Below are 115,343 nucleotides of genomic sequence, written 5' to 3'. Positions count from 1 at the left end.
AGCTTGGGTTAAACCTACATTAAAGGTGGCGGCGAGGTTGTCGGTGACGCGAATAATCCCATCCACCTCCAATCCGAAAATACGTGCTTCGGCAGTGTTTTTGATGATCTGAATCACCGAACCGTCGGGAGCGGGTAAGTTTACTTCCCGCTGCATATCATCAATGAGTGTGGCAAACGCGGCTGCGTTTAAACGGCCCCAGTCGTGGTCGCTTTTGTAGCCTACTTCAAAGCTGTTTACGGTTTCTTGGTCAAACGGTCCAGGCCCGTTGGTTTCGCGCAGCTCATCTGTGCTGATATCTGCCGTGTTACGCAAGTTGTAACCCCCAGAACGGAAGCCTTTACTCCAGTTGGCATAAAGGGTGGTATCGGCATTCATGCGATAGTTCAAACCAATTTTGGGAGACAAGCTCGTCCAATCTTCTTTATCGGTGAAATCAAATTCACAGTCGTTGTCTAAATAAATATTACATGCAGGGCCTTGTGGAATGAGGTAGCCGCTGTTAATTGAAGACACGTTGGCGCTCAGTGAGGCAATTTCAACGTCTTTCTCTTCTTTGGTGTAACGCAAGCCTGCGGTTAGCATTAACTTGTCGGTCAACGCATAGTCGACAGCACCAAAGATACCGACACTATCGGTTGTGTGATTACCGCCACCATCTTGATAAATACCAGACGCCAACACGTCCGCCTCACCGTCTCCGTTAATGTCTCTGGCCACCACTGTGAGAGGTAACACGCGGCGTTCGTGATAAGTGAGGTCGTTGGTGTAGTAATAGCCGCCGAATGTGAGGTCGGCTTTGCCTACCGGCACGTTGTAACGCAGTTCGTGAGAAATCTGTTCGCTTGCCGTCCACGCGTATGAGTGGAACAAGGTGAATGGTTGAGAGTCGATATCACCAAAAGACGGGGAATAGTAATCGCGATAGCCAAAAATGTAGGTTGCAGTACCTTGACCCAGTGCGTAGTTCGCCGTTAAAGCCACATTATCGGCTTCCATTTCCTGATAACCACGCTCATTGATCGAGAAATCGAAAGAGTCGCGGTCGTAATTTACTGCATAGGCAGACAAAGGGTGTGGGCTTGCAAATGCCAGCTCTGGGTTAATACCCAAACCATTGGTATGATTTTGAGAAGCAGGGCCGTCACCGTCTGCGCTGTAGTTTTCGTACTTAAGTACGAATTCCAAATCTTCTGTGGGCGCCCACCACGTTGTTGAACGGATCATGGTTTGCTCAATCGCACCGTGATCGCTACCGTCGTATTTGTTTTTAAACCAGCCGTCATCGTCGTTGTAATAAACTGCTAGCTTGGTAGATAGGGTGTCGCTGATAGGAATACTGACCGAGCCTTGCACTGTTTTGTTTAAGCCTCCAGGGCCGCCACCTGTGACCGAGGCTTTTACTTTACCAGCTACGGTATCTTCTGGTTTCTTGGTTGTGATCAACACCGCCCCACCGGTCACGTTACGGCCAAATAAAATACCTTGTGGACCACGCAATACTTCAATCCGCTCAATGTCGAACATGTCGGTGATCACACCGCCGTTTGTGCCCATATAAACACCGTCGACGAATACGCCTACCGTTGGATCAATCGACGGGATTGAACTGTTAATCCCTAAGCCGCGAATTGAGAAGTTGGCTACACCACGCGCCGTCCCTACATCGTCCATCACGACGTTTGCCATGCCCACCGACAAGTCATTCATGTCTCGAAACTTCAGCGCGTCAAGCTGTGATTCATTGAATGCCGTGAGTGATACAGGGACATCTTGAATTGACTCTACTTTCTTTCTTGCTGTGACTTCTATTTTTTCAAACAGTGCATCAGAAGCTTTCTGGCCGTCAGGGGCTTCTTCTTCAGCGTGAACCGTTCCGCTCAAGCCAATCGCAACACAAAGGGCAAGAGAGTTTACGGCAAAAGGAGAGCGTGCATAACGCATAGCGCTGTGTGGGTACATGTAACCGTCCTCGTTTACAAATGATTTATGTGTGTGTTCTCAATCCGGCTAATGTTAATAATTTGTTGCTGGATTGATAATTACGCTATCACTTGTTCTAAAAACGGTCAATTGAACAGAACTCGTTTTTACTCTGCGAAACGATTATTTATTTTTATGGAATAAGATAAGTTAGCTTTAGTTTACTTAAAAGGCTGCCGCTAGCCCTTACGTGAAGCGACACCATGCCAAAGGGTCATGACTGCCATCAGCACACAAGCGAGCGCGAAGGGCAAGGTGAGTTGAAACTGGTAAACCCAAGCAGCAAGCGGTGGACCGGTCACATACCCCATAGCGGGGGCTGCTGTAATCATGCCAGTAACGGTGGCCTGACGTTGCGGTAGGCATTTGGATGTGGCCTGTGCCGCCAGTGCGGGATACGTGGTGCCCATGCCACAACCGAGTAATAACATGGCAGCGTAAAGGTAGTGTTCTTGTGTATGCAGATACATGGTGGCGTAGGCGGCTGTGAGTAACACCAGCCCTACAGACATAAGAATTTGAGGCGCAACGGCTCGACGTTGAATAACCAACAGCTGGATTAACAACGCACAAATGGCACTGATCATCATTGCAACACCCACGCCTTGAGCAGCATTAACTGGGGAGTAGTGATAATTGTCGATAAGAAAAAATGCCAAGCTTTGCTGCATCATCGCCATAGCGGTAAACAAACTGACACAGGTGATGATGTATCGGCTGACGGGTTCACTTTGATTTTCTGCTTCATCATTAAGATGTACTGGAGTCGATGCTGATTTTTGAGGTGTTTGTTCGTATGACGGATGTGAGGGTTCGGTAAGTGGGAGCTTTTTCCAGACCAGAAACAAAGCCACAAGAGTAAGAATGACGATGCAGTACAAGGGCGTTAACAGCCCAAATACAACGAGAGCGCCAGCGAAACTCGGCCCTAGCACTTGCCCTAAATTATTCGCCGATGTCACTTTACTAATGGCTTTTACGCGTTCAGAAAGTGGGCTAATCGCAATGGCATAACCCACCGCAGCAGGCGGGGAGGCAGACATAATAGACGATTGCATACTGCGAGAGACAAGCAGTGCGCCAAACAGCAATGCGCCACTTAAGGCTCCTGAAAAACCTTCAAACCAAACGGTTGCAAATACCAAAGTACCAATGGTGTAACCGGTAAGCCCGAGCATCAAGGTTTTGCGGTAGCCATAGCCTTTGGCAACACGACTCCACAAAGTACTGCCCAGCGCAAAAATAAACGCAGAGGTCGACATGAGTGTGGCTACCTGAAACTCGCTGAGCCCAGCTTCACGCCCCAATGATGGCAATGTGGTGATCACCACACTCTGCCCCATTGATGTGGCCAGTAAAGCAAAAAATAAAATACGAAAAATCATAATGGCCCAAAGCGAGTGAAGGAGAGCAAACACAGCATAAACGACTCAGCCCCGCGAAAAGCGAGGCTATCACCTGAATATGGTTGGTGAAGGTCAGATATGTTGTTGGGTTATCTGACCACAAGCATTATACCACTTCGAATAATGCAGCCATACCCATACCACCGCCAATGCACATGGTCGTAACCACGTATTTGGCGTTTCTTCGTTTACCTTCTAGTAGCGCATGACCCACCATACGCGCACCGCTCATCCCATAAGGGTGACCAATTGAAATGGCCCCGCCATTCACATTGAGCTTAGCGTTATCAATACCCAGCTTGTCTCGGCAGTAAAGTACTTGTACGGCAAACGCTTCATTGAGTTCCCACAGGTCGATATCGTCTACCGTTAGGCCATGTTGCTTGAGTAGTTTGGGTACGGCGAATACAGGGCCGATACCCATTTCATCCGGCTCACAACCTGCTACGGCCATACCGCGATACACACCAAGTGGCTGAATATTGCGTTGTGCGGCAACTTGCGCGTCCATCACCACACAGGCTGATGCACCATCAGAAAGCTGACTCGCATTACCTGCTGTAATAAAGGCGTTATCTCCCATTACCGGTTTAAGTGATGCCAAGCCTTCTAATGTTGTGCTTGGACGATTACATTCATCGCCAACCAGTTGTTTTGGCGCAAAACTAACGGCTTTGGTTTCTTTGTCGAACAGTGCCTGAGTAACATCCATCGGCACAATTTCGTCGTTGAACAAACCGTCGCGTTGGGCCGCAGCGGTTCGCAATTGACTTTGCAACGCGTATTCGTCCATGGCTTCTCTGCTGATGCCATAGCGTTTTGCAACTATCTCTGCCGTTTCAATCATGCTTAAGTAAATAGCAGGGTGTTTTTCTAACAAGGCATCGCTTTGGGCGCGGAATCGGTTGGTGTTTTCGTTCTGTGCCAAACTGATGGAGTCGAGTCCGCCTGCAACGGCCATAGGCACGTTGTCGACAATAATGCGCTGTGCTGCCATCGAGATAGCTTGCAGGCCCGACGAACAAAAACGGTTGATGGTCACACCCGAGGTTGTCACCGGCAAGTTGGCCATCAATGCCGCTTGGCGGGCAATGTTCCCACCTGTTGCGCCTTCTGGGAGTCCACAACCCATTAATACATCGTCAATTTCGGCGCTATCCACACCAGCCTTAGCGACTGCGTGCTTGATCGCGTGGCCCGCCATATCGGCACCGTGAGTATTATTTAAAGCACCGCGATACGCTTTGCCTATTGGGGTACGAGCTGTTGATACAATCACTGCTTCTTTCATGAGAATCTCCTTATTTTAACGAGGCAAAGGTTTGGCCTGCGTCAGCCAGTTTTTTCAAGAGCGGTGCCGGTTTCCAATCATCACCATGCTTTTCGGCGAACTTGGCCATATCGGCAACAATTTTCGGCAGGCCGACCGTATCGGCATAGAACATAGGGCCACCGCGATAAACCGGGAAGCCATAGCCATAAATCCACACCACATCGATATCAGATGGGCGCTGTGCAATCCCTTCTTCAAGTATTAACGCAGCTTCATTAATCAGTGGGTAAATCAAACGCTGAACAATCTCTTCAGCGCTGATTTCTCGGCGTTCAATACCCAACTCTGCGGCAGTTTGTTCCGCAATTTCGACCACTTGTGGATCAGGAATAGGCGCACGAGAACCGGCGTCATATTTGTAATAACCGGCACCTGTTTTTTGGCCGCAACGACCCATTTCAACCAGTTTGTCGGCAACTGCGCCTTCGGTTGCAGGGATGACTTCACCTCGACCACGACGCTCTTCGCGTACTTTGTAACCCACATCTAAACCGGCGAGATCGCCCATTGCCATAGGCCCCATAGCCATGCCGAATTCGTACAGTGCGCCGTCGATTTGTTGTGGCAGCGCACCTTCGAGTAAGAGCGCGCCTGCTTCACGGCCATAGCCTTTGAGCATACGGTTGCCTATAAAGCCGTCGCACACACCAGATACTACGCCGACTTTGCCTATCACTTTTGCGAGTTGCATGGCTGTTGCGAGTACGTCATCAGCGGTTTTTTCACCTCGTACTACTTCTAAAAGGCGCATCACTTGGGCAGGGCTGAAAAAGTGTAACCCAATCACGCTTTCCGGGCGTTTGGTCGCTGTAGCGATTTCGTCGACATCTAGAGTGGAAGTATTACTGGCTAGAATAGCGCCGGGCTTGCACACCTCATCAAGGGTGGCAAATACTTGTTTTTTTACACCCATGTTTTCAAACACGGCTTCGATCACAAGGTCGGCATCGGCAATGGCGCTGTATTCCAATACGCCGGTTACGCAATCACGACAACCTTGTGCTTGCGCTTCAGACATACGCCCTTTCGCCACGCGAGATTGATAATAATCATCAACAATACTCAGCCCGCGATTCAGCGCTTCTTGTTTCATCTCTAATAAAACAACGGGGATTCCTTTATTGGAGAAATTCAGCGCGATCCCTGTTCCCATGGTACCGGCGCCGATAATCGCGACCTTTTTAATCACTCTGGTTGGGGTGTCTTTGGCCAAGTCTTTAATATTGGCGGCTTGACGTTCAGAGAAGAACAAGTGGCGTTGAGCTTGAGATTGCACTGATGTGACGCACTGCATAAAGAGTTCGCGCTCTTTTGCCATACCGGCATCGAAGTCGAGTTGAGTTGCTGCTTCAATGGCATCAATACACGCTTGAGGGGCCTCAAAACCCCGTTTGATTTTTGCTACTTGTTTACGCGCCTGAGCGAAAAAGTCAGCGCCGAGTTTGCTGTTGTCGATTTGCATGTCACTAATTCGACGGATAGGTTTGTTTTCGGCAACAATATTTTTGGTGTAAGCCAAGGCTTGTTCGAATAAATCACCCCCGATAAGCTCATCCACAACCCCCAAGCTGTGAGCCTCTTTGGCTGAGACTTTTCTACCGGATGTGATCATATCTACAGCGACAGCAGGGCCCACTAATCGAGGCAGGCGTTGCGTGCCACCCGCCCCAGGTAAAATACCTAAGAGCACTTCGGGCAACCCGACTTTGGCACTGGTTAACGCAACGCGGTAATGGCAGGCCAAAGCCACTTCTAATCCGCCACCGAGAGCAGTGCCATGAATAGCAGCAACAATGGGTTTGTTTACCGTGTCCATCGTTTCTAACACTTCTGGCAAATTGGGAAGTACAGGTGGCTTGCCAAATTCGGTAATGTCGGCACCGGCAATAAACGTGCGTCCTTCACAAATCAGCAAAGCTACACTAATGGTGTCGTCGCTTTGGATTTTTTCAAATGAAGCTTGTAGTCCTTGCCTAACCAATGCCGATAATGCATTGACCGGAGGGTTATTGACGCGAATAACGGCTACGTCGTCTATTTGCTCAAAAGCAACCATTTCATTCATTGCGGTGTCCTCTTATTTGATGAATGACCGTGTTGCTTGATGGTAAAGAGGAGATCTAATTAATTCAAAATGATATTTCGCATGGCGGTATATAAGTTTGATGAATTGTTAATAACCCCTAAAAAACCTAGGTTTTTTGTACAAAAAAAATCTAATTTTTATTTATAATTAAAAATAATTAGGCTTTAGTTATTTGTGAGAATCAAAGCTGTCGTTTACATTTAATCAATACGCTCAAGAACGGTACCTCTATGTTAAGTTTTAATCGTGATTCAAGTGCTAAGGCGAAAGTCGCTGAATTAGAAAAGGAATTAAAGGCAAATCGGAAGGTTATGGATAATCTCGAACGAGAGATGATCTGTTTCCATTTAGATAGTCGTGGTCAGGTCAGTGCAGTCAACAGCAATTTTGAACGCGAATTGCACTATCGAGCCGAAGAAGTCGAAGGTAAAGCATTAACCGACCTTGTACCGTCGATTGCCAGACAAACTGAGCATTTCAAAAAATTGTCTATGGCTTTAAAGGCTGGAGAAAATTACGCTGGTGCGATTCAAATAGTAAAAGGCGATGGGCAGGAAGGCTGGCTACGAGCTGTCATTCAGGTTGTCGAAACTCCATCGGGCCAAGTCGAGCGGTTTGACGTTCACGCCAGTGAATTAACCCGTACTATTGATGTTTCGCGAGAGCAAGCCAGCTTGATTCAGGCTATGCACCGCTCTACCGCCATTATTGGGTTTGATATTAATGGCACTATTTTAGAAGCCAACGCCCCTTTTTTAAATGCCATGGGATATCAACTGGACCAAATTAAAGGTAAACACCATCGCATTTTCTGTAGTCAGGAAAATGTTGATTCACCTGAATACAAACAGTTTTGGCAAAATTTGGCGCAGGGGCAGTTTTATACTGGGCGTTTTAAACGCAAAGACAGTCGCGGCAATGATGTTTGGCTGGAAGCGTCCTACAACCCTCTTCAAGACGAATATGGCCGTTATTATAAGGTGGTTAAATTTGCCACTGTGATCACCGAGCAAGTCGAACGTGAAATGGCTGTTTCGGTGGCTGCCGATATTGCGTTTAACACCTCTCAACACACAGATGAAAGCGCCCGTAAAGGCCGTGAAGTTATTCGTGAAACTGTAGAAGTGATGCAAAAACTGGCTAAAGAAATGAACCAAGCCAGCGACAGTATTCAAGCGTTAGACAATCAATCGCAAATGATTGGTTCAATTATCCAGAGCATTAACGCCATTGCTGAACAAACTAACCTGTTGGCGTTGAACGCAGCTATAGAAGCCGCACGAGCGGGTGACCAAGGCCGTGGCTTTGCGGTTGTTGCCGACGAAGTGCGACAACTGGCAATGCGTACCTCAGAAGCAACTAAAGAGATTGTCGATGTGGTGCAAAAAAACCAAGCGCTCGCTGCTGCAGCGGTTGAAACTGTTAATGCAAGCCAAGTACAAACCGACGAAGGGCTTAAATTAGTGCATGACGCTGATGCGACCATTGTAGAGATTCAAGAAGGGGCGCAAAAAGTGGTTGATGCAGTGTCTCAGTTCGCGAATCAATTCAACAATAAATAACACCTTCCCCCATTTTTAAAGGCCTGGCAGTGGTAGTGCAATCGCGCTATCAATCGCTGGGCCTTCTACTATTGTTTGCTTTATTTCTCCTGTTTTTCCCCATTTATACTTTGTATTACTAGCCAAAAGTTGAACCCCCCGCAGCTACACGCGGTTTTAGCGTGAATTTGATTTTTGCGTCTTTTGAGCTTGTGTCGAATAAGTAAATTAATACCAACAAAGTCAGCAAGTTGGCATTGCCCACCATGTTGCTGGTTATTTGAACAACGTAGGGTGTGCTGCGTGACGAGTTAGCTTACCTCATACATGGGTATGCCGTTTTATACCTTATTCGTGCCAATTCGAATTTTAATTAGGTCAGGCCGATTGTGGGCCACATTTTTAGTTTGGATTGTTGACGAGGTTGAACTCATGGCTCTGAAAAAACACACTGACCAAGCCCCTGCACCAGCGCCTCGCGTTGATGCGAAAATGCGACGCGATGCGGAAGAAGAACGTCGACGCGCGCGAACGCTCGCAAGACAGCAGCAAGCCGCAGAACGTGTTGCATCTGCAACGGCTGAACTGGCGAGTGGTATTTCTCAAGCGGGGAGCGCGACAGACCAACTGTCTACGGCAATTAGCGAGATTTCCGCAGGTGCAGAGGAGTCGAGCAGCGCAAGTCAGGAAAGTTTGGCGGCCATTGTACAAATTTCCAAGGCGCTTTCGGTGCAACTGACATTATCTGACAGCACGTTAGAAAAAACCAATGCATTGCAAACTTTCGTTCAGCGCATTGTGCATGATCTCACATCGATGATGACCAGTGTAAAAACAGCGTCAGAACATCAATCACGCTCCGTTGTGATGATGAGCGAGTTGGAGCAACAGGCTTCAAACATTGGAGAAGCGGTGAAGCAGGTAACGCGGATTGCCGACCAAACCAACTTACTTGCGCTCAATGCGGCGATTGAAGCAGGCCGAGCCGGTAAGCACGGCAAAGGCTTTGCTGTGGTTGCTGATACTGTACGCGCATTGGCGGAAGTCTCAGATAAAAGCGCGGCTGATATCGCCAAGCAAATTGAACAGATCCAACAGCAGTCAAACGTGGTGTCTGATGCGGTAAAAAGCTCAGCAGAAGCAGCGCTGGAAGAAGTGAATAAAGGCGAGGCGGTCACGTCACAACTGGTAAAAATTAAAGAAGATATGCAAACGATCGCTAACGGTTCAAGCGATTTGCAGAGCCAAATTAAAGCCATGGATGTAGCGGCGTCGGAAATTCAAAGTGGTTCTGAGTCGATATCTTGTGCCGCTGATGAGCAATCTTCGGCAGCCCAAGAAGTGCTGAGCAATATAACCGAACAGAGCAATGCATTAGCGCAAGCCGAGCAAGCCGCGCAGTCATTAGAGATCATTACCGAAGAGCTCAAAAACAGCACTGACATTAATAAGAGTGCAGAAGAGGTGGCAGCGTCGGCAGAGGAATTGTCGGCCACAGTTGAGGAAATCAGCCGCTCAACCACAGAAATTGCAACTGCGTTAAATCAGATTAATAACGGCGCACAACAAGCTGCGTCGTCGGTTGATCAGGCCGTATCAAATATCGACACTTTGCGTGAAGGCGTGGCATTGGCCTCAAACCAGAGTCAAGATGCACTTACCCGTGGCAATGAAATTACTACTTTGCTACGCGAAAACCGCAAGCTTGTAGAAGAAATGGTGAGCGGTATCAATTCAGCGCTTGAGACCAGTAAGCAAAATGTGGAAGCGATTTCAGCGATGGAAACCATGACTCGCCAAATCGACAAAGTGATCGACACCATTACGACTGTATCTGTTAAAACCAGCATGTTGGCAGTGAATGGCGCTGTCGAGGCCGCTCGGGCCGGCGAGTACGGTAAAGGGTTTGCTGTTGTGTCTGCCGATATCCAAAGCCTGGCAGACGAAGCTGCTGAAAATGTCGAGCAAATTAAGGATCTGATCAAGGCCATTCAAGACCAAACACTTAACGTTAAAACCGATCTCACTAACGTTGCAGAAAGCGCTTCACGCGAAGTGCAAAAAGCAGTGCAAACCACCAAGGACATCGCCAATATCGCCGCCGATATGGCCACTGTGTTGAAAAACAATGAAGACATGCAAGCGGGTGGAGAAGAAGTTGCCGCAGCCGTGGCCCAAGCTCAGAAAGGGTTAGAGCAAATAGCCGCTGCTAATGAGCAAGCGAGCAGCAATTGTCAGCAAGCATTGAGTGCATCTGAACAACAAAGTAAAGGCATGGAAATCCTAGCGCAATCTATCGAAGAAATCGCATCGGTTGCTGACGAAATGCAAAGCAACTAATCCTGTTTTTAGGAGGGTGTCCAGATGGCAGAAGTCGAGGAAAATGGCGTAAATGTCGCCGAGTCCGAAACCCAGTTTGTTTCTTTTTTGTTGGGCAAAGAGCGCTACGCGTTTGCTATGCACACAGTTGGAGAAATCATTCGTGTACCAAGCATGGTAAAAGTGCCGCTAGGTCCAGCGCAAATGCTGGGTTTGGCTAACTTGCGCGGAAATGTGCTGCCTGTATACGACTTACAAATGGTCTTAGTGGGTGAATACGCCACACATTCAGACAGCTCTCGGGTGGTTGTGGTTGAGTCGAGTATTGGCGTAACCGGTTTTCTCGTTGATCGCGTCGCGCGGGTACACAGTGTGCCTAGTGACTGTGTAGAGAAAGATCAAGCGTGGGAAAATGCCATTGCTTATGAGTATTTAGAAGGCCTCATCAAAGAGAAAAACCAACCTATTGAACAAATACTCAATGCAGAATCGCTGGTTGCAGCGCAACTACTTGTCGACCCCACTGCGGTTCAGCAACAAATAAGCCTAGCCGCACGTCAGGTTGCTCAGGTAGTGGAAGACGAAGAAGACGAGAACGAGTATCAACAACTTGTCTGTTTTTCTATTTCAAATCAGGAATTCTCATTTCATTTGCAAGATGTGGAAGAAATCGTGCGTGTGCCCGATGACATTTCAGCCTTGCCTGATGTTCACCCTTCTGTGATTGGCTTGGTCAATTTACGCGGGCGTATTATTCCCATTGTCGATTTGGCAATGAATTTGGGCATGGCGTCTTGTGAAATTAATGATGCCTCTCGCATCGTTATTGTGAACTCAGCCCACTCAACCATTGGCAGCGTAGGGTTTGTTGTTGCCAAGGTCAGCAATGTGGTGAGTATTTCTCCTAAAGTGATGGAGCCTGTTCCTGCGATGTGTAATAGCGGACAGGGCGAAGGTACTTTGCAGGCTGTTTTTCGCATGGAGCAGCAAAAGCGGCTGATCTCTATTGTTAACCTAAGCACCATCTTTCAACGCTCGCTCAATAGCGCGATTGAACATATCGAAGAGCTCAGTGCTGAGGAACTCACTATGTCTACTGAACATGAAAACAATTTTGAAGAAGAAGCGTCTTGCCAATATGTGATCTTCTGGATTGATGGCCAAGAATACGGCGTCAGTATTGACGATACTCAAGAAATTACACGGGTGCCTGCCAAATTGGAAAGCGTACCCAACACCCCTGCTTATTTGCGAGGCATTGTGAATTTACGCGGTACTGTGTTGCCGGTCATCGATTTGAGAACGCGCCTAGGGCTGGATATTGCGCCAGAATCTGAACGCCAACGCATCATTGTTCTGACGCGTAACGAGCAAAAAACAGGGTTTATTGTCGACGGTGTCGCTGAGGTGAAAACCGTTGAGCAAAAAGTAATAGAAACTGCGCCGTCGCTTTCTGAAGAGCAAAAGCAACTGCTTAGCGAACTGATTAAACTCAATGACGAAGGCAGGATCATTCAATTGCTAGACCCGAATATTTTATTGGCCGACAAACATTTAACCACTGCAATGGGATAAACGAGGGGCCGAATGACAGTCAAAGTTCTAGTGGTAGATGACTCTGCATTAATGCGCAAACTGTTTTCTCAGCTTTTCGTGAATAACGGTTATCGAGTAGAAACTGCGCGTGACGGCGAGGAAGCGTTAGAGAAAGTCATGCCATTTGCGCCAGACATTATCACCATGGATATCAATATGCCTCGCATGGACGGTATTACATGCTTGAGCTTGATTAAAAAAGTGCATGACTGCCCAGTGTTAATGCTGTCTTCACTTACCGCCAAAGGCGCATTGATTACGTTAGAGGCGCTAGCGTTAGGTGCAACTGATTTTGTACTGAAACCGGGTGGCACTGTGACTACAGATATCTCGTCTATTGAGCGGGAACTTGTCGACAAAATAGACTCGATCACGGCCAGTCGCAGTTTGCAAAGCGTTAAACCAAAACCGACGCCAAAGGTAACGCCGGTAAGTTCGCCAGCGTCGAAAGCGGGAATAGGCAAACCGCCTTCAGGTAAGTATCAATGCGTGTTTATTGGTGTTTCGACTGGTGGCCCGAAAAAGTTGGAACAGATTCTGTCGGCACTACCGGCTGAATTTCCTTGCCCAATATTGGTTGCGCAGCATATGCCTAAAGGTTTTACACAGGCGTTAGCACGGCGTTTAGACGGTTTGAGTAAGCTGCGAATTGTTGAAGTGTCTGAGCGGATGAAAATGGAGAAAGGCGCTGTGTATATTGCGCGCGGAGATTCCGACGTTCAGATTCAAAACATGCAAGGTACCTTGTTCGCTCGTCCTGTACCGGCGAGTAATAAGTTTTTCTGGCACCCCAGTGTTGATCGCATGATCGACTCAGCGATGAACTGTCTGAAAGGGCCAGATATGTTATGCATTCAACTCACAGGAATGGGAAATGACGGAGTTCAAGCAATGTCTAAAGCTTACCAAGCGGGGGCAACGGTCATTGCTGAAAGTAAACAAACGGCAACGGTTTATGGCATGCCCAAAGAGCTAATCGACACGGGTTGTACGCACTTCATTGTTAATGACTTTGATATTGCGAACAAGCTAGTCACTTTGTGCAAGGTGTAAGAGGCAAATATTATGGCACTTAAAAAATCTCAAGACATCGTGGTAAACGAAAACCATGTAGAGCGCCGAAAGGTTGAGCGAGATATCGATGCCTTGCTCAATGATTTACACAATAGCTCTGTGGATATTCGTCGTTGGGCTGCGCGAGATCTCACAAATAATGAGCAAGCCAGAGACACTTTGCTGTCGCAAATAGAGTTAGAGACGGACCCCAGTGTGATAGAAGCTTTGTTCAGTTCAATACAAGGGATGTGCGATGACAGTATTGCTACTGTTTTGCTTGAAAAGCTGAAGTCTGAAGATGCTCAAATTCGCAATGCAACCATTGAGCTATTCCAAAATCGGCCCGAATTGTTTGCTTATCATGTGAAAGCACTAATGGTAGACGATGACGTCGACACCCGCATTTTTGCGGTAGATATCATCGGCGCTATCACTCACCCAGACGCCAAAACCTGGTTGCATGAAATTGCTTTGAATGACGACGACATCAATGTTGTGGGTACAGCGATTGATAAGCTTATTGAAGTGGGCGACAAGTCGAGTATTGCTGTTTTACAGCAAGTGAAAAGCCGCTTCCCTGAAGCGACCTATATTCAGTTTGCCGCAGACTGTGTTTGTCAACGCATGGAGGGGATCGATGAACAACCCGAGTGACGCCAAAAAAGATGCGATCTCGGCTACTGACTTTGAGCGGTTTCGCGATCTTTTTTATCGAAAGACAGGCATTCAATTTGAAATGTCGAAACGTTACTTCGTCGACAAGCGGTTGAAAGAACGGATGCGCCAAACCGGTCACGAAAACTTTCGCAGTTATTTCACTTTCATGCGTTTTCAAGCGTCGGGAGAGGAGTTTCAAAACCTGGTCAACGCCATGACGGTCAATGAAACCTATTTCTTCCGAGAAGATTATCAATTTAAGGTCATGGTGAACGGTGTGCTGCCAGAACTCGATACACATCGCCCGCCGGGGCACGAAATGCGCATTTGGTCAGTGCCTTCCAGCACGGGTGAAGAGCCATACTCTATCGCCATTTTCTTATTGGAATACTGGTCAGGATTGGCACATCGCGATGTGGAGATTGTGTCATCAGACATCGACACTTCTGTGATTGAACGAGCGAAAATGGGCGTTTATTCAAAGCGTTCAGTGCAGAATATTCCCCCTACTTTGGTGCGGAAATATTTCACACAACAAGGCAATGAATACCACCTTTGCCAAGACATTCGCGACTCAGTGTCGTTTTGTTTAGCCAACCTTGTTGCGCCAAATGACACCAAATCTTTTCGCAGTTTTGACCTGATTTTTTGTCGTAATTTGCTCATTTATTTTGACGATGACTCTCGTCGTCGTGCCGCGCAGGTACTCTATGATGCGCTTAACCCCGGGGGCTTTATCTTTTTGGGGCACTCCGAGTCAATGAGTCGAATTAGCTCACTGTTCAAAGTGAGAAAATTCGGCGATGTGATTGTTTATCAAAAGCCTAACGGGGATGGAGGACTAAGATGAAGACCATCATGATTGTTGACGACGCAAAAACGGTGCGGATTTATCACAAAGCCATTATTTCCACCGATAATCGTCATGTACTTGAGGCTGAAAACGGAATTGAGGCACTGGAAAAAAGCATGGGTCAACCCGTCGATTTATTTATGTTGGATGTCAACATGCCAAAAATGGATGGCTACCGATTGTGCCGAGAGTTGAGAAACAACGAAGACACCAAAGCGGTGCCAGTAGTGATGATCAGCACAGAGTCTGCTGCTGGCGATGCAGCAAAAGCCTATTCGGTCGGCGCTAACTACTATTTAAACAAGCCGGTAGACGCAGATTACTTGGCCGAGATAGTCACTTTGCTGTTGGGAGATGAGTCATGAGTGAATTGCTTGACGTATTCATTGGTGAGTCGAGAGAAAATCTGGAGTCGGCAAGCCAGAAACTATTGGCGTTACAGAGTGAAGGCTATCAAGCGAGCCTCGTAGACAACGTATTTCGAGATTTACATACAATAAAAGGTTCTTCTGATTTATTCCCGATTAAGCCGCTCACGCGATTGGCCCATGCCGCCGAAGACTTATTAGACAGTGTTCGCGCAGGTGAAACGGCTTTTAATCAAGACTTAGGAGATATCTTATTTGAGGCGTTTGATCAAATTTCGGCGTGGTTTGACGAATTGGAATCTGGTAATGACAACGCAGACGGTTGGATAACGATTTCTCAAGCTTTGAGCGACCGATTGCGCAAAGAAATTACCGGTGCGAATTCGCAGGTAGATGCCCAAAAGGCTGACAGTCATGATGACGCCGATCATTCCCAATGTGCAGAAGCTAAAGATGGTGATACAGGCTCTACGCCGTTGCTCGCACTCCCCGAGGAGGCGGCGTGCACACATTTGGCCACGGTAGGTAAAAAGGCGCTACTGCGCGCGATGAAATTGGCCGTAGGCGCTGAAACCGACCAACAAGCACACGTGCAATTGATGCACTACACACCTGACAAGGGGTGTTTCTTTAGTGGCGAAGACCCGGTCAATGTGGTGGCAGCGCTTCCGCATCGGCAAACCATTGTCACCGGTATGAAGCAAGAGCACGCCGACGATGTGTTTAATTGTTTTGTGACGTTTACCACCATCAGCGTGTCAACCGATGCGGCGTTGGCAAAACACATGGATTACTACCAAGGGCAATATCAAAGTTGGTCGTTGCCTGTTTGGTCGTGTGCAACATACTTAAAACAAGAGATTGTAGATGCGTTACAACGCGATGGCGCAGAGGCACTAAGAGAAGCGCTTGCCAATCTCGATGAAGAAAATGTTGGTGCGTTGGCTGACTTCATGCTGATGTCGATAAACCATACCGACATCGATTACCTTCTGTTTCGCTGGATAGTGGAGTTGTGTGCGCTGCATTGTGATCTCTCGCCCCTCGCTGAGCTTGCCGGCCTTCGAAACGCGAGTATTGCGTCAACCTCAACTTCAACAGCGACTGATAACGAGATACCCCAAGACACTAACGGCGCAACGAATGAACTTTCACACGCTGCGATCACGATATTAAAGCAGCAGCGAATTCTGCTCGAAAGCGTTATTCACCACGACGGTGGCTTATTTGTTTTACCTTCAGTTGAAACAGTGATCACCCGCGTGCTGAACCTAAGTACAGCAGCGCGACATAGCCTTACGTCTCCTCAACTGTGGTTGCAACATATAAATCAGGTGCTCGATGCCGCAGAAAGCCCCGATATTGCCAGCGCCGATATTGCAAGCTCGGATGTCGAGAGCGCTACACAGGCCACGCCAGAGTCACCGATATTGGCCGACAATAGCGCAGAAGACACTAACGCTCCTTCAACTCAAGAAGAGGCTGGCAAAGCTAAGCAAGAGCGTCAGGTACCCAAAGTCCTTAAAGTGAATCAGGAAAAAGTGGATTACCTCATGGACTTGATTGGCGAGTTAACGGTAGCTAAAAACACCTTGCCGTACTTGGCAAAGCAAGCTGATGACGAAGGAGCCAGAAAGCTCAGCAAGCAAATAAAAGGGCATTTCACTATCGTTAATAGGCTCACAGAAGAGCTGCAAAGTGCTGTGTTGCAAATTCGTATGGTGCCGGTTTCTCATGTGTTCCAACGGTATCCTCGATTAGTGAGAGATTTAGCCAGAAAACTGACCAAGAAAATCGACTTGGTTATGCAGGGCGAAGACACCGAGTTTGATAAAAACTTGATTGAATCTCTCTCTGAACCGCTGATTCATTTATTGCGAAACAGTATTGATCACGGTATTGAGTCACCTCAGGAACGCCTTGCGCAAAGCAAGCCTGAAGCGGGTGTTATTCACCTCAGCGCCACGCCCAACGATGACAGTGTTGTGATCGAAATTCGCGATGACGGCAAAGGCATCGACCCGCATAAAATTAAGTTACTGGCGTATCAAAAGGGCATTATCACCGAGTCTCAACTTGAATCAATTGATGATCAAGAAGCCCTACATCTGATTTTTGCTCCCGGTTTTTCTACCAGTGAAACTGTGTCTGATTTATCGGGTCGCGGTGTGGGTATGGACGCAGTTAAAACCATGGTGATGCAAGCGGGTGGCACTATCGAAATGGACAGCATTGTAGGGGAAGGATCGGTGTTCAGGCTGATATTGCCTCAAACGATGTCAATCAATCGCGTAATGATGTTCGAACTGAATAATCAGATGTTTGGTGTGGGAATGGATTCGGTTGTCGAGACAGTGAAGGCCGCGCCGAAAGATATTCAGTTTATTCGCAATCACCAGGTTCTCATGTTGCGTGACAAGCTAATTCCACTGCATTGTTTGCGCACATTGCTACACATGGCCCCTCCGCATTACAACAATGAAGATGACATTCCTATTCTGGTGGTGAATACCGGACAGGGTGAATTTGGCTTAATGCTAGACCGTTTTCACGAAGGCATTGATGTTATCCAAAAACCACTCGAAGGCGTGATGGCGGGCTTTAATCAGTTTGCTGGTACCGCGCTATTGGGAGACGGTCGCGTTTTGCTAATACTCAATATTCAGGAGTTAGTGGCATGCCAATAACGTACAAACAAAAAGTGGCGCAACTAAGTGGCCACTGCGAGATTGAACTAGCAGAAGAACTTGATCAGTGGTTAGCAGAAAAACCCGCCAGACAGCTCAACTTAAAAGCGCTCACGTCGGTACATACGGCGGTGTTTCAAGTTATCGCGCTGCGCCAGCCCAAGATTTCAGTTTGGCCTAAAGCGGAGTCTTTAAACTGGCTACAAGACACCCTAGTCACATTACAACGAGAGGATGTGGCATGAGTGAGCCTAAGGTGATGGTGGTAGCGAATCGCAAAGGGGGCACGGCGAAAACCACAACAGTGGTGAACTTAGCCTATACCTTAGCAATGCAAAACCAACGCGTTCTGGTTATCGATACCGACAACCAAGGGCATGTTGCACATGGGTTTTTAGCCGACTCCCCCGCAACACGCACAGTAACACCGGCTTGGCTGAACAATGACAACTACTTTAAAGGCGTTGTGCATTATCACCCACAGCTAGACTTGTGTTTGCCACGCAGCACCATCGACTATCTTGAACACAATGTGGGGTTAGACTGGTTGTGCCGTTTTATCGGGCACGCAGAAGTACAACAAGGGTACGACATTTTGCTTATTGATACACCGCCAACGCTCGGCCCTATTTTGCTCAGTGCGCTCGCTGCTGCCGACACTATCATTATTCCCGCAGAGCCATCACCTTTGTCTTCTGATGGCGTGGGTAAGCTTATTACTGCGTGCACTAGCGCGATAAGGAAGAAGCAGTTCCGCGCCAACAAAATTCTAATTCTTCCAGTGATGGTAGACCAGCAACTAAAACTTCATCGACACGTGCTGAAACAGTGGTCAGCGCGTTTTGGAGGGCAACGTTTGTTGCCGTACATCAGACGTAATATCAAATTAGCAGAAGCTTTTTCTCATCGGACGCCGGTAACGGAGTATGCGCCGCGTTCTCATGGTGCAGAGGACTATTCCGTACTTTGTGCTCACCTATTCAATCACCAGTGAGGTAGTAATTTATGACTATGATCCACTTAATCGATGATTCAGCGACCATGTTAATGAGCATGGAAATGTTACTCAAACGGGCGGGTTATGACATCGTGAAGTCAGCCAATGCCGAAAAAGCACTCGAACAACTTGAAGAGGTGTCACCCAAACTCATCATCACCGACTTAAATATGCCAGGTATGAATGGCATTGAGCTTATTCAAAAAATTAAAAGCAACAATAAATTCAGGTTTACACCGATACTGATGTTAACCACAGAGTCACAGCAAACACGTAGAGAAGAAGCGAAAAAAGCAGGCGCGACGGGGTGGCTAGTGAAGCCCGTAGAACCTGAAGATTTACTCAATATCATTCAGCAGATTTTACCTGCTGCCTAGTTGCTGGAGGTGGTTATGAAAGCGTTTTTAGCTCAGCAGAAAAACCGACTGAAAGAGGCCTTTGCCTGGTTGGCAAGCCCTTATACGCGGTCGTTTTTACTCTGTCTCTTGGGTTTTGCAGTGACCCTGATTGGCGTCACTATTTACAATCATTCTGTCGCACAGCCCATCTCTATTTGGGGGGCCGTGTTGTGTAGTCTAATCACCAGTGTTGTTTGGGTGGTGTGGGAACACGCAGGTATTGGAGGGAAATCTGCAAAACTTGACCGCGCTTTGTTAGAGGCAAATGAATACCTGGAGAAAACGTCTTCGCAACTCAAGAAAACCCACGAACAAGTGAGTGAGTACACGCGTATTTTGAACGGGCAGATAGACGGTATTTCCGATATTACCGAAGAAGCGTCGATGGATCTGATGCAAGCCTTGTATGAAATAGAAACCTCTATCCAAGATGGGTTAGATAGTATTAGGCAATCAGAAAAAAGCGCTGAAAGCCTTCGCGTCGATAGCGAAAATGAAATTGGCAGTGTGAATGACAGGCTGGAAGAAATTCGCAAGCTGATTGAAAACCAGCGCGAGCAAGACAAAGCCCATCATCAAGCGATACAAGAAGTCTTGCTAGAGATAGATAAACTGAAAGAGCTCACCGATCTGGTGAAAAACGTGGCGTTTCAAACTAATCTGCTTGCCTTAAATGCGGCTATTGAAGCGGCAAGGGCGGGCGAATACGGGCGAGGCTTTGCAGTTGTGGCGGAGCAGGTTCGCACTTTGTCGAGTCAGTCTTCAGAAGCGGCTGAGCGCATAGAGCAAGGCATTCACTCAGCATTGTCAGCCGCGAAAGTGCACGGTGAAAAGCTGTTGGCGACCAAAGACAGCAGCGAAACGTGCGAACTACTGACCGCTTTTTCCGATTCACTAACCAATGTTACTGAGCACTACCGGCAGTTGGAGTCGTTTCAGCCACGCATGATCAATTGCTTTACTAAGAGTGCAACAGAAGTGGCGAAAAGGGTGGGTGGAGCAATTGCGAAAATTCAATTTCAAGACATTATTCGCCAGCGCGCTGAAAATGTGAAACTAGAGCATGATGTGTTGGTGGATTTATTTGGCCAGTTTTCCTGTTATATCGACGGCAGGCAGAATTACGATGAGTCGTTTAATTTGTCGACCGCGCAAATGTTTGAAAAATACGTGATGGAAGACCAGCGGCGCATTCATTTCGATATTACTGAGAATGCCACTCAGGATGAGGCCAGGCGTCAGGCAGAAGAAGCCAGAGAACCAAAGATACAGCTATTTTAACAGCCTAACGTAGGGCTTGTCGTTGCAATGTCGCACACAACGTACGTCGTATGCGACATCAGTGGCATTGCCTTAGAAGCGATAAGTCGCGGTTACATTGTAACTACGTGGTGCGCCGTAATAACCTTGCTCCCAATACAGAGATTTTAAATAACGCTCGTTGGTGAGGTTATTAATATTGGCAGTAACGCTAAATTGAGGCGTGATTGCATAAGAAGCCATTAAACCAATTAAGGTATAAGCGTCTTGCTCAATTGTGATTGCTTCGCCTGCATTGTCATAGGCTGCTGGTACGTTACCCACATAACGCGAGGTGTCTTCCTGCCAACGTAGTGTTGCTCCTACGCGAAGAGCGGGCAAGGCTGGAATTTGATAGGTGGCATTCAAGGTGACCATTTTTTCTGGCGTATAGCCTTCTACGAGGTCGTCGCCACTTAAATCAAAAAAGGTCATACCAAGATTGGTTTGTAGCCCAGGTAATAGCTCACCGGCGATGTCCAGCTCGATACCTTCAGAGTTAATGCCGTCAGCAGGACGGTACACTTGCTCTTGTACGCCAGATACCGGGTTTTCAGCAAAGCCGTCGGCTACCGCCAAATTCGTTTGCGTAATGTCGAAATAGGCAAAGGTTACCAGTGCACTATCACCGAAAAGCGACGCTTTAACTCCCACTTCTTTGCTTTCGCCGGTTACAGGGTCGAGGCGGTTAAAGTCACTGTCTCGTTGAGTTTGTGGCAAGAAAACCTCGGTGTAGCTGGCATAGGCGTTAACACTTGGTGTAATGGCATAAACTAAGCCAACATAAGGAACGGCTTGGCTGTCATCGAGAGTTTCATCTTCGCCGTATGATTCCCCGTCTACTTCAACTTTGTTAAAGCGAACACCGCTAAGTAGGTTGAGGTTGTCTGTTAGAGAGAAATTACCAGCAAGATAATAGGCTATCTGTTTTTCTGTTACATCACTGCCAGTAGGATAATCGGTAAATTCTGGTAGTGGTGTGTCGCCGTCCCACTCTTCCATGGCTGGCAACGCTGGGAAGCCATTACCTGTGTGATAGTCGTACAGGGAAATATCGGTATAGGCAACACGCGCATAGCTTGCACCCATAGTGATGTCGTGCGTTTGGCCGAAGGCGTCAAACTGCCCATTAATATAAATATCGGCGTAGTCGTGTTTGTCGTCTAAATCGTACTCACTGCCATAGCCAACTAGCCCTAGGCCGGTATCTGGGTCAAGCAAAGTGGTGCCAGTTTCGCTATCTCGTGCCACATAGGTGTAGAAAAGCTCTGAGTCTTCATCGGTTTCAATATGGGTGTAATCCGCTTTAATCGACCAATTGTTGTTGAATTGATGGTCGAGAAACGCAAATACGCGGGTATCGGTAACATCCCAGTTAGACCAATCTGCTGAGGTATTGGTGCTACTGTCGAAGTTGGTTGGTGTGCCGTCTGCGTAGTACAAGGTGAGAGCGCCCCACATGTTGCCTTTGGCGTCACTGGTTTGCTGGCTCGCGCCAACGAGCAAATTGGTATTCTCTCCAAGTTTGGTATTAACAACACCGTATATCACGGTTTTATCGATTTCGTATCGGTCGAGGTAAGACTGACTTTTCTCTTTTGCAATTACCACGCGTGCGCCCACGTTATCGCTAATGGGGGCCGATACGTCAGCGTCAACGCGGTAGGCATCCCATTTTCCAGCTTGAGCGCTGATATTCGCTTGAAATTCTTCGGTGGGTTTTTTACGCACATAGTTAACGGTTGCCGCGGGACTACCAGAACCTGTCATCATGCCGTTTGCGCCGCGCAGTACTTCTATTTTTTCGTACATAGCAATATCGACATCGCCATGAACGTTACCGCTGATCACCGGCAGACCAAGGCCATCTACTTGAAAGTTAGTGATATCAAAGCCGCGCGCAGTGAAATAGGTACGGTCGGTTTCGACTTCCTCAACATTGATGCCAGTAACAGTGTTAAGTACTTCATTGATATTGGTAAGCGCAAAGTCGTCCATTTGCTCTTCACCAATCACACTGACTGATTGAGGAATATCCTTGATCGCCAGATTCAGGCGAGAAAGGTCTTCTGCCTCTGAGTATAAATACCCCTGATATCGAGCACCTTTGATCGTGACTGTTTCAATATCGTTTGATTGTTCGTTGGCCTGTTCTTGGGCAACCGCCATGGTGTTGATGCCGATTGCGGCCATGATAGCAGCGGAAACAAGAGAGTGTTTCATTACTTTTCCTTATGCAAATAATAACAATTATCATTATTGTACTGGATAGTATCTAAAACATTCAACATATGATTAGTTTGTGCAATCAACTCAGATTTACCGTCCCGCAGCGCGAAATATAAGAAAAACTTTATATTAAGCGTTTATTATATTAGAATGATCGCATGTTTAGGTGAGGTGTAAGGTTATGAGGCAGAAAATTGCACGGTATCTGATCAACTTGAGTTTGCATAAACCCAAGTGGGTTTATGGTTTGCTCTTATTGTTAACCTTGGCCGTAGGCAGCCAAATTGCGCGTATTCAAATTGATACCGACCCAGAGAACATGCTGCCAGATGATCACCCTGCACGTACGTTTCACAACCAAACCAAGCAAGCATTTGCGATGCATGATGCCATTGTGGTTGGGGTAGTGAACGATGCCTTGAGTGAGGGGATATACAACACGTCTTCATTGGCTGACGTCTACAACCTAACCCAGTCGATTCTAGCTATTGATGGCGTGATTGATGCCGATGTGATGTCGTTGTCGACTGTGGACAATATTGCTCAGGTGGGCCAAGGGACCATTCGTTTTGAATGGATGATGGACAAGCCGCCAGCAACTGAACAAAAAGCTGCCCAGATCCAAACTAATATTGAGCGCCTGCCATTACTGTATGACACGCTGGTGGCACAAAGTGGTAAGGCGGCGGCCATCTATGTTCCTATTGCAGATAAAAACCAAAGCTACCGCATTGCAGAAGAAATTCGTGGGCATATTGATGCATTAAGTGGAGTAGATAGCTGGTACATCACGGGTTTGCCTGTGGCTGAAGACCAATTCGGCGTTGAAATGTTTGTACAAATGGGTATCTCAGCACCGCTAGCCGGTTTGATGATATTTATTTTATTGTTCGTGTTTTTCCGCAATATTCCTTTGATTGTTGCCCCTATGATTGTGGCAATGAGCACCGTTATTGTGACCATGGGGGCGCTGATTGGCGCTGGCTTTACCGTGCATATCATGTCGTCGATGATCGCCATATTCTTGATGCCAATTGCGGTTGTTGATTCGGTACATATTTTGTCGGAGTTTTCAGACCGCTATAAACCGGGTGAAGACGTGAAAAAAGTAATTGGCGAAGTCGTCGGCCACTTGTTCACACCAATGCTTTATACCTCGGTGACCTCGTCTATTGGCTTTTTCTCACTTATGTTGACGCCAATCCCACCGGTACAAATTTTTGGTGGGTTTGTTGGGTTAGGTATTTTGTTCGCGTTTTTGGTGACCATAATTTTCATTCCTGCTTATGTGTCTCGCATGAGCCCAGCTGCGCTCGATAAACTGCAAGTTGTGATGCATCACGCCCACGAAGATGGCCATTGGGTCGCCCGCGTAGCACGCAGCATTGGCAAAATCGCTATTCGCCGACAAACATCCTTGTTGTTGGTATTTACCTCTGTATTTGCAGTTTCAGTATGGGGTATTGCTCAAATCCAAATTAACGATAATCCAGTGCGCTGGTTTAAACCTGATCATGAAATTCGTGTGGCTGACCGCGTACTCAACGAGAATTTTGCCGGCACCTATAATGCCTATTTAGTGTTAACCGCCACAGATGCTTTGCCTACTATTGAGCAACTTTTTGAGCGAGGTGTAACACAAACTAACCCATGGCCGTCATCATTGGATGAGTGGAAGGCACAACAAATCGTTGATTCTACGTCTGCGAGTTCCCCCGCAGAAGCGCTACAAAATTTAGTGATGGCGATTGATGATAAGTTGTTTAGCGAACTGACTGACGAGGAATTGGACACACTCGATGGGTTAATGGCAACCACAGAACAAACTCTGAGTCAGGCCAAACGCTTTCAAGATCCTGAAGCATTGGCTTACATAGCTGAACTACAAGCTTTCTTAGCTGATACTGGGTTGGTGGGTAAATCTAATACCCTGAGCGATGTGGTCAAAGTGGTTAACCGGGAACTGCGTTCAGGTGATGATAAAGACTATGTTTTGCCTGAGAGTGCGGCAGGTGTTGCCCAAACCTTATTACAGTATCAGTCGTCTCATCGCCCGCAAGATTTGTGGCACTTTGTGACACCGGATTACCGTTCAACATTACTTTGGTTGCAACTCACCAGTGGTGACAACCAAGATATGACCGCCGTGGTCAATGCTGTTGATAGCTATATTAAACAGTACCCGTTACCCGAGAATGTAAAAGCGGATTGGGCGGGTAAGGCTTACCTTAATTTGGTATGGCAAGACAATATGGTCGCCGGAATGCTAGAAAGCCTCATGAGCGCTTTTGTTATCGTATTCATCATGATGGTGGTGTTGTTCCGTTCACTGGTGTTTGGTGTTTTAGCCATGTTGCCACTCACGTTAACCATCACGTTTATCTATGGTTTGATTGGCATTGTAGGCAAAGATTACGACATGCCAATCGCAGTATTGTCAGCCCTGACACTAGGCCTTTCAGTGGATTTTGCGATTCACTTCCTTGAGCGAGCACGGGCGATTTATCAACAAACCAAAGACGTAAAAGCCACCTTTGATGCCATGTTTGGCGAGCCTGCCAGTGCCATTACGCGTAATGCCTTAGTGATTGCATTGGGCTTTACCCCTTTGTTGTTTGCGCCTTTAGTGCCTTACATCACAGTCGGTGTGTTTTTAGCGAGCATTATGGCTATTTCCGCCTTGGTGACCTTGTTGGTGTTACCTGCGGCAATGAGCAAGTTACAACGCATTGTTTTCACCCATAAGGAGTGACCGATGAAAAAGTTAAATCTTGTGTTAGTCGGATTGAGCAGCTTATTCATGAGTGCGTTAGGTCATGCAGCACCTAATGTCGCCGACATTATTCAACAATCTGAAAAGGCGGCGTACTACGCCGGTGAAGATGGCCGCTCTCAAGCGCGGATGTTGATTGTGGATGCGCAAGGGCGCAAACAAATGCGCCAGTTCACCATATTGCGCAAAGATGTGGCAGACAATGGCGATCAACGCATGATGGTGTTTTTCTCGCGTCCAACCGATGTGAAAAACACCGTATTTCGCGTTGAAAAACACACGGCATTGTCTACCGATGACGACCGTTGGTTGTATCTGCCTGCACTGGATTTGGTGAAGCGTATTTCCGCTGGAGACAAGCGTACTTCTTTTGTTGGCTCTCACTTTTTTTACGAAGATGTGTCTGGGCGGGCGACTGAAGAAGATACTTACACATTGAGTTTAGAGAGCGATGAGCGCTATGTGCTTAAGGCCGTACCGAATAATCCTGATTCAGTAGAATTTGCTTATTATGTGGTTGAAATAGATAAGGCCACCATGTTGCCCATGATGATCACTTTTTACAAAGCGGATGATACGGCCTATCGCAAAGTGGAGACGGTAGAAGTAGAGACAATTCAGGGCTATCCAACTGTAACCCGATCTAAGGTGAGCGATTTAGCCGCAGGCGGCTATACCTTAATGGAGTTTCGCGATGCGCAATACGATTTAGGTTTGCCTGACGATATCTTCACCGAGCGTAGTTTGCGTACACCGCCTGCTAAGTGGTTACAATGAACAAGTTGCTTTCTATGAACCTATTTAAAGGATGTGCGGCAATGTTCGCCGCAGTTATCCTATTTAGTTCTAATGTATTTGCTCAAAGTGCGCCTGAATCGAATCAAGAAACATCGGATGATTGGGGTGACACTTGGGGAGAAATGGATGAGTGGGAAGAAGAAGCCGTATCGCCTTTCTCCTATGCAGGGTTTGTCGAATTTGCCATGGGCGATAGAGTCAGTGACGACCCCGCGCTCGGTCGCCATAGCACGTTAAGAGATGCCCGTGTTCAACTGCAAGCCGATTACGCCCTCGACAACGGCAAGTTCACTTTCCGAGGGGATTTGTATTACGACGGCGTGTTGTCGAGCACCGAAACACAACTTCGTGAATTAGTTTGGCAAGGCTCGCTGCGAGAATTAGGTGCATGGGGTGAGCATTTTGACCTCAAAGTGGGTCAGCAAGTGCTGACTTGGGGAACCGGTGACTACCTATTCCTCAATGATTTATTTCCTAAAGATTACCAATCATTTTTCTCTGGGCGCCAAGATGAATACTTAAAGTCGCCGTCGTTATCTGCGCGGTTGTCAGGATATTTCGATAGCGTGAATATTGATGTGGTAATTACGCCCCAATTTACCCCTGATAATGGCATTACTGGTGAATATTTTTCCTTTTTTAACCCACAACTAGGGTTAAACGTGGCTCCCGCTTTTTCTGTGTTAAAAGAGAATGAACCGGATGAAGCCGAAGTGGCGATACGCCTTTATAAAACCATCGGCCAGACCGAATGGGCAGCCTATGGCTATCGCGGCTACACCAAAACACCAACGGGAGCCGATGCGCTAAGCCGCCCCATGTATAACCGACTAAATGTATTGGGGGTTAGTGCAGTACAACCTCTGGGTGATGGTTTGGCCAAAGTTGAGTACGCATACCACGACTCGGTGGATGACAGTCATGGTGATAACCCCTTTGTCGCTAACAGCCAGAGTCGATTTTTGTTTGGCTACGAGCAGGAATTGGTCGCTAATCTTACGGGGTCAGTACAGCTCTACTCAGAATATACCCATGATCACGATGCGCTTATGAGTGCGAGCTATTGGCCTGAGTATGAGCAAGAAACGTGGCGTCATGTGATTACCACACAGTTGATGTACCGCGCTTTGCGCCAAACATTGACGGTACAGGGTTTTAATTTCTATTCGCCAACCGATGAAGACGGGTACTTCAAACTGAATGTGAGCTATTCACCCACAGACAGTTGGCAATTACGCGGTGGCGCAAACCTCTTTTACGGGCAACAAGCCCACACTTTTTACCACCAATTTGAAGACGCCAGTAATGTGTTTATGGCGTTTAGCGTTTACTTTTAAGGAGTGTAACTATGTCTGCAGAACGTGCTTTAACAGCCTTTGCTGGTTTAATGGTATTGCTTTCAGTAGTGCTAACTTGGTTTGTTCACACTAATTTTTTGTGGTTTACCGTGTTTGTTGGCGCCAACCTTTTTCAACAAAGTTTTACTGGATTTTGCCCAGCGACTATTGTGCTGCGCAAAGTGTTTGGCTTTAAAACAGAAAAAGAGTTGGCAACAGAAGCGCAATAACCCATACGCAGGGTTTATTGACGCCAAAAGCAGTAAGAAGGCCCCTGCACTGAATCAGTGGAACGCTGATCACAGGAGGGGCCATCATCACTCAACGCGGTAACGCCTAGGCAACTATTTTACTCTCGCAATGACTAAATACACGGCACTTGCCACAATGAGCCCGACAAACCACGCATAGGCGTAAAGTGCGGAAAACAGTGTCGGCACCTGTTCAATAAACCCTGCTGCCTGCAAAAAACCGGGAATATTCGGCAACACCCCAATCAGTAACGCAAACAGACCTGCTCGGTTCCATCCATTGTTGGCACTGTATTCTCCGTCGTGCTGAAATAACGCATCGATATTCAGTGTCGCTTTGCGCAGAATGAAATAGTCGGCAAGTAATATGCCCGCAATAGGGCCGAGCAACGCAGAATATCCTGTTAACCAAGTGAATAAGTATCCGCCCGCGGTTTCGAGTAACTTCCACGGGAAGATTGCGACACCGATACCTGCGGTAATATAGCCACCTAGTTTAAAGCTGATTGTGGCAGGGGCCATATTGGAAAATCCATAGGCTGGGGCGACCACATTTGCCGCTAAGTTGGTGGTAAGTGTTGCGAGCGCTAATGCGGCTAAAGCGAAGACCACGCCCAAACCGCCCATGCGCCCCGCTAAAGCCACTGGGTCCCAGATGGCTTCACCGTAAATGGTAACGGTGGCAGAGGTAACGGCTACGCCAATAAACGCAAATAACGCCATGGGTAATGGCAGCCCCACCGCTTGCCCAAGCATCTGATCTTTTTGTGATTTAGCAAAGCGAGTGAAGTCAGGAATGTTGAGTGCCATGGTGGCCCAAAAGCCAACCATTGAGGTTAAACCTGCGAAAAAGGTGGGCCAGAATTGCCCTTCTTTGGCCCCTCCAGCAACAAATTGTGAGGGGGTGGCGAGCATTTCACCAAACCCGCCAGCTTTAATATATGCCCAAGTGAGAAGCGCTAAGCCCATCAAAATTAAAAACGGTGCGGCAAAGGTTTCGAGCCAACGAATAGACTCGGTTCCGTATTTTATGAAGACCAAATGCAGCGCCCAAAAAGCGAAGAAACTGAGCGTTTGTGCAATATCAATCCCCAAGACAGGGAGTGGCTGGCCGACAAAAGCATTGCTGCTTACACTGTTCAATATGACATAAATGGCGCTGCCGCCAACCCATGTATTAATACCAAACCAACCGCAGGCAACTAAGCCTCGTGCTAAAGCCGGTATTTTAGCGCCTTTGGTGCCAAAAGCACTGCGCAACAAAACGGGGAAGGGCAAGCCGTATTTTGCCCCAGCATGGCCAATAAGCATCATTGGCACCAGTACAATCACATTACCCAATAAAACGGTAATAACAGCCTGATACCAGTTCATTCCTTCCGACACTAAACCGGCAGACAACAGATAAGTGGGTACACATACGACCATAGCGACCCAGAGTGCTGCATAATCTTTCCAGCCCCAGGTTCTCATTGCCGGTTCTGTCGGCGCTAAGTCTTCATTCCAGAGCTCAGTGTGATAATGCGACGGCTTCGCCATGGTGCTTTTTTTTGTATTGTCCACGAACTACATCCTTACGGGTTGAGATGGTTTTCATTAACAGCAGAAAACCATGCTTGTCTATCCAATAACAGACAACAGGGTAAGACCCTGCTGTCGTGATGCCCACTGTTTGAACACTTTCACACAGTGGTACTTATTAGAAGTTACGTCTGACAGTGAGACCATAGGTTCTAGGCTTTGCGTAAGAGATTTGGGTGGTGCCGTAAAATCCCGTTACGTCGAATCCGATGAGCTCATGGTCAGAATCAAAAACGTTGTCGACATAGGCTGCAATACTCCACTTGTCCTCACCGTCATCCCAGGTTAAACGGGCATCGGCAGTGGCGTAACTATCAATTTCATGGGCAGTAAAATTACGCGCATTGTGAAAGGTTTCTGATTGATAGTTTGCTGATACTTGCCCTGCCATATTGCCCTCGAAGGCATCCCAGTTATATCTGAGCATGGCCGATGCCTGATACTCGGGTGTAAAGGGCGGCGTGGTATCTGCAAAATAACCTGACGCCACTTCCAAATCTTCAACCACAGCATCGGTATAAGACACATTCACCATCACATCCAGGTTGTCACTTGGCGTAAGAAATAACTCGAGTTCTAGCCCAGTGAATGTTGCCTTTTCATTCGAAACCACACCCGAGTTATTGACCCAAGAAAACGATTGATAATCATTGTAATCGTAATAGAAAATACTGGCGTTAAACACCCCGCTTCCTTCCATCAAGCTGTGTTTGATACCGGCTTCATAGGCGGTTAATTCTTCTGGTTTATATTGACTAAGCCCGCCGCCGAGAGGGGCATTAAAGCTACCTGCTTTTACACCGCGACTCACACCTGCGTAGTACAAACTGTCACCCACACTGTATTCGAGCTGCAACTTGGCTGACCACAAGTTTTGGTCGTTGTCTTCGATCAGAGTTTCTGAAGGCGTGGTGCTGGTATCAATTTCTATCACTCGGTCATTGGTGTTTTTATTCAAATACACATTACCCACAAAGTCTTTATTTTCACGGGTGTAGCGCAGGCCGCCAACCAAGACTAAGTCATAGGTTAAGTTATAGTCGACCTGACCAAAGACAGAATAAGAGTCAGTTTTCAGTGAAACCAGTGTGTTGTTTTCTTCTCCGCCTAGGTAAAAGGTGGTGGGCGAGCCAGCTAACCCTTGGCTGTAATCTGTGTCGATAACAAGGTAATACACGCCTGTCACCCACTTTAACGTGTCGGTTTCACCGGCAAAGCGCAACTCTTGGCTAAATTGGTCAATGGTGCTGTTTGATTGGAAGATCAGTTCAGGTGACGCCGTTTGGTCTGAATCTAGCCCAATGGTGCGTTTAAACTGTTTGTAATCTGACATGGCGAAAAAATCAAAGCTATCAAAAGCGTATTCCAGCGTGGCTGCTAGCCCTTGCGACTTAATTTTATTTTGATCATCGAAAGCAAAATCTTTATTGACCAGTCGGCCTGAGCCGTCGGGGTCGAAGTTACCATTAAAATCGCCGCCTTGAACGGGGCGTAAAGGGTCGCCGTTAAAGTTGCCATCTACGCAAACGCCCGCTTGAATGGTGTCGCACCCCATAGGGTCGTCGGCGGCATAAATAACGTCGATGACGTTCCCTGCGGCGTCTTTGATCTCGGTGGTATTCACTACCTGATAAGGGCCTTCACTTTTGGTCGTGTCTGACCAGTTTCCGCTTAATAACAAAGAACCTTGGTTGCCAATATCAAACATCAACTGAGCGCGAAACGCTTTGGTGTCATCGTTATAGCCATCTTCACCACCGCCTACTGAACCTAAGCGAGTGTCAGGCGCTGCGCCATCTTCATAGATGTTTTTGAGAATTTCACCTTGCTGATTGGTAAAGCCGGAAAAGCGCCCGTAAACGCCGTCTGAGATTTCGCCTGAAATCGCACCTTCAAATCGATACTGTTCAAATCGCGCCACGGTTAACTCTGCAAAACCTTCGGTTTCTTCAGTCGGTTTTGCTGTTACGGTATTGACCAATCCACCAGTTGCGTTGCGTCCGAACAAGGTGCCTTGAGGGCCTTTTAATATTTCGATGCGAGCAACGTCGAATAGGCCAAATGTTTGCGCTTGGGTGCTTGCTAAATAGCGGCCGTCGACGTACACCGCGACCGGTGCTTCTGCCAGATCAGCATAATCGTTTTGTACTACACCTCGAATATTGAAAATAGCTCGTTGACCACCAATATCACCGGCCAAAGATACACCCGGTGTGAATGCAATCAGTTCTGTGCTGCTTTCAATGCCCAATGCTTCTAGCTGATCGCCAGAAAAAGCGGTGACAGCAATTCCCACATCACTGATGTTCTCGTTACGCTTTTGCGCTGTAACTTCAATACTTTCCCATACATTTTCCGCTGCATTGGCAACGGGAGCCGATAGCGCCAAAGTGACTGACAGAGCCAGCAGGCACTTGCGTGTTTCCAAAGTTTGCATGTTTTACTCTCATTATTAATTTTTTAATTAGCCGTACGGCCATCTCGTCCTGATTTTTAAGAGTAACGCTATCGACGTGAACTGCTTATCGAAGGCCACCGAAGTGCAAGCCAAAGGCTGAGCAGTAGAACACTGCTAAAGCTTACTGATTTAAATAATTATTGAACTTGTCATGTTGTAATCTTTAAAAGAGCAATGATTTTTGTAGTGCTGGATACCAGTAGAGTGCTAGTACCTGCGCCAAATATTGAGCATAAAATAGACCATTATTAAAATGTCTATGTATTTCAGTTGTTTGTCGTGATTTTATTTTGAAATTGGACCGCACGGTTCATTTTTGGGTGCGTATTTTTGTACTTTTGAATCGTTGTGGTGCAAAGAGGGAGGTAACAGCGTGATCCTATTGTGATTTAGGTGGAATACCGCTTTAACCTAAAGCGGCACCGTTTTTTACGGGTTGGTCGGGGCTGACTAACACAACACGGCGTGCGTCGTCGTAAAATCCTGTTACCAGACATTCAGACATGAAAGGACCAATTTGCTTTTTAGGGAAATTGACCACGGCTAGGATTTGCTTACCGAGTAGGTCATCTTTGGAATACAAATCGGTAATTTGGGCGCTTGATTTTCGCATACCTATTTCCTCACCAAAGTCGATGACGAGTTTGTAGGCGGGGTTTCTGGCTTCAGGAAAATCATCGACTTGCACGATGGTTCCTGCACGTAGCGCAACTTTTTCAAACTCTTTCCACGTAATCTCTTGCATGTTACTTCCTTGCTATTGTTGATTTAACATGAAGCGGGTGTTGTATATGAAATTAGCACCCTTTGCAGTATGGATACTGCGGAAGTCTTTATATACAGGTATCCCGCAGGCCGATAGGACGCTCGTGGCGTCGATTCACTAACGAAAAGAGTACTAGAAATCTGCTGTAGTTTTTATGCAGATCCGACACTGTTTTGGCCTGCTTCGGCATACTTGGCGCGTTTAGAAAACTGCTTAGGCGTACACCCAAAGTGCTCTCTAAATCGTCGTGTAAAGGCCGAAACATCGTTATACCCCACGTCAAAAGCTACATGGGTTACAGGCCTGTCGGTATAGGACAGCAAAGCTTTGGCCTTCTGCATTCTCAGTTCGATCACGTATTGGCCTACACGTTTGCCGGTACTGGCTTTAAAACGTTTTTTGAATTGGGTTTCACCCAAACAGGCAAGGGATGCAAGGTGGTTAATCGACAAGGGCGCACTGACATCTTGGTGAATGTGCTGGAGCGCCGTAGCAATTTTATCTTCCGACCCGCCAATTTGAGTGTGATAGGTGAGTTGCAAGAGAAAAAGTGGCACCATCGCCCGAATCACTGCTTCGTCAGAGTGGTGTGTAAGCTGGGCTTCTATGTAGTGAAGAAACGCCATAAATGGCGTATCCACACTGAATTTTGGGCTAGGTAACGACAGTAAGTTACTCGGTAAAGTGGTGAGGTCGGCTACGACAAAACGCGCTTTTTCGTCGGCGCGAAATGTGTGTTTTACACCCGTTTTAATCACAATTCCTTCGCTTACGCCCACTTTCCCCGCAAAGTCGCCAACAGTAATATCGATAAAGCCGTTCAACGGTATCACCAACTGATGGTGATCATGGCTGTGTTGATCGTATTGTCGTGTGTAAGAGCGAATTGAAAGGGCCGACGTCATAGTAGTATTGAACAAGCTTCCGGTCATTCAAACTAACGCGTAAAGTGGCCGCGAGCAAGTGATACGCGCTGCAAGCCACTAGAGTACTTCTAAAAACCTCTGCTGCTGTCGCGTTACCCAATAGGCATTATTGAATGTGAAGTGTACCTTGCATCATTACCCAGTGTCCCGGTGCTGCGCAGAAAAACACGTACTCTTTGCCGGCAGTAAAAACGTCAGTGTTGAAAGTAATTGATGTACTTTCCCCACCGCCGATTACTTTAGACGCGGCAATAACACGAGGGTCATCAGGTTGCACGTAGCGATTGGCAATACCCGCTTTAAAGCTGTCGGCCACTAGCCCATCGAGGTGTTGTTTTTCGGCAATAACAACATTGTGCCCCATGGTGGATATAGGCAGTTTTCCGGTATGTGTCAGCGTTAAGGTAACAGTGCTGCACGTTGTGGCAATGTTCAATGTTTTGGTGGAATATTGCATGCGGTCATTTGCTTCTAGTTGCATGTTACAGTCTTCTGCCGCGCTCACATTCAATGCCGCTAGGGTAACTAAGACACCTACAAACCAAGTCATTATTTTCATTCACCTTCTCCGTTATGTTTCGTTAGATTCAACTGATGGGGGTATTAAAGCCTTGGAAGGCGATGCGGCCAATCGAGTAAAACCAATCGCAGCAATCGTTTAATGCGATAGTGGGGCTTGACCTTTCTATTCACAGGGTACGATAAGCGGTCGAAGTCTTACGTTGTGGTGTTTGGTCAGTTGGAAGGTAAGTTGCTAGTATAAAATTTCTCGCAATTTGGAATGCAATCCACTCATGAAAATAACAAAAATACTCAGCAGTTTGGTGATGCTAGGCGTGTGCGTAAGCCCACTCACCTCAATCGCCGCACAACAAGCAACAACCAGCACACAAGCCGTTCAGCCGCAGTTATGGCCAGGTACAAAGTACAACAGCGCTATTCCAACTTTTTATTCTGTACTCGGGTACAACGTGGGTGAGCGCATTACGACCCATGCCGATATGCTGCGTTACTTCGACGCACTTCAACAAGCCGCTCCTGATCGAATTAAGGTATTCGAATATGGGCGCACATGGGAAGGTCGAAAACTGATTTATGCGGCGATTGGTAAGCCAGACAATGTTGCCGACCTAGAAGGGTTTGCCAGCAAGATGCAAAAGCTCGCTGACCCACGGGTGACAGATCGTGATACCGCCAAGAATATCATTAAAACTTTACCCGGCTCGGTGTGGTTGGAGCATGGTGTACACGGTAACGAAATCAGTAGCACCGATGCTGCAATGATGACAGCGTATCACTTGTTGGCAGCGAAAAACGACCCAGTGGCGAGTAAAATTCTTTCCAATACTTTGGTGTTTATCGACCCACTGCAAAACCCAGATGGGCGCACGCGATTTACCAATAACTATTACTCGGCGGTGGGCTATGTACACAGTGGTGACCGTTTGAGCGTGGAGCAAAACGAGCCTTGGCCTCGTGGTCGAAGCAACCACTATTTGTTTGATATGAACCGCGATTGGTTGGCGATCACCCAGCCGGAAACCGCTGGACGTATTAAAGCCTTGAACCATTATAAACCTACTGTTGTCATCGATTTACACGAGATGGGCGGCGATTCCAGTTACTTCTTTGTGCCAGCAGCACAACCTATCAACCCCTTTATGAATGAAGGGCAATTAGCCAACAATGTGCTAATTGGGAAAAATAATGCCAAGTACTTCGACGAGTTTGGTTTTTCTTATTTTACGCGTGAAGTTTACGATGCGTTTTACCCTGGCTACGGTGACAGCTGGCCTACCTTCTATGGCGCGTCAGCGGCTACGTATGAAGTTGCGTCTACTCGCGGAGAAAAATACATTACGCGAACAGGCGAAGAAATCCCTTACATTTCGCCGGTTCATAAGCACTTTGTTGCATCTATGGCCACGGCTGAGGCGGTATCAGATAATCGCGAGAAAATTCTGAGTGACTTCTATCAGTATCAAGTGGATGCAATTAAAGCGGGGAAAGACGACGATGAACGTACCTTTATAATCCCTGCTACTCGTGACAAAGCGGGGAGTCATAAGCTTGCAGCGCTCATGGCGCAACACGGTGTTGAAGTAACTCAAGCCACCGCCGCGTTTAAAGCCTGTGGCAACCGTTATCAAGCGGGAGCTTATATTATCGACACGGCCCAGCCGCGAGGACGTTTTGTTAAAACCACATTCACCCAACAAGTGGATATGGCCGACGATTTTATTAAAGAACAAGAGCGTCGCCGTGCGCGCAAACTCAATGACCAGATTTACGACGTGACAGCTTGGTCTTTGCCTTTGTTATTCAACGTAGACACCGACGCTTGTGACCGTGCCGTCGACGTGGCAAGTGTGGCCGTTCAGGCCGACAGCACATTAACCGGTGAAGTGATTAACCCAGACGCGAAAGTGGCTTATATCGTGCCATGGGGCGATATGGCAGCAGGCCAGTTTCTCACTGCCGCGTTACAAGCGGGTGTGTCGCTGAAAAGTGCTGACGAAGCCTTTGTAATGGGTGATAAACAGCGTTTTGCTGCTGGCTCGTTGGTGATTGAAGTAAAAGCGAATGACAAAAATATTGCTGAAACCGTTGCGCAGATTGCTAATGAAACAGGCGCAAAAGTTATTGGTGTGGACAGCAGTTGGGTGATTGAAGGGCCAAGTTTTGGTAGCTATAGCACGGTACCTATGGTGGCACCTAAAATCGCCATGGCTTGGGATTCACCCACGTCATCATTAAGCGCTGGTAGCACGCGATACGTGATTGAGCGAGAGTTTAATTATCCTGTAACGGCAATGCGCTCAGCACAAATTGCCCGAGGTGATTTACGTCAATATCAGGTATTGATTCTTCCTGCAGGTTATTACGGCGGTGACCTTGGTCAGCGCGGAGCCGACAACATCAAACAATGGGTTGAGCAAGGCGGGGTGTTAATTACGCTGGCGAATGCTACCAAGTTTGCGTCGGAAACAGGTTTGTTAGATGTACAGCGCGAGCAAGCGCTGAAAGACGACCAAGGGCAAGAAGACAAGGTTGAAAATGGCATGGTGGCTGGCAAGCTTATTGAAGATAAAGCAGGCTTTATTGCGGCAATTGAAAACCATTTAGACAGCCCTGATTACGTTGCCGGTGTTTTAGCTAACGTTGAGGTTGACCAAGAGCATTGGTTAACGGCAGGGGTAAATCCAGAAGTGGTGTCTTTGGTGGTGGGTAGTGATATTTACACGCCAATGAAACTGGCTTCTGGCAAGAACGTGGCATGGTTTGCAGGTAAAGATAAAACCTTAGCCAGTGGTTATTTGTGGAAGGAAAACCAAACTCAAATGCCGTATAAACCATTCTTACTTTATCAGCCAACAGGGCGAGGTATGGTCATTGGCTATACACAAGACCCAACCAGTCGCGCCTATCTGGATGGTTTGAACGTGATGTTCATGAACACTATCTTTAGAGCAGCGGCACACGCGAACCCGGTAAGATAAACCTGATACTTTGCGCCGCCAGTGCAATGCTGGCGGCGATTTAGTCTTTACTATTTTTCCCGTCACTTAACCTAGGTTAATTCTTTTATCTCCAGAGGCGACTACTATGGCCCACATAGTGTTTTTAGAGATGAAAAATCATGATGACGAAGTGGTCTTCTGTTGTATTAGCGGTGTTGTGGGCGTGGTTAATGGCATCGTCGTTTGTGGTGTCGGCAATGATTACGCCCTACGCTTCGCCTATCGCGACGACAGGGCTGCGTTTTGGCTTGTCTTTGCTATTGATGACGCCTTTTTATCTCTTGGCCAAAAAACAGGGGCCAGCGGTGACTCATGGGTTGTTCCCAAGCCGAAAAGTGGCCGTTCAATATGCGATTATCAGTGGCGCTTTGGTGGCTTTTTTCATTGGTTTATTCACTGCATTGCAAACGACAACGTCGTTGAATACATCAGTGATCTACACCCTAGTGCCGTTAATCGGTGCAGTGCTGGCTTTGATTGCAGGTGTTAAAACGCGTAAGCGACAGTGGCTGGGTTATCTGTTGGGGTCTGGCGGAGCTATAACTGTGCTACTCTTTACACGCAGCGGCACCCTCACGTGGCACACGGGTGATGCAATCTATCTTGGGGCCTGTGTTTTGCTGGCTTTTCATGTGGTGGCAATACAGCTTTGGGCGGCTAAAGTCCCAGCTTTTATTGGCGCTTACCGCATTCTGTTCTTCGGAACCCTGTGGCTAATACCCGCAACAGTCTTGTGGGGCGAGCTGTCTTTGGTGCAATGGCATGCGCCCGCGTTTTGGGGGCTGCTTGGTTATTTGAGTTTGTTTACTACCTTGTTGTCATTTGTGATCCAACAGAGGATCGTTAGCGAGTCTGGCGCTTCTCGTTTGCTTGCTTTCAGCTATACCATTCCGATTTGGGTGGCAGGTTATGTGGCGATTGAACAGATGGCTTGGCAAGTCTTGTCTGTTGGCTTTGTCGTTGGCACACTATTGGTATTAACGGCGCTTGTGATGATCGATGCGAGTGCTACGCCAAAAAGAGTGTCTCAGCATGGAACAGCAACTGCTTAAAGCAGAACTCACCGCTTTTTTCGACCGTTATCAGGCCGGAATTGATTGGTCGCGATTGGATGTGCCGTTCGATAAGCGGGTATTGGCAAAAGGCGACTGTGTATTTCGACAAGGCCAGCCAGCTAATCGTTTGTGCTTTTTGAACCGCGGCTTAGTGCGTTATTTCAGTGTGTCGGAGAAAGGCAAAGAATACACACAAACTCTGATTAAAGGCCCGCGAATGATTGGTTCTACCCGCGCGATGACGCAAAATGAACCCGCGCCGTTTACCATTGAAGCCCTTGAGCCATGTGAAGTGGTTACATGTGCATGGGCGCCGTTTTATCGCACCATGTGTCAGGATCTTGCGTTTATGCATGCATACGCACGCTTCCTCGAATCGATTTTTATCAATAAAGAATTAAAAGAGAGCAGTATGGCGACGCATACTGCAACTCGGCGTTATGTTGATTTTTGCGAAGCCTACCCTGAGTTGCGTGACACCTTACCCAAGCAACAAATTGCTGCTTACATTGGTATCACGCCGGTAGCGTTAAGCCGAATTCGAGCACAGCTTAAATTAGGCAATTAGGCCTGTTTTTCTTCTTCTCGTAGTGTCAGTACTTCCACACCCTCTGCGGTGACCAAAACCGTATGCTCCCATTGCGCCGATAATTTTTTATCGCGGGTAATCGCGGTCCAGCCATCGCGTTTGATTTTGGTTCGCGCTGAACCTTGATTGATCATTGGTTCAATGGTGAAGGTCATGCCTTCCCGAAGTACATCGCCTTGGCCTTTGCGTCCTGTGTGTAATACTTCAGGTGCTTCATGCATTTCCTGGCCTATGCCGTGCCCACAAAAATCTCGCACAACAGAAAACCCATTTTTTTCAGCATGAGCCTGAATCGCATAGCCCACATCACCCAGTGTAGCGCCGGGTTTCACTTGTTTGATACCCGCCCACATGGCTTCATAGGTGACATCAACCAACTTTTTGGCTATTGGGCTAACCGAGCCAATCATGTACATTTTGCTTGAATCTGAGATGTAGCCGTTTTTCTCTAGCGTGATATCTACGTTGATAATGTCGCCGTTTTTAAGCTTACGCGCTTCCGACGGCATACCGTGGCAAACGACTTCGTTAATCGATGTATTCAGGGCATACGGGTAACCATACTGCCCTTTGCTGGCAGGACGAGAAGCCAGATCTTGCGTGATATAGGCTTCTACAAAATCATTGATGCGCATAGTAGTAATACCCGGTTCAATGATGGCGTCTAATGCGGCAAATACTTGTGCGAGTAGTTGTCCTGCGTGGCGCATAGCTTGTTGGGCTTCTACCGATTTGATCACGACTTCAGTCATTAAATGCTACCTAAAAGAGGGCTGTTTGTTGCCCGAAAAAAATTGTTACAAAGCCAAACTGTAAAAATAGAGTTTGAGGTCCATAATACATTAACAGTAATGGCGACCTTTTATCACATTGTTGCTCAATTGATGAGTCATAAAAGGCCGCTGTGAGGATATCTACGATTAAATAGCGGGGTAATGGTCGTGCGAGTTTGGATGATTGTACTAGCACTTGTCATAGCACTTGCGTGTTATCTGATAGGTTTTGAAAAGGGCATCATGGCCGCTTTGGTTGTCGGCGCGCTCAGCGAAACCGTATTTTGGCTGGGTATTATGGGCCGAAGCCGCGCTCAACGTATTAAAGCTCGTGATGAGCGTAAGCAACAGCTAATGCAGTAATTTTTGTATAATGATTCAACGGTTACGTGCTGTTTATTATATTTTTACAGCGCGTACCTTGCGCTGTTTCAACCCCTCCCGTATTTTTTAATGCACCTTGTTGAACCGCTCGGGTGCATTGCCCACCGCGCTTGCGAATTTCGGACCTTGTATGGAATTTCTTTCCGCTGGAGAGTTGTCTACTAGTCTCATTGTGCTGTTAATTGTGACGGCAGGGCTGACGTCGATGATGACCGCTGCACTGGGCATTGGCGGTGGAATGCTTTTGTTGGTTGTCATGGCCTCTGTGTTGCCAATTGCAGCGTTAATACCGGTACATGGTTTGGTGCAATTGGGTTCTAATGGCAATCGGGCATTGATGACATCTAAACATATCGATGGCCAAATGTTTAAGCTATTCGCCTTAGGTACGTTATTAGGGGCCATTATCGCGTCGCTGGTTGTGGTGCAATTGCCTCTGACATTCATTCAAATTTCTATTGGTGCGTTCTTGCTGTACATGTTGTGGGGACCAAAGCCCAAAGCGAAAGAAATGTCACCTAAGGGCACATTTATGGCGGGAGCTTTTACCACATTCGTGTCTATGTTTGTCGGCGCGACAGGCCCGTTGGTTGCCACATTTGTGCATCGTAACAACTATTCAAAAATGACGTTGACGGCCACATTTGCGGCGTGCATGACCTTTCAGCATGGCCTGAAAGCCGTGGTGTTCTGGGGCATTGGTTTTGCGTTTTGGGCATGGTTACCATTGATCATCGCCATGATCGCAAGTGGCGCACTAGGCACCTACATTGGGCTTAAAGTGCTCAAGCGCATCCCGTCTGAACGGTTCAAATCAGGTTTTAAAATCATACTAAGTTTGTTGGCCGCAAGGCTATTAATAGAAGGTGTTTGGCATTGGTTAGGTTAGCGGTTGTTTTATTGTGTGTTTATCTTTCTCCTGCATGGGCCAAAGTGGTTATTAACGGCAGTGAATTACGCTATACAGGGCAAATTACCGAGGCGCAAAATCAGCGTGCGTTTGATTTGTATAACAGTGCAACGACAAAACCCACAGCACTTTATATTTCAAGCGGTGGTGGCCAAGTGATGGATGGCATGTCGCTGGGCGAGTTTGTGCAAAAGCAGCACCTAGATGTAATTGTGGACAGGTTTTGCTTTTCGTCCTGTGCGAATTATGTACTCATTTCAGGGCAGCAGATTTTCGTTGGTGAAAAAGCTACTATCGGCTGGCACGGTAACGCGGCGTCTGCGTATTGGCGCGATAGTGATATTGACGCCATGGTGAGACATTTAACTGGCGATGAACGTGAGGCCGAGTGGCTCAAGCTAAGAACTTACTACGACAACTTGATTGAGCGAGCTGAGGCCCGAGAAAAGGACTTTTATGCCGCTTTGGGTGTCTCTCCTGATATTATGACTATTGGTTTGTCAAAAGCCTTGATCGCGGTTGCTAAACAGCAAAAGGCCCGGGGATGGACTTACTCAGTCAAGGCTTTGGCTAAACTTGGTGTAGATATAAAAATGATGAACGATACGCCTTGGGAGCCTCAATCTCCTGCTTCCTTCCCCTTACTTGTCATCGGTGATATTTAATTTAAATTGTACTTTTATCTCTTGATTTGGCGCTCGATAACATGTTTTTAACATGTTGAATTGTATGAAGTATTTCCTGTTTTGTCGCAAGCTTAGAAGCTTGCGATAGATCAATAAATACGATAATTCAACGTTAACATGAGATGAGTTGCTCCCTAGTTGTTCTAAATCTTGATCTGGCACAAGTCTTCAAAAGCTGACTTCCTATATCCTCTATATAAGAAATTGCTAATGCATTTCGCAGCGACCACAACGCACCGAATTTTCGATACGCCAAACGCCTGCTGCAAAACTAAAAGCAAACAGATTTATTCTACTTAAACTAAGGAGCAATCCATGAGCGATACGTTAATAGAACTATCGCGGTGGCAATTTGCGTTAACCGCAATGTTTCACTTCATATTCGTCCCACTTACACTGGGAATGACTTTCCTTCTTGCGATCATGGAGTCGGTTTATGTCATGACCGGCAAAGAGATCTACAAACAAATGACTCAATTCTGGGGTAAATTGTTTGGGATCAACTTCGCAATCGGTGTGGCAACCGGCTTGACCATGGAGTTCCAATTCGGAATGAACTGGTCATATTACTCACACTATGTGGGTGATATTTTTGGTGCCCCTCTGGCAATTGAAGGCTTAATGGCTTTCTTCCTCGAGTCTACTTTTGTGGGTTTGTTCTTCTTCGGTTGGGACAAAATGTCAAAAGTGAAGCACTTGATGGCGACTTGGTTAGTCGCATTGGGCTCAAACTTCTCTGCGTTGTGGATTTTGATCGCCAACGGTTGGATGCAAAACCCCGTGGGTGCTGAGTTCAATGTTGAATCAATGCGTATGGAAATGACCAGCTTTGCTGATGTTATTTTCAACCCGGTAGCCCAGGTTAAATTCGTTCACACAGTATCAGCCGGTTACGTTACCGGTGCAATTTTCGTGTTAGCGATTTCTAGCTACTACCTGCTCAAACACAAACACATTGCCTTTGCTCGTCGCTCATTCGCGATTGCAGCTAGCTTTGGTTTAGCGGCAACACTTTCAGTGATCATCTTGGGTGACGAAAGTGGTTACGAAATGGGTGATGTGCAAAGAGTGAAACTCGCCGCTGTTGAAGCAGAGTATGAAACTCATCCAGCGCCAGCGCCTTTCACTGTCTTCGGCTTGCCTAATGACGAAGAAGAGAAAACCGAATACGCACTGCAAATTCCATGGTTGATGGGGATTATCGCGACGCGTTCTTTGGATGAAGAAGTCATCGGTATTAAAGACCTGAAAGACATTCATCGCGAACGTATTCTTTCTGGTCTGCAGGCGTATGAGCAACTTGATAAAGTACAAAATGGCATAGCAACAGACGCTGAGTTAGCAACGTTTGAACAAAACAAAGGTGACCTCGGCTACGCGATGTTATTACAACCATTTACAAAAGACATTACTCAACCTACACCCGAAGCACTGGAGAAAGCGGTTGATTACAGTATTCCGCCTGTTGCCCCTCTATTCTGGAGCTTCCGCTTGATGGTGGTATCTGGATTCTTGATGTTGGTCTTGTTTATCTGTGCGTTCTACTACAGCACACAACACAAAATCACCCAACCTCGTTGGTTGCTAAAATCTGCATTGTGGGCACTGCCACTGCCTTGGATTGCCTGTGAAGCAGGTTGGTTCGTGGCGGAATATGGTCGTCAGCCTTGGTCAATCGCTGAAGTGCTTCCGGTGCATGCGTCAGCCTCTAACCTAGCAGTCAGTGATATTGTGATCACACTCATCGCTTATACCCTGTTCTACGGTGTGATGTTTGTGATTAGTTTCTACTTGATGAAAAAATTCGCTAAAAAAGGCCCTGTACCACCTAAAGACGAAGTACAGGAAGATGATGCATTGGGTCTGGATATTAAAGGAGCAAACGCATGATCGATTATGAAGTATTACGCGTGATTTGGTGGGTACTGGTTGGTGTCCTTCTCATTGGCTTCGCTGTCACTGATGGCTTTGATTTGGGTGTGGGTGCGTTGTTAACCATTATTGGTAAAAACGACGATGAACGCCGAGTCATGATCAACACAATCGGCCCTCACTGGGATGGTAACCAAGTTTGGTTTATCACTGCTGGTGGTGCAATTTTCGCCGCATGGCCAATGATTTACGCCGCTGCATTTTCGGGTTTTTACCTTGCACTGGCATTAACCTTGATTGCCTTATGGATGCGTCCTATCGGCTTCGACTATCGTAGCAAATTGCCAGATAAAAAATGGCGTACGGGTTGGGACTGGGCATTGTTTGCCGGTGGTTTTGTGCCTTCGCTAATTTTTGGTGTGGCATTCGGTAACTTGTTATTGGGCGTTCCGTTTGAATTAGACAGCACGCTTAAATCAACTTACACAGGTTCTTTCTTTGGCTTGTTAACCCCCTTTGCTTTGCTAACTGGGCTAGTGTCTGTGGCGATGATTTTGAATCACGGCGCAACGTGGTTACAAATGAAGACCGACGGTTTCCTAGAAGTACGCGCTCGTGCGACATCTGTGATTCTTTCACTGGTTACTGCTGTGCTATTTATCTTAGCGGGTTTGTGGGTAGCATTCGGTTTAGACGGTTTCGTTATCACCTCAGCGGTAGATACAATGGCAACCTCTAATCCTCTACACAAAACCGTCGCCATTGAAGCCGGTGCATGGATGAACAACTATGGCAAATATCCTTGGATGGTGATCGCACCAGTTTTGGGTATTGTGGCTGCACTGGGCTGTGCCTTCTTCTCTAAAGTGGGCAAGCCAGGCTGGGCCTTTGTGTGCAGTTCATTGACTATCGCTGGCGTTATTTTAACTGCGGGTTTCAGCATGTTCCCGTTCTTAATGCCTAGTGTGACTTCTCCGGTATCTAGTTTGACCGTGTGGGATGCGACCTCAAGCGTCTTAACATTGAAAATTATGTTCGGCGTAGCCTGTGTATTCGTACCTATTGTTTTAGGCTATACCATTTACGGTTTCTACGTTATGCGCGGCCGCATTAAAAATAGCGACCTGAATCAATCTCACGCCATCTACTAGGAGGCAATATGTGGTATTTTACTTGGATTCTTGGAGTGTTACTGGCTTGTGCATTTGGGATTATTAATGCAATGTGGTTGGAAAGCACAGAAAACTTGGATCGTCCGGAAGAGTAGTGGAACAACCTCTATCTTTAGCTAAGTGGTTCGACCGTCAGGTCGCCAATCAGGGTGCTGCTTCACGTAGCACCCTGATGTTTTTTATTAGTCTTAAATTAATTCGTTTGAGTTTACTTGTTGGCGCTTATTGGTGGTTTGCTCAGGTATTTCAAGCATGGGTGGTAGAAGGTGAAGCCGCGCCTTTTAACACCATTGTGGTACTCACAATCCTTTTGTTCAGTGCTTGGTGTGTACAAGGCATCATAGACAACGGGGTATCGAGAGCGAAAATGCGATTGCAGCAGGCTCTGCAGCAGCGCTTAATCGCGACTTTTGAGCATCAACAGCACGCACTGATTCGACAACAAAGTAGTTTTTATTGGCAAAGTGTTTGGCTAAAACACATTCCAGCATTAGCCGATTGGCGTTATGACTATCAAGCTCAACAAATAGTTGCGGGCGTCGCACCGTTTCTCACTTTATTGGTTATCTTCCCTGTTAACAGCGTGATTGGCGCCAGTTTATTGTTCACTATGCCAGTCGTACCTTTGTTTATGATTATTGTGGGTAAAGGCGCGGCTAGTTTGCAGCGCAAACACTTTAATGCACTAACACGATTGGGTGGTATGTTTGTCGACCGTTTGGCGGCGCTGCCTATGCTAGCGAGCTTTCGGGCGCACGACAGAGAACAAACAAGACTGCACAATGCCAGTTTGAATCTAAACGAACGCACAATGAAAGTGGTGAGTGTGGCGTTTCTATCCAGCTCTGTTCTGGACTTTTTTTCTACCATCGCGGTGGCACTGATCGCGGTATTTATCGGTTTTAGTTTGCTGGGTGAATTTTCGCTTGGGCCTGAATTGGCGTTGAATACCGGGTTGTGGTTACTACTCACCGCACCGCTGCTGTTTTCAGAGCTAAAGGCGCTTGGTCAGTATTACCATCAAAAGGCACAAGCTGAGGTGGCAAGAGAAGATTTAGACACTTTATTCAACTTAGAAAGCGCGTGTCTGAAGCAGGTAGAAAATACAGTATTACTCAATAGCCCCATTACTGGTTTTTCGGTTGGTGATAGTTTGGTCACTGCTGAATCGTTACATATCAACAGTGGTGATTGTATTCGCCTTAATGGGCATTCTGGCAGCGGAAAAACACTTGTTCTTGAAGCGCTTGCTGGCCAGAGACCGAGTTCCCATCGGTTTCACCCACAACGAGAACGCATTGGGTTTTATACGCAGAGCCCCGTGGTATTGCCGGGCAGCGTAAGAGACAACCTCGCAATGGGGCAGTTATTAGATGATGCAATGTTAGTGTCTGCTCTTTGTTCGGTGGAGCTGGCAGCTTGGCTCGATGCCTTACCTCAAGGTCTTGATACCGAGATGGGGGAGCATCCTCCTCTATCTGGCGGGCAAGCACAGCGGCTGGCGTTGGCTAGGTTGTTGTTATCGGGGGCCGACATCTGGCTACTCGACGAACCAACGGCACACCTTACAGAGGAACAACATCACGCATTGTCGGCGTTAATAAAGCAATTAGGCGCGCAAAAAACCTTGCTTTGGGCATCGCATAAGCCTTTACCTGAAGCTTGGTTTAGTCAAATTTGGCTGGTTGAAAAGGGAGTCGTTACCTCACAATGAAGTCTCCATGGTTAGGTTTGTTGTTAGCTGTGATACATGGTGTGTGTGGATTAGCTATTTTAATTGTATCGTCGTGGTTTATTGCAGCATGTGCCGTGGCTTCGGTGAATTTCAACTACATGTTGCCGGCTGTCGTGATCCGCGGATTGGCATTGTTACGGATCGCCTCTGGTTACGCCCACATGTGGGTGGGTCATCATCATTTGCTTGGGTTAACCGCAAGGTTGAGAAACGCGCTGTTTTCTCGTCTTAAATTTACCGCCATTCCGCTGAGAGCCGAAGGGGTAGAAGCCCTGGCAACCCACACTGAATCTATTGCCGCTGTATGGGTTGGATGGGTAGCAATGCAAGCCAGCGCCATTGTGATGCTGCTGGTGAGTATTGTTGCTTTTATTGTGTTAGCCATTCCCTTTTCACTGCTTACTTTAGTGTTGGCCTTGGCGTGGTTAGCAGCGTTTTTGTGGGTAACCATAACGGGTTTGAACATCGCAATCGCGCAAGTGACGGAAGAGCGCCAATTTCGTCACTCGTCAGAACACTATTTTGCCAGTAGCAGTATTTGGCATTTAGATCAACGTTCATCACAAAACAAGGCCACGCCGTCGGCAAATTCAATGTGGGCTTTAACCCAACGGCAGCATTATCGAGGTTTACTTGCCTCTTGGTTGTTGCAGGGCGTAGCGTGGGGCTTGCTTATCGTAATACTGTGTATGAACAACGGGCTTGTAAAGGGTGAACCTTTGCTGTTGGTTGTTCCTATGATGCTGCTAAGTGCAAGTGATTGGTTAGGCCGTTCACTAACCGTACAAACCGCCTTGAATCGTGCGTACCAAGGCAAGCGGGCGTTGGCTCAATTAGATACTACCCCTATCTCCCCGTTGGAAAAACACCCAGTAAAACACACCTTGAGTTTAGTTAACTTTCATCCGCAATTTAGCCCATCAGGTGAGATATCTTGTTGTTTTCAAAAGCACACCCTTACTCTGATTAAAGGCAGTAGTGGGTCGGGTAAAAGCCAGTTGCTTAAAGCGGTGGCGGGCTTGACCTCGGCCACAGGCATGCGCATGGTCGATGACGAAGTGTTGGCACCTGGTTTGGTTGACGGGTGGCTGTATATTTCGCAACAGCCTGAAGTTTTGCAAGCAACCCTACGCGATAATTTAAAAGTGTCGGCACCTGATGCCAGTGACGAGACACTACTGGATGCTTTGCGCCAAGTTGGGCTGGATTCATTGGAGGAGTTAGGCGAATGGCTTGGTGTAGGGGGGCGCAGTTTATCGGGTGGTGAGCGCAAACGACTCGCGATCGCGAGAGCGCTGTTGCATCAAGCTGCTGTTTGGCTAGTGGATGAACCTTTTGAAGGGCTGGACGAAAACGCGGCTGAAAATATGGCGCAACTACTCAATAAATACAGCCATGGCCGTATTGTGATCGTGGCTTCTCACGTATTCCCGACGGCTCTGGTTCCCCAAAATATGATCGACCTAGATGGAGAGTAAAGCAGTAAGTCCCTGTAAATAATAGTGTTATCCTTTTGTTGAGTGTCAGTTTTTTTTACATGTTGCAAGTCTGTTGAAAATGATTATCATTAATTAGTTGATTCATAAGTGGTATCTAATATGGCTTAACTTTTGCTTTACATTCGTCAATTAGAAGTACGTGCTTGTGCATTGGTATCAGAGAAGAATTCTACATGTTTAAAAAGTTTATATTGTCATTCGCTATTCTGTTTTCAGTACTGTCGACAAATGCGAATGCGTTACTCATTACGCTCGATTTCACATCCCTTAATTCGTCTGATTTGTGGGGTAATGAAACAGACGATTTTAACGTGGCGAGTTATTTTGACACATCGCAAACTCAAGATTTAATCGATGCGATTGTGGCCGCGGTTGAAAACGATTTCTACAGTACGGCATACAGTTTTATCGCCTCTAATCAACAACTCGATATTGACTTTATGGTTGCTACCATAGGAACCGATGTGTCGAGCATAGACAGTGACAATTACGCGATTCAAATTGGTAGTGTGACCAGCTACGGCAGTAGCAGCTACAATGGTACGTTGGGCTTAGCTTGTGATTCGTGTGTTGTGAGTCAGACCGTATTAGCAGGAAGCGTAGTTGGCTCAGTGTTTAGTAACAATATTTTAAGTGGTTTGTATTCCGTTACCGTAGATGGCTGGGATTTTGAAGAGATTGTGAATGCGATTGCAGGCACTTTATCGCACGAAATTGCCCATACACTTGGCTTAGACCACCCCACCGGCACAGCGACAAACCCCGGCGAATCGGCTTATGGCTTGATGGCGACTGGTGCGTCTCCTACTTCGATGCCAAATGGTGAACGCCTACTCGACCGTGCATTCAGTGACACAAATATGCAGACCTTGGTTGATAATTTGGGTTTGAGAACCGTTGAAGTGAACAGCCCTGCAACTTGGTTACTGATGTTGATGGCGGTCGTATTTATGGCTCAACGACGTATGCGTCGTGCATAAAAAACCGCAGCAAATACCCAAAGGGCGTTCATATTGAACGCCCTTTTTTGTGGGTACTGCAAGCCCTGACTATTCTGAAATAAAGCGAATATTCGATAGAGTAATGGTTGTAGGGGTATGACTTTGCACCTTGAGCGCAGTGAATACCTCCGAAAAGTTAGCACCAGCTTGGATAAAATCTTTTGCTGGTATCGTGACGGTTTGCCATGCAGTTGTTGCTTGGGTATACGCTGTAAGTTCTAGTCCGGGGTAACATGCCGCACTGCAAGCAGCTGCAATACGTAATCCCTTGGCGGTGGACGACAGTTTAAGATCAAAGGTTAACATGCTGTTCTCTTCTGCATAATCACGCATGTCTTCGGGAAACGCAGAGCTCAATAGGATACTGCCTTTGTTGCCCGTCCATTCGACTTGAATCGCATCTTCCTGTACCACTTTATCTGTTGTGCGCACGTTCAAACCATCAATAGCCACTAAGTTGCTGTTCATGGGTACTTGTTTATCGCCAGCTTGTAAATACATGGTCCAAGGGGCCTGTACACTTTGGGCATACAAGGCGTGCACTTGCTCACCGTCTTTTAATACTTTAAAAGATTCCTGAAGGTTATCACCTAAGGCATCTTGCTCGCCATATTCCAGACCGAAGCCATATTCGAATAGCGGTGTTTGACCATCGCCTTTATTAATAGGGGCTTGTGTCGGTGCCGCTGGCCATGAGAAAGACAGCTTGCCGTGCATTGGGTAATGCAAGCTGCCATCAGCTTGGGTAAACAGTACGTCGGCAACCCCTTGCCCTTCCGACCCAGGTAACCAAGCAACAACAAACGCATCTGATGCATTGAGTTCAGGGTTTACCCACAGCGGCCGCCCTGTAATAAATACAGAAACTACGGGAATACCTTTCGCTTTGAGCTTGTTCAATAAGGCAAGATCGGTTTTGTTACCACGTTGATATTCTACATTTGAAATGTCGCCGTTGCCCTCTGCATAAGGCTCTTCGCCAAACACGACAATTGCCACGTCAGGCTTTTGCTCGTAGTTGCCATCAACCGCAAGTTCAGTTGTGCCTCCGGCCGCAGAGACGGCTTGTTCAATGCCTGAATAAATTGACGTGGCGCCAGGAAAATCACTGTTCTGATTACCTGTACCCTGCCATGTGATGGTCCAACCGCCCGACTGTTTGCCGATATTATCGGCACCATCACCAGCCACCAACACTCGACTTTGTGGTGGCAAAGGAAGTAGATTGTTGTGGTTTTTTAGCATCACAAGCGACTTGCGAACAGCCTCTTGGGCAATGTCTCGATGGGCTTTGGCACCTATAATTTCGGCATTGCCCGACAGTTTACGTTTGGCAGGCGACGGTAAGTCAAACAAGCCCACTCTTACTTTAACGCGCAGTACTCGACGAACGGCATCATCAAGGCGAGACAACGGAATATCACCATTTTTTACTTGGGCGATGGTATTTTCATAAAGGGGTTTCCACGCGCCAGTCGGTACCATGTATACATCTAGCCCCGCATTAAGCGCTTGTGGGCAACTTTCATTGCTGCAACCTTCAATTTGCCCGTGACCGTTCCAGTCGCCTACGACGAAGCCGTCGAACCCCATTTTGTCTTTGAGTACATTTGTGAGTAGGTACTTACTGCCATGGTTTTTAATGCCATGCCAGCTATTGAATGAAGCCATTACTGATTGCGACCCTGCGTTTAGGCCTTCGACATAGCCTTGAGCGTGAATGGAGAACAATGCTTCCTCAGAGGCTAAGTTGTTGCCTTGGTCATCGCCTCCCTCTGTGCCGCCGTCTCCTAAAAAGTGTTTAACCGTAGAGATGACGTGTTGGTCATCAATATTGCCGTCGGTTACATCGCCTTGCAGGCCAGTGACAATAGCGTTGGCATAACGGCCGACAATGTCAGGATCTTCTGAGTAACTTTCATAGGTTCTGCCCCAGCGATCGTCACGGGCTACAGCAACGGTTGGAGCGAAGATCCAATCGATGCCTGTTGCACGCACTTCTTTGGCGGTAGCCTCTGCGATTTTTTCAATCAGCGTGGGGTCGTTCATCGCCCCTAATCCAATATTATGTGGGAATAGGGTGGCACCAATCACGTTATTGTGGCCGTGAACGGCGTCGGTTCCCCACATAGTAGGAATACGAGTGCCGTCGAGGCTATCATCAACGGATGCTTGATACATGGCCTCTGCTAAGGCCACCCAATCTTCAGGTGTTGCGTGTTTATTGTTATTCGGAAAAGCACCGCCGCCATTTAGATATGAACCGAAACCGTATTGACGCATATCTTCAACAGAAATATCGCGAATCTCAGGTTGCATAATTTGTGCGACTTTTTGCTCAAGAGTCATTCCGTTTAAGATTTCACTTACACGGGCCTCAACCTCGGCGTTGTAAAATTTTTCAGTATGCAACTTAGGCCAAAAATCCGGTACCGATGCATCTTCTGCGGGGGGAAGAGTACGACTCTCTGTAGGCGTGTTTGATTGACAAGCCGTCAGTGTGCAACCAATGAACGCAGCGAGCGCTGTTTTTTTCAAAGTACGCGATCTCATTTACGCTTCTCCTTGATGTGCGCTGGGCTTAGAGCCAAATACGCCGTAGTAACCAATAAATACATAACAAACAATAGGAAGTAGGAAAGACACTTGTAAGCCAATGTTGTCTGCTACAACGCCTTGTAATAAGGGAACAATCGCCCCTCCTACGATGCCTAAACACAGTAAACCTGAGCCTTTTGCGGTATCACCACCTAAGCCGTGAAGCGCCAAACTGAAAATAGTAGGGAACATAATCGAGTTGAATAAACCGACGGCGAGAATACTCCACACTGCCAATGCGCCCGACGAGTTCACTGATAGCACAATGAGAGCAACGCTTATCGTGCAATTGAATGTCAGCAGAATGCCCGGCTTCACTTTTTGCATAACGGCAGCGCCAACAAAACGGCCAACCATAGCACCGCCCCAGTAGTAACCGAGGTATATCGACGCTTGGGTGTGGCTCATGTTCATAATGTCAGGGGCAGCGAGATAATTGACCAAAAAACTCCCGATTGAGACCTCTGCGCCGACGTATAAAAAAATACCTATTACGCCCAATGCCAGGTGGCGGTGTTGTAATACAGTTAACGGGTTGCTTGAGTGAGATGTGGTTGGCTGTTCAGGTGAGGGCAATTTCACTTTGATCATCGTGAGTGCCATCGCAATAAGGATTAGCGCAAGCCCTAGATAAGGCACAATAACTGAATTTGCTTCTGCTTGAGCAGAGGTGACATGGTGCGCTGAGAACAGCAAAATACCACCGATAATTGGGCCTATAGTAGTGCCTAAAGAGTTAAAAGCCTGGGTGAGCGTGAGGCGCATTGAAGCGGTTTCAGGTTTACCCATAATGGTAACCAGTGGATTAGCCGCAACTTGCAACAGTGTGATGCCGGCGGCCAGTACAAAAAGTGCTGTGAGAAACATCGCATAAGTGGCGAACAACGCAGAAGGTATAAACAGTAAACACCCCAGTGCCGCAGTGATCAGGCCAATACCAATACCTTTTTGATACCCCAAGCGATTGACAATCGCGCTGGCCGGAATTGAGACTAAAAAATAGGCCCCAAAGAAACATGATTGCACTAACATAGCTTGGGTGTACGTAAGGTCGAATAGGGCCTTTAAATGCGGAATTAGCACGTCATTCATGGCCGTGATCAACCCCCACATGAAAAACAGGGAAGTTAATGTTGCAAAGATAAAGTTTGAATGTGGCTGATGTGTCACGCTGTCGTGTGTTACTGCACTGGACGTCGCCATAGGTAAACACCTTTTGTTAATTTGTTGTGAGCAGTATATGCAGTAAATATTCAAATGCAAGCGCTTACATTGTTGCGGGGTTTGTTTTTTATTTTAACAATATAAAAACACTTGCATTACAAAAATGATCTGCGTAACGTAATATGAAAGCGCTTACAGGTGCTTTTTATTAACTTATTTTGTAAGCGCTTTCACTTGGTTGTCACCACGATAACCTTTTGGGCGTTGGTAAAAACAAGCAATCAGATGCTTGCATCATCATCTCAACAACCAATACGCAGTCGAAATTAGATGTGCCCACACTCAAGGAGAGCAGAGTACCTGAGTGTAATGTCTATTCAGGTATCTGAATTGTTGTCATGAACAGGGTGTGAGTTTACTGACTCAATGCTGGGGAAAAACATGATAACGAGAACATTTGCAAGAACCCGCGTCGCGACGAGTTTGTCGTTGATTTTTGGGGCGGTTGTGGCTTCACCTTTGATGGCACAAGAAGCAGACACAGAACAGGACACACAAAACCCAGACTTTGAAGTTATCGAAGTCAGTGGTATACGAGACAGTTTAACCAAAGCCATGTTGATCAAGCGCTCGTCGAGCGGTGTTGTTGACGCTATATCGGCCGAAGACATGGGTAAGTTCCCCGATACGAACTTGGCTGAGTCATTACAGCGTATTACTGGGGTGTCGATAGATCGCAGTAACGGCGAAGGCAGCCGTGTTACTGTACGAGGCTTTGGACCAGATTATAACTTGGTGACTTTGAATGGTCGTCAAATGCCGGCGGCATCGATCAATGCAACGTCGGCGTCTTCTTCCCGCTCTTTCGATTTCGGTAACCTCGCATCTGAGGGAATTGCCGCCGTTGAGGTGTATAAAACCAGCCATGCTGCACAGCCCACTGGAGGGATAGGTTCAACGATAAATTTGGTCACTGCCAAGCCTTTGAGTAACCCCGGTTTAAAAGCGAGTGTTGGTGTAAAAGCAGTTTACGACGGCTCTACCGAAGAACGCAGCAAAATGACGCCCGAAATATCGGGTATTTACAGCCAGACCTTTGATGATGACAAGTTTGGTGTACAGCTAACCGGTAGTTATCAAAAGCGTAATAGTGGTTCAGCGAGTGCGGAAACAGGGAGTGGTTGGTACACCATTAAAGGCGATGGCGGCGATTGGGGATCACTCCCACAAGACGGCAGTTTTGTTTACCCTCCACAAGAGAACGACGTGTATCAAGTGCCTCGAAACTTGGCGTATAACTTCAATGAAATTCAGCGTACGCGCTTGAATGGCCAACTGACATTGCAATATCGGCCGGTTGAAGACGTAACGGCAACACTTGATTACACCTACTCAGAGCTGGAAGTACACACAAAACGTCAACAGCTATCCGCGTGGTTTAACGGCGTACCGACGACTGGTGAATACACACAAGGCACAAACACCGAAGGCTCGATTATCGGCCCCGTGATTTACGGTGATGCCAGCTGCTGCGATATTGGCATGGGTACCAGTGATATGACCCAAGAGAACACCAATAATTCTCTGGGTTTAAATGTAGAATGGATGGTGAACGACAACTTATCGTTAGCATTTGATGCGCATCATTCTGAAGCAAAAGCTGGCCCAGGCAACAAATTGGGCAGCGACAACGTTATTAGTGGCGTACAGTTCGACCGTATTTCAACCATCGTTGATTACAGTCAGGATTTCCCCGTGATGTCGTTCACCTACCCAGATGGTGTGAGTGGTCTTGATGCCTCTCGCATGCTGACATCGGGTACGGCTTTCCGCAACAGCATCATGAAGTCAGAAATCAAACAATATCAGTTCAGTGGTAACTATATTTTTGATCAAGGTATTGTGACTAGCATCGACTTTGGTGTGTCTTCTTTGGAGGCAAAGAACCGTTCAGCCTATTCAAACGCACAGCGTGATACCTGGGGTGGCTATGGCAGCCCAGAAGATTACCCAGACGATATTTTTGTACAAAAAGATCTGCCTTCGGCGTTCGACGATGTGTTGGGGTCTAATGGCGACATGCTAGAGCCGTTCTATTTTGCTTCAAGCATGCAAGACTTTTTAAGTGCGGTTTCAGCGATTGCCGTTGCCAATGGCGACATTTTGGGGCCTTGTGGTACAGAGTTATGCATGGACCCCGAATTTGAGGTTGACCGCCGCACCACTGAAAAGCAATTGGCGGTGTACTTGCAGGCCAATATGGAGTTTGATATTGCCGACTTGCCAGCGAACTTAATTGCAGGTTTGCGCTATGAAGACACTGACGTAACCTCTACGGCACTCGTTCCTACTTATTCAACTATAGTGTGGTCGGGCGACAACGAGTTTACTGCGTTGCGCAGTGGCAGTACCTACGAAACCCTAGACGGCGGTTATGACTATCTGCTGCCGTCAATCGACTTTAACATTGAACCCATCGACGATGTGGTGTTGCGTGCATCGTACAGCCAAACAATTACGCGCCCGGGTTATGATCAAATTCAAGGCGGTTTAACCATTGCTAACCCTGCCCGTCAAGTGGGTGGAACGGGTAACGTGGGTAACCCTAACCTATTGCCATTTGAGTCGACCAACATCGACTTCTCGGCGGAATATTACTATGCCGATGGTAGCTATGTTTCCGCGGGCTATTTCAATAAAACCGTAGATAACTTTATTGGTAGTGATACTTACATCGATACGGTTTATGGCTTGCCTAACCCTGGTCAAGGTGAGCGTTACAACCAAGCGGTTGAAGCCCTTGGTACCACTAACGCAACGGAGATTCGCGCCTACTTTGTCGATCAAGGTTGGGTGAATAGCGACGGGCAAATAGTGGGTATCGAAGGCGAAGATCCGGCGATGGAATACAGTATTTCCTTCCCCGTTAACGCTGATGAACGCAAGGTTGACGGTTTTGAATTTGCGGTACAGCACCTGTTCGGCGACACCGGTTTCGGTGCAATTGTGAACTACACCTTAGTTGATGGTGATGTGAAGTATGACAACTACAACACCAACAAAGGTGAAGCGTCTAACCAATTCGTGTTGCTCGGTCTGAGTGATACCGCTAACGCTGTATTCTTTTACGACAAAGACGAGTGGGAAGTACGTATTGCATGGAACTGGCGTGATCAATTCTTATCCGGCACCGTGGATGGCAATGGCGAGCGTAATCCTACTTACGTAGAGGCCTATAGCCAGATTGATATTAACGTGAGCTACGATGTGACTGAAAATCTTGTTGTGTTCGCAGAGGGCATCAATGTGACCAATGAATATCAACGCTCTCACGGCCGTCATAAAAACAACCTGATTGGTATATATGATGGTGAGCCGAGATATAACCTGGGTGTGCGATACAGTTTCTAGTCCCGAAACTGTTGAATAAAAGTGGCCGCTGTTGGGAGCAGCGGCTTACTTTCCACCCTTTTATTTACAAAGTATTTACGGTTCAGATACAGTTGAGCCCATAAGCACACAACTACCTGACTCGCACAATCAGGTTATTGGGACAAAATAATGCAACAAGCGAACAAACCCATTCGTCGTATCGTTGTGGTGGGAGGCGGCGCAGCTGGTTGGTTAAGCGCGTCAATTATTGCAGCCGCACATCAACACGATGATGAAATAAGCGTCACGTTAGTTGAATCTCCGGATGTCAGCATTTTAGGCGTGGGCGAAGGTACCTGGCCGACAATGCGTGGCACCCTACAAAAAATTGGTATCGACGAGCACGAGTTCTTGCGACAGTGCGATGCATCATTTAAGCAAGGTACCAGCTTTCACAATTGGCGTTTTGATACTGCCGAACATCAGTACTATCACCCTTTTAGTTTGCCGTTTCGCTACTTTGAAAGTGATATTGCCGCATGGTGGCAAGAGTATCTCGGTGAGCAGGATTTTGCCCATGCGGTGTGTTCTCAAGCTTCTTTGTGTGACTACCATTTAGCGCCCAAGCAGCGTCAAACCCCGCCATATGCGGGTGTGGCTAATTATGGTTATCACCTTGATGCGAATAAGTTTGCGACCTTGTTGAAATCCCACGCTACCGAAAAACTAAGCGTTATTCATATTGTGGATCACGTAGATGAGGTGATAGGTGATCAATCAGCGCCCATCACAGGGTTGATGGGGCGTGAAAACGGTGTCATCGAAGGCGACTTTTTTATTGATTGTACGGGGTTCGCTGCCCACTTAATTGGTCAACACTATGGCGTGTCTCTCACTCCTTGTGATCATGTATTGGCCAATGATACTGCTGTGGCCATTCAAGCGCCGTATGTGACTGATGATACCGACATTGCATCGTCTACACATTCTACTGCTCAGGATCACGGATGGATTTGGGACATCGGGCTGCCCACACGCAAAGGCGTGGGTTACGTATTCAGTTCAGCCCATTGCAGTGAAGACGAAGCAAGGATGACGCTGGGGCGTTATTTGGCTAATGACGATAAAACCGCAGATGTTGACGTAGCCAATGCTCGCCGAATTAACTTTACACCTGGGTATCGAGATACCCTTTGGGTAGAAAACTGCGTAGCTATTGGTACTTCAGCGGGTTTTCTTGAGCCCCTAGAAGCTTCCGCGCTTGTGATGATTGAACTCTCTGCTTTGCATGTGGCGGAGCAGCTTCCCCGCACATCACTTGAATGTGGAGCGGCTGGACGTCAGTTCAACCAAACGTTTTCCAAGCGTTGGCAACGTATAATCGACTTTCTCAAACTTCACTACGTATTGAGTGACCGCGAGGCAACGCCTTATTGGCGAGAGATGCGTGACATGAGCTCCTGTTCCACACAACTACAAGACTGGTTAACGTTGTGGAAGAGCCGTAGCCCTATTGCCTCAGATTTTGATTTGCGTGAAGAGTTATTCCCAGCAGCCAGTTATTTGTTTGTGTTATACGGCATGGGGTTCTCGTCTCGATACAGCAAAGCCTATCAAGAATCGCTAAATACCCAAGCTCATCAGCAAGCTTATGCCCAACATTTACAACGTGTGCGCCAGCAATTAAGCGGCTTGCCCACTAACAGACAGTTTTTAAAGCAGCTCGCGCAATAAGTGCGTCAGTTGCGTAGGAGTTTTCAATGGCACAACATGAATTATTAAACAACGTGTCTCATCAGGCCTTGCGAGTGCAACAGAAGTTTGGCTTAGAATGGGCAACGCCCGATTTTTGCGTGCCTGTTTACCCCGTCGAGTTTCGACATGCACAAGCGCATTATCCCCTCGTGTTTGCCAAGGGCGCGGATGACAGCTTACAGCCCGTGGCTTTGTTGGGCTTCGAGCGCGGAGAAAACTTGTTTGTTAAGCAACAACAGTGGGACGTGCAATATCGACCATTGTTGGTAGAAAAAGGCCCCTTTTTAATTGGCCGAAGTGAACAAGGCGAGTCGTTATCTATTCATGTTGATGTGGCAGACCCGCGTATTAATACCCAAGACGGTGAAGCGATTTTCCTATCTCATGGTGGCAATAGTGATTACATCGAAAACATTGCCAATGTGCTCAGTACCATTCACGAGAGCCAAGCCGCGGTAAAAGCCTTTGTTGATACGCTATTGGCGCTAGACCTGATCGAATCTTTCGTATTGGATGTGGCGCTCGATAACGAGCAAACCCATCGACTTTCTGGCTTTAGCACAATCAATGAAGAAAAGCTGGCGATATTAGATGCATCCACCCTACACGATTTACATCAACAAGGTTATCTCAGTGATATTTACATGATGTTGGCCTCTCACTCTCATATTCGTGACTTAGTTGAACGTCGCCGAGCAAAAGAAGCGAGCTAACTATGCAGGCTGTTGAAGTGGTATCGCTGTCATCCCTAGCGCGAAAGCCTTTGAGTGAGTCGTTAGGAGAGTGGGAGCGCCCCAAAGCGATACCTGGATTAGTGGCGGATTGGCCGTTAGTGCAAGCGGCAAAAATCTCCGATACTGCGCTGGTGGAGTATTTACTGCAATTCGATGTGAATAGCACAGTCGATGCTTTGCACTTGCCCCATAACCAACACGGCCGTATGTTCTACAACCACAACCTCACCGGTTTTAACTTCACCCGTTCGCGAATGCCTTTTAAACAAGCGTTGTCGCAGTTGCTGGCCTTAGCTGAGCAGGCAGAGCCAGATTCCCTTTATGTAGGCTCTACCACTGTGGATACCTGCTTGCCGGATATGCTGAGCCACAATCCTATTGGCCTGGAGGCTTTTGATCCATTGCCTACCCTTTGGATCGGGAATAAAAGTCGTATTGCTGCGCACTATGATGCACCGGAAAACTTAATTTGCGTTACCGCCGGTAAGCGCACAGTAACGCTATTCCCGCCAGATCAAATCGAGAATTTGTATGTAGGTCCGTTGCACTTAACGCCTGCGGGTCAAGCGATAAGCTTAGTGGATTTTAAGCAGCCAGATTTTCAGCGCTTCCCTAAATTTAAGCACGCGTTAGACGCCGCACTCTCGGTTGAACTCTATCCAGGTGACGCCCTTTATATTCCGTCGATGTGGTGGCACCACATTGAAGGCGAGGCGTCTATCAATATGTTGGTGAATTATTGGTGGCGAGAAACCCCTGCCTATCTTGGCCGCCCAGAAAATGCGCTGTATCACGCGTTGATCAGTTTAGGGCAATTACCAGACAAACAGCGTTACGCGTGGCAGGCAATTTTTAGTCATTTGGTGTTCAGTGACGATGCCAATCGTTTTGATCATATTCCGCCCCATCAGCGCGGGCCATTGGATGCACTGGACGACAATCAACTACGCCAGTTTAAAGCCTGGTTAGTTAACCATTTAGAGCAGTAGTGGTCACTTTGCCACGCTGAGATATGAGAACTTAATATGCAACATCAAGACAAAAAACAACGCGTAGTGATTGCAGGTGGCGGCACCGCAGGTTGGATGGCCGCAGCCGCCTTTACGCGGTTATTGAATAAGAAGGTTGATGTAACCCTTATCGAGAGCAGTGAAATTGGCACGGTCGGTGTGGGTGAAGCAACTATCCCAACGCTGGTATTTTTTCACAAGCTGCTGAAAATTAACGAGCAAGAATTCCTCGCCGCAACAAACGGCACATTCAAACTCGGGATTAATTTTGAAAACTGGCGAGACTTAGATCACGCCTATTTGCATGCCTTTGGTGTTACCGGAAAAGACTGCTGGGCATCGGGCTTTCAGCATTTTTGGATGCGCGGCCTTGACCTTGGCTACAGCAGTGATTTTGGTGATTACTGCTTAGAGCGGGTGGCGGCAGAGGCGGGTAAGTTTGCTCATTTACCCAATAACGGGCTGAATTATGCGTTTCATATTGATGCCACGCGTTACGCACAATTTTTGCGAACTTTGGCAGAAAAAGAGGGCATGACCCGCATTGATGCCAAGATAGCGTCAGTTAGCACGCGCATGGAAGATGGGCACATAGACAGCCTGACGCTCGATAACGGTCAAGTGATCGAAGGTGATATTTTTATCGACTGTACGGGCTTTAAAGGGCTTTTGATTGAGCAAGCATTGCATACCGGTTATGAGGATTGGTCTCATTGGTTACCGTGCGACAGTGCAGTAGCCATGCAAACTGAAGGCACAAGCGCGCCCATTCCCTACACCCGTTGTATTGCCCATGAAGCGGGTTGGCAATGGCGAATTCCTTTGCAACATCGGGTTGGCAATGGATTGGTGTATTGCAGTAAATATTTAAGTGATGACGAAGCCATAGCCCGTTTAAAAGCCAATGTGGAAGGCGATGCGCTCAACGAGCCGAGAGTGATACATTTTAGAACTGGGCGTCGCTTAAAGCAGTGGAATAAAAACTGTATTGCGATTGGCTTATCTAGTGGTTTCTTAGAGCCGTTGGAGTCCACCAGTATTCATCTTATCCAACAGGGGATTGTGCGGTTGCTGCGGATGTTTCCCCACAACGGCGTAGTGCAGTCAATGGTGGATGAATACAACAAACAAACCGAGTTTGATATTGAGCATATTCGCGATTTTATTATTCTGCACTACCACGTTACCGAGCGCACAGACTCGCCTTTCTGGCGTCACTGCAAACAGATGGATGTGCCCGAATCCCTAGCGCATCGACTACGCGTGTTCAAAGAAACCGGCCATGTGTATCGCGAAGGCAGCGAGCTGTTTGACGACTCGTGGCAACAAGTGATGATAGGGCAAGGGCTAATGCCAGAGGGCTATCACCCAATTGTCGATACGATGAGCGAACAAGAGCTTCAAGCCTTTTTGGGGCAAATTAAACAGAATATTACCCGCACAGTAGAGCGTTTACCGACCCACGAGCAATATCTTAAAAGTTATTGTCAGTAAGAGAGCATGACTCGTTCGCTACCAGTTAAATGGACAGCCCGAGCAACCTTCCATGAACGTTCCTTGGAAGGTTGCAAAATGAATCCTTGTACCAGACATAGTTGCATTTTGTAAGTTGGCATTGTTCAACTTGGCTTCTTGAATATTTGCGTTGGTGAGGTTAGCCCCTATTAACTGTGTTTTGTTCATCCATGCCCGTTCTAATCTCGCAGCCCTTAATATGGCACCATTAAAAGAAGCGCCAGATAGTCTCGCTTGATCTATGTCCGCGCCAGTAAAGTTAGCCAAATTGAAGTTCACACCTTGCGCGAATAATGCCCACGCTATCACCCCTTCAAAAATAGCTTCTTCAGCTTGCGACCCACGCAGATCCGCGTGATTTAAGTTACTAACGGCCAAGTTTGCTTTATTGAGGTTGCAAGCTTTAAACGTCGTGTAATTTAAGTTGGCATGACGAAGGTCGGCGCCACTAAAATTTACATTGATAAAAATTGCGCCTTCGAGATCAACGTTAATTAAATCTGCATTAGAGAGGTTAGCGTTTCGGCACTGAGTTTTAGGCTTAATTTCACAGCCATCAATAACACGCGTAGTGTCTTCGAAGGGTAAATCGGCGAGAAGAGGGAAGCTCACCAATAAAAGGAGGATGTACCTTAAATACATTGCTATTGCTCCATAAAATTGGGGGAGTGTGACTCCCCCGAGTGATAGAGGTATTATCGTTTGGCTACTTTGGATTCATAGTTAGGTAATTTGAATACCCAGAAGGAGCCACCTTGTGCAACTGGCTTAGTAAGAGCCGCCATATCGCCACCCCACAATGGCACTGCACCACCGTATCCTGATGCAAACCCAATATATTGCTCACCGTCCATTTCCCATGTGATTGGGCACGAAACAATGCCTGAGCCAGTTTGGAACTTCCACAACTCTTCGCCTGTGGTTTCATCAAAGGCTTTAATAAAGCCATCTCCCGTTCCTGTAAAAATTAGTCCTCCCTTTGTTGCTAGCACCCCAGCCCAAAGAGGGAGTTTTTCTTTATGAGACCATTTGATATCACCAGAAATTGGGTCTATCGCACGCAGTACCCCAACGTGATCATCGTACAGTTTCTTTATTCTGAATCCTTGGCCTAAATAGGCATTACCTTTTGTGTAGGTCACTTCTTCGGTCCAGTAATCTTCTTTCCAATGATTCGCGCCTAAGTAGAACCATCCAGTATTCTGGCTGTACGCCATAGGATTCCAGTTTTTTCCTCCTAAGAAAGGAGGAGACACTTCTATCGATTTTCCTTTGTCTTGGCCCGGTTCAGGTAGCGGAGGACGTTGGCCTTCTACTTCTACAGGACGTCCGGTATCTGGATCAATGTGTGTCGCCCATGTGATATTGTCTACGAAGGGAAAACCACGAATGAACTCGCCATTTTCTCTGTTCACGACATAAAAGAACCCATTTCGGTCGGCATGCCCTGTAGCTTTAATGATTTTGCCATTCTCTTCATATTCAAAAAGTACTAATTCATTGTTGCCGGAGAAATCCCACGCGTCATTTGGAGTGTGCTGGTAAAACCATTTCACTTCACCCGTAGAAGGATCAACGCCTACCTGTCCAGATGTATATAAGTTATCCCAGTTTCTAGGATCATCTCCCACTGCGGTACGTTTCCATGTATTCCAAGGCGCAGGATTACCTGCACCGATAATGATAGTATTGGTCTCTACGTCAAAACTCGCGCTTTGCCATGGAGCTCCGCCGCCGTGATGCCAAGCTTCAACGAGTTCTCCGTTTTCATCTCTGGGCCAAGTTTTGACATCAGTTGAGCCTCCAGTGGGTGTACTTTCTTTGCCATTCAATCGGCCCATGTGGCCTTCGACAAACGGGCGCATCCAAATTTCTTCACCTGTTTTAGGATCGCGTGCGAAAAGTTTGCCAACCACACCAAATTCGTCGCCCGAAGAGCCGTGGATCAACATGACTTTACCAGAGGTTTTGTCTTTGACTATCGTAGGAGCGCCCGTCATTGTGTAGCCAGCTTTATAGTCATCAAAACGCTTTTTCCAGACTACTTTTCCAGAGTGGCGATCGAGGGCAACGACAGCAGCATCTAAAGTACCGAAATAGACCAAGTCATCGTAAATGGCAGCGCCGCGATTAATAACGTCACAACAAGGGCGAATTCCTTCAGGGAGTCGATGAGAGTAGGACCACTTCTTTTCACCAGTTTTGGCGTCAAAAGCAAAGATTCTAGAGTAGCTAGCAGTCACGTAAATTGTGCCATCATATACAATTGCTTGTGCTTCTTGACCTCGCTGTTTTTCGTCGCCGAAACTCATCACCCAAGCAGGCGACAGCATATGAACATTTTCTTTATTGACTTGATTTAGCGGGCTGAATCGCTGAGCTTCAGGCCCCATACCATACATTAGGACATCCTCGGGTGTACGAGCATCATTCTTTATATCATCCCAACTTACCCCCTTGGCGATACTTTGAAGCGAGAGACTTGAGCCTGCAAATAACAATGCGACCCCGAATAATGCTTTTTGTTTTTTATCTAATCTATTGAACATCACAAACCTTTTACTGTTGAGTTGTTTAAAAGTTGTTAACATTATTGAGGGCAGGGAGAACGCTGGATACAGATTTTTTCCTTGATTGATATGGGAATATTTCCCTAATTCTTTCATGGCTATTGCCAAAAGAAATTCGCTGATTTTTAGGCATAAAAAAAGCTAACTCAAATTGAGTTAGCTTTTTGAAAACGCGAGCCAATGAATCCCACGTACGTTGTTATCGCTCAGTACCAAAAAGCGCCAACGTATGGTTATTATGGAGCATTATTATCCGTCAATAATAGGGAATTATTCCCGATTTTTTGTAGAAAAACTCCTTAATCATATCGCGACTTTTACATAGCCTTTCTCAATCGCCAATAATACCAACTCAGTGCTTGTTTCAACATGCAACTTACTCTTCAATTGAGTGATTGCATTTGAAACCGTTTTGTCAGATATGCTGAGATCGGCAGCTATTTTTGCTCTTCTAAGTCCTTTCGCTACCGAAATAAAGATTTCAAATTCTCTCTGCGTGAGTCTGTCACAAGGGTCTTTACAATCTTGGTAAGTGTAGCGAGCAAGATCGTTCGCTAAGTTATGTTCAATATAGGTTTTCCCATTTGAAACGGCCTTAATCGCTTCAACCATCGTTTCAGGAGGACTACGCTTTGTGATGTAACCATTAGCACCTGATTGCATGGCTCGGTTGACTACAGAGGGGTCGTCAAACATGCTGAAAAAAATGATTTTCAATTTTGGCCATCGTAATAGTAACCGAGGAGCTAATTGGAGCCCGCTGACCTGATCTAAATTAATATCTAGTATTGCTATGTCAACAGGAGTTTTGGCAAGTATGTGCATAGCTTGCTGGGGGGTCTCTGCTTCATAAACAGTAACGTCAATTAACATCATAGTAAGTAGAGATGCATATCCTTGTCTTACAACAGCGTGATCGTCAACAAGTAGAATTTTCATCGCGTACATTCCTCTGTGTTAATGATTGGATTGGTGGTATCGGTGCCGTAAGGCTTATTGTTAAGCCGTGTGAATTAGAGTCAAAGGATAGGTTTGCATTTAATAATGCTGCTCTGTCACGGATAGAGATCAGCCCTAACCCATGGCTGTTATCTGGATTAACTTTGAAGCCAGTACCATTGTCTGTGATTTTGAGTGTTATGACTTTATTTGTGGAATGTAGCTCGACATTGACCTGAGTGGCCATTGCATGCTTGGCAACATTATTCAGGGCTTCTTGAACAATACGAAACAAATGTGTATCTCTCGTTTGTTGGTGTGTTACTGGGGCCCCTCGTTCTTGAAAATATGCTTTAATATTGTGAGTGGTTCCCCAAGAATCAACAAGTGTCCGTAAAGCTTCGTTTAAGCCTGTCCGACTTAGTGCCATGGGGTATAATTGCTTGGTCAAGTGTTGAAGACTACCTTGCACGTTTGCACAGTGTTGCTGGATTTGTTCAGCAGTTTTGTATACGTACTGAGGTTGCTGATGTTGTTGTTTCAGCATGAAACAGTGTACAGAGATACTAGTAATCATCTGTCCTAGATTGTCGTGCAACTCTCTGGCAAGGTGTTTGCGTTCTTGTTCTTGTAATTCTGATAATCGACGGCGCAAACGAAGAATTTCTTGGTGCTTGCTGGCTAAACACTGAGACATTGAAGAAAAATCTTGGATAAGTTGATTAACTTCGAGAATATCAGACTGATCAAATTGATTTTTATAGTTTCCTTCCTCTATTGATCGCATACCTGCACAAATATTTCTAACCGGCTTCAATATGGCTACTATAGACAGTCGCATAGTGACAAGCGTGACTAGTAGTGCCAAGAAAAAGACGCTCGCAACCAGAATGACAGTATCCGTGATCTCATCAATTTCTGCGGTAGAACTCGAACGTATGAGAATGGCACTTGAGTGCACAGGATCTGCAACGTACATCTCTTGAGACTCTATGATATTGAGCCGAAATTGAGGGTTTTGTATGGGAACCGCTTTGGTGTGGTTAGCGCTGATTACGCCAGGGTTTTCGACTAGGGTTACCTTTAAATGACGATTTTGGCTCAGAATCTCATAGAGTTCCGTGACAGATAGCTTGGACTTTAAAAGCGTGTTTGCTAAAACCAGTGCTGATCGACTCTCTGCCAAAATATCCTTTTGTGCTTGGTAGACAAGTGCGCAAACCAACATTAGAAATATGAGTAAATAAACCCCACACACAGATAATGAAATTCGTTGTGTCGCTTTCATCGCATGCCTCACTCTATTCTATTTTAAATTAGAGCAGGGTGGCGCAGTGATGTCCTTTAAACTTTGGGTAAGTAAATATAGTACTTATGGGCTAATGATATATGAGACCCACGTACAGTAGTCAATGAAAAGAGACTCAGTATTGTGTGGCCTAATAGCTAAGCCTTGTGTGAAACAGATTAATGAGTATCGAGGTACTCTATCAATTCAGCTTTACTTTTAATGTTCTCACTTTGCTGAATATATTCACGGAGCGTGAAGAATACGGTTTTCGTTGACCTATCTTTCAAGCGCTCCGTAATTTCAATTTGGTTACTCAGCGAGTAACCCGATGATGTGAGGTAATCTAGGGTTTCTAGGTTGCCGTTTAATAGCACGTGAGTGGCAAAGTTGAGTTTCATTTTACCTCCCGACACGTGTATTTCGTATTCCAATTCTGGCGCAAATCCCATATTGAGCATATAGGCAATAATATCAGGCGCTTTACTACTGAGAACACGCTTCCAAGAAGATGTATTGTAAACGATTGCTCCGCGTTCAAAGAACAAATCGATATTTTTCACGCTGATGTTCTCAATGCTTGATAAAACCAAATGCACCGCAGTTTGATCGTCTCCGCGAGAAAGACTTTCATTGATGTCGATGAGATTGCTGTCTATCGCTTTGAGTAATACGGAGATCAGTTGTGCAGGAGGCGTTTTAGTTAGGCTGTCGCGCAATTCTTGTTGTTTGATATTTTGTGAGCGCACAAATCCACGAAGAACGGGGTCGTCGGCGTGCAAAGCAAAAAAGGCGTCGTCGATAATCGCATTACATTCGTCGTGTGTCGTTTCCAATACCTCTGTTGTCTGGTGTTGAACCATGCTTTTTGTAATATCGGCTTCTGCTGAAAATTCGGTGTGTAGCACGGTAGCTTGTTTGGTATCAGTTTCGTGTTCACCGCTCACAAAAAAACGTGTTTCGACAAGTAGACCGGCTAAGACAGCATTCACGGAGGCGAGGATTATTAGTAATATTTTCAACATTCTGTCGCTCCTTAGTTATTCTCTTCTAGATAAGCCAGAATGGCGTCTTTGTGCTTTGAACCTTTTCTAGTATTAATAAACTCAACGAGCGGGACTTTGATCTCGGTATAGTCTGCGCTACCAATAGGGTCAACATAGTCTCGAATGGTCACTTCAGATTCAAGGCGATAACCTTGCTCTTGTAGGTAGTGGGTAAGCTCAAGGTTGCCTTTTAACAGCGCTTGTGTTGTCAAATTGACTTGATATCGAAACCAGACCGTAGGTGTGTTATCGGGATCTAACCCCTGATCAATAATCGCTTGGGCGACGTCTGGTGACAGGTTACTCGTCGCATCTACCCATTGTGCTGAATTAAATACCTTTGCACCGCGGTCAAAAAACTGGTTCACGGTATCGAGGGTGATATTTTTTCTGTCAGAAAGCAGTGAGAACATGAATGGTGTGAAATGGGGAGCGCCGGGCTTAAACTGCTCATTTACCAATAGGTCCCCATTATCAATAGCAGTCAATATCCCTTCAGAGTATGTACTGTACGTAGAGCGAAAGCTTCTGAATAACGTGATCCGCTTGTCTAATTCCACTTTGTATTGTGATTTTACATATTCCTTTAATTGCGGGTGGTCAGCATTAGCGAGCAAAAACTCGGTCGTTAAGTGCTCGCATGGGGTGTCTGCTTCTGAGGTTGAGTTGGCAATTTGAGATACTGGCTGAATACTCGACTGATGCGATGCGGGCGAGTTGCCCAGTTTATCACTGGGGTCAAGCTGGGCGTTAACACTTGCCCCCATGCCATACCATGCCGTTAGTAACAAAACACAGAGAATAATATTGATGTAGAGTAACTTTTTTAACATAGTGCGTCCTTGCTCTTGCTGTAAAAAGTGGCTGAGTTTACTGCTTCAACTCTGTCAGAGTGTTTCGAGAAATGCCACCAAATCTTCTCGCTCTTGTTTTGTCAGGCCTAACTTTAACAATAGGTCAGTAGTTTTAGGGTATAGCGGGTCATTTACCTGCTCTCCCCGTGGTTTTGGCCTTGCACCCCCAGCGTTGTATTGCTGTACCACGCCCATCATGTCTTTCAATAACCCATTGTGAAGCCAAGGTGCAGTTTTGTTTACCCCTAGTAACGACGGTGTTCTGAATGCGCCGGAATCAGCTGGATTTTGGGTGACTTCGTAACGGCCAACATCGTGAAACTTGCGCTGGTAATAATGAAAACCGGTAACGTGGAATTGGTTGTCACTGAGTAGTGGGCCGTTGTGACACGTCATGCACTTGGCTTTTGTTCTGAATAGGTGCAACCCTCTGAGTTGTGCGTCGTTAAGCATACCAACGGCTGTTGTGGGGTTTTCATAGGCTGCGCTAATAAATTGTCCAAACAAGCTTTCAGGAGGCCGAAGCGTGCGTTCAAATGCCACAAGTGCCGCAGCGAGCGTGTCAGCTGTAATGGTGTTTTTATCGAATACGGCTTTGAATTGAGCTGGGTAGCTTGGATGCGCGTTCAAACGTTCAATGGCTTTGGCTAAATTCATGTCCATTTCTTTGGGATCTTGAATTGGCATCAATGCTTGCTGCTGTGCCGTTTTCGCTCGCCCATCCCAAAAAAAGCTCTGCCAATGGTCAATACCAAATATGGCAGGGGTGTTACGTCGACCTTCCTGCGCATCAATACCAATGGCAAAGCGTCTACCATCGGTAAAGTGCAAGCGCGCTTCGTGACAACTGGCGCAACTTACCGTTTTATCCCGGGACAATATAGGGTCATTAAACAATTGCGCACCAAGCGCTACAGCGTTTTCTGCAGGTTTATCACCTAATAATGTCAACGGTGCCAACTCGTTGACTATTCGGTTGTCAGCGGTTTCTATATGAGGCCATTGGTTGGGGGCAACAGCGTATTGTGCACGCAGCTCGGCGTTATCTGAAGGAAGGGTAGCAGAATAACTCGTTGAACTGACGAGTAGTAAGACACAAGATAAAAATAAATGACGCGAAAATAACAAAACTAAATCCAAAAGATAAAAATAACAGGGATGGCTGCGCCTAGCACTACTAGCCACCCTTTTTGCAAACTAAAAGCACCTTTCTTGCCCTTCACCATAAACAGAGCTGAAAGCGCAAGGTAGAGTAAGAAAACCGCGTATATATCAGAAAAAATGACCCATCCTTGGCGGGCCTCATTCAAGTGAAGACGGTTAAATTGCGGTAATATAGGGCGAGCTTCAATGGCTTCGTATATGGCTTTGTCGGCCACGGCATAAAGGGTAAGGGTATGCCCGCCATCAAAAAACAATTTATAAACTTTCTTCGATTCCCAATAGCTGGCTTTAACCTTGTCATCAATATCAAAGCTTGCAAGCAGTGCTTGATTGATTTGCTCGTCTGACTGCGTTAAGTCAACGTTGAATGGTTGTTCAATGCGGGTAACGGCGTAATTAGGGTTAAAGTCGCGAATATGATTAAGGGCCAAACCGGAAACGGCGAACACCACGGTAAGGCCAATACTCAAATAGCCGATATCCCTATGTAACTGGCGGTTCAGCTTGAACCAGTTAATAGACAGGCGTTTAATCAAGTATTTTTACCCCAATGGGTTCTACTTGATATATCGACATTGGCTCTGACACGCTTTCTGGGTCAAACTCTTCACCGTCGCGCTTAGCCAACGATGCTAAATAGCTACGTGTTTGGTTAAGCGATAGTTCGATGGCAAATACTTTACCCGTTGCTATCGCTTTTCGGCCTTTGGCGTGCATCGGGAACACCATATCGCCATCGCGCACTTTTAAGCGAATCTTTTCAAAACGTGCATCAGAGGCTAATTCTACCCAGCATCCACGACGTGAGCACACGCCCACAATGGCACCTTCGATGGTCACGGTTTTCCCTACATAGTCGTCTGGCGAGGCCATGATGGTAGAGATGGCAATTTGTTGGCTTTCGTCTACTGGCTCGCCAAAAAGCAAAGGGTCGGCACTTAGACTGAAAGAGAAAAACGCTGCAGCAATCAGTAGGTATTTCATGGTTCGTTTCCGTCGTTTATTTAACTTTGTTATTAATATCAAATAATGAGGGGCGTGGAATCTTAAGCCCCTCATTACCTTTACGTGTGGTGGTCGACTATTTTATTCCCAATTCCATTGTACGCCAGCCCACAAGGTTCTGCCTGTTTCTACTCCGTCGTTACCGGGTGTAACAAGGTTGGTACGCGCGTTGAATAGGTTGGTTATATCAACCGAAAACGTCATATTGCCCCAATTATTCGTGGTGAGGGTATACCTCGTTGCTAAATTCACTTGCCAACGCCCTTCAAATGACACCTTTTTATAAACAGGTACAAGTACGCTGTCTACTTCACAGTCTGAACATAGCCAAGCAATGTTTCCACTTGAAATGTACTGCCCCGTTGCCACTGCTGTTTCATAGGCATCGGTATAGCTACCGTTGACAGTAGTCGAAAAGGTTTCTGTCCAATCGGCATGCCAGCCAAAGTTCACCCGGAACGGTCGACTAAAATTGGTGTTTAACGTGGCTACTGCTTGTTCGGTTGTAAGCCTGCCAGCACCATTGACTGTGTACCACACGAGATCGTCTAGACTAACGTCATCAACGGCTTCATCGTAGGAGTTGCCATTGCTTTTGGTTTTACTGACTTCAGTGTTGGCCCAAAATGAGTGAGCTTCCCAATTTGCACTCCAAGCAAGTGATAAACGAGAGCTTTCACCAAAACCGCTATTATCTTGATACGCATAACGATACCCGTCGTCACCCAGTACAGACTCGCTGGCTCGTGCGAGTTGATCACGTTGCCATCGCTGTACGGCGCGCAACGATAGATAACCAAAATCGCCTAAACTTTGCTTAAGGGCAAACGTGATTTCGTCGTTGTAAGGCGAATCCAAGTTTTCATAGCGGTAACGCAAGTCGGCGTCTAAACTCGAGGCGACCCAAGCTTGCAATACGCCATTTCTGATTGGTCGGTATTGCGTGTAATAAGGCACTTGCTCTTCTTTCAACTTGTATGTCGCTAAGCCAGCATCATAATAGCGGCTTGCTCCAAATACGAGTAATGTACTGTTGTCATCAAACCAATCCCAACTGCCGCTGAATCGCGGTGCGATGGTGTGGTTTTTGAAAAAGTCGTCGTAGTCGTAACGCAAACCTAAATTGAATTTCCATCTGTCCCAAATAAGTTGGTCGCTGGCATAGGCAGAAATCTGATTCACGCCTACTTCAATGTCTTCCGTTGGGTAAACAATTCTGAAATTGAAGTACTGGGGTGAAGTGAGTACGTTGTCGCTATAAAGTTGCACGTGTTCAGGATTGGTAAAATCCAGTGCTTCCCCTAATGAGGCTTCTAACTCTTCAATCGTTTGGGCTAATTCCAGTTCAACACAGTCAAGGGTATAGCCACTGCAATTCAATGAAGCATTACCGCTCGATGCACTGTATTGCACGGCAGAGTTATAATAATAGCTGTCAGCCTTTCTTTGGCGGCTCAGCTCTTGACGGGATAAGCTAACACCTACTTTGATACGATGATCGGTACTACCCCATTGCATATCATTAAAGGTAAACGAGTTTTGCCATTGATAACGGGTTTGCGTTTTATCAAGGTTGCCATAGCCACCTTCTTTTGACACCGTAGCACCTTCTCCTGATGAGTTAGAACTGGAATATTGGCCCCATTCTTTTCCTCTCGAGAGCAGCCACAAGTAGTAATGAGGTGGCGCTTGACGGCTATTTTCACTGTAATTAATGTTCAGTTCACTGCGCCATGAACCGAGAGAAAAATCTTTATCAGTATTAATAGTGGTGCCGTATCCACCGCCCTTTATCGTGAGGTCGCTGTTGAGCGTATCGGTCAGATTGTTGCTATTTTCATAAGGCGCATAAATAACTGACCAATCAATACGGTCGAACCAGACATTTCTGGCCGCATATTTAACCATTAAATTGGTATTTTCTCGGTCGGTATTCACAATTTCTGAGAGTGATACTTTACTTTTTTGTGAACGCAAATAGTTCATCGACAGCGTTAACCCTTGGTCTTTACCAATTGGCGCTGATACAAGGAGGTTATAGCTGTGTTGTTCAAAGATGGGTGTGAGTAAGCTGGTATCGTAGGCGGCGTTGTCATCATCTTCGCTGTCGCCATCGATAATATGGTACTGATTCCAGCTGCTCCGCGAAGTGCGGTAACCGAGTGAAACTTTAGGTTTGGCAATGCCCAATGCCGAAGTGGTGCTAACGTCAACCACACCACCTGAAAAACCGCCAAATTCAACGGGTATATTACTATCATAAACCGCGATACTTTCAACAATTTGGCTATTAACGTTAAAGGTTTGAGGGCCACCTTGCACATCGTTAATACTGCTTTCACTTCGATTATAGGCATCGGGATCGAGGCGACTGTTGTAGTTCATGCCGTTAATAAAAAAGCCTGTTTGCCACGGCTGAGCGCCGGAAATCGACAGTTGCTTAGCGCGGATTTCGCCTGCGTTTTCTACTGATAGAGAATCTTCTGAAATTTGTACGCCAGGTAGCAACGAGATGAGATCGTTAATATCTCCTGTTGTTTTAGGCGCATTCTTAATGAACTCTTCAGAAAGCAGAAAGCGCCCAAACGCTTCGGGCACTTCTATTCCAATATATTTACCGATGACTTCTACGTGTTCAACATCTTGCTTTTTTTCTTCGGCGTTTTGTTTTGACGTTGTCGTTTTTTCGGTTTGGGTTGAGTTGTCTTTTTCATCATCAGCAACTTGCGCTGTTACCACATTGGGTAACAGCGCTGCTGACGCAACCAGACAAACTAACAGGTCGCGAATGCTTGGCATAGTTTACTCGTCGTTGGCGATAAGAGGAGATGAGTCTTCACTGTCAGCGATACCGTCGTTGTCAGAGTCTTCATCCATTACCAAACCAGAGGCAGCAATTTCATCATCTGATACAGAGGTGAGGAAGAAGTTAACAAGTCCGTCATTGTCTGTATCTACGTTTGTTACTAGCTGGGTTGGGAAGTCGTCTTTCTCGGCCAGAATACTCGCAAGCAGCGCGTAATATTCATACTCTTCTGCCAACTCGTTAATATCACTGCTTACTAACGCTTCCGCCTCATCAAATAGCTGGGCATAGGCGTTGGCCTGAATCAGCTCTTCCATTAAGTCTTGTTGTTCGTTGTCAGTGAGCTTGCTCGCAACTGCGGTAGTCGCGGTAACCGCAGTTTGTACCTTCGCTAAAAACGCAGGAAATAGCGTGGCAAAATCTTCCGTAGTCGTTGAGTGCATACGCAATGCGGTTTTGGTATTGTAGAGGTCATAGTAACTAGTAATAGCGGTAGTTCCGCTTGATAGTAGTTGTATAATTTCTAGTTGGGCATCAACAGAATCGGCAGTTTGCCCGGTTTCTGTTTCGCGAAGCGCAGTAAGCCCGTCAAATACAAGATCTGCCATTTCAACTGCCTGAGTGGATAAGCCATAAGAGGCTAATGTTGCAGATGCATGAGCTTGGAATTCCAATGATGTGGTGCTTTCTTCAAACTCTGCGGCTATGGCAACAATGTCATCAGCAACCGAACCCATCTCATCGGTCGCGCCTATCGTTGCATAGAGGGCAAGTAGATCAGAGTAAGCTTCTTGGATAGCTTCATCGGTATTGATGTTTTGTGACGGTTGATAATATTTCTCGGCGATGGCATAACACGCATCAACAATTGTTTTACTCTCACCACCGGCTTTCACATAAAGTCTGTTGAGGCCCGAGCAGCCGTATGATCCGAAAGTCCATAATGCACTAGAGTCGTAAATGTAGGTTTCATCCTGAAGGACGGTCAGTGCTTCATTGAGAACTGTTAATGCTTCGTCGTAATAGCCTCGGTTAACCAGTAACTTGGCAAGGCCGATTGAGCTACCTGAACTAGTACCAGCGCCTTGTTGTACCAAGAACTCGTAATATTCTCTTAAATCGACGTTTTCGGTAAAGTAAGTACGTGCACTGTCGATGACAGCGCTGAAATCTGCACCGTTTTCTATCGCGACCAATGCGTCTGTCATATAAATAAAGATGAGTGCGTCTTCATAGTTTGCTGTGCCCTCTACTAACATGTCCAGCGCAAGATTCGTTTCTGCATCAGGGTAGTAATAGGCAAATAGCCCCGCGAGTATTTCAATCGTTGAAGTGTAAGCTGAGTACGTTGCTTCAGCTGAGTCTGATGCTTCTACAATATAATTGGTGTCGTAACCCGTTACTCCATAAAGCGCCAATGCTTCGGCTAGGTATTGCTTGGCTTTTTCTGGTTGGTTCAGATTAAAGTAGTGCTCAGCTGCCCATGAATAGTATAACACTCGCATTTGGTAACTATGTTGGCCTTCATAATCACCACGTGTAATCACGCGGTAACCGATGTTGGCGGCGAACTCTGTTAACAGATCGGTTGCTTCAATCGCGCGTTGTAGGTCTTCCTCACTGCCGGATTCAAAGTATGCGTCTTGTAAGTCGGTAATATTGATTCGGCTGGCGGATAGAATACGGCCATAAGTGGTGGTGTATTCGTCGCTATTAATGGCGTCAGCATAAATACGCAATGTGGTGATGAGGGCGTTGGCCGCTTCACTGTTTCCTGAATCACCATAGTCATTAATTACACTAATAAAATACTGGGCATCGTTACTTGATAAGTTGCTTAAGCCTTTTTCAGCAAGGTATTGGTTAAACACGGCAATTGATGCTGCACGTTGTTCGTCGCCGCTTTCATACAGCCCAAAGCTGTCTAATCTTTCGCCCACACTTAAGTATGCGTCTGCTTGACCATCAAGGGTGGTCACTGAGTCGATATAGTCACTCGCGACCGAATCAAACCCTGCGGTGGTGTAACCTACTGCTAATGAAGCCTTCACTTCGTTAAGGTATTCATCGTCGCCGATAGCATCCATTAGGGCTTCAGCTTGTTTAAGGTGAGACTGTTCTGATGTGTAGTAATAGTTTAGTTTGTCAGCATTAGTCACAAATGATGCCGCTAAGCTTATTTCTGCTTCTACAGGCTCAGAAATAATGCCGTCAGTGACACTGATCACAAAGCTTCCGTCAACCTGCTCAAGGGTGTAAGGCGTGTACTCAAACTCGCCTGTGGCAGAATTCAGGGTAATGTCGCCGTGTTCGGGGGCGGTAACAATGGCGAAAGTGAGGTCGTCGCCGTCTGCATCTGTGGCAACGATTGCTCCTGTAGTAGTACCTTGGCTGCCTACAGTCACAGTACTGGTTTCGATTACCGGCGCATCATTAATATTGTTAACAGTAAAGGTTACTGTTGCTGTGGCGCTTAAATTGCCATCACTCACGGAAACCGTTGCAGAATCTTCACCGGCAAAGTCGGTGTTGGGCGTGTAAACAAAAGAGCCATCTGCGTTGATTTCTAGTACACCATTGGCTGCTGCAGACGCTAAGGTATAACTCAATGAATCGCCACTATTTGGATCGGTTGCAGAGACCGAACCCGTGACTGCCTGATCTTCATCTACACTAAAGCTGAAGCTGCTTTGTGTGAATTCAGGTGCTTCATTGTCGCTGCCGCTTCCACATGCCGCTAGGCTCGAAGCCATCGCAATCATGATAAGATTTTTATTTATTTGCATAGGTGTTCCCGCTACTGAGTGATGAAAGGAATCGCGCCGGCATGATAATTGGTTAGTAAATGAGAATCAATGTGGTTTACATTTTTATAATTGATCCACGTCAGGTTAATCGATTAAGTATCAATATAAATAAGTGATTGACTACAGGGTTACGTATCAAATATCACACCGACGTCGGTGATATAAATAAGGAGAAAATAATTGGTAATCTGGTCAAACCAGAAGGAGCGCTTTACACAAGAAGCTGTAACCAAGAATAAGTAGACATATAAGTACAATTCTTAAGCTAACCCACAAAAGAAAACTCACTTCACTTGAAGGGTGAGATGTTCTAAAAATGGTTTTCATGTTGCCTCCTTACGTACATTGTTTTGTATGCTAGGTTTCTGTCGTTAGGTCTTTTATTTTGGGGTTGAGCCTGCTGCTTCAGACTCAACCTTGTTACTCGTTATTCACCCGTTAATTTTTTCGGGTCGAGAAGCTCGGTGAGCTCCGCTCTTGGAATGTCGGTCATGGCTTCTGCAACATCGATAATGGGTTTGTTGTCTTTGTATGCTTGTTTGGCAATGTCGGCCGCTTTGCTGTAACCAATAATCGGGTTCAGTGCAGTAACAAGAATAGGGTTGCGATGCAGGGCCTTCTCAAGGTTTTCCTGATTCACCGTGAAGCCTTTAATGGCCTTGTCGGCTAACAAGCGAGCGCTATTGGCGGTGAGTGTTAAGCTGTTTAATAGATTGTGTGCAATCATGGGTAGCATTACGTTCAGTTCAAAATTACCCGCTTGCCCGCCAACAGTAATAGCGGTGTCGTTGCCCATAATTTGTGCTGAGGCCATCGCGACCGCTTCCGGGATCACAGGGTTCACCTTTCCGGGCATGATAGATGAGCCAGGTTGTAATGCAGGTAGCGCGATTTCGCCTAAACCCGCCAATGGGCCTGAATTCATCCAACGTAGATCATTGGCAATTTTCATCAGTGTGACGGCCGTTGATTTTAGTGCGCCCGAAACACTTACCGCGGTGTCTTGTGAGCCTATCAGGGCAAAGAAGTTGTCTGATGCAGTAAATTCAATATCGGTGAGTTGGCTCAGGGTTGTGTTAAAGGCTTTTGCGAAGGCCGGGTCTGCGTTAACCCCTGTTCCCACCGCTGTACCGCCTAATGCCAGTGTTTGAATGGCTTTTTGTTGGGCCGATAAGGCAATAATTTGTTGCTGAATTTGCGCTGCCCAACCTGTGAGGCTTTGATCCATACGTACTGGCATGGCATCCATCAAGTGCGTGCGGCCCGTTTTACAGTAATCAACCAGTGTGGCTGCTTTTTCTTCAATCACTAATTGCAAGTGTTGCAAAGCGGGTATTACCTTGGTGTGAAGCGCAATAGCCGCACTCACATGAATACTGGTTGGGATCACATCGTTACTGCTTTGCCCGTAATTAACATGATCATTGGGATGCACTGGCACCTCAGCCAATTCGCTGGCGACATTAGCAATCACTTCATTGGCGTTCATGTTTGAACTTGTGCCTGAGCCAGTTTGATAAATATCAACCGGGAAATGAGACAAGATATCCTCGTGACCTAATAAGGTGTCACACGCTTTAGTAATGGCTTCGCCAATGTGCTCGGGTAAGCCTTTAAGCGATACATTTGTGATTGCGGCCGCTTTTTTGACTAAGATCAGAGTACGCACAAAGTCTTCGGGCATGCGCTGCCCGCTCACAGGAAAATTATTCACCGCGCGTTGAGTTTGGGCGCCATAAAGAGCATCGGCGGGGACGGCCAGTTCACCCATACTATCGCGTTCAATTCGTGTGTTACTCATTGGATTATGTCTCCTGATTAGGTCAGAAAAAGTAAGGAACGGTTGCGTTCATTTCGTACTGGAATCGATTTATTTTGGTTTGCTCTTGCTCGTTCTTTGCTACTCGTTGCGCGTGATGCAAAGGGCGATAAATATTGTCTAAACACTGTAGGCGCCAGTGTTTAGGTACGAGCGAATCACAGATGGTGTCGAGCAGGACTTGAGCAGTACGCAGATGTTGGTTGAGCTTTTCTGTGGTTTCACCTATTTCCGCGAGCAACTCAGATTCTTTCAGAAAACTATTGAGTATTTGTGGAGAATTAGGCGCTTTTCCATAACGCACTATATGCGTCAGAGCGGTAATATTTTGGCGTGTCATCGTCATATTTTTATGCCCTATACCAAGCTAAATACGTACAAACCCGTCGACAAAAATGGGGCGTATCGAATAAATCTTGTGCGACTATATCTCAATTTTATTGTAATGAGAATCATTATCATTAAGTATTTGAGATAGATCTTTAGTCGCAAGTTTTGTGTACTCAAGACCGAAATCGCACTTATTTCAGTAAATCTCGCTTTCTGTTTTGTAAATTAAGTGCTAACTTCACCCGAGAAATCAGTTAACTAGTTAAGGAATACCAATGAAATTAAGAAACTTTTTCGCGCTATTGGTTTTGGCTTTTTCTGCTGCCTCACAAGCTGACGAGTGTGTGACGACGGTAAAGAGCAATGACGCAATGCAATTCGATACTAAAGAGATGGTGATTCCCGCTTCTTGCAAAACCTACACGGTGAACCTGGAACACACTGGCACCCTTGATAAGGCCATTATGGGTCACAACTGGGTACTGTCTAAAAGTGCTGATGCACAGCCGATTGCGAATGACGCTATGATGGTCGGTTTGGACAATAATTACATCAAGCCAGGTGATGATCGTGTTATTGCTGCTACTAACGTGATTGGTGGTGGAGAATCAACATCTGTTACTGTTGATGTGAGCAAACTGTCTGCGAGCGAGTCTTACACTTTCTTTTGTTCGTTCCCTGGCCATATCGGCATTATGAAAGGCACGTTAAGCGTTAAATAATGTTGTCTGCACGTTCACTAAAGGAGCCTTATGGCTCCTTTTTTTGATCGCCAACAATAACAATCACAAATAAAAACAATTATCATTTGCAATCATTTCTCAGGCAAGCTACCTTTTAATCATTAGGAGGGAGTTATGCATCTTTCATATCTTTGTACCAAACATACCGATTGGGTTTACAGCAACCCAGATCAAGCCATTTATTTTCTCGCGAGAGACGAGCTACAGGGCACTATGTTGTATGCAGAAGGCCAGTTCCGTGAATGCATTGCGTATTTAGGCTGTGCCTTTGATATCGCGACCATTTTGTTAGAAGTGGAAGAAGGGCAAAACGCCTCGCTGATCGAAAAAATTAATTCACTGGCTTCGACGTTGAGTGAAGCCTACAGAGCGCTAGCGGAATTTGAACTGCAATCGGCTGTGTTACAACAGGCACAACGTATTGTACAGGCGGCAAATGATACGCCTTTCATGTTCGTTTATGCATGATGGCAAAAGTGCGAGGAGGAAAGGTTTATGCTCGAGTTAGAACAATTCCGACGACTTTATCAACAGTGGGAACAGGCTATTCAAACTGGCAACCTGAGTTTTGAGCGCCATCAACACGTACAGACGTTGTGTTTCTATCAACAGTCCATCCGCTTATCTGAAGAGTTACTTGCGTTAAATCGCGTATCTCGTCGAGCCATTGCTGCGCTACTGGTGAGTTATCACAACCTCGCCGACTTTTACATTCGTGAGAAGGCGCATAATTTGGCGCAGGAGGCGTTGGAAGATGCGTGCGCTTGCATGGCAGATTTAGCTAACTCAAGCCCTTCTCACGAGCACATATTATGGGGCCTACATACGGCTGATAAAAAGCGCTATCTGTTTGAGCAACAGCATTACGGTACGGCAATGTACTCCGGCTCATTAACACCCAGCTGCCAACAAAAAACTTATCACACTCGCCCAATCCATTAACAATAAAAGGAGCTCACTATGCGTTTAACACGCTTACAAACCGTTATATTTTCATTATTAGTTTCACTTTTTACTCCTCTTGCTTTTGCTCATCCAGGGCATGATCACGAGCATTGGAGCAGCGCATTCTTACACGCGTTATTTTATGCGTCTTTATTTGCCGCTGGTGCTGCATGTGCGTTCGCGATTTATAAAGTAGTTACTCGTCGTCAAGTAAAAGGAAACTAATCATGTTGCATCAATTGCTTACAAGTCTAAATAGTGTCGTTAAATTTGAATCTGCAAGCGCCCACTGCGATATTCCGTGCAAAATTTATGACCCATCAACGGCGCAAATTGCGGCATTAAGTGTGATTCGGTTTAACGATTTATTGTTAGAGCTGGAGGGAGTGGAAAAACTCTCTATTTCTCAGCAAGCCCAGTTGAGCCGTTTAGTACGAGAAAAAGAGATTCATGCCGAAAAAGTAAAAAGTGAAGTACGTGTGATTTGGGGAGATTACTTTAAAGCTCCTCAAATTGAGGCGTTTCCTGATGTGCATGATTTAGTACACCGCATTATGCTTGCTGGCTCAGCGTGTAAACAACATGTTGACCGTGATAAAGCGGTTGCACTACTTGAACTCGTTAATCAGTTCGCAGGCTATTTTTGGGAGACCAAAGGCGTTAAAACTAAGACTGCGACCTGCCCTTATCCACCTTCAGAAACAGTACTTTACCCAGATTTGTAATGTTTCGAATACTGCGTGTTAACGGCCGAAGTATGTTGCCAACACTGTCTCCGGACACGTTTGTGTTGGCACTGAAATGGCCGAAAATAACGTATAAACTTCACGATATTGTGGTGGCTCGTACACCACAATATGGTGTGGTTATCAAACGCGTGGTGGCGGCAGAACCTGAGTTTGGTTTCTTTTTGGGCGGGGATAATTTCAATGAATCTGTCACGCCTGCACAAATTGGTTGGGTACAGGCAAACAATATAATCGGCAAAGTTGTGTGGCAAAGCCGGTCAGCGAAAACCTACCTTACATAACTTCAAATACAAGCAGTATTTTCTACCTTGAAATTGTCGCCAATTATGTAAAGCATTTGTAAAAATAAATGAAAGCGCTTACACTTATTTCCCAACGCTCTCTTTTTTGCCTGTTTTTAAATATTGTAATGTAAACGCTTCCAATTCGTATTGAAGTGCTGTTAAGTGTTTAACGAGGACCTGATAAAACCGATGGACATAAAATTACCTCCGCAGTCTCCCTTTTTATCGCCTGCATTTACCTTAGGCGTTGCCACCTCGTCATTTCAAATAGAGGGAGCGGCAGATTGTCGCGAAGTATCGATTTGGGACACTTTTTGTGAGCAACCTGGGAAAATCAAAGATGCAAGTCATGGCCTTGTAGCATGTGACCATGTGAATCGGTGGCAGGAAGACTTGGCAATAGTCGAAGCTTTACATGTTGATGCGTATCGTTTTTCAGTGAGTTGGCCACGAGTTATCAACAAAAACGGCACGGTTAATCAGCAAGGCCTCGGTTTTTACATTGCCTTACTCGATGCGCTTAACGCTAAGAATATTAAGGCGTACGTTACGCTTTATCACTGGGATTTGCCCCAGTATTTGGAAGATGAAGGTGGTTGGCTTAATCGCAAAACGGCTCAGGCCTTCGCTGATTACGTCGACGTAGTCAGCCGGGCTTTCGGTGATAGGGTTTATTCTTATGCCACGTTGAATGAGCCATTTTGTAGTGGTTATCTCGGTTATGAAGCGGGTATTCATGCGCCAGGGCTAATAGGTAAAGCGTTCGGTAAAAAGGCGGTGCATCACCTTTTACTTGCACACGGTTTGGGGATGCAAGTACTGCGAAAAAACGCACCTCATATCGAGGCGGGGATTGTGCTCAATTTTACTCCCTTTTATCCAGCGTCGGAAAGCCAAGATGATAGGGCGGCCACGGAGTGGGTACATGCGCATTTTAACGATTGGTATATTCGGCCTATTCTGACCGGTAAATACCCAGACGTGATCGACGCAATACCCCAAGAGCATAGACCGATAGTTGAGGCGGGAGATATGGCACTGATTGCACAATCTATCGATTTCTTGGGAGTGAACTATTACACCAGAGAGCGGATTCAAGCCAACGGTACTGTTGACCCTACGCATTTGTCGCCTGAATTAGGGTTAGAAACCACGGCGATGGGATGGGAAGTTTACCCTCAAGGTCTGACCGATTTATTAATGCAATTGCATCGGGATTATACACTTCCGCCTTTACTCATTACCGAAAATGGTCTGGCGAGCGATGATGTGATGATCGACGGCGAGGTTTACGACGAGCAGCGTGTGCGTTACCTTGAAAATCATATGAATGCGGTGGCAAACGCAATGGAGCAAGGTGTGAATATCACAGGGTATTTTGTTTGGAGTTTACTCGACAATTTCGAATGGGCATTGGGTTATGAGAAGCGATTCGGGATTGTTTACGTTGATTATGAAACCCAAAAACGAACCCCAAAAGCAAGTGCGAAAGCACTGAGCCGACTATTGCTTAATCGCGGCGAGAAGTAGGCTAAGCGCATGATTGGGATAAAAGAAAAAATAGCATATGGATTCGGCGACACGGCCAGTAATTTGGTGTTCCAAACGGTCATGTTATTTCTTACCTTTTACTACACCGATATTGTGGGGTTGAGTCCTGCATCTGTGGGTACTATGTTTTTGGTAGTGCGTATTATTGATGCAGTTACCGACCCACTAATGGGGGCGATGGCTGACAGAACACGTTCACGGTGGGGGTCTTATAGGCCTTATTTACTCTGGTTGGCTATTCCGTTTGCAATATCAAGTGTAATGGCATTTACGTCTCCACCATTTGAGGGCGACGGTAAGTTTATCTATGCCTTTGTGACCTACACTTTTTTGATGTTGATGTATACGGCCATTAATATTCCCTATTCTGCTCTGGGCGGGGTGATGTCATCTGATCCAGAAGACCGTGTTTCAATCCAATCTTACCGTTTCGTGTTTGCCATGTTAGGCGGCCTATTGGTGACCTCTCTCACGTTGCCCCTTGTTGATTATCTGGGGCGTGGCGACAAGGCACTTGGCTATCAATACACCATGATTGTCATGAGTATTTTGGGCATGGTGTTGTTTGGGTTGTGCTTTGCCGGCACGCGAGAGCGTATTAGGCCTGTATCAGCGCTCAAGGTAAAAGCCAGCGAGCAAATGGCAGCGCTGTGGCGTAACGACCAATGGCGTGTGTTGTGTCTGGTGGGCTTGGTTTTACTAACGGGTATGGTGTTGCGTAACACTTTGGCGATTTATTACGTTAAATATGTGATGCAGCGTCCTGATGATGTCACGTTATTTGTCACAGTAGGCTTGGTGGGAAGTATTATTGGCTGCGCCCTTGCTCAACCTCTCGTTAAACGCGTGTGTAAAATTAAAGCTTATATTGGATTGCAAATTACCAGTGCGGTGATTTGCTTTATTAATTATTTCATACCTACCGACGCTTGGTTTGTCTCGCTGGTATTGCATTTTAGTTGGGGGCTCACGCTGCAAATGGCAACGCCTTTATTGTGGTCCAAAATGGCAGATACGGTTGATTACGGCGAGTGGAAGTCGGGAGTGAGATTGACAGGCGTGACTTACTCTACGATTGTCTTTTTCATCAAAGTTGGGCTTGCATTAGGTGGAGCAATGGCTGGATGGTTACTGGCTTTCTATGGGTATGAAGCAGACATACACAAACAAGTAGTGGTAGATGGGATTGTGCTGTCATTTTGTCTATTACCAGCGATGGCCTCATTAATGGTTGCTTTAATCATGCGCTGGTATAAATTAGACAATCAAAATATAGCGCGTATTCAGCAAGAGCTGGGCGACAAGCGCTTAGCGACACAGTAGTAACAGCAAGTAGAAAAAATATGGTAACGATTAAGCAAGTTAGCGAGCGAGCAGGAGTGTCCTCAGCAACAGTATCTCGTGTGATTAACAATACAGATACTGTGAAGGAGAAAACACGTGAGTTAGTGCTCAAAGCCATGCAAGAATTAGGGTATCGCCATAATGTACTTGCTGCTTCATTGGCGTCGAACAAAACCAATACCATAGGGTATGTTGTACCAGAACTACACGGTTCTTTTTTCGGTGCCATGATGGGTGGGTCGGAGCATGTTCTGCGTCAAGCCAACAAGCATATGTTTGTTGCCACTGGGCATTCTGACGAGAAAAAAGAAAAGCAAGAAATAGAAGCACTACTCAGTCGGCGTTGTGATGCGCTTATTCTTCATGTTGAAGCAGTGAGCGATGAGTACTTGATTTCGCTGGTGGAACAAGACGTGCCGCTAGTGATAGTGAACCGCTATATTGAGTCTATTCGAGACAACTGCATTAGTTTAAATAACTTACAAGGTGGCTATCTCGCGACCAAACACCTTACTGATATTGGTCACAAAAATATTGCTTATATTTCTGGTGCCTTGTTTAAAGCCGATGGTATCAAGCGTTTAAATGGTCATAGACAAGCGTTAGAAGAAGCGGGCATATCGTATGACTCTGCGTGGATGTACGAAGGCGATTTTCAGGCGAAATCGGGTGAGCAGGGTATTTTTGATTTGCACCAACGTGGAATCCCCTTTACTGCTGTTGCTTGTGCTAACGATGAGATGGCGTCTGGCGCTATTAATGCACTCAGAGAATTGGGGAAACGCGTACCCCACGATGTATCTGTAATCGGGTTTGATAATATTGATTTTGCCAGCTACCTTACGCCGGGTTTGACTACCATTGATTACCCGGTAAAAGAAATTGGCACAATGGCAGCGCATTGGATCTTAAATAGGGCCTATGGCGACCATAAAATGTCGTTACAGCACATTCTGGAGCCAAGATTGATTTTGCGTGGTTCGACGAGTTCTCCTTAGGTTATAAGCGATATTAATCAATACAAGACCATATGACAGCTATGAATCATAACGTTGTATTTGATGATAGATTAGCGCTAATACTGTAGGTTGAAAATGACAACGCCGCCGGTGCGTTGTTTACGGTTGTTTAAGTATTCAACGAACATATTCATATCTATCAATAAAAAATTTCTTTATCGCACTCGCGAAACTTTAATCTAAAGTCTACATTTGTAAATAATTGATGTTAATATTCCGCGCCCAAAAGTGGAATAAATATCTTATAACTCAATAATTTGAGACTGTCTCTAAGCGATAACCCTACAACAATAACGGTTTTTTGGCAGATCTTTAGCGAGATGTGTGGAGAACAACGACAACATGCGAAGAAATCAATCCGTAACCCAGAAACTCTATCGATTTCCAGACAAGTATCGATTAATTTCCTCTACTGACCTAAGAGGGGTCATTACTCACTGCAACGACGAATTTGTTGAAGTAAGTGGCTATGAAAGAGAGGAATTAATTGGTCACAACCACAATCTGGTTCGCCATCCTGATATGCCATCAGGTGTCTTCAAAGAAATGTGGAGTACACTAAAATCTGGCAATATTTGGATGGGCTTGGTGAAAAACCGTCGCAAAAACGGTGACCACTATTGGGTATCGGCCTTTGTTACTCCTGTATTCGAGAATAATCAAATTGTTGGCTATGAATCAGTGCGAGTGCCTGCATTACCTGATGAAATGGAACGTGCTGGAAGGCGGTATGCCAGACTTCAAGCGGGTAAATCTGCGGCTTCCGTCCCTGAGTTGATTCAATATGTAGCTAAAGACAGCATTCCTGTATTGTGCGTTGGCGTGCCGTTAACATTGCTGTCGGGTTGGGTATCTGGGTGGCAGTCGTTTGCGATCAGCGGCGTGATGACCGCCGCAATGGGCGTATGGTATTGGACAAAAGAACAGAAAGATTGGAAGTCGATTATCAACTTAAGCCCAGAAACCTACAGCAATGCTGTTGTGTCGCAAACGTATTTCACCGATTTTGGTAGCCGAGCCAGAGTTAAATTAATGGTTGGGTGTGAAATTGCACGCAGTCGCACGGCGTTAACGCGCATTATGGACTCAGCCGGTTTGTTAGATCGCATAGCAAATACAACCCATCAACAAGCTGAAATTACCAGCTCTGCGGTAGTGCAACAGAATCAAGCAACCCAGCTAATTGCGTCTGCTGTTACCCAAATGTCGCAAGCTATTCAAGAAGTGGCGGCACGAGTTGAGGCCAATGCTGATCAAGCTCGCTCAGCGTCTCATAACGTGGAAATGGGAAACAATAAAGCACAAGAAGCGTTAACAGCAATTGTAGAATTGAAACAAGTCGTCGAATCTATTTCCGATACCGTGTCGGAATTAGCGCAGTCAACAAACGATATTGGCGAAGCCGCTAGTTTAATATCTACAATCGCAGAGCAAACTAATTTATTAGCATTGAACGCAGCTATAGAGGCGGCGCGTGCCGGAGAGCAGGGGAGAGGTTTTGCGGTGGTTGCAGATGAAGTGCGTTCACTGGCTTCAAAAACCCGCGAGTCGACAGACAAAATACACTCGATTATTGAAGAGTTGGCCCAACGTTCAAAACGCGCAGTTGCGGTATCTGAAACCGGGCTTGCTTCAGCACAACGAGGGGCTGAAATTGTAGAAGAAACCCGAGGGGCCCTTGGCCAGATCAATTCGGCAGTAAGTGGTATTTCAGAAATGACCACCGAGATGTCAGCTGCGGTTGAAGAACAAAGCTCAGTCGCAGAACATATCAATCAACAAATTGTCGATATCGCAGAAGGTGCGGCTGAAACCCAGCAATCGTCGGAATCATCTTTGGCTGCGAGTCTTGAACTTCGCGAAACAATTAAGTCTGTACACTCAGTAATCAAACGTTTTAATACAAAAGGGGTGGTGGGGTAAGCACCCACCTACACACAACAGCTTTTGCTAATATAAAGCGCTTTATTTACTCATCTATCAACCGTTTGCGGTTAGCTTTACAACTTCAGCACTGTCGTCTTCTAGTACGTCAGTTGCTGCTGCGCCCTTTAAAAGCTTGGCAACCACATCTTTATTTTTGGCGAGAAGGATCGATAATTCTTCAGCAGCATCGTCACCAATTTTTATCCCTTTGGCTTGAATATAAACGGCCAAATTGTCGGCCACGTCGAGCATTTTATCGTACTGGTCAGCTTCTTTTTTATCTGTTGTCACCAGCTTTTCAACCCCTTTGTGTGTTACAACATATTGTGTAGTAATAGCCATGGTTATACTCCATTTGCGTTGAAAGACACCATTACCATATCGCACTTTACTGTATAAATAAACAGTATTTTAATTATACTAATCTGTTTGTGTTTTCGTGCGTACTTATTCGAAAAGCTAATAGGAATATGCCCAATGCTTAATTTAGCTGGTGTACAAGGCGTAATATTTGATTTAGATGGCACCTTGGTTACATCAAATCTTAACTTTTCTGCGATGAAGCAAGAAATAGGTTGTCCCCAAGAACAAGATATTCTCGCCTTTGTTGCCGACTTACCTACAGATGAAATGCGACAAGCCGAGGCGCTCATTCAGGCTCATGAAATGCGAGATGCAGCAGAATCAACGTGGCTAATTCATGGGAAAGTCATGGTTGAGCAAGTGAGAGCGGCAGGTTTGCCAATGGCCATAGTGACACGTAATTGCCAACGTGCTGCTAGGCAAAAAATTACCCAGAACGCTATTCCTATTTCACTGGTTATTACCCGAGAAGAGGCGCCGGCAAAGCCTGATCCTACCGCCTTGCTGATGGTGTCTAAAATCTGGCATTCCCCTCCCGACACCTTGCTCTATGTCGGCGACTATATTTACGACCGTCAAGCCGCCGAGAACGCAGGAATGCAGTGGCTTTTAATTGATTAGATTTTTATTGGGATTGGTGTCCAATCTGGTTTATTTTTACCTATACTGTCTATAGTAGCGCTTAGATTAGTATTTAAATATTTAGACATATTTCCACCAAAGACGTATTGAAGTTCGCTTTTTTTCAATTCAATAATAGTTGCTACACGCTTTTGTTTGTTATTCATATTAATGTCCTAACAGAAAATTAAGTTGTTTTGTTGACTCTTATGTCGACGAACAAATTAAACGTAAATATTGGTTTTGGTGATGAGATTTGAGACAAGGACTGTCAGATTTGGGACATTTTTTCATATTGTCCCATTTGTTTTATTTTTTTTCCTATTTAGTCACATTAGTGTCGCTACAGAGCGGCCGTTGGAGTCTAGTAGTAAGTTCTCGAATTCACCGTCAGGCATAATTAGAGCAATTATTGATGTTAATGATTCTGTCTTTATCGGTGCGGAAAATGGACTTTTTAAGATAACTGGCGATCAGGTAGTAATTTTTGATGATACCAATAGCCCTTTAGGCAAAGGATACATTACAAGTTTAGATTTTGATGGCGATAACACACTACTTATTACTGAATATGGAAGTGGTGCTTATCTATTTGACATATCAAAACAGTCTTTTCACAAAGTTGATGTGTCTTCTTCGTTACTTTTAAGAGCCTGGAAAGGAAAGATATCTGAGAATTATATTGCGCTAACTACGATTAATGATTTTTTGTTGATTGATTTGGAAGCGAACACGTTACATTCTGCTTCCTCAGTACTTAAGCAATACGAGTTAGAGTCAGTGTTTGAAGTAGCGAAAAGTAAGGATGGCTCATTTTGGTTTTCTGATTCTAGAACATTATTTGAAATTCTCCCTTCGAGTTTAGTGACTAAAGCTCATGATATAGCAACAACATTCCCATTGTTAGACGATGTTTCTCATATCTCACTTCACAATTCTAAAATTTTTGTAGGAGGTGTTAGTGGAATTTATATATCTGATTTGTCGTTGAAAAACCTGAATTTCATTAAAAAACCTCTAACACACGCATATCCTATTGACGATATAGAGTTTATTAATGAAAAGTCCTTAATTGTTGCATCAGGAGGATTGCTAGAACTTGACCTCATTAGTAATCGATTTAAGACGTTTGATTTTTTCTATCCTTTGTTAGATGAACAAAGGATAAGAACGGTCACAGCATTACAGAAAATAGTTTCTGGAGATATTCTTTTTGCTACTACACAGCTAGGTCTAAGTTATATTCCAACTAAGCATCAATTTTTGAATTACCTATTTGAGGGAGAAGCCAATAATCGCCCTGACATTGATTATACCTTTTTATCTACTGGTGAATATACGCTGGCTACTTCTGAATTAAATATCTTTCACTTGAACAAAAATTCGGGTGAATTGAAGAAAGTATCTGCAAGGCATTCAAAAAGTAAGGCTCTGGTGTTTATAGGGGCCAATTCATTTCTCAATCTCGATTCCTGTTCTACGTTAACGTTAACCGATGATGGACAGGTTTTAGAAAGCGCTGCGCATCCTTTGAGATCTTATTGTGATGAACTTTCTGGAGTTCAATCTTATACCAGCAATGGTAAAAACTTCATATCCTACTTAAAAGGAGACGAGGAGCGAGTTATTGAATTTGGTTTACATGGCGATTTGATCAGAACCTTTCCCGTGCCGAGTAAGCCTTACAAAATGGTAGTGAATAACGCCGGAGAGTTATTATTCAGTGATGATAAAAACCATATTTATCATCGACAAAATAACGGTGTTTGGGTGAAACATGAGTTAGAGCAGTTAGGTCAAAGTCTCATTAGTTGTATGTATACGGATAGTGCAGATATCATTTGGCTATGCACATCTGGACATGGACTAATTGGATTCGACCCTAGTGATGGAAGGTCGTTTAGTTTGAATAATGAAGCACGCCTCCGTTTTATTCGAGGGAGTGTGTATCAAGATGGAGCTCATTGGGTTGGAAGCAATAAAGGTTTAAAAGTTTACTTATCTGACGGCTCATCTTTAAATATTGGCCCAGAAATAGGGGTAAATGACACTGATTTTGGTTTCGATGGAATTGAGGTATTATCGGAAGGTGTTATCTCAATTATTGGAGATAAGCAAAATTATATTTTAGACACAAAAAAAGCATTGAGTTATTTATCTTTGCGAAAAAACAGAAAGTCAGAGGTAAAAATTACGAGTTTGGTTTTCACTCATTCATTTAATTCAAATGAGCGATACAACCAAATCGACTATAACTATTCAATTGATGAGTCAAACGTATTAGAGCTGGCGTATTTTAATCGAGAACTCCATTTCACTTTTTCCTCCATAGACTTCTCTCAATCATCAGGGCAACAAATAGAATATCGGATGCGCGGTTATGAAGAGGAATGGACAAGACTTCCAACTTCATATGGAGAGGCTACTTACCATTCTCTTCCCATCGGTGAGCTAACTTTTGAAGTGAGAGTGGTAGACCCGCGAAGTGAGGCAATACAACCAGTTTCGGTAATACCTATTCGGGTGATGCCCCCGTTTTGGCTTACGTGGCAAGCTTTTATTGTCTATGCATTGTTATTGATGTGGTGGGCGGTTGTATTTAAACGCTGGGTGAATAACCAAGTGGCGAAACGCAATATTGAGTTGTCTGAATTGGTGAATAAACAGCAGGGCGCGCTGGATGAGAGTAATTCGTCTATCAAACGACTACTTGAGAAAAAACAAACACTGTTTACTAACCTTTCCCATGAGTTACGCACACCCATTACGTTAATTGCAGGTTTTGTAACTCAGATAAAAATGCACCCTAATGATAAAGAAAATTCGAATCGCCTAGAGCGTATCCAACGCAACACCCAGCGCTTAACACGGCTCGTTGATCAACTTATGGAAGTCGAGCAACTTGATAAGATTAAAGACATTCCTACTCGTGCTTACGATATTGAACAGCAATGCCAGTTAATTTTTGAGAATGTGAAGCCTCTAGCACACCTAAAACAACAGCGTATTACCATGCGATTAGATGTGAAAGGCAACTTTGTTTTACTGCAAGATACGCTAGATAAGGTGCTGTACAACTTGTTAATGAACGCGATTAACTACACTCCTGAAAAAGGACAAGTTGAACTGGTTGTCAGCATGCAGCAAGGTCAGCTTGAACTTGTGGTAACTGATACTGGCCAGGGTATACCAGAAGATGAAATTGATTACGTGTTCGAACGGTTCACGCGCTTGAGTTCAAGTGAAACCGTCAAAGGATCAGGTGTTGGCTTGGCTATGGTAAAAGACCTGATCATGGCCAATGAAGGCTGGATCACCGTCGCTAGCAAATGGGGCGAAGGAACAACATTTGTTGTTAGCTTACCGGCGAATGAAGTGGATTATTACGACGATTTATCATCCCTTCCCATTTCTGATTATCAACGCCCTCAACTAATAGAGTCGAGTGTTGAGGAGCCACTTCTTGAAACCGATGAGCCTCAGCAGAAGCCTATACTGCTTATAGCTGAAGATAACGCAGACATGCGTCATTATTTGTTTTCACTTTTTAAGTCGGATTACGCGTGTTATGTGGCGAGTGATGGTGTGGAAGCGATGAAGGTGGCGTTGTCGATTGTTCCTGACCTTATCATCACGGATCTCCTCATGCCTCACCTCGATGGAGAACAACTGTCGAAACAAATTCGAGAGCACGAATTGTTGTCTTCTACACCTATTCTTATGTTGACGGCAAAAGGCGACAAAAATACTCGAATAAATAGCTTAAAGGCCGAAGTAGACGACTTTATTAGCAAGCCTTTTGAACAAGACGAACTCATCATAAGAGTGAAAAACATGTTGTCTAACCGAGTTCAAAAGGCACGTAAGGTGAAATCGACATTGTACGATAAACAATGTGTAGCAGTGTCGGCTCAATTAAGCGATGAAAAGGACCAGACGTTTTATCTCAAATTTATCGACGTGTTAGAAAAGCATTTTAGTGATGATGCTTTTACACGTTCACATGCCGCAGACTATTTAGCCATGAGTGAACGGCAATTAAATCGCAAATTAGAAACACTAATCGACGGTAACTTTGTGAGTTTTTTGAGACAGTTCAGGCTTCAAAAAGCACGTGAAATGCTTGAGAGCGGCGGGCAAGTGGCTAGGGTTGCTTACGACGTTGGTTTTACCACACCTTCGTATTTTAGTAATTGTTTCAAACAACAGTTCGGTTGTTCCCCCAAAGCATACGCACTGCAACAGTCAGATCTTTCAACCTCTGAAGATCAATAGTTTGTCACCGAGTTGTGGATAAGTCTGTTCATGAACTATTTTGGGGCAAGATCGCGCAATAAATATGCGGGCTTAATCGTTTATGAATTAACCAGCAAATTTATTTTATGATCAAGAACAAGATCCTCTTGATTATTCAATGTGATCATGGATCAAAAAGCTACCCTGACTAAATTGCGCACTCACCAAGGCCTTTATTTATACTAACTACCGCTTATTTGTTCATTTGGGCCAACAATTAATCAAGGTGATCTTTCCTCTTATTTGATCACAAAGTTCAATTTTTTTTCATTATATTTTTGCCTGTAAGATCGCGATCTTTAAGGGCAAATTTATGTTGCACACATGCTGTGGATAAAACTGTTGAATACTCTCTGTAGGGCGCGTTTTTATGGGATCTAATGCATGATCGCCTATCTGTTGATAGGCTGTTATTTTAAAAACACACAGGCTTACAAAAAAGAGTCATTATTATTCGCATTGTTGATAATTTATACTTTTGGACGATTTGTATACTGTATCAGGAAGTGGTAAAACGTAGATCTCATTTGTATGACAGCATTGTTACCATTCGGTGACAGGAGTAATACATGAAAAAAATCACAGCAACGATAAAGCCTTCACAACTCGATTCAGTGCAATTAGCCATTGCGCCATTAGATTGGGTTGAGTTTCTTGTGGCTGAAACAAAACAGTTTGGTATAGAAGGTGAGTCTTTGGAAGTCTACCGAGGCTTAGCTTATGTGATTGACTTTGCGTCTACGCTTACCGTTGAAGTGGTTGTTAAAGAGCACGATGTTGACGTGCTGCTCAATTCATTGCTTTATTGTGTGCCTCTTGAAGAGCGTGCGGCTTTTTATTATCAGATTGAATCGGTAGAAAAGTGCATAGCTATCACTCCTGAAAAACCAAAACTAGCGGTTGCCTAGCCGCGCTTTTCTGTTGGACTTTGTTCTCACTCTCCGTTAGCGTTGTGCATTAACATTTTTATAACGGATATTTCAAATGAAACTTGCGTCTAAAAGCTGGCTCTTGGCAGCAAGCTTGTTGGGTGCTGCTGCAAACGTATCAGCAGACACTGTGGATCAGGCTGCCTATTCAGATACTCCTGTGACGATTGACGGGCAGGCTAATGAGTCGGTATGGCAACGCCAAACTTGGCACCAAATGACACATGTTATGGTTGGAGAAAAACCTACTAAAGAGGATTTTCAAGGGCGCTATAAAATTGCATGGGACAACAACAAGCTTTACATCTTAGCTGAAATTGTCGACGACGTACTGATAGATACTCACCCCGACCCGACTGAGCGATATTGGGATGATGATTGCTTGGAAATCTTCATTGATGAAAATGCGTCGGGCGGTAATCACCTTATTAACCACAACGCTTTTGCGTATCATATCGCCCTTGATGGCAATGTACTCGATATGGGCAATACAGAAGCGGGTGAGCCAGAATTTATCATTCTGAATGAGCATGTCGATAGCCGCTGGCGCCGAAAGACAGACGGTAGCAATACTATGGTGTGGGAAGTGTCGATCCAATTGTATCCTGACACATTCTCTGTTGTAGACCCGGGTAAGCCTTTGTCGTTGTCGGCTGGCAAGTTGATGGGCTTTATGATCGCTTACTGTGACAACGACGGCAGCAAAGAACGCGAGCATTTCGTAGGGTCTCACGCTATTGAACCTGTAAACGGTGATATGAATCGCGGCTTTATTGATGCCTCAGTATTTGGCAAAGTAAAACTGGTTAACTAGTACAACTAAGCGAGTTGCTTTTTGTTCGCATACATCTTCATGTCGGTTTGGTGAAGTAGCGTGTTTAGGTCGTCGTGGGGAGTATCGATGATGGTGCTCCCGACGCTGGCACTCATTGAAATTGTGCCCGAACTGGTTGGGAATGTGTAGTGATCACAAGCTCGCGTTAGCCTCTGTTGTAGCCGCTCAGCTTGGCTATAACTGTAGGTGTGTGCAACAACAACAAATTCATCACCACCCAAACGGCCCACTAAATCCTGTTCTCGACAATGGGACTTAAGTAGTTTGGCTGTGTATATCAAGGCTGCATCGCCAATGGCATGGCCATACTCGTCGTTAATACTCTTAAACTTGTTCAAGTCGATAAAGGTTAAGGCTAAATAGCCGCCCTCTTGGCTATGGTATTTTAATAAGTGGCTGGCCGCAGTTTCCCATCCTCTGCGGTTTAGTGTTGGGCAAAGCGTATCCATCGACGCTTCTCTGAACGCTTTTGTTCTGTCGGAATTAAGTCGTTTTACTTTTTCCGACGCTGCAATGGCGAGCAACATAGCCTCGATAGTTACCGCAATGATCAAACCATATCGATGAAGGAAAGGGCTGGTTTCGTGCAGGTATAATCTGAATACCATGGTAACCAGCATAACGGTTAATGCAATCAGCACATAGAGTGCCCCATGCACACGTTTACGCACTGCGTAGGCACTCAGCACTAATATTGTGATAATACACAAAAGAGTGATAAGCCCCATCACCTGACTCACCGGGCGTCCAGTGTTCTCGTTCATCAGTGTTTGAATTACCGAGAGTAATAGCACCAACTGGGAGGAGTACGTAAGTATTCGGTACAACACGGGTTTAACGAGGTGCTTGAAGTCGAGTAGCAACGAGATAAAGCGCACTGCTGTCCAAACTGTTAAGCCAGCAAACACCATTTTTAAGCGAATATCATTATTAATTTGAGAGTGGGGGAAAAGGATGTTTAACATGCCTTCCTGCAGAAAAAAGAAAAACCCTGCAGCTGTTATATAGGCGCTGTACGCGTAAAAGCCCTTATTTTTTATGCTTCGACCTAATACTCCTACGTAAATCATTAGCGCGAGGCAAAAACCAAAAAACGCACTGAGCATTAACGTGTGAATGTTTTCCTGTTGGTAAAAATCAGACACAGAGGAAAATTGAGGATCTACAAAGCGGCTTCGTTGTACTTCAAGTGTGAGAGTAAGGTTGTAGTGGCCTATGGGTAGTAAAAATGCCTTATTTGCACTGCTCAATGTGTCGATGACTAACTCTGTTGACGCCTTCGCATGAGCGGCTCTGACAATGTCCATCGGGAAATGAAGTACTTGATTGGTTGCCAAATCGCATTCATATTCGATTGTTTCTATCCCTGCTTTAACGGGAATAGGGTTGGCATTGCCAGTAGGGTTAGGAGAAACAAGGCCGCAGTTTGCCAATACATTTAACGTCACCAGCAAATTGATCAAAACCACAAGGATCGCGCGTATAGCAATATGCGATAACAGCGAGCGTTCACGCTTGGTTTTAGCTTGCTGCAACATTACCACTGTATCCTTACTACTGCGTTTCGTTGCCACCAGTGTATATTGATTTTGCTTCAGTGACGATCACTATTCAATAACTGCTTGGGCATGGGTTTGTCGATTAGTCTCCGCCAACAATTTGTACCTGTGCAATATCGGTATCGCCTTTTATTACTTTGTATATGGCATCTTGTATCAGAGTGCGCATACCGTCTTCCATTGCTTGCTGCTTCATTTCACTCACCGCTGACTCTTTGTATATTAACGCGCGCAGCTCGGGTGTCATGCCTAATAATTCATGAACACCGGTGCGTCCTTTATAGCCTGTCCCCCCACAAGTATCGCAGCCTTTTCCTCGGTGAAGTATCAGCGGAGACGGCAAATCTAATTCATCAATATATTGCTCGCCATATTGGCGACGAATAAAGGCCTCTTCATCGGCAGTGGCGGCATACGCTTCTTTGCAGTCGCTGCACAGGGTGCGAATGAGGCGCTGGGCCAATATGCCCACACATGCATCTGAGAAGTTAACGGGATCTAAACCAAGGTCGAGTAAACGGGTGATTGTTTCAGGCGCAGAGTTGGTGTGTAACGTTGACAATACCAAGTGACCTGTAAGCGAGGCTTCTACACCCGCATGAGCGGTTTCTTTATCACGCATTTCACCAATGAGAATAATGTCGGGGTCGGCACGTAAAAAAGCGCGTAGCGCATTCGCGAAGGTAAAGCCTATTTTCGGGCTAACTTGAACTTGCTGCAAACCCGGCTGGGTAATTTCAACAGGGTCTTCTGCGGTCCAAATCTTCTTTTCTGGCGTGTTTAAATAACCCAAAATGGCATGTAGAGTGGTGGTTTTACCTGAACCCGTAGGCCCTACAACTAGCAATATGCCGTGGGGCTTTTTAATCATGCCTTCAAGGCGCTGCATATTAGTGGCGGCCAGGTTCATCTTGTCGATGGGCATGGCACCACCCGAAGCCAAGATCCGCATGACCACCCCTTCGCCGGCAACCGTGGGAATGGTGGCAACACGTACTTCTACCAATTGCCCGCTCATTCTGAAGGCGAGTTTACCGTCTTGGGGCACGCGTTTTTCGGCAATGTTCAGGTTCGCCATTATTTTAATGCGGGCGATAACGGCGTTGTGGTGAGAGTTAGGTACTTGGTTAATATCACGACATACCCCGTCAACCCGCATTCGCACACGAGTAGGTGCATTCTTTTCTGGGTCTATGTGTATGTCTGAGGCATTTAAGCGTTTTGCGTCATGCAGTATACGGCTAACTAAACGTACTATCGCCGGTGCGTCGTCAGACATCTCGTCAGAGTGTTCTTCTTGATCATCCCCAGAGGAGCCAATTTCATCAAGAATCTCGCTCATTTCTCCCGGTGCACCGCCTCCAGTATCACCGAGGTATTGGAGAATGTGAGTGGGTAAGCCCACTGCAATGTCGTAGCTATCGATACCCAATGCACTTTCGATTTCCATTAATAGCGCGGCGTTGTTGGGCTCAGCCATGAGTACTATGGGCTTGTCGTGTGTATCAGCAACTACTGCAACATGGTTTCGCTTCAAATAAGAGCTATTGAGTTTACTTTCGCTTTGAAAAAGGTGGTATTTGTCGGGATTAAACGTGATAAAAGGTACTTGGTAATGTACCGACAAGGAGTTGCCAATTTGCTCATCGCTCACGCGGTATTCAGACATTAAACGCTGAATAAGGTGGCGATAGTCTTGGCTGGTGGTTTCCAGTTCAAGTAAGGCTTTTTCTGACAGTGCGTTGTCGTGTATGAGCACGTCAAAGGGCCTGTTGGTGCCGCCTAATTCGAATCGGAACTTTTCTCCTAAAAGGGTGGCGAGCTGTTGAGCTAATTCCAGGTCACTGTCGTTAAAGGTGCCAGATTGCTTGTTGATCACTTGCAATACCCCCATTAACACACCGGCGTTAAGAATGGGGACGCACAAAATATTATTGGTGCGGAAGTCGTTAGACTTATCGAACTTATCGGCAAAACGCAGGCGGGGATGCACTGAGGCAAGCTCTTGGGCATTGTATGGGTCGGCAATGAGTAAAGGTAATTGCGCTAGTGCGACATAGCCTGCAATAGACAAGGGGCTAATGGGCACTTTTATTTCGAGGGTTTCCTTTCCGGTGCGAAAGCGTGCCACCAGATCTTGATGCTGCCTCCGACGCTGAAAAATACTCATGCGCTGGGCACCGAACATACCGAGAATAACGGGTTCGAGTTCTTGGTAAGCATCTAATAAACTCTGCGTACCATTGAGAATGGTATGAAGTTGCTCGAAAGTCTTCTGTTGTTCGGTGATATTTAACATATGTGATCTTTGTACTTATTATTCGAAGTGTAGTGCTTTTTCTTAGTAAAACCATACTCTTCGCTATAAAAGAAACCTAGTGTCAATCTCATCCCAGTGTATATTTTACATCACCCAATCACACTGGGTCTTTAGTCGTGTTTACCCATCTTTTTTCATTGCGGTTAAATTTGTCATCATTTGCTGCCCTACTTTAATGAAATTGACGACCTCATCCCGGCTCAACCCGTTGCACATGTTGTTAATTGTTTTTTGGTCCGCGAGTTCGAGTGCTGCGAGTTGTTCTTCACCTTTTCGAGTGAGCGTAATAAGCTGGCTACGCTTATCGTGTGGATTCGGTGTTTTGCTGACTAAGTCGGCTTTTATCATATCGTTGAGTATGCGTGTAACCTGCCCCTTGTCTCGTTGACATGTTTCAGACAGAGCATGGGGTGTGCATTCAACGAGTTGATGGATACTCTTCATTATCATGAAATGCAGTGTTGATAGTTGAAAGCCATGCTGTTCTATGGCGACTCGCATCTCATGTTTTAATCCATTGATGATATGAATAAACATTCCTTGAATTTCTGATTCGATGTTGGTCATTTGTGCTCATTTCACTCTAATGGATAGCAGCACTCACTTTTACAGATTTAGTTGACTTAATCAACTATTTTGCATTAAAGTTGACCAAGTCAACTAAATGATAGTGGCTTATTTGTTTCTACATCGAGGGTAACTATGTCTAATAAATTACAGAAAATCGCCATTATTGCTTCGTTGGTAATAGTGATGGGCGGGTCGTTAACATTTTTAATGACGTGGAGGAATTTGGGGTTTTCCGACGGGTTCGTTGGTGCGTGGCTGAGTTCATTTGCGCTGTGTATTGTGTGTATTGCGCCAATAGGCGGTATCATTTCTTTTCTAGTACATCGTCTCGTTAATGCAATGTGGCCTAATTTATCCAAGCTAGCCAACAGTGTGGTGTTTGGACTGATAATGGCGACCATCATGGAGTGTATTATGGCGGTGGTTACTACCATTAATCTGCATGGTTTGCTCGGTTTAAGGGAGCTTGCTCAGTTTTGGGCTGCCACATTCGCAGCCGCTTTACCGGCCGGTATTGTGTTTTCTGTGATTATTTCAGTGATTGTCAAACCTCGCCTTATGGCATTTTGGGCGAAGTAACCTGTGGCGCTCAAAACGAATTGCCATTTTATTCTTATCTGAAAGTTAATCCGCATTGAATACGGGATATATGTTATTCGTTGCCAAGGCTTATGTGCTAATTTGGTTGAATACATGCCAAAGTAAAAGCAGGAGAGAATAAATGGCAGGCATTGAACGAGCGCTAACATTGCGTTTTTTAGCGGAGCCCGCAGATGTGAACTTTGGTGGCAAGGTACACGGTGGGGCGGTGATGAAATGGATCGACCTTGCCGCTTATGGGTGTGCGGCTGGTTGGAGCGGACAATATTGTATTACAGCCTACGTTGGCGGCATGCACTTTGTTAAACCAATTCTCATCGGTGACATGGTAGAAGTCACTGCGAAAGTCATCTATACCGGAAAAACGTCAATGCATTTGAGTATTGATGTAAAAGCCGGCGCGCCGACAGCGGAAGAACGTCATTTATGTACGCATTGTATTGCTGTAATGGTCGCCATGGATGACCAAGGGAAACCTACACCAGTGCCCGAATGGGTCCCGACAACAGAAACAGATATTCAGCACCGCAACTCTGCTATCAAGCTGATGGAAATGCGCAATAGTATTCATGCCGAGATGACTAGTTTTGTGTGATTGGCCCTTTGATGTCTCGTGTTTGTTTATTACTTCATTAATTTTTTTTTAAATGGGCAACAAATATAAAGAAGCATATGCTGAGTAAACCTACTAAGGGAATAAAATCATATATCGTGATACTCGCGGATAATTTCAGTCGGTATACGTAAAATATGATCACCATATAAAGCAGGCTGATACAAAATAAAGACGCAGAACGTAGTGGGTTAGTTCTAAAAAAGAAGAGGCCGATAGAAGCGATTCCAAACAAGGAAAGCCCAAAGAGCGTATTGTTGGTCAAAGGCGTATCAGGATGACTATAAAAATCATAAAACCCTTTAGTCACATAATACAGCCCAAAAGCGATAAAAAACACAAATCCACAAAACATGGACGTACGTGCAGAGAGATACATTTCAACCTCCGGAAGATAAAGGGCAAAGTGCCTTAGCCCTGTGTGCAATAACGGTACTACTCTGATAAAATGGCAGCGGTACCGCCCACTATTGCTCCAACCCCTGCGCCAATCCCCAACGCTGTCGCTAAACCGCTAGCTGTAATAGTTGAAGATGAATATAGCGTGACTATACCCCAGGCAAGTAATGGCGCGATAGCACCGCCTACTTGTTCAATTTCATGATTTGATAATTCAGTAACCGAATGTTCCATGTCGTTCCCTTTTATTCAGAAAAGCCGCTTTTTACTGCGTTGTAAGTCGCAATACCGCTAAATATTGCTGCGAAAGTAGCCGCTTCACCATATACTGCAATAGCGACAAATAGGGGAACTGGAATTCCACCGCTTACAGCTTGGGTGTCTTGTATATCTAGTATTTGCATTTGGTTGCCTCGTATCATTAGGTTATAAAATGAAGTTGTAGTGGCCACCTGAAAAGAGTATCTCCCACGAGTTATATTGCCTACCGACTCGTAGATCAGTTTTCATACAACTTTATTCGTTTTATCCGCTATTAAGTGTTGCAAACATCCCCCCTTTCTGTATAATTCGCGCCCACTGCTCATTAAGAGCATACCTTTTTAGCCGCAGCCTCACTGCTTTTAGGGTGGTTGCCAAAGTAACGGATAGAGTCCTCGGATAATTGATGTTGCGGGCGTGCTAGAAAAAAGAACAGGGTTCCAATTGGGAACCATCGGTTTACGCACATCTTTTCTTTCCAAACAAAATGGAAGAGAAAAGGTGAATTTTTTTGTTCTTTCGATTGGAGCTTAATCGATGCCAAATCAAAGAATTCGTATTCGTTTAAAAGCGTTTGATCACAAGTTGATCGATCAGTCTACGGCTGAAATCGTTGAAACGGCGAAACGTACTGGTGCTCAGGTAAGCGGTCCTATTCCTCTACCTACTCGCAAAGAACGCTATACAGTTCTGATTTCTCCGCACGTTAATAAAGACGCGCGAGATCAATATGAAATCCGTACTCACAAGCGTTTGGTAGACATCATCGAGCCAACTGACAAGACAGTTGACGCTCTGATGCGTTTGGACTTGGCTGCCGGTGTTGATGTTCAAATCAGCCTGGGCTAATAAGAGAGGGTATTAACAATGGCGATTGGTCTAGTCGGTCGTAAAGTGGGTATGACTCGCATCTTCACTGAAGATGGCACGTCTATCCCTGTGACTGTTATCGAAGCGACCCCAAACCGTGTTACTCAGTTACGCACTGAAGAAACTGACGGTTATCGCGCTCTCCAGGTAACTGCTGGAACTAAGAAAGCGAACCGCATCAACAAAGCTGAAGCAGGTCATTTTGCTAAAGCTGGTGTTGAAGCTGGTCGTGCTCTTGTTGAATTCCGCCTGGAAGAAAACGAAGGTGCTGACATTGAAGTGGGCAGTGAAATCACTGTTGAAATCTTCAACGACACCAAGAAAATTGACGTCACTGGTACGTCAAAAGGTAAAGGTTTCCAAGGTGCTATCAAACGCTGGAACTTCAGTTCACAGCGTATGACACACGGTAACTCTTTGTCTCACCGTGCTCCTGGTTCAATTGGTCAAAACCAATCACCAGGTAAAGTATTTAAGGGTAAGAAAATGGCTGGTCAGCTTGGTAACAAGCAAGTGACTACACAGTCATTGGAAGTTGTACGTGTAGACGTAGAAAACAGCCTTATCCTAGTTAAAGGTGCCGTACCTGGCGCAACTGGCGGCGATGTTATCGTTAAGCCAGCTGTTAAAGCGTAACGTCTGGGGAGTTTAGTGATGGAATTAACATTGAAAGATGCGCAAAGCGCTCTTGAAGTATCCGAAGCGACCTTTGGACGTGAATTCAACGAAGCCTTGGTTCACCAAGTAGTTGTTGCTTACGGTGCAGGTGCTCGTCAAGGTACTAAAGCGCAATTAACGCGTTCAGAAGTACGTGGCGGTGGTAAGAAGCCTTGGCGTCAGAAGGGTACTGGTCGTGCCCGTGCTGGTACTATCCGCAGCCCAATCTGGGTTGGTGGTGGCCGTGCATTTGCTGCTAAGCCTCAAGATCACAGCCAAAAAGTTAACAGAAAGATGTATCGTGGCGCGATCAAGAGCATCTTGTCTGAACTAGTTCGCCAAGACCGTTTGGTTGTGGTTGAGAAGTTCGACGTTGAGTCTCCTAAGACTAAAGCTCTTGTTGCTAAGCTGAACGATCTGGAATTGAACGATGTATTAATCGTGACTCCAGAGGTTGATGAGAACTTGTTCTTGTCTGCTCGTAACTTGTACAAAGTTGACGTGCGTGACGTTTCAGGTATCGACCCAGTAAGCCTGATCGCTTTTGAAAAAGTGCTTATCACTGCTGACGCAGTGAAACAACTTGAGGAGGCGTTAGCATGAGTGAAGAACGTCTACTAAAGGTGCTTAAAGCACCTCACGTTTCAGAAAAGTCAACTATGGCTGCTGAAGCTAACAACACAGTTGTATTCAAAGTAGCAAAAGACGCGAACAAAGCTGAAATCAAAGCAGCAGTTGAAAAACTGTTTGAAGTTGAAGTTCAAGGTGTTCGTACTGTGAATGTTAAAGGTAAAACTAAGCGTCACGGTATGTCTTTCGGTAAACGCAGCGACTGGAAAAAAGCATACGTAGTGCTTAAAGAAGGTCAGGACATCGACTTTGTCGGTGGTGCTGAGTAAGAAGGGGATTAGAAATGCCATTATTGAAAGCTAAGCCAACTTCTGCCGGTCGTCGTCACGTTGTTCAGGTTGTTAACCCTGATCTACACAAAGGTGCTCCTTACGCGCCTTTGCTAGAGAAGAACAGCAAGTCTGGCGGTCGTAACAACGGTGGTCGTATTACTGTTCGTCACGTTGGTGGTGGTCATAAGCAACACTATCGTGTTATCGACTTCAAACGCAACAAAGACGGCATTCCTGCTACTGTTGAGCGTTTGGAATATGATCCAAACCGTTCTGCAAACATTGCTTTGGTATTGTATGCAGACGGTGAGCGTCGTTACATTCTTGCTCCTAAAGGTATCCAAGCTGGTGCACAAATCCAGTCTGGTGTTGATGCGCCTATCAAAGCAGGTAATACCCTGCCTATGCGCAACATGCCTGTAGGTTCAACTGTACACGCAATTGAAATGAAACCTGGTAAGGGCGCGCAAATCGCACGTTCTGCTGGTGCATACGCACAGATCCTAGCTCGTGAAGGTAACTACGTTACTCTTCGTCTTCGTTCTGGCGAAATGCGTAAAGTATTGTCTGATTGCCGCGCCACTATCGGTGAAGTTGGTAATGCAGAACACATGCTACGTTCTCTTGGTAAAGCTGGTGCTACACGCTGGCGTGGTGTTCGTCCTACAGTTCGTGGTGTTGCCATGAACCCGGTTGATCACCCACACGGTGGTGGTGAAGGTCGTACTTCTGGTGGTCGTCACCCAGTTTCTCCTTGGGGTGTACCTACTAAAGGTAAGAAAACACGTAGTAACAAGCGTACTGATAAACTTATCGTACGTCGTCGAAACAAGTAATAGCGAGGATTCACCATGCCACGTTCTCTCAAGAAAGGTCCATTTATTGACCTGCACTTGTTGAAGAAGGTAGAGGCTGCAGTGGAAAAGAACGAGCGTAAACCAATTAAAACTTGGTCACGCCGTTCTATCATCATCCCAGATATGATTGGGTTGACCATTGCGGTCCATAACGGTCGCCAACACGTTCCTGTGATCATCAGTGACGAAATGGTAGGCCATAAGTTGGGCGAATTTGCGCCAACGCGTACTTACCGCGGCCATGTCGCGGACAAGAAAAGCAAACGTTAAGGGGTAGGAAATGGAAGCATTAGCTAAACATCGTTTTGCCCGCACGTCGGCTCAAAAAGCACGCTTGGTTGCGGATCAAGTTCGCGGTTTGCACGTTGAGAAAGCTCTTGAGGTTCTTACGTACAGCCCGAAGAAGAGCGCAACGCTGATCAAGAAAGTTTTGGAATCAGCAATCGCTAACGCAGAACATAACGAAGGCGCAGACATTGATGAATTGCGCGTCGCTAAGATCTACGTTGACGAAGGCCCAACTATGAAACGTATCAAGCCACGTGCTAAAGGCCGTGCTGACCGTATCTTTAAGCGTAGCAGTCACATTACTGTGGTTGTAGCGGATAACTAGGAGTAGATAATGGGACAGAAGGTACATCCTACGGGCATACGCCTGGGTATCAGCAAACCATGGACTTCTACCTGGTACGCTAATACTGCAGACTATGCAGACAACCTGTACAACGATTTTGAGGTACGTAAGTACCTTACTAAACAACTTAAAAACGCTTCACTTTCTAAGATCGTGATCGAGCGTCCTGCGAAGAGCATCCGTGTAACTATTCACACTGCTCGTCCTGGCGTAGTAATCGGTAAGAAAGGCGAAGACGTTGAAAAGCTGCGTAACCATGTTGCTAAAATGGCAGGCGTTCCTGCTCAAATCAACATCGCTGAAGTACGTAAGCCTGAGCTAGATGGTCAGCTAGTAGCTGATAGCATTTCTAGCCAGCTAGAGCGTCGCGTTATGTTCCGTCGCGCTATGAAGCGTGCAGTACAAAACGCAATGCGTCTTGGTGCTAAAGGTATCAAAGTTGAAGTTAGCGGCCGTTTGGGCGGTGCAGAGATTGCACGTTCAGAATGGTACCGCGAAGGTCGTGTTCCTCTGCACACTTTCCGTGCGGACATCGATTACGCGACTTCTGAAGCGTCAACGACTTACGGTATCATCGGCGTTAAAGTATGGATCTTCAAAGGTGAAGTACTAGGCGGACTGCCTACTACTCAGGAGCAGGCACCTGCACCTCAGCCTAAGAAGAAAGGCCGCAGCGCTAAGCGAGAGGGCTAATCATGTTACAACCAAAACGCATGAAATTTCGTAAAATGCATAAAGGTCGTAACCGTGGTCTTGCTGTTGCTGGTAGCAAAGTAAGCTTCGGTACTTATGGCCTTAAAGCAGTTGGCCGTGGTCGTATGACTGCGCGTCAAATCGAAGCAGCGCGTCGTGCTATGACTCGTCACGTTAAGCGTCAAGGTAAAATTTGGATTCGAGTTTTCCCTGACAAGCCAATTACTGAGAAGCCTCTTGAAGTGCGTCAAGGTAAAGGTAAAGGTAACGTTGAGTACTGGGTATGCCAAATTCAACCTGGTCGCGTACTTTATGAGATGGAAGGTGTTCCTGAGTCTCTAGCTCGCGAAGCGTTTGAATTGGCAGCGGCTAAACTGCCATTTAAGACAACCTTTGTAACTCGGACGGTGATGTAATGAAAGCGACTGAACTGAAAGACAAAAGCGTAGAAGAGCTGAACGCAGAGTTGTTAAACCTGCTACGCGAACAGTTCAACTTGCGCATGCAACATTCAACAGGTCAGCTTGAAAAAACCGACCAGTTGAAGAAAGTGCGTCGTAGCATCGCGCGTGTTAAAACCATTCTGACTCAAAAGGCTGATGCGTAATGACTGAGCAAAAAATTCGTACAGTACAAGGTCGTGTGGTTAGCAACAAAGGTGATAAATCTATCACTGTTGTTGTTGAGCGTTTCGTAAAACACCCTATCTATGGGAAGTTCATCAAGCGTTCTACTAAGCTACACGCTCACGACGAAAGCAACGTGTGTAATGAAGGCGATACAGTCACAATTCGTGAGTGTCGTCCTATCTCCAAGAACAAAACTTGGACACTAGTTGACGTTGTATCTAAAGCGACTGTATAAGTCTTACTTTAGAAAGCAATACTAAAAAAGCCCTTAGACTTCGGTCTGAGGGCTTTTTTGTTTGTGCCCTGTTCTACATAAAACAACTTAACCCGCAGTCACTTCTAAAAACCTGTTTCATGCTGACATGAGGATAAGCTTAATCCTGCTTACAAATATGAAGGCGAATGATTTTTATTCATATGTAAATAATATGTAAAGATCAAAATGAAAACTAGCACAAGATCGGTAAGCTCTCTCAAGCAACTCGATAAAATATTCATTTATGGAGTGTGCGACGGGGAATGTCATTCCCAAATCTACTTAATGTAACTCGAGGCCTGGTGATAGGGTTGGGAAATACCAGACGAAGTACGCGTTACGGAAAAACCATGGAGGTTTTATGAAACGTAAGACAAGACGTATTTTACCGATGCTATCTTTGTGCGCGTTGCCGCTTTCACCCTCGGTGCTGGCAGCAACAGGTTTTGCAACACAAAACGGTGGGACGACTGGTGGGCAGGGCGGTAGCGTTGTCACTGTGTCGACTGGTACTGGTATTCACCAAGCGCTCTGTAGCCGCTCAAGCAGTGACGAGCCTATTATTATTCAGGTAGAGGGTACCATTAATCACGGCAACACCAGTAAGGTGTCGGGAGATAGCTGTAATACCGCAGAAGATAAGATTGAGATTAAAGAAGTGAGCAATATCTCAATCATCGGCGTGGGCAGCGGTGCGTTATTTGATGAATTAGGTATTCATATTCGCAGTGCTTCAAATATTATTATCCGCAATGTCCACGTGAGAAACGTGAAAAAGTCGGGTTCGCCTACCTCTAACGGTGGTGATGCGATTGGCATGGAATCTACCGTGCGCAATGTGTGGGTTGATCACGTAACACTTGAGGCAAGTGGTGGCGAAAGTGAAGGCTATGACGCGTTATTCGATATCAAAGCAGATACGAAATATGTCACTTTGTCTTATAGCATATTGAAAAACTCCGGCCGAGGTGGGTTAGTGGGTTCGAGTGATTCAGATGATCAGAACGGGCCAGTGACGTATCACCACAACTTGTATCAAAACATTGATTCACGAACTCCGTTACTGCGCCACGCCACCGCCCATGCATATAACAATCATTATGTGAGTATTAATGAGTCGGGTATGAACCCTCGCATCGGCGGAGAAATGCGTGCTGAAAACAACTACTTCGAAGATTCGAAAGACGTGCTGGGCACCTTTTATACCAATGACATGGGTTATTGGCAGGTGTCGGGTAATTACTTCGACAACGTAACATGGACATCGTCTGGCGACAAAAACTACCCAGCAGGGCCAAATCCAACATCAACAACGTCGATTAGTATTCCTTACAGCTACAGTCTCGACAATGTGAGTTGCGTACCGTCAATTATTGCGGCTACGGCTGGCGCTAACAAAGGCTTAGCGGTGTCTGATGGTAGTTGCTCGGTTACTACTCCGCCAGATAATGGCGGTGGTGATGGAGGTGGCGATGGCGGCGGTGATGATGGCGGTAGTAACGGTGGCGGCGATGGTGGAAGTACACCTACCGGCGTTAACCTTGCGCTAAGTGGCGGCGCTGATGGCAGTAGCAAAGCGAGTGGCACAAGTTATGGCAATGTGATTGACGGTGACACCTCAACGTACTGGTCGCCAAATGGCTCTACCGGCACGATCAATGTGAAAAACCTGAACACCACAGTGAATGCTGTACGTATTGTATCGTCATCAGGTTATGAGAGTGCTATAACGGGCTGGACGCTGGTGAATTATGATACCGGCACTACACTGGCTTCTGGTGGCGCTGTGCCTAGCGTGATTACCTTCAGTGATATAAGCTTGAACAAGTTGAGTTTTGTGATCCAGTCTTCAAGTAGTCAGCCGCGTATTGCCGAGTTTGAAGTGTATAACGGTTACAGTAGCTCCGGTGGGGGTAGTAGCAATAATGGTACCGTTAACGGTACATACTGGATTAGCCCAGTTCACAGTGGAAAAGCGGTTGATGTGGCGAATTGCGGCACGGCTAACTTAACGAATATTCAACAGTACGCATGGTTAAACAATGATTGTCAGAAGTTTGTGATATCGCAGGTTGATGGTATCTGGCATCGAATTTCCCCCGTGAGTGCACCGACCAAGTCTTTGGATCTCAATACGTCAATGAGTGGCAATGGCGCCACAATCATACTGTACGATTACTGGGGCGGCGACAACCAGCTATTCCGCTTCCAGTCTGCAGGCTCTGGTAAATGGCGCATTATTCCTAAGTCGAGTGAATTGTGTTTGGATGTCAGTGGCAATTCATCTGCTGATGGCGCCGACCTCGTTCAGTGGACGTGTACTGCGGGCGCTGAAAATCAGATGTTTAATTTAAATAGCCAGTAAGGGCTCAGATATAAGTTTGTGCCCCACTCAATAGAGTGGGGCTTTTTTATTGTAGGGTTGAGGTGTAGGTTAGCATTTAAATGCGCGTAAAAACGTGTTTGCTGCATTGGCAGCCCACACGCGTATTTGTTCTTCTTGTGGCGCTCTGTTCGGGTGGAATATACATTCGTTGTGACCTTCGCCACGTAGTAGGCTGATATACTGAATAGCTGCTTGTTTGGCACTAACATCACCCAGTGACAATTGATTATTGGCAGCGGCTTCTTCAATTTGTGATGTGACAAGGTTGATCGTGAGTTGAGGCCCGGCATCATAAAAGGTTTTAGCAAGATTTGGAAAACGGGGCGCCTCTGCTACCACTACCCGATACAGCGCAAGATAATTGGGCTCCAGTATTAATGTTAGATAAGCTTTGGCAATGCGATGCAAAGTATCGCTAATGTCATCTACGTTGAAGTCGATAGACTTTAGCTCTTGCTGGAAGCGTCGACAGACTTCCTCTATCACAACCGCAAACAAGGCTTCTTTGTTCGGGAAGCAATTGTATAGTGTTGCTTTTGATACGCCAGCCTCTTTTTGAATGAGGTCTGTGGTTGCCGCACTAAAGCCCAGCGACAAAAACACCGACACCGCAGCATCGAGAATGACTTGTGACTTATTCTTCCTGATTTTACTTCTGCTAGAAGTGACGGTGTTCTTCATTGTTTAAACGTCCTGTCGCTGTTGTTGTGGTTTATGAGCCAGCGGTAAAGCCGTACTCTACAGAATGTTGGGTAAAGAAAATAGAGGTGTCTAGGTGCGCCAATTGGTTAAACAACTGAGTGCTCTGGTCCTCGGTGGCTATCATGGTGATCATTACGGGTTGGTCGGAGTAATCGAAAAGATTGACATGATGCATTTGTCCAAGGTGACCATAGCCAGATATCGCTGTGAAAACCGTTGCGCCACTGATCCCGATGTCTTGTGCCAATGATAGAAGATAGTCGCCTACTGGCGTGTCGTTAATCACTCGATCTTGCTGAGTATAGAACGTGATTTGTTTACCTTTCATTTTCAAATACCTTATTTTAATGCTGCTCGAGAAACTTGCACATGCGGTACAACACTCATACCCACTTTCAGCACATCAAGATGCGGTTGTTGTTTCTCAATAGCGATTTTGACCGGCAGACGCTGTACAATTTTGGTGAAATTGCCCGTTGCATTAACGGGTCTAACGGGCGCATAACTAACGCTACTGGCAGGGCCGAAGCTTTCAATGTGGCCGACAAACTCTTGATTCGGAATCGCATCAACGTTAAAGAGAACAGTATCGCCCACAGACATATTGGCAACCTGCGTTTCGCGAAAATGGGCCATGATATACATGGATGCTTGGGGCACGATCACCAAACTGTCAGCACCTTTATCGATAAATCCGCCGGCTCGGATGTGTCGTTGCGCAACGACACCATTGATGGGGGCGTTAATTTGGGTATACGACAAGTTTAACTGTGCTTGTGCAACGCCTTGTTCTGCTTTGTGTAACCGTGCCACAGCGGTATCAAGTTGGGCTGAAAGCAAGACTAATTGATTCAGGCCTGCGGCATGCAGTTCTTTGCTTTTGTCGAGCAGTGCATGCTGAGTTTGCCAATGGGTGAGCGCTTTTTCTTTGTCTATATGTGAGCCAGAGCCATCAGCGGCCATCTCACTGTAACGTGCTTTATCTAATTCGGCTTGATGAAAGTTCGCGGTTGCGGCTTCCACGTCACTTTGTGCAATGGCTATCTGCTTCTCTTGGATCGCGGTCTTTGCTTTAATTGCTTCTATATTGGCTTGTGCCGCCTCGCGTTCAGACAAGGCGAGTTTAAGTGCAATTTGGTACTCACGATCATCAATTTGATAGAGTAAGTCACCTGTTTTTACTGTGTCATAGTCGTTCACGAACACGTGAGTAACAATACCTGACACCTGCGGTGTGACTGTGGTGAAGTCTGCCTGAATATAGGCATCGTCGGTACTTTGTGTACTCGCACTTACTTCGTCACTGTTGAACAAAGACAGGGAAGTGGCGATGATCACCAAGGCCAGAATAACCATGATGATTGAAAATTTTGACGGCGTTTTCATTTTTATCCTAACGTAAAATCGAATCTAATAACTAATTACTGAGGTAGCTTGGGCGCGGGTGTGTAGTTCAAATACATCACCACGGGAATGAGTGCCACTGTTAAGCAACCAAAAACAAAATACACATCGGAACCCGCCATAACCGCTGCCTGTTGCTGTACAACCTGGCTGGTATTCGCGAGATGACTGATTCCTGGACTATCGGCTAATTGTGCGGCTTGCTCGGCTAATACCGTGCTGTGATAACTACCTCGTGTTTGCATCAGCTGGCCTATTAACGCACTTGCCACCGCTGTGCCGAAAGCGCGTAAGGTATTGATGATACCTGACACAAAGGGGCCTTCCATGGGATGCACTGAACTGGTACCGAGAAACAGCATGGAGACCACAGACAAGGGTTGTCCAATAGCTTGTAAACTCTGTATTAAATAGAATTGCTCAACGGTCCAAGATGGCGTTATGTTTGATGCAAGGAAGCAACTTGCTGCCATACATGCCAACCCCAAAATAAACAGATACCTGGCATCTACCCACTGTCGATAAAGCAGGATGGCAACGATGGAGCCTGCAAAAATCTGTGGTACACCCACAATCAAACCGAGTGGCACGACTTGTTCCATTCTAAAGTGGTGCAAACCCATCATTAAATTGATAGGCAAACCAACAGCCGCAGTCATCGCGACCAACATTAAGATGAATACAATAAACCCGATGCCAAGATTCTTCTTACCAAGTAATTGAAGCTTGATAAATGGCGCTGGGTGAAACCATTCTGAGATGAGAAACAGCGCGGTGAACCCTAAGCCGAGAATGAGCATGGCGGTGAACTCGTTAGACTGAAACCAATCTAGGTGTCGCCCTTGTGCAATAGCAAATATGGTAAATATTAAGCCGGGTATGCCTATCACCATAGCGAACCAATTCGCCTGTTTTAATCGGCCCAATGCCTGTGGTAATTGCGGCATACCCCAGCGAACAAGACCAAAAGCGATAATGCCTAGTGGAATTACGTGCCAGTACACCCAGCGCCAGTCTTGCAGATCGTCAACAATAAAAGCTGCTAGCCACACTGCTACATTGGGAGACAAAGTGGCGGTCATGGCGTAAAGCGCGAGTCCGTGAAGGCGAATCGGTGGTGGCAAAAATCGCAAGGCGGCCATCATTAATACGGGGATAAGCGCACCAGAAAATACACCCTGCAAAAGCCTAAACCCAAGCAGTAACTCGTAGTTTTGTATAAATGGCATAATTGCTGCCAATACCATGACACAAGTTAACATAGTGAGGTGGAAGCGACGTAAGGAATACGTGATGGCAAACCATGATGCAAAAGGCATGGCACTAATTTCACCGGCGGCATAAAAGGTGTCTAACCAGCGAGCAGCATCTTGGCTGAGCGATAATGCGCCTTGTATATCTGCAGAAACTAACCCCGCAATACGGCTGTTTAACCCGCTGATCATCGCTGCGAGTAAGATCCCGAGCAGCCCCATTGCCAGTTTAAAGTTAAACGGTGGGCCGGGTTGTGCTGCCGGCATAGGAGGTGTTTGACTCATTCAGCCAACTCCTTTGTTTCAGCAGCAAGGTTTTCGTTCCAGTTGGCACCCACTGCACGGTACAAGCTCACAATAGCGAGTAATGCGTCGGTGTTGGCCTGTGTGCTTTTGAGTTCGCTGGAGAGTTGGAAACGATTTGCATCGACCACCTCCAACTGCGACACAGCACCATGGCGATACGCTTTTTCTGTTAATGCAGTTGACCAAGAGGCATGCTCGACCGACTTTTGTTGGTTCAACATCGCGTGTTTGGCGTTAACAACATACGACAGTGCATCGGCGACATCTTGCCAAGCCTTCAATACTGTCTGTTGGTAGTGTATTGCCGCTACTTTTTGTTGTTTGTCGCGCAATGCCAACGTTCGCTCTGTCCGACCACCGTCGAAAATAGGTAGGTGGAAAGTGGGAGCAACACTATAGGTGCGCGATCCCCATTGTGCCAAATCGCCAACACTAAACGCTTGGAAGCCTGCGCTAGCATCGATAGAAACTCGCGGATAGAAGTCTGCTTCAGCGGCATCTTGCATTGCCAATGCACTGCGTAATTCAGCTTCGGCTTTCTGAATATCGGGGCGTTGCTTAACCACTTCTGAAGAAAGAGAAATGGGCAGCGTGGTTGGTAAACCTATCGTTACCTCTGCCGGTGAGGTTAATAACGTATTAAGTTGGTTAGGAGTCTCACCCAGTAATACTGCTAAGGCATGAATTTGCTGACTAATTTGATGGGTTAACGGCGGTAGCTGTGCCTGTATGCTTTGTGCTTCAGCTTCTGCATTGGCCACTTGTTTATCTCTGAGTAAGCCGTGAGCCGCTTGTTTTTTCAGTAGCGCTACTCTGTGCTGAGTAAGCTGGCTTATTTGCGTTAACTTATCTTTTTGAATTTGGAACTGACGCAATAGTAAGTACTGACGAACTACGTTAGCAGTTAAGGTTATTTTAACTGCCTCTGCCTCGTAAATATGGGCTAGAAACGCGTGTTTAGCCGAAGCTTCAACACTGTCGAGGTAACCCCATAAATCCAGTTCCCATGAAGCACGCGTGCCCAATTGCCATTGATTCAACGCGTAAGTAGGCGCGCCCAACATTGCCAAAGGCGATTGTTCACTCAGGGCGCCGCGATCGTAGCCACCCACCAGTGAAAGCTGAACATTGTCGTCTGCTTGAGTAATACCTAGCTCGGCTTCGTTTGCTTTGATATTGGTAAGCGCAGCTTGCAGAGAAAGGTTGTTGTCGAGCGCTTTGTCTACAAGAGAATTTAGTGTGGGGTCATCAAATACTGTCCACCAAGAGGCGTGTTTCCCCTCGCTGATAGGTAGCTCTGCAATCAGGCTTTGATCTGGGGAATAGTGACTCGTTTCGATAGCTTTATCTCTATGCAAACTATCAGATGCACATCCCGACAAGGTTAATAAAAGGCAGGCAGCAAGAGATTGCTGAAATATAAGTTTCATTCGCTCCACGGAAAGGTCGATATTAATTGCGTGTACTGTACCGTTTAGTACACTTTTGAGCAATATGTTCTATGGTTCAATAAATATGATGATTGGGGCGTTTTTGTTTAGTTTTTTAGAACGAGTTATTGAGCGATAGGTGAGTCATGGCTATCTTCAGATAGCGCTTGATAGAGCTTGATGTACTCTTGTGACATCGTCGAGATGCTGAAATGCTGTTTTGCGTGGGAATAGAGTTGCTCGCCAAGTTGTATACGCAGGTCAGTAGAGTGGAGCAGTTGAATGATGTTTGCCGCTAGACGTTGTGTGTCACCAGGCGAGCACAATAGCCCTGTGATCTGATTGTGGATCACCTCTGGGATCCCCCCGGCTCCATATGCAACAACGGCACGTTTAGCGGCTGCTGCCTGCAATAAAATAACCCCTAAGCCCTCTGCATAAGCAGGATGCGCAACGATATCCACTGACGGTAAAATTCTCGCGACGTGGTCGCTGAATCCACATAGCTTAATGTGGTTTTGTAATTGGTACTGTTCAATTAAAGACTGATAGTGGGCCGCCATTTTACCTTTCCCAAACAGTAAGCAAGTGGTGTCAGGGCAATGTGCTATCACTGACTTCATGGCATTAATTAAATCGGCTTGGCCTTTGCGCTCGATAAGTTGGGCAAAATTTGCCACAACAGCGTGATGCGCAGGAATGGCAAACTCCGCATTTAACCATGCTCTGTCGGCGGAATAGTGATAGTCATCAAAATCGACCGCTGAGAAAATAACAGGTTGAGGTTGATCTAAAGGACAGTGTTTTTTAACAACCTCCTGTACGCCCTGAGAAATACTCGCAACCGCTTGATAGCGGCGATATTTGATAGCCGCGAGCACGCCTTCAGGGTTGTCAACTCTGCGGGTACATACAACAGGCACCCCACACTGATTTGCTGCTAGTAGCCCCCATACGTCGGCACCTCGGCGACTGTGTACGTGTACTATAGATACTTGATGCTTACGAATAAGGTGCTTTATTTGTTTTAGGGCGCGAAAATCACACTCACCGCGGTAGGTTATCGCACAGGTTATGCACTCGGCCAACTCGACCTGCGCAATATCACTGTGTTCTGGGCACACCAAGACTTGTTCTATTTTCAGGTGGGCTGGCTGCTCGTGTAAGTGTTGATGTATTCCTTTGATTAAGTAGGTAACTTGCTTCGCCCCTCCGTATAAGTGCCTGCCTAATTCAATATGCATGACCTTCATAATACAAACTCTTCGAGTGCTTGATAGACTCGGGTTGGCGACAAGTTTTGCATACAGTCAAACCGGCCATCACAGCTTGGTTTGCGTTTGCACGGAGCGCACGGCATGCTCTCGTACAAGACTTTTGCGTTTGCATTGTCGGTTTTAGTGTAAGGACGTGTTGAGCCGAATATAGCGACAGTTGGGAGGTTAAAGGCGATGCCCACATGTGTCATACCTGTGTCTACCCCCACGAGTATGCTCGCTTGTTTAATCAGAGCGACCGAATCCAGTAGTGAGGTCTTGCCGGAAAAGTTGTGCACATGGCTGAGTGACTTAGCGAGCCTGTCGCCTGTAGTTACGTTTTCGGGCGCACCAATAATTACCACGGCTTTATGTTGTTCGTTCAGGGTTTCAAGTAGAGCGCGCCAATGTGACTCCGGCCAGTGTTTTTGCGGACGAGTCGTAAAGGGGCAAACCACAATAAAGGGAGCTGATAATTGCGCTTGGATGAGTGCGTTATGTGCATTTTTTGTGGCTGAGTCGGTAACAGCCAGGTTCATAGTATACTGCTCGTCGCCTAGCTTTTTCCCTAAATAACGATATTCAGAGCTGATCCATGCCGACATAGGCTTGTCATAAACCTCGGTCAACATAACATGGCTTTTTTCCTTACTAGCAAAGCCTATGCGCTTAGGTGCGCCAGATAACCAAGCTAAAAACGCGCTTTTGAGCAAGCCTTGTGCGTCGATAGCGTGTGTAAATTGATACTGCCTTAAGTGTTGTTTAAATCGGCGTATTTCGCGAAATAAGCTCAACCACTGGTTGGTTTTTTTTAGCATAGACCAATGTTTTTTGGGCCACGAAATCACGGCGTCGACATCTGGATGATATTCCACCAGTTCTCGATAAGGCGATTCAACCAGCCACACGACCTTGGCATTCGGGAAAGCGGATTTTATGTTGGAAGGTAGCCCAGAGGCCATTACAATATCACCAATGGCACTCAGTCTAACCAATAAGACAACCGTTGTGGTGGACGGGCTAGGCATAACGACAAATATTTAATTCGGTTAACGAGATTTATTCAGAGTTAACCAGACTTTCAAGACAATTTAATGACGAATAATCAGCAACACACACGTGATAAAAGAACGACCAATTATCGGCCGACAATACTCGAAAATGCGTTTCGGTGGTTTTACTCGTTTTTACTGTGTATCATCATTCCCATCGCATTTGTGATGTTAAAAGTGAAAGGTGTTCGGCGTTTACATGAATACAATAAGCGGCGATTTGAGCGGTTCGGCTTTGTACGCAGACCAGCAAAAACCGGCGGTTATCTTTTTCACTGTGTGTCTGTAGGAGAAGTCGTCGCGGCATCTGCACTAATCAAAGCGATTATGCAGCAAGAGCCAAACACCCAAATTACGATAACTACGACTACCCCCACTGGATCGGCCCGCGTACAAGCCATCTTTGGTGACAGTGTTCACCATTTTTATCTCCCTTACGATTTACACATGGCTATGTA

At 46.0% G+C, this 115,343-nt stretch carries 102 protein-coding genes (2 of these 102 running past the window's edge); 62 read left to right on the top strand and 40 right to left on the bottom strand.

Annotated elements, in window-relative coordinates; translation table 11 throughout:
- The 4 genes from ACXAH6_RS03700 to ACXAH6_RS03685 all read right to left on the bottom strand — a co-directional run.
- Window positions 1-1,962, bottom strand: the 5' portion of a protein-coding gene (locus tag ACXAH6_RS03700; RefSeq protein WP_474875287.1) for a TonB-dependent receptor. The gene continues 402 nt to the left of window position 1, outside the view; the window shows 1,962 of its 2,364 coding nt (coding positions 1-1,962); its start codon is at window positions 1,960-1,962; its stop codon lies off the left edge, out of view.
- 200 nt (window positions 1,963-2,162) lie between these two features.
- The gene (locus tag ACXAH6_RS03695) at window positions 2,163-3,368 is read right to left on the bottom strand and encodes an MFS transporter (protein WP_474875286.1); all 1,206 of its coding nucleotides are present in this window, start codon (window positions 3,366-3,368) and stop codon (window positions 2,163-2,165) included.
- Window positions 3,369-3,495: 127 nt separating this feature from the next.
- Window positions 3,496-4,680 (bottom strand): acetyl-CoA C-acyltransferase, encoded by a 1,185-nt coding sequence (locus ACXAH6_RS03690; protein ID WP_474875285.1) that lies wholly within the window; start codon window positions 4,678-4,680, stop codon window positions 3,496-3,498.
- A 10-nt stretch (window positions 4,681-4,690) separates the two neighbouring features.
- On the bottom strand, window positions 4,691-6,787 hold the full coding sequence (locus ACXAH6_RS03685) for a 3-hydroxyacyl-CoA dehydrogenase NAD-binding domain-containing protein (protein WP_474875284.1): 2,097 nt from the start codon (window positions 6,785-6,787) through the stop codon (window positions 4,691-4,693).
- Between the two features lie 332 nt (window positions 6,788-7,119).
- Here ACXAH6_RS03685 and ACXAH6_RS03680 point away from each other — a divergent pair, with 332 nt between their 5' ends.
- The 12 genes from ACXAH6_RS03680 (at window position 7,120) to ACXAH6_RS03625 (ending at window position 20,561) form a co-directional block, all read left to right on the top strand.
- Complete coding sequence (locus ACXAH6_RS03680; protein WP_474875283.1) at window positions 7,120-8,370, top strand: methyl-accepting chemotaxis protein; 1,251 nt, start codon at window positions 7,120-7,122, stop codon at window positions 8,368-8,370.
- Between the two features lie 411 nt (window positions 8,371-8,781).
- Window positions 8,782-10,689: a methyl-accepting chemotaxis protein gene (locus ACXAH6_RS03675; RefSeq protein WP_474875282.1), complete on the top strand. Its 1,908-nt coding sequence runs from the start codon at window positions 8,782-8,784 to the stop codon at window positions 10,687-10,689.
- A 24-nt stretch (window positions 10,690-10,713) separates the two neighbouring features.
- Window positions 10,714-12,243: a chemotaxis protein CheW gene (locus tag ACXAH6_RS03670; RefSeq protein ID WP_474875281.1), complete on the top strand. Its 1,530-nt coding sequence runs from the start codon at window positions 10,714-10,716 to the stop codon at window positions 12,241-12,243.
- A 12-nt stretch (window positions 12,244-12,255) separates the two neighbouring features.
- Complete coding sequence (cheB, locus tag ACXAH6_RS03665; RefSeq protein WP_474875280.1) at window positions 12,256-13,317, top strand: chemotaxis-specific protein-glutamate methyltransferase CheB; 1,062 nt, start codon at window positions 12,256-12,258, stop codon at window positions 13,315-13,317.
- Window positions 13,318-13,329: 12 nt separating this feature from the next.
- Complete coding sequence (locus tag ACXAH6_RS03660) at window positions 13,330-13,974, top strand: HEAT repeat domain-containing protein (RefSeq protein WP_474875279.1); 645 nt, start codon at window positions 13,330-13,332, stop codon at window positions 13,972-13,974.
- Entirely contained in the window at window positions 13,958-14,827 is an 870-nt protein-coding gene (locus tag ACXAH6_RS03655) for a CheR family methyltransferase (protein WP_474875278.1), read from the top strand. Before ACXAH6_RS03660 ends, ACXAH6_RS03655 begins: the two co-directional genes overlap by 17 nt.
- The gene (locus ACXAH6_RS03650; protein WP_474875277.1) at window positions 14,824-15,195 is read left to right on the top strand and encodes a response regulator; all 372 of its coding nucleotides are present in this window, start codon (window positions 14,824-14,826) and stop codon (window positions 15,193-15,195) included. The genes ACXAH6_RS03655 and ACXAH6_RS03650 overlap by 4 nt, the downstream gene beginning before the upstream one ends.
- Window positions 15,192-17,885 (top strand): chemotaxis protein CheA, encoded by a 2,694-nt coding sequence (locus tag ACXAH6_RS03645; RefSeq protein ID WP_474875276.1) that lies wholly within the window; start codon window positions 15,192-15,194, stop codon window positions 17,883-17,885. Before ACXAH6_RS03650 ends, ACXAH6_RS03645 begins: the two co-directional genes overlap by 4 nt.
- Complete coding sequence (locus ACXAH6_RS03640) at window positions 17,876-18,130, top strand: hypothetical protein (RefSeq protein ID WP_474875275.1); 255 nt, start codon at window positions 17,876-17,878, stop codon at window positions 18,128-18,130. Before ACXAH6_RS03645 ends, ACXAH6_RS03640 begins: the two co-directional genes overlap by 10 nt.
- Window positions 18,127-18,879 carry a ParA family protein gene (locus ACXAH6_RS03635; protein ID WP_474875274.1) on the top strand — a complete coding sequence of 251 codons (753 nt, stop codon included), beginning with the start codon at window positions 18,127-18,129 and terminating at the stop codon, window positions 18,877-18,879. Before ACXAH6_RS03640 ends, ACXAH6_RS03635 begins: the two co-directional genes overlap by 4 nt.
- 11 nt (window positions 18,880-18,890) lie before the next feature.
- The gene (locus ACXAH6_RS03630; RefSeq protein ID WP_474875273.1) at window positions 18,891-19,259 is read left to right on the top strand and encodes a response regulator; all 369 of its coding nucleotides are present in this window, start codon (window positions 18,891-18,893) and stop codon (window positions 19,257-19,259) included.
- 15 nt (window positions 19,260-19,274) lie between these two features.
- Complete coding sequence (locus ACXAH6_RS03625) at window positions 19,275-20,561, top strand: methyl-accepting chemotaxis protein (RefSeq protein WP_474875272.1); 1,287 nt, start codon at window positions 19,275-19,277, stop codon at window positions 20,559-20,561.
- Window positions 20,562-20,633: 72 nt separating this feature from the next.
- Here ACXAH6_RS03625 and ACXAH6_RS03620 read toward each other — a convergent pair whose 3' ends face one another.
- Complete coding sequence (locus tag ACXAH6_RS03620) at window positions 20,634-22,802, bottom strand: TonB-dependent siderophore receptor (RefSeq protein ID WP_474875271.1); 2,169 nt, start codon at window positions 22,800-22,802, stop codon at window positions 20,634-20,636.
- Between the two features lie 187 nt (window positions 22,803-22,989).
- On the opposite strand from ACXAH6_RS03620, the gene ACXAH6_RS03615 reads away from it, so the two are divergent.
- The 4 genes from ACXAH6_RS03615 to ACXAH6_RS03600 are packed head-to-tail and all read left to right on the top strand — an operon-like array spanning window position 22,990 to window position 27,946.
- Entirely contained in the window at window positions 22,990-25,560 is a 2,571-nt protein-coding gene (locus tag ACXAH6_RS03615) for an efflux RND transporter permease subunit (protein ID WP_474875270.1), read from the top strand.
- A gap of 3 nt (window positions 25,561-25,563) precedes the next feature.
- The gene (locus tag ACXAH6_RS03610; protein WP_474875269.1) at window positions 25,564-26,358 is read left to right on the top strand and encodes an outer membrane lipoprotein-sorting protein; all 795 of its coding nucleotides are present in this window, start codon (window positions 25,564-25,566) and stop codon (window positions 26,356-26,358) included.
- A gap of 41 nt (window positions 26,359-26,399) precedes the next feature.
- Window positions 26,400-27,716 carry a hypothetical protein gene (locus ACXAH6_RS03605; RefSeq protein WP_474875268.1) on the top strand — a complete coding sequence of 439 codons (1,317 nt, stop codon included), beginning with the start codon at window positions 26,400-26,402 and terminating at the stop codon, window positions 27,714-27,716.
- Window positions 27,717-27,727: 11 nt separating this feature from the next.
- Window positions 27,728-27,946, top strand: coding sequence for a YgaP family membrane protein (locus tag ACXAH6_RS03600; RefSeq protein WP_474875267.1), 219 nt, complete (start codon window positions 27,728-27,730; stop codon window positions 27,944-27,946).
- Between the two features lie 114 nt (window positions 27,947-28,060).
- On the opposite strand, the gene ACXAH6_RS03595 is transcribed toward ACXAH6_RS03600, so the two are convergent.
- The 5 genes from ACXAH6_RS03595 to azu (ACXAH6_RS03575) form a co-directional block, all read right to left on the bottom strand.
- Complete coding sequence (locus ACXAH6_RS03595) at window positions 28,061-29,530, bottom strand: NCS1 family nucleobase:cation symporter-1 (RefSeq protein ID WP_474875266.1); 1,470 nt, start codon at window positions 29,528-29,530, stop codon at window positions 28,061-28,063.
- Between the two features lie 136 nt (window positions 29,531-29,666).
- Window positions 29,667-31,985 (bottom strand): TonB-dependent receptor, encoded by a 2,319-nt coding sequence (locus ACXAH6_RS03590; RefSeq protein ID WP_474875265.1) that lies wholly within the window; start codon window positions 31,983-31,985, stop codon window positions 29,667-29,669.
- A gap of 427 nt (window positions 31,986-32,412) precedes the next feature.
- A complete protein-coding gene (locus ACXAH6_RS03585; RefSeq protein ID WP_474875264.1) occupies window positions 32,413-32,751 on the bottom strand; it encodes a tRNA-binding protein in 339 nt (112 codons plus the stop codon).
- A 173-nt stretch (window positions 32,752-32,924) separates the two neighbouring features.
- Entirely contained in the window at window positions 32,925-33,692 is a 768-nt protein-coding gene (locus tag ACXAH6_RS03580) for a helix-turn-helix transcriptional regulator (RefSeq protein WP_474875263.1), read from the bottom strand.
- A gap of 112 nt (window positions 33,693-33,804) precedes the next feature.
- Window positions 33,805-34,257, bottom strand: a complete 453-nt coding sequence (gene azu / locus ACXAH6_RS03575) for an azurin (RefSeq protein WP_474875262.1) — start codon at window positions 34,255-34,257, stop codon at window positions 33,805-33,807.
- Window positions 34,258-34,492: 235 nt separating this feature from the next.
- Between azu (ACXAH6_RS03575) and ACXAH6_RS03570 the strand changes: the two genes are divergently transcribed.
- The 3 genes from ACXAH6_RS03570 to ACXAH6_RS03560 all read left to right on the top strand — a co-directional run bounded on the left by ACXAH6_RS03570 (window position 34,493) and on the right by ACXAH6_RS03560 (window position 38,842).
- Entirely contained in the window at window positions 34,493-37,198 is a 2,706-nt protein-coding gene (locus tag ACXAH6_RS03570; protein ID WP_474875261.1) for a M14 family metallopeptidase, read from the top strand.
- 140 nt (window positions 37,199-37,338) lie between these two features.
- A complete protein-coding gene (locus ACXAH6_RS03565) occupies window positions 37,339-38,271 on the top strand; it encodes a DMT family transporter (protein ID WP_474875260.1) in 933 nt (310 codons plus the stop codon).
- Window positions 38,252-38,842: a Crp/Fnr family transcriptional regulator gene (locus ACXAH6_RS03560; protein ID WP_474875259.1), complete on the top strand. Its 591-nt coding sequence runs from the start codon at window positions 38,252-38,254 to the stop codon at window positions 38,840-38,842. The genes ACXAH6_RS03565 and ACXAH6_RS03560 overlap by 20 nt, the downstream gene beginning before the upstream one ends.
- Here ACXAH6_RS03560 and map read toward each other — a convergent pair.
- Window positions 38,839-39,615, bottom strand: coding sequence for a type I methionyl aminopeptidase (gene map / locus ACXAH6_RS03555; RefSeq protein ID WP_474875258.1), 777 nt, complete (start codon window positions 39,613-39,615; stop codon window positions 38,839-38,841). The genes ACXAH6_RS03560 and map overlap by 4 nt on opposite strands.
- A gap of 201 nt (window positions 39,616-39,816) precedes the next feature.
- Between map and ACXAH6_RS03550 the strand changes: the two genes are divergently transcribed.
- From ACXAH6_RS03550 to ACXAH6_RS03510, 9 genes are all read left to right on the top strand, one after another.
- Window positions 39,817-39,999 (top strand): hypothetical protein, encoded by a 183-nt coding sequence (locus ACXAH6_RS03550; protein WP_474875257.1) that lies wholly within the window; start codon window positions 39,817-39,819, stop codon window positions 39,997-39,999.
- A gap of 151 nt (window positions 40,000-40,150) precedes the next feature.
- Window positions 40,151-40,909 (top strand): sulfite exporter TauE/SafE family protein, encoded by a 759-nt coding sequence (locus ACXAH6_RS03545; RefSeq protein WP_474875256.1) that lies wholly within the window; start codon window positions 40,151-40,153, stop codon window positions 40,907-40,909.
- A complete protein-coding gene (locus ACXAH6_RS03540) occupies window positions 40,897-41,595 on the top strand; it encodes a hypothetical protein (protein ID WP_474875255.1) in 699 nt (232 codons plus the stop codon). The genes ACXAH6_RS03545 and ACXAH6_RS03540 overlap by 13 nt, the downstream gene beginning before the upstream one ends.
- Window positions 41,596-41,931: 336 nt before the next feature.
- On the top strand, window positions 41,932-43,506 hold the full coding sequence (locus tag ACXAH6_RS03535) for a cytochrome ubiquinol oxidase subunit I (protein WP_474875254.1): 1,575 nt from the start codon (window positions 41,932-41,934) through the stop codon (window positions 43,504-43,506).
- Window positions 43,503-44,639, top strand: coding sequence for a cytochrome d ubiquinol oxidase subunit II (gene cydB, locus ACXAH6_RS03530; protein ID WP_474875253.1), 1,137 nt, complete (start codon window positions 43,503-43,505; stop codon window positions 44,637-44,639). The genes ACXAH6_RS03535 and cydB overlap by 4 nt, the downstream gene beginning before the upstream one ends.
- A gap of 8 nt (window positions 44,640-44,647) precedes the next feature.
- Window positions 44,648-44,755: a cytochrome bd-I oxidase subunit CydX gene (gene cydX, locus ACXAH6_RS03525; protein WP_474875252.1), complete on the top strand. Its 108-nt coding sequence runs from the start codon at window positions 44,648-44,650 to the stop codon at window positions 44,753-44,755.
- Window positions 44,755-46,374, top strand: coding sequence for an ATP-binding cassette domain-containing protein (locus ACXAH6_RS03520; RefSeq protein WP_474875251.1), 1,620 nt, complete (start codon window positions 44,755-44,757; stop codon window positions 46,372-46,374). The genes cydX and ACXAH6_RS03520 overlap by 1 nt, the downstream gene beginning before the upstream one ends.
- Window positions 46,371-47,873: an ATP-binding cassette domain-containing protein gene (locus ACXAH6_RS03515; protein ID WP_474875250.1), complete on the top strand. Its 1,503-nt coding sequence runs from the start codon at window positions 46,371-46,373 to the stop codon at window positions 47,871-47,873. The genes ACXAH6_RS03520 and ACXAH6_RS03515 overlap by 4 nt, the downstream gene beginning before the upstream one ends.
- Before the next feature lie 194 nt (window positions 47,874-48,067).
- A complete protein-coding gene (locus tag ACXAH6_RS03510) occupies window positions 48,068-48,874 on the top strand; it encodes a hypothetical protein (RefSeq protein WP_474875249.1) in 807 nt (268 codons plus the stop codon).
- Window positions 48,875-48,943: 69 nt separating this feature from the next.
- Here the strand turns inward: ACXAH6_RS03510 and ACXAH6_RS03505 are convergent, their stop codons facing one another.
- Entirely contained in the window at window positions 48,944-51,448 is a 2,505-nt protein-coding gene (locus ACXAH6_RS03505) for a glycoside hydrolase family 3 protein (RefSeq protein ID WP_474875248.1), read from the bottom strand.
- Complete coding sequence (locus ACXAH6_RS03500) at window positions 51,449-52,696, bottom strand: sugar MFS transporter (protein WP_474875247.1); 1,248 nt, start codon at window positions 52,694-52,696, stop codon at window positions 51,449-51,451.
- Between the two features lie 402 nt (window positions 52,697-53,098).
- On the opposite strand from ACXAH6_RS03500, the gene ACXAH6_RS03495 reads away from it, so the two are divergent.
- The 5 genes from ACXAH6_RS03495 (at window position 53,099) to ACXAH6_RS03475 (ending at window position 61,022) form a co-directional block, all read left to right on the top strand.
- Window positions 53,099-56,068, top strand: a complete 2,970-nt coding sequence (locus ACXAH6_RS03495) for a TonB-dependent receptor (RefSeq protein ID WP_474875246.1) — start codon at window positions 53,099-53,101, stop codon at window positions 56,066-56,068.
- A gap of 150 nt (window positions 56,069-56,218) precedes the next feature.
- Complete coding sequence (locus tag ACXAH6_RS03490) at window positions 56,219-57,763, top strand: tryptophan halogenase family protein (RefSeq protein ID WP_474875245.1); 1,545 nt, start codon at window positions 56,219-56,221, stop codon at window positions 57,761-57,763.
- Window positions 57,764-57,789: 26 nt separating this feature from the next.
- Window positions 57,790-58,497, top strand: coding sequence for a SapC family protein (locus ACXAH6_RS03485; protein WP_474875244.1), 708 nt, complete (start codon window positions 57,790-57,792; stop codon window positions 58,495-58,497).
- Window positions 58,498-58,499: 2 nt separating this feature from the next.
- The gene (locus ACXAH6_RS03480; RefSeq protein ID WP_474875243.1) at window positions 58,500-59,507 is read left to right on the top strand and encodes a cupin-like domain-containing protein; all 1,008 of its coding nucleotides are present in this window, start codon (window positions 58,500-58,502) and stop codon (window positions 59,505-59,507) included.
- 36 nt (window positions 59,508-59,543) lie between these two features.
- Complete coding sequence (locus tag ACXAH6_RS03475) at window positions 59,544-61,022, top strand: tryptophan halogenase family protein (protein ID WP_474875242.1); 1,479 nt, start codon at window positions 59,544-59,546, stop codon at window positions 61,020-61,022.
- Window positions 61,023-61,040: 18 nt separating this feature from the next.
- Here ACXAH6_RS03475 and ACXAH6_RS03470 read toward each other — a convergent pair whose 3' ends face one another.
- The 13 genes from ACXAH6_RS03470 to ACXAH6_RS03410 form a co-directional block, all read right to left on the bottom strand.
- A complete protein-coding gene (locus ACXAH6_RS03470) occupies window positions 61,041-61,685 on the bottom strand; it encodes a pentapeptide repeat-containing protein (protein WP_474875241.1) in 645 nt (214 codons plus the stop codon).
- 53 nt (window positions 61,686-61,738) lie between these two features.
- Window positions 61,739-63,592: a methanol/ethanol family PQQ-dependent dehydrogenase gene (locus tag ACXAH6_RS03465; protein WP_474875240.1), complete on the bottom strand. Its 1,854-nt coding sequence runs from the start codon at window positions 63,590-63,592 to the stop codon at window positions 61,739-61,741.
- 324 nt (window positions 63,593-63,916) lie between these two features.
- The gene (locus tag ACXAH6_RS03460) at window positions 63,917-64,552 is read right to left on the bottom strand and encodes a response regulator transcription factor (protein WP_474875239.1); all 636 of its coding nucleotides are present in this window, start codon (window positions 64,550-64,552) and stop codon (window positions 63,917-63,919) included.
- Window positions 64,533-65,840 carry a sensor histidine kinase gene (locus ACXAH6_RS03455; RefSeq protein WP_474875238.1) on the bottom strand — a complete coding sequence of 436 codons (1,308 nt, stop codon included), beginning with the start codon at window positions 65,838-65,840 and terminating at the stop codon, window positions 64,533-64,535. Before ACXAH6_RS03455 ends, ACXAH6_RS03460 begins: the two co-directional genes overlap by 20 nt.
- Before the next feature lie 179 nt (window positions 65,841-66,019).
- Entirely contained in the window at window positions 66,020-66,865 is an 846-nt protein-coding gene (locus tag ACXAH6_RS03450) for a hypothetical protein (protein WP_474875237.1), read from the bottom strand.
- 11 nt (window positions 66,866-66,876) lie between these two features.
- Window positions 66,877-67,719 carry a hypothetical protein gene (locus ACXAH6_RS03445; protein ID WP_474875236.1) on the bottom strand — a complete coding sequence of 281 codons (843 nt, stop codon included), beginning with the start codon at window positions 67,717-67,719 and terminating at the stop codon, window positions 66,877-66,879.
- Window positions 67,720-67,773: 54 nt separating this feature from the next.
- Window positions 67,774-68,868: a cytochrome-c peroxidase gene (locus ACXAH6_RS03440; RefSeq protein WP_474875235.1), complete on the bottom strand. Its 1,095-nt coding sequence runs from the start codon at window positions 68,866-68,868 to the stop codon at window positions 67,774-67,776.
- Between the two features lie 2 nt (window positions 68,869-68,870).
- Window positions 68,871-69,440, bottom strand: coding sequence for a PepSY-associated TM helix domain-containing protein (locus tag ACXAH6_RS03435; RefSeq protein ID WP_474875234.1), 570 nt, complete (start codon window positions 69,438-69,440; stop codon window positions 68,871-68,873).
- Window positions 69,433-69,888: a DUF4920 domain-containing protein gene (locus ACXAH6_RS03430; protein WP_474875233.1), complete on the bottom strand. Its 456-nt coding sequence runs from the start codon at window positions 69,886-69,888 to the stop codon at window positions 69,433-69,435. Before ACXAH6_RS03430 ends, ACXAH6_RS03435 begins: the two co-directional genes overlap by 8 nt.
- Before the next feature lie 102 nt (window positions 69,889-69,990).
- Complete coding sequence (locus ACXAH6_RS03425; RefSeq protein WP_474875232.1) at window positions 69,991-72,708, bottom strand: TonB-dependent receptor plug domain-containing protein; 2,718 nt, start codon at window positions 72,706-72,708, stop codon at window positions 69,991-69,993.
- A gap of 3 nt (window positions 72,709-72,711) precedes the next feature.
- Complete coding sequence (locus tag ACXAH6_RS03420) at window positions 72,712-75,501, bottom strand: cadherin-like domain-containing protein (RefSeq protein WP_474875231.1); 2,790 nt, start codon at window positions 75,499-75,501, stop codon at window positions 72,712-72,714.
- 448 nt (window positions 75,502-75,949) lie between these two features.
- Window positions 75,950-77,323, bottom strand: a complete 1,374-nt coding sequence (locus ACXAH6_RS03415) for a class II fumarate hydratase (protein WP_474875230.1) — start codon at window positions 77,321-77,323, stop codon at window positions 75,950-75,952.
- A 22-nt stretch (window positions 77,324-77,345) separates the two neighbouring features.
- Window positions 77,346-77,687 carry a hypothetical protein gene (locus tag ACXAH6_RS03410; RefSeq protein WP_474875229.1) on the bottom strand — a complete coding sequence of 114 codons (342 nt, stop codon included), beginning with the start codon at window positions 77,685-77,687 and terminating at the stop codon, window positions 77,346-77,348.
- Window positions 77,688-77,946: 259 nt separating this feature from the next.
- Here ACXAH6_RS03410 and azu (ACXAH6_RS03405) point away from each other — a divergent pair, with 259 nt between their 5' ends.
- From azu (ACXAH6_RS03405) to ACXAH6_RS03360, 10 genes are all read left to right on the top strand, one after another.
- Complete coding sequence (gene azu / locus ACXAH6_RS03405; protein ID WP_474875228.1) at window positions 77,947-78,393, top strand: azurin; 447 nt, start codon at window positions 77,947-77,949, stop codon at window positions 78,391-78,393.
- Between the two features lie 135 nt (window positions 78,394-78,528).
- A complete protein-coding gene (locus ACXAH6_RS03400) occupies window positions 78,529-78,882 on the top strand; it encodes a hypothetical protein (RefSeq protein WP_474875227.1) in 354 nt (117 codons plus the stop codon).
- Window positions 78,883-78,909: 27 nt separating this feature from the next.
- Window positions 78,910-79,356 (top strand): hypothetical protein, encoded by a 447-nt coding sequence (locus tag ACXAH6_RS03395; RefSeq protein WP_474875226.1) that lies wholly within the window; start codon window positions 78,910-78,912, stop codon window positions 79,354-79,356.
- Between the two features lie 18 nt (window positions 79,357-79,374).
- Window positions 79,375-79,584, top strand: coding sequence for a hypothetical protein (locus tag ACXAH6_RS03390; RefSeq protein WP_474875225.1), 210 nt, complete (start codon window positions 79,375-79,377; stop codon window positions 79,582-79,584).
- Between the two features lie 2 nt (window positions 79,585-79,586).
- Window positions 79,587-80,084 carry a superoxide dismutase, Ni gene (gene sodN / locus ACXAH6_RS03385; RefSeq protein ID WP_474875224.1) on the top strand — a complete coding sequence of 166 codons (498 nt, stop codon included), beginning with the start codon at window positions 79,587-79,589 and terminating at the stop codon, window positions 80,082-80,084.
- Window positions 80,084-80,389 (top strand): S26 family signal peptidase, encoded by a 306-nt coding sequence (locus ACXAH6_RS03380; protein WP_474875223.1) that lies wholly within the window; start codon window positions 80,084-80,086, stop codon window positions 80,387-80,389. Before sodN ends, ACXAH6_RS03380 begins: the two co-directional genes overlap by 1 nt.
- 192 nt (window positions 80,390-80,581) lie before the next feature.
- Window positions 80,582-81,922, top strand: a complete 1,341-nt coding sequence (locus tag ACXAH6_RS03375) for a GH1 family beta-glucosidase (protein WP_474875222.1) — start codon at window positions 80,582-80,584, stop codon at window positions 81,920-81,922.
- A gap of 9 nt (window positions 81,923-81,931) precedes the next feature.
- On the top strand, window positions 81,932-83,266 hold the full coding sequence (locus ACXAH6_RS03370; RefSeq protein WP_474875221.1) for a glycoside-pentoside-hexuronide (GPH):cation symporter: 1,335 nt from the start codon (window positions 81,932-81,934) through the stop codon (window positions 83,264-83,266).
- A gap of 20 nt (window positions 83,267-83,286) precedes the next feature.
- A complete protein-coding gene (locus tag ACXAH6_RS03365) occupies window positions 83,287-84,285 on the top strand; it encodes a LacI family DNA-binding transcriptional regulator (protein WP_474875220.1) in 999 nt (332 codons plus the stop codon).
- 363 nt (window positions 84,286-84,648) lie between these two features.
- The gene (locus ACXAH6_RS03360) at window positions 84,649-86,229 is read left to right on the top strand and encodes a methyl-accepting chemotaxis protein (RefSeq protein ID WP_474875219.1); all 1,581 of its coding nucleotides are present in this window, start codon (window positions 84,649-84,651) and stop codon (window positions 86,227-86,229) included.
- Window positions 86,230-86,286: 57 nt separating this feature from the next.
- On the opposite strand, the gene ACXAH6_RS03355 is transcribed toward ACXAH6_RS03360, so the two are convergent.
- The gene (locus ACXAH6_RS03355) at window positions 86,287-86,574 is read right to left on the bottom strand and encodes a YebG family protein (RefSeq protein WP_474875218.1); all 288 of its coding nucleotides are present in this window, start codon (window positions 86,572-86,574) and stop codon (window positions 86,287-86,289) included.
- Between the two features lie 135 nt (window positions 86,575-86,709).
- On the opposite strand from ACXAH6_RS03355, the gene ACXAH6_RS03350 reads away from it, so the two are divergent.
- Window positions 86,710-87,216: an HAD family hydrolase gene (locus tag ACXAH6_RS03350; RefSeq protein ID WP_474875217.1), complete on the top strand. Its 507-nt coding sequence runs from the start codon at window positions 86,710-86,712 to the stop codon at window positions 87,214-87,216.
- Here the strand turns inward: ACXAH6_RS03350 and ACXAH6_RS03345 are convergent.
- Window positions 87,213-87,383, bottom strand: coding sequence for a hypothetical protein (locus ACXAH6_RS03345; protein ID WP_474875216.1), 171 nt, complete (start codon window positions 87,381-87,383; stop codon window positions 87,213-87,215). The two genes, ACXAH6_RS03350 and ACXAH6_RS03345, sit on opposite strands and share 4 nt — an antisense overlap.
- A gap of 190 nt (window positions 87,384-87,573) precedes the next feature.
- On the opposite strand from ACXAH6_RS03345, the gene ACXAH6_RS03340 reads away from it, so the two are divergent.
- From ACXAH6_RS03340 to ACXAH6_RS03330, 3 genes are all read left to right on the top strand, one after another.
- Window positions 87,574-91,491, top strand: coding sequence for an ATP-binding protein (locus tag ACXAH6_RS03340; protein ID WP_474875215.1), 3,918 nt, complete (start codon window positions 87,574-87,576; stop codon window positions 91,489-91,491).
- A 590-nt stretch (window positions 91,492-92,081) separates the two neighbouring features.
- Window positions 92,082-92,420, top strand: coding sequence for a P-II family nitrogen regulator (locus tag ACXAH6_RS03335; RefSeq protein ID WP_474875214.1), 339 nt, complete (start codon window positions 92,082-92,084; stop codon window positions 92,418-92,420).
- 76 nt (window positions 92,421-92,496) lie between these two features.
- A complete protein-coding gene (locus ACXAH6_RS03330) occupies window positions 92,497-93,255 on the top strand; it encodes a sugar-binding protein (RefSeq protein ID WP_474875213.1) in 759 nt (252 codons plus the stop codon).
- Between the two features lie 5 nt (window positions 93,256-93,260).
- Here the strand turns inward: ACXAH6_RS03330 and ACXAH6_RS03325 are convergent, their stop codons facing one another.
- The 3 genes from ACXAH6_RS03325 to ACXAH6_RS03315 form a co-directional block, all read right to left on the bottom strand.
- The gene (locus ACXAH6_RS03325; RefSeq protein WP_474875212.1) at window positions 93,261-94,814 is read right to left on the bottom strand and encodes a sensor domain-containing diguanylate cyclase; all 1,554 of its coding nucleotides are present in this window, start codon (window positions 94,812-94,814) and stop codon (window positions 93,261-93,263) included.
- A gap of 103 nt (window positions 94,815-94,917) precedes the next feature.
- Window positions 94,918-97,134 (bottom strand): GspE/PulE family protein, encoded by a 2,217-nt coding sequence (locus tag ACXAH6_RS03320; protein ID WP_474875211.1) that lies wholly within the window; start codon window positions 97,132-97,134, stop codon window positions 94,918-94,920.
- A 141-nt stretch (window positions 97,135-97,275) separates the two neighbouring features.
- Window positions 97,276-97,722 (bottom strand): MarR family winged helix-turn-helix transcriptional regulator, encoded by a 447-nt coding sequence (locus ACXAH6_RS03315; protein WP_474875210.1) that lies wholly within the window; start codon window positions 97,720-97,722, stop codon window positions 97,276-97,278.
- A 135-nt stretch (window positions 97,723-97,857) separates the two neighbouring features.
- On the opposite strand from ACXAH6_RS03315, the gene ACXAH6_RS03310 reads away from it, so the two are divergent.
- A complete protein-coding gene (locus ACXAH6_RS03310; protein WP_474875209.1) occupies window positions 97,858-98,304 on the top strand; it encodes a DUF2798 domain-containing protein in 447 nt (148 codons plus the stop codon).
- Between the two features lie 142 nt (window positions 98,305-98,446).
- A complete protein-coding gene (locus ACXAH6_RS03305; protein ID WP_474875208.1) occupies window positions 98,447-98,920 on the top strand; it encodes an acyl-CoA thioesterase in 474 nt (157 codons plus the stop codon).
- A gap of 453 nt (window positions 98,921-99,373) precedes the next feature.
- Here the strand turns inward: ACXAH6_RS03305 and ACXAH6_RS03300 are convergent, their stop codons facing one another.
- Both ACXAH6_RS03300 and ACXAH6_RS03295 read right to left on the bottom strand, forming a co-directional pair.
- Complete coding sequence (locus ACXAH6_RS03300) at window positions 99,374-99,571, bottom strand: hypothetical protein (protein WP_474875207.1); 198 nt, start codon at window positions 99,569-99,571, stop codon at window positions 99,374-99,376.
- A gap of 11 nt (window positions 99,572-99,582) precedes the next feature.
- Window positions 99,583-99,741: a class IIb bacteriocin, lactobin A/cerein 7B family gene (locus tag ACXAH6_RS03295; protein ID WP_474875206.1), complete on the bottom strand. Its 159-nt coding sequence runs from the start codon at window positions 99,739-99,741 to the stop codon at window positions 99,583-99,585.
- A gap of 394 nt (window positions 99,742-100,135) precedes the next feature.
- On the opposite strand from ACXAH6_RS03295, the gene rpsJ reads away from it, so the two are divergent.
- From rpsJ to ACXAH6_RS03235, 12 genes are all read left to right on the top strand, one after another.
- Window positions 100,136-100,447, top strand: coding sequence for a 30S ribosomal protein S10 (gene rpsJ / locus ACXAH6_RS03290; RefSeq protein WP_010179497.1), 312 nt, complete (start codon window positions 100,136-100,138; stop codon window positions 100,445-100,447).
- Between the two features lie 18 nt (window positions 100,448-100,465).
- Complete coding sequence (gene rplC / locus ACXAH6_RS03285) at window positions 100,466-101,104, top strand: 50S ribosomal protein L3 (protein WP_474875205.1); 639 nt, start codon at window positions 100,466-100,468, stop codon at window positions 101,102-101,104.
- Window positions 101,105-101,122: 18 nt separating this feature from the next.
- Window positions 101,123-101,728, top strand: coding sequence for a 50S ribosomal protein L4 (gene rplD / locus ACXAH6_RS03280; RefSeq protein ID WP_474875204.1), 606 nt, complete (start codon window positions 101,123-101,125; stop codon window positions 101,726-101,728).
- The gene (gene rplW / locus ACXAH6_RS03275) at window positions 101,725-102,024 is read left to right on the top strand and encodes a 50S ribosomal protein L23 (RefSeq protein ID WP_474875203.1); all 300 of its coding nucleotides are present in this window, start codon (window positions 101,725-101,727) and stop codon (window positions 102,022-102,024) included. Before rplD ends, rplW begins: the two co-directional genes overlap by 4 nt.
- A 14-nt stretch (window positions 102,025-102,038) precedes the next feature.
- On the top strand, window positions 102,039-102,863 hold the full coding sequence (gene rplB, locus ACXAH6_RS03270; RefSeq protein ID WP_474875202.1) for a 50S ribosomal protein L2: 825 nt from the start codon (window positions 102,039-102,041) through the stop codon (window positions 102,861-102,863).
- A gap of 15 nt (window positions 102,864-102,878) precedes the next feature.
- Window positions 102,879-103,154 (top strand): 30S ribosomal protein S19, encoded by a 276-nt coding sequence (rpsS, locus tag ACXAH6_RS03265; RefSeq protein WP_474875201.1) that lies wholly within the window; start codon window positions 102,879-102,881, stop codon window positions 103,152-103,154.
- A 10-nt stretch (window positions 103,155-103,164) separates the two neighbouring features.
- Window positions 103,165-103,497 (top strand): 50S ribosomal protein L22, encoded by a 333-nt coding sequence (gene rplV / locus ACXAH6_RS03260; RefSeq protein ID WP_474875200.1) that lies wholly within the window; start codon window positions 103,165-103,167, stop codon window positions 103,495-103,497.
- 9 nt (window positions 103,498-103,506) lie between these two features.
- Window positions 103,507-104,211: a 30S ribosomal protein S3 gene (rpsC, locus tag ACXAH6_RS03255; protein WP_474875199.1), complete on the top strand. Its 705-nt coding sequence runs from the start codon at window positions 103,507-103,509 to the stop codon at window positions 104,209-104,211.
- A 2-nt stretch (window positions 104,212-104,213) separates the two neighbouring features.
- The gene (gene rplP, locus ACXAH6_RS03250) at window positions 104,214-104,627 is read left to right on the top strand and encodes a 50S ribosomal protein L16 (RefSeq protein WP_411270243.1); all 414 of its coding nucleotides are present in this window, start codon (window positions 104,214-104,216) and stop codon (window positions 104,625-104,627) included.
- A complete protein-coding gene (gene rpmC, locus ACXAH6_RS03245; RefSeq protein ID WP_474875198.1) occupies window positions 104,627-104,818 on the top strand; it encodes a 50S ribosomal protein L29 in 192 nt (63 codons plus the stop codon). The genes rplP and rpmC overlap by 1 nt, the downstream gene beginning before the upstream one ends.
- Window positions 104,818-105,075 carry a 30S ribosomal protein S17 gene (gene rpsQ / locus ACXAH6_RS03240; protein WP_474875197.1) on the top strand — a complete coding sequence of 86 codons (258 nt, stop codon included), beginning with the start codon at window positions 104,818-104,820 and terminating at the stop codon, window positions 105,073-105,075. The genes rpmC and rpsQ overlap by 1 nt, the downstream gene beginning before the upstream one ends.
- A 412-nt stretch (window positions 105,076-105,487) precedes the next feature.
- On the top strand, window positions 105,488-107,461 hold the full coding sequence (locus ACXAH6_RS03235; RefSeq protein WP_474875325.1) for a pectate lyase family protein: 1,974 nt from the start codon (window positions 105,488-105,490) through the stop codon (window positions 107,459-107,461).
- A gap of 69 nt (window positions 107,462-107,530) precedes the next feature.
- Here the strand turns inward: ACXAH6_RS03235 and ACXAH6_RS03230 are convergent, their stop codons facing one another.
- The 7 genes from ACXAH6_RS03230 to waaF form a co-directional block, all read right to left on the bottom strand.
- On the bottom strand, window positions 107,531-108,163 hold the full coding sequence (locus ACXAH6_RS03230) for a TetR/AcrR family transcriptional regulator (RefSeq protein ID WP_474875196.1): 633 nt from the start codon (window positions 108,161-108,163) through the stop codon (window positions 107,531-107,533).
- A gap of 31 nt (window positions 108,164-108,194) precedes the next feature.
- A complete protein-coding gene (locus ACXAH6_RS03225; protein ID WP_474875195.1) occupies window positions 108,195-108,512 on the bottom strand; it encodes a DUF190 domain-containing protein in 318 nt (105 codons plus the stop codon).
- A gap of 11 nt (window positions 108,513-108,523) precedes the next feature.
- The gene (locus ACXAH6_RS03220; protein WP_474875194.1) at window positions 108,524-109,570 is read right to left on the bottom strand and encodes an HlyD family secretion protein; all 1,047 of its coding nucleotides are present in this window, start codon (window positions 109,568-109,570) and stop codon (window positions 108,524-108,526) included.
- Between the two features lie 35 nt (window positions 109,571-109,605).
- Window positions 109,606-111,126 carry an MFS transporter gene (locus ACXAH6_RS03215; protein ID WP_474875193.1) on the bottom strand — a complete coding sequence of 507 codons (1,521 nt, stop codon included), beginning with the start codon at window positions 111,124-111,126 and terminating at the stop codon, window positions 109,606-109,608.
- The gene (locus ACXAH6_RS03210; protein ID WP_474875192.1) at window positions 111,123-112,577 is read right to left on the bottom strand and encodes an efflux transporter outer membrane subunit; all 1,455 of its coding nucleotides are present in this window, start codon (window positions 112,575-112,577) and stop codon (window positions 111,123-111,125) included. The genes ACXAH6_RS03215 and ACXAH6_RS03210 overlap by 4 nt, the downstream gene beginning before the upstream one ends.
- A 125-nt stretch (window positions 112,578-112,702) precedes the next feature.
- Window positions 112,703-113,830: a glycosyltransferase gene (locus tag ACXAH6_RS03205; RefSeq protein ID WP_474875191.1), complete on the bottom strand. Its 1,128-nt coding sequence runs from the start codon at window positions 113,828-113,830 to the stop codon at window positions 112,703-112,705.
- Window positions 113,827-114,828, bottom strand: coding sequence for a lipopolysaccharide heptosyltransferase II (gene waaF, locus ACXAH6_RS03200; protein ID WP_474875190.1), 1,002 nt, complete (start codon window positions 114,826-114,828; stop codon window positions 113,827-113,829). The genes ACXAH6_RS03205 and waaF overlap by 4 nt, the downstream gene beginning before the upstream one ends.
- A gap of 99 nt (window positions 114,829-114,927) precedes the next feature.
- Between waaF and waaA the strand changes: the two genes are divergently transcribed.
- Window positions 114,928-115,343: the 5' end (the start) of a lipid IV(A) 3-deoxy-D-manno-octulosonic acid transferase gene (waaA, locus tag ACXAH6_RS03195; protein ID WP_474875189.1), read on the top strand. The gene runs 925 nt beyond the window's last position; the window shows 416 of its 1,341 coding nt (coding positions 1-416); the start codon lies at window positions 114,928-114,930; the stop codon falls past the right edge of the window.

This window comes from Alteromonas sp. ABE4_545 (assembly GCF_056161325.1).
The sequence above is the reverse complement of the archived record's forward strand: the minus strand, read 5'-3'. Positions and strand labels throughout refer to the sequence as shown.

Bases quoted from the DNA above. Each gene is read 5' to 3' on its own strand.
- ACXAH6_RS03350 (WP_474875217.1), top strand. From the start codon at position 86,710: ATGCTTAATTTAGCTGGTGTACAAGGCGTAATATTTGATTTAGATGGC.
- ACXAH6_RS03455 (WP_474875238.1), bottom strand. From the start codon at position 65,840: ATGAAAGCGACACAACGAATTTCATTATCTGTGTGTGGGGTTTATTTA.
- ACXAH6_RS03230 (WP_474875196.1), bottom strand. From the start codon at position 108,163: ATGAAGAACACCGTCACTTCTAGCAGAAGTAAAATCAGGAAGAATAAG.
- ACXAH6_RS03680 (WP_474875283.1), top strand. From the start codon at position 7,120: ATGGATAATCTCGAACGAGAGATGATCTGTTTCCATTTAGATAGTCGT.
- ACXAH6_RS03505 (WP_474875248.1), bottom strand. From the start codon at position 51,448: ATGAGATCGCGTACTTTGAAAAAAACAGCGCTCGCTGCGTTCATTGGT.
- ACXAH6_RS03400 (WP_474875227.1), top strand. From the start codon at position 78,529: ATGCATCTTTCATATCTTTGTACCAAACATACCGATTGGGTTTACAGC.
- ACXAH6_RS03330 (WP_474875213.1), top strand. From the start codon at position 92,497: ATGAAACTTGCGTCTAAAAGCTGGCTCTTGGCAGCAAGCTTGTTGGGT.
- ACXAH6_RS03370 (WP_474875221.1), top strand. From the start codon at position 81,932: ATGATTGGGATAAAAGAAAAAATAGCATATGGATTCGGCGACACGGCC.
- ACXAH6_RS03420 (WP_474875231.1), bottom strand. From the start codon at position 75,501: ATGCAAATAAATAAAAATCTTATCATGATTGCGATGGCTTCGAGCCTA.
- ACXAH6_RS03205 (WP_474875191.1), bottom strand. From the start codon at position 113,830: ATGAAGGTCATGCATATTGAATTAGGCAGGCACTTATACGGAGGGGCG.
- ACXAH6_RS03465 (WP_474875240.1), bottom strand. From the start codon at position 63,592: ATGTTCAATAGATTAGATAAAAAACAAAAAGCATTATTCGGGGTCGCA.
- ACXAH6_RS03470 (WP_474875241.1), bottom strand. From the start codon at position 61,685: ATGTATTTAAGGTACATCCTCCTTTTATTGGTGAGCTTCCCTCTTCTC.
- sodN (WP_474875224.1), top strand. From the start codon at position 79,587: ATGTTGCATCAATTGCTTACAAGTCTAAATAGTGTCGTTAAATTTGAA.
- ACXAH6_RS03320 (WP_474875211.1), bottom strand. From the start codon at position 97,134: ATGTTAAATATCACCGAACAACAGAAGACTTTCGAGCAACTTCATACC.
- ACXAH6_RS03410 (WP_474875229.1), bottom strand. From the start codon at position 77,687: ATGACGATGACACGCCAAAATATTACCGCTCTGACGCATATAGTGCGT.
- ACXAH6_RS03650 (WP_474875277.1), top strand. From the start codon at position 14,824: ATGAAGACCATCATGATTGTTGACGACGCAAAAACGGTGCGGATTTAT.
- ACXAH6_RS03645 (WP_474875276.1), top strand. From the start codon at position 15,192: ATGAGTGAATTGCTTGACGTATTCATTGGTGAGTCGAGAGAAAATCTG.
- ACXAH6_RS03415 (WP_474875230.1), bottom strand. From the start codon at position 77,323: ATGAGTAACACACGAATTGAACGCGATAGTATGGGTGAACTGGCCGTC.
- ACXAH6_RS03610 (WP_474875269.1), top strand. From the start codon at position 25,564: ATGAAAAAGTTAAATCTTGTGTTAGTCGGATTGAGCAGCTTATTCATG.
- rplD (WP_474875204.1), top strand. From the start codon at position 101,123: ATGGAATTAACATTGAAAGATGCGCAAAGCGCTCTTGAAGTATCCGAA.
- ACXAH6_RS03615 (WP_474875270.1), top strand. From the start codon at position 22,990: ATGAGGCAGAAAATTGCACGGTATCTGATCAACTTGAGTTTGCATAAA.
- rplC (WP_474875205.1), top strand. From the start codon at position 100,466: ATGGCGATTGGTCTAGTCGGTCGTAAAGTGGGTATGACTCGCATCTTC.
- rpsS (WP_474875201.1), top strand. From the start codon at position 102,879: ATGCCACGTTCTCTCAAGAAAGGTCCATTTATTGACCTGCACTTGTTG.
- ACXAH6_RS03365 (WP_474875220.1), top strand. From the start codon at position 83,287: ATGGTAACGATTAAGCAAGTTAGCGAGCGAGCAGGAGTGTCCTCAGCA.
- ACXAH6_RS03315 (WP_474875210.1), bottom strand. From the start codon at position 97,722: ATGACCAACATCGAATCAGAAATTCAAGGAATGTTTATTCATATCATC.
- ACXAH6_RS03690 (WP_474875285.1), bottom strand. From the start codon at position 4,680: ATGAAAGAAGCAGTGATTGTATCAACAGCTCGTACCCCAATAGGCAAA.
- ACXAH6_RS03210 (WP_474875192.1), bottom strand. From the start codon at position 112,577: ATGAAACTTATATTTCAGCAATCTCTTGCTGCCTGCCTTTTATTAACC.
- rpsC (WP_474875199.1), top strand. From the start codon at position 103,507: ATGGGACAGAAGGTACATCCTACGGGCATACGCCTGGGTATCAGCAAA.
- ACXAH6_RS03235 (WP_474875325.1), top strand. From the start codon at position 105,488: ATGCTATCTTTGTGCGCGTTGCCGCTTTCACCCTCGGTGCTGGCAGCA.
- ACXAH6_RS03480 (WP_474875243.1), top strand. From the start codon at position 58,500: ATGCAGGCTGTTGAAGTGGTATCGCTGTCATCCCTAGCGCGAAAGCCT.
- ACXAH6_RS03355 (WP_474875218.1), bottom strand. From the start codon at position 86,574: ATGGCTATTACTACACAATATGTTGTAACACACAAAGGGGTTGAAAAG.
- rpsQ (WP_474875197.1), top strand. From the start codon at position 104,818: ATGACTGAGCAAAAAATTCGTACAGTACAAGGTCGTGTGGTTAGCAAC.
- ACXAH6_RS03490 (WP_474875245.1), top strand. From the start codon at position 56,219: ATGCAACAAGCGAACAAACCCATTCGTCGTATCGTTGTGGTGGGAGGC.
- ACXAH6_RS03445 (WP_474875236.1), bottom strand. From the start codon at position 67,719: ATGTTAAAAAAGTTACTCTACATCAATATTATTCTCTGTGTTTTGTTA.
- ACXAH6_RS03605 (WP_474875268.1), top strand. From the start codon at position 26,400: ATGTTCGCCGCAGTTATCCTATTTAGTTCTAATGTATTTGCTCAAAGT.
- rpmC (WP_474875198.1), top strand. From the start codon at position 104,627: ATGAAAGCGACTGAACTGAAAGACAAAAGCGTAGAAGAGCTGAACGCA.
- ACXAH6_RS03335 (WP_474875214.1), top strand. From the start codon at position 92,082: ATGAAAAAAATCACAGCAACGATAAAGCCTTCACAACTCGATTCAGTG.
- rplW (WP_474875203.1), top strand. From the start codon at position 101,725: ATGAGTGAAGAACGTCTACTAAAGGTGCTTAAAGCACCTCACGTTTCA.
- ACXAH6_RS03300 (WP_474875207.1), bottom strand. From the start codon at position 99,571: ATGGAACATTCGGTTACTGAATTATCAAATCATGAAATTGAACAAGTA.
- ACXAH6_RS03305 (WP_474875208.1), top strand. From the start codon at position 98,447: ATGGCAGGCATTGAACGAGCGCTAACATTGCGTTTTTTAGCGGAGCCC.
- map (WP_474875258.1), bottom strand. From the start codon at position 39,615: ATGACTGAAGTCGTGATCAAATCGGTAGAAGCCCAACAAGCTATGCGC.
- ACXAH6_RS03395 (WP_474875226.1), top strand. From the start codon at position 78,910: ATGCTCGAGTTAGAACAATTCCGACGACTTTATCAACAGTGGGAACAG.
- ACXAH6_RS03225 (WP_474875195.1), bottom strand. From the start codon at position 108,512: ATGAAAGGTAAACAAATCACGTTCTATACTCAGCAAGATCGAGTGATT.
- ACXAH6_RS03635 (WP_474875274.1), top strand. From the start codon at position 18,127: ATGAGTGAGCCTAAGGTGATGGTGGTAGCGAATCGCAAAGGGGGCACG.
- ACXAH6_RS03360 (WP_474875219.1), top strand. From the start codon at position 84,649: ATGCGAAGAAATCAATCCGTAACCCAGAAACTCTATCGATTTCCAGAC.
- ACXAH6_RS03620 (WP_474875271.1), bottom strand. From the start codon at position 22,802: ATGAAACACTCTCTTGTTTCCGCTGCTATCATGGCCGCAATCGGCATC.
- ACXAH6_RS03345 (WP_474875216.1), bottom strand. From the start codon at position 87,383: ATGAATAACAAACAAAAGCGTGTAGCAACTATTATTGAATTGAAAAAA.
- ACXAH6_RS03215 (WP_474875193.1), bottom strand. From the start codon at position 111,126: ATGAGTCAAACACCTCCTATGCCGGCAGCACAACCCGGCCCACCGTTT.
- rpsJ (WP_010179497.1), top strand. From the start codon at position 100,136: ATGCCAAATCAAAGAATTCGTATTCGTTTAAAAGCGTTTGATCACAAG.
- ACXAH6_RS03325 (WP_474875212.1), bottom strand. From the start codon at position 94,814: ATGTTGCAGCAAGCTAAAACCAAGCGTGAACGCTCGCTGTTATCGCAT.
- ACXAH6_RS03660 (WP_474875279.1), top strand. From the start codon at position 13,330: ATGGCACTTAAAAAATCTCAAGACATCGTGGTAAACGAAAACCATGTA.
- cydB (WP_474875253.1), top strand. From the start codon at position 43,503: ATGATCGATTATGAAGTATTACGCGTGATTTGGTGGGTACTGGTTGGT.
- ACXAH6_RS03430 (WP_474875233.1), bottom strand. From the start codon at position 69,888: ATGAAATACCTACTGATTGCTGCAGCGTTTTTCTCTTTCAGTCTAAGT.
- rplB (WP_474875202.1), top strand. From the start codon at position 102,039: ATGCCATTATTGAAAGCTAAGCCAACTTCTGCCGGTCGTCGTCACGTT.
- ACXAH6_RS03640 (WP_474875275.1), top strand. From the start codon at position 17,876: ATGCCAATAACGTACAAACAAAAAGTGGCGCAACTAAGTGGCCACTGC.
- ACXAH6_RS03545 (WP_474875256.1), top strand. From the start codon at position 40,151: ATGGAATTTCTTTCCGCTGGAGAGTTGTCTACTAGTCTCATTGTGCTG.
- ACXAH6_RS03375 (WP_474875222.1), top strand. From the start codon at position 80,582: ATGGACATAAAATTACCTCCGCAGTCTCCCTTTTTATCGCCTGCATTT.
- ACXAH6_RS03390 (WP_474875225.1), top strand. From the start codon at position 79,375: ATGCGTTTAACACGCTTACAAACCGTTATATTTTCATTATTAGTTTCA.
- rplP (WP_411270243.1), top strand. From the start codon at position 104,214: ATGTTACAACCAAAACGCATGAAATTTCGTAAAATGCATAAAGGTCGT.
- ACXAH6_RS03630 (WP_474875273.1), top strand. From the start codon at position 18,891: ATGACTATGATCCACTTAATCGATGATTCAGCGACCATGTTAATGAGC.
- ACXAH6_RS03310 (WP_474875209.1), top strand. From the start codon at position 97,858: ATGTCTAATAAATTACAGAAAATCGCCATTATTGCTTCGTTGGTAATA.
- cheB (WP_474875280.1), top strand. From the start codon at position 12,256: ATGACAGTCAAAGTTCTAGTGGTAGATGACTCTGCATTAATGCGCAAA.
- ACXAH6_RS03695 (WP_474875286.1), bottom strand. From the start codon at position 3,368: ATGATTTTTCGTATTTTATTTTTTGCTTTACTGGCCACATCAATGGGG.
- ACXAH6_RS03585 (WP_474875264.1), bottom strand. From the start codon at position 32,751: ATGCAAGAGATTACGTGGAAAGAGTTTGAAAAAGTTGCGCTACGTGCA.
- azu (WP_474875262.1), bottom strand. From the start codon at position 34,257: ATGAAAATAATGACTTGGTTTGTAGGTGTCTTAGTTACCCTAGCGGCA.
- ACXAH6_RS03560 (WP_474875259.1), top strand. From the start codon at position 38,252: ATGGAACAGCAACTGCTTAAAGCAGAACTCACCGCTTTTTTCGACCGT.
- ACXAH6_RS03485 (WP_474875244.1), top strand. From the start codon at position 57,790: ATGGCACAACATGAATTATTAAACAACGTGTCTCATCAGGCCTTGCGA.
- ACXAH6_RS03675 (WP_474875282.1), top strand. From the start codon at position 8,782: ATGGCTCTGAAAAAACACACTGACCAAGCCCCTGCACCAGCGCCTCGC.
- rplV (WP_474875200.1), top strand. From the start codon at position 103,165: ATGGAAGCATTAGCTAAACATCGTTTTGCCCGCACGTCGGCTCAAAAA.
- ACXAH6_RS03565 (WP_474875260.1), top strand. From the start codon at position 37,339: ATGATGACGAAGTGGTCTTCTGTTGTATTAGCGGTGTTGTGGGCGTGG.
- ACXAH6_RS03570 (WP_474875261.1), top strand. From the start codon at position 34,493: ATGAAAATAACAAAAATACTCAGCAGTTTGGTGATGCTAGGCGTGTGC.
- ACXAH6_RS03380 (WP_474875223.1), top strand. From the start codon at position 80,084: ATGTTTCGAATACTGCGTGTTAACGGCCGAAGTATGTTGCCAACACTG.
- ACXAH6_RS03450 (WP_474875237.1), bottom strand. From the start codon at position 66,865: ATGTTGAAAATATTACTAATAATCCTCGCCTCCGTGAATGCTGTCTTA.
- ACXAH6_RS03500 (WP_474875247.1), bottom strand. From the start codon at position 52,696: ATGGCGACGTCCAGTGCAGTAACACACGACAGCGTGACACATCAGCCA.
- ACXAH6_RS03600 (WP_474875267.1), top strand. From the start codon at position 27,728: ATGTCTGCAGAACGTGCTTTAACAGCCTTTGCTGGTTTAATGGTATTG.
- ACXAH6_RS03425 (WP_474875232.1), bottom strand. From the start codon at position 72,708: ATGCCAAGCATTCGCGACCTGTTAGTTTGTCTGGTTGCGTCAGCAGCG.
- ACXAH6_RS03535 (WP_474875254.1), top strand. From the start codon at position 41,932: ATGAGCGATACGTTAATAGAACTATCGCGGTGGCAATTTGCGTTAACC.
- ACXAH6_RS03670 (WP_474875281.1), top strand. From the start codon at position 10,714: ATGGCAGAAGTCGAGGAAAATGGCGTAAATGTCGCCGAGTCCGAAACC.
- ACXAH6_RS03515 (WP_474875250.1), top strand. From the start codon at position 46,371: ATGAAGTCTCCATGGTTAGGTTTGTTGTTAGCTGTGATACATGGTGTG.
- ACXAH6_RS03655 (WP_474875278.1), top strand. From the start codon at position 13,958: ATGAACAACCCGAGTGACGCCAAAAAAGATGCGATCTCGGCTACTGAC.
- ACXAH6_RS03460 (WP_474875239.1), bottom strand. From the start codon at position 64,552: ATGAAAATTCTACTTGTTGACGATCACGCTGTTGTAAGACAAGGATAT.
- ACXAH6_RS03685 (WP_474875284.1), bottom strand. From the start codon at position 6,787: ATGAATGAAATGGTTGCTTTTGAGCAAATAGACGACGTAGCCGTTATT.
- ACXAH6_RS03295 (WP_474875206.1), bottom strand. From the start codon at position 99,741: ATGCAAATACTAGATATACAAGACACCCAAGCTGTAAGCGGTGGAATT.
- ACXAH6_RS03220 (WP_474875194.1), bottom strand. From the start codon at position 109,570: ATGAAAACGCCGTCAAAATTTTCAATCATCATGGTTATTCTGGCCTTG.
- ACXAH6_RS03625 (WP_474875272.1), top strand. From the start codon at position 19,275: ATGAAAGCGTTTTTAGCTCAGCAGAAAAACCGACTGAAAGAGGCCTTT.
- ACXAH6_RS03510 (WP_474875249.1), top strand. From the start codon at position 48,068: ATGTTTAAAAAGTTTATATTGTCATTCGCTATTCTGTTTTCAGTACTG.
- ACXAH6_RS03590 (WP_474875265.1), bottom strand. From the start codon at position 31,985: ATGCAAACTTTGGAAACACGCAAGTGCCTGCTGGCTCTGTCAGTCACT.
- ACXAH6_RS03475 (WP_474875242.1), top strand. From the start codon at position 59,544: ATGCAACATCAAGACAAAAAACAACGCGTAGTGATTGCAGGTGGCGGC.
- cydX (WP_474875252.1), top strand. From the start codon at position 44,648: ATGTGGTATTTTACTTGGATTCTTGGAGTGTTACTGGCTTGTGCATTT.
- ACXAH6_RS03550 (WP_474875257.1), top strand. From the start codon at position 39,817: ATGATTGTACTAGCACTTGTCATAGCACTTGCGTGTTATCTGATAGGT.
- azu (WP_474875228.1), top strand. From the start codon at position 77,947: ATGAAATTAAGAAACTTTTTCGCGCTATTGGTTTTGGCTTTTTCTGCT.
- ACXAH6_RS03495 (WP_474875246.1), top strand. From the start codon at position 53,099: ATGATAACGAGAACATTTGCAAGAACCCGCGTCGCGACGAGTTTGTCG.